Annotated in this window: 107 protein-coding genes, 1 tRNA gene, 1 pseudogene and 4 riboswitches (2 of these 113 running past the window's edge); of the genes and pseudogenes, 81 read left to right on the top strand and 28 right to left on the bottom strand. The window is 67.4% G+C overall.

What is annotated here, in order from left to right:
* The 10 genes in view from fliE to QCD75_RS00745 are tightly spaced (at most 31 nt apart) and all read left to right on the top strand, a layout consistent with a single transcriptional unit that may run on beyond the window.
* Window positions 1–169 carry the 3' portion of a flagellar hook-basal body complex protein FliE gene (gene fliE, locus QCD75_RS00790; protein WP_301224708.1) on the top strand. 137 nt of this gene lie to the left of the window's left edge, so 169 of the gene's 306 nt are visible here — the last part of the coding sequence; its start codon lies off the left edge, out of view; it ends in the stop codon at window positions 167–169.
* The gene (fliF, locus tag QCD75_RS00785) at window positions 169–1776 is read left to right on the top strand and encodes a flagellar basal-body MS-ring/collar protein FliF (protein ID WP_301224706.1); all 1608 of its coding nucleotides are present in this window, start codon (window positions 169–171) and stop codon (window positions 1774–1776) included. The genes fliE and fliF overlap by 1 nt, the downstream gene beginning before the upstream one ends.
* Window positions 1773–2789 carry a flagellar motor switch protein FliG gene (gene fliG / locus QCD75_RS00780; RefSeq protein ID WP_301224704.1) on the top strand — a complete coding sequence of 339 codons (1017 nt, stop codon included), beginning with the start codon at window positions 1773–1775 and terminating at the stop codon, window positions 2787–2789. Before fliF ends, fliG begins: the two co-directional genes overlap by 4 nt.
* Window positions 2779–3432: a FliH/SctL family protein gene (locus QCD75_RS00775; protein WP_301224702.1), complete on the top strand. Its 654-nt coding sequence runs from the start codon at window positions 2779–2781 to the stop codon at window positions 3430–3432. Before fliG ends, QCD75_RS00775 begins: the two co-directional genes overlap by 11 nt.
* Entirely contained in the window at window positions 3429–4757 is a 1329-nt protein-coding gene (locus tag QCD75_RS00770; RefSeq protein ID WP_301224700.1) for a FliI/YscN family ATPase, read from the top strand. The genes QCD75_RS00775 and QCD75_RS00770 overlap by 4 nt, the downstream gene beginning before the upstream one ends.
* The gene (locus tag QCD75_RS00765; protein WP_301224698.1) at window positions 4754–5188 is read left to right on the top strand and encodes a flagellar FliJ family protein; all 435 of its coding nucleotides are present in this window, start codon (window positions 4754–4756) and stop codon (window positions 5186–5188) included. Before QCD75_RS00770 ends, QCD75_RS00765 begins: the two co-directional genes overlap by 4 nt.
* Window positions 5185–5862: a C40 family peptidase gene (locus QCD75_RS00760; RefSeq protein ID WP_301224696.1), complete on the top strand. Its 678-nt coding sequence runs from the start codon at window positions 5185–5187 to the stop codon at window positions 5860–5862. Before QCD75_RS00765 ends, QCD75_RS00760 begins: the two co-directional genes overlap by 4 nt.
* A complete protein-coding gene (locus tag QCD75_RS00755; RefSeq protein ID WP_301224694.1) occupies window positions 5859–7199 on the top strand; it encodes a flagellar hook-length control protein FliK in 1341 nt (446 codons plus the stop codon). The genes QCD75_RS00760 and QCD75_RS00755 overlap by 4 nt, the downstream gene beginning before the upstream one ends.
* Window positions 7200–7217: 18 nt before the next feature.
* Window positions 7218–7652 (top strand): flagellar hook assembly protein FlgD, encoded by a 435-nt coding sequence (locus QCD75_RS00750; RefSeq protein WP_301224692.1) that lies wholly within the window; start codon window positions 7218–7220, stop codon window positions 7650–7652.
* Between the two features lie 31 nt (window positions 7653–7683).
* The gene (locus QCD75_RS00745) at window positions 7684–8847 is read left to right on the top strand and encodes a flagellar hook protein FlgE (RefSeq protein ID WP_301224690.1); all 1164 of its coding nucleotides are present in this window, start codon (window positions 7684–7686) and stop codon (window positions 8845–8847) included.
* Here the strand turns inward: QCD75_RS00745 and QCD75_RS00740 are convergent.
* On the bottom strand, window positions 8837–10339 hold the full coding sequence (locus tag QCD75_RS00740; protein ID WP_301224688.1) for a GGDEF domain-containing protein: 1503 nt from the start codon (window positions 10337–10339) through the stop codon (window positions 8837–8839). The genes QCD75_RS00745 and QCD75_RS00740 overlap by 11 nt on opposite strands.
* Before the next feature lie 220 nt (window positions 10340–10559).
* Between QCD75_RS00740 and QCD75_RS00735 the strand changes: the two genes are divergently transcribed.
* The 13 genes from QCD75_RS00735 to QCD75_RS00675 all read left to right on the top strand — a co-directional run bounded on the left by QCD75_RS00735 (window position 10560) and on the right by QCD75_RS00675 (window position 21205).
* Complete coding sequence (locus QCD75_RS00735; protein ID WP_301224686.1) at window positions 10560–10847, top strand: flagellar FlbD family protein; 288 nt, start codon at window positions 10560–10562, stop codon at window positions 10845–10847.
* Window positions 10848–10850: 3 nt separating this feature from the next.
* Window positions 10851–11666, top strand: coding sequence for a motility protein A (locus tag QCD75_RS00730; protein WP_301224684.1), 816 nt, complete (start codon window positions 10851–10853; stop codon window positions 11664–11666).
* On the top strand, window positions 11663–12490 hold the full coding sequence (locus tag QCD75_RS00725; RefSeq protein ID WP_301224682.1) for an OmpA/MotB family protein: 828 nt from the start codon (window positions 11663–11665) through the stop codon (window positions 12488–12490). The genes QCD75_RS00730 and QCD75_RS00725 overlap by 4 nt, the downstream gene beginning before the upstream one ends.
* Before the next feature lie 47 nt (window positions 12491–12537).
* Window positions 12538–13434, top strand: coding sequence for a flagellar motor switch protein FliM (locus tag QCD75_RS00720; protein ID WP_301224680.1), 897 nt, complete (start codon window positions 12538–12540; stop codon window positions 13432–13434).
* Window positions 13431–14159, top strand: a complete 729-nt coding sequence (fliN, locus tag QCD75_RS00715) for a flagellar motor switch protein FliN (RefSeq protein WP_301224678.1) — start codon at window positions 13431–13433, stop codon at window positions 14157–14159. The genes QCD75_RS00720 and fliN overlap by 4 nt, the downstream gene beginning before the upstream one ends.
* Window positions 14160–14735 (top strand): flagellar biosynthetic protein FliO, encoded by a 576-nt coding sequence (gene fliO / locus QCD75_RS00710; protein ID WP_301224676.1) that lies wholly within the window; start codon window positions 14160–14162, stop codon window positions 14733–14735.
* 92 nt (window positions 14736–14827) lie between these two features.
* The gene (gene fliP / locus QCD75_RS00705; RefSeq protein WP_301224773.1) at window positions 14828–15628 is read left to right on the top strand and encodes a flagellar type III secretion system pore protein FliP; all 801 of its coding nucleotides are present in this window, start codon (window positions 14828–14830) and stop codon (window positions 15626–15628) included.
* The gene (fliQ, locus tag QCD75_RS00700; protein ID WP_301224674.1) at window positions 15625–15900 is read left to right on the top strand and encodes a flagellar biosynthesis protein FliQ; all 276 of its coding nucleotides are present in this window, start codon (window positions 15625–15627) and stop codon (window positions 15898–15900) included. The genes fliP and fliQ overlap by 4 nt, the downstream gene beginning before the upstream one ends.
* Before the next feature lies 1 nt (window position 15901).
* Complete coding sequence (locus tag QCD75_RS00695; protein ID WP_301224771.1) at window positions 15902–16660, top strand: flagellar biosynthetic protein FliR; 759 nt, start codon at window positions 15902–15904, stop codon at window positions 16658–16660.
* Window positions 16660–17739, top strand: coding sequence for an EscU/YscU/HrcU family type III secretion system export apparatus switch protein (locus QCD75_RS00690; protein WP_301224672.1), 1080 nt, complete (start codon window positions 16660–16662; stop codon window positions 17737–17739). Before QCD75_RS00695 ends, QCD75_RS00690 begins: the two co-directional genes overlap by 1 nt.
* 37 nt (window positions 17740–17776) lie before the next feature.
* On the top strand, window positions 17777–19825 hold the full coding sequence (locus tag QCD75_RS00685) for a flagellar biosynthesis protein FlhA (protein WP_301224670.1): 2049 nt from the start codon (window positions 17777–17779) through the stop codon (window positions 19823–19825).
* Complete coding sequence (locus tag QCD75_RS00680) at window positions 19803–20858, top strand: hypothetical protein (protein ID WP_301224668.1); 1056 nt, start codon at window positions 19803–19805, stop codon at window positions 20856–20858. Before QCD75_RS00685 ends, QCD75_RS00680 begins: the two co-directional genes overlap by 23 nt.
* Window positions 20859–20932: 74 nt before the next feature.
* Window positions 20933–21205, top strand: a complete 273-nt coding sequence (locus QCD75_RS00675; RefSeq protein WP_301224666.1) for a carbon storage regulator — start codon at window positions 20933–20935, stop codon at window positions 21203–21205.
* 12 nt (window positions 21206–21217) lie between these two features.
* On the opposite strand, the gene QCD75_RS00670 is transcribed toward QCD75_RS00675, so the two are convergent.
* Window positions 21218–21715, bottom strand: a complete 498-nt coding sequence (locus tag QCD75_RS00670; RefSeq protein WP_301224664.1) for a flagellar protein FlgN — start codon at window positions 21713–21715, stop codon at window positions 21218–21220.
* 271 nt (window positions 21716–21986) lie between these two features.
* On the opposite strand from QCD75_RS00670, the gene QCD75_RS00665 reads away from it, so the two are divergent.
* Complete coding sequence (locus QCD75_RS00665; RefSeq protein ID WP_301224662.1) at window positions 21987–22805, top strand: sigma-70 family RNA polymerase sigma factor; 819 nt, start codon at window positions 21987–21989, stop codon at window positions 22803–22805.
* Window positions 22806–22967: 162 nt separating this feature from the next.
* The gene (locus tag QCD75_RS00660) at window positions 22968–23447 is read left to right on the top strand and encodes a Dps family protein (protein WP_301224660.1); all 480 of its coding nucleotides are present in this window, start codon (window positions 22968–22970) and stop codon (window positions 23445–23447) included.
* A 76-nt stretch (window positions 23448–23523) separates the two neighbouring features.
* Here QCD75_RS00660 and QCD75_RS00655 read toward each other — a convergent pair whose 3' ends face one another.
* Window positions 23524–25143: an MFS transporter gene (locus tag QCD75_RS00655; RefSeq protein WP_301224769.1), complete on the bottom strand. Its 1620-nt coding sequence runs from the start codon at window positions 25141–25143 to the stop codon at window positions 23524–23526.
* A gap of 157 nt (window positions 25144–25300) precedes the next feature.
* On the opposite strand from QCD75_RS00655, the gene QCD75_RS00650 reads away from it, so the two are divergent.
* The 6 genes from QCD75_RS00650 to QCD75_RS00625 all read left to right on the top strand — a co-directional run bounded on the left by QCD75_RS00650 (window position 25301) and on the right by QCD75_RS00625 (window position 33752).
* Window positions 25301–25840, top strand: coding sequence for a TetR/AcrR family transcriptional regulator (locus tag QCD75_RS00650; protein ID WP_301224658.1), 540 nt, complete (start codon window positions 25301–25303; stop codon window positions 25838–25840).
* 172 nt (window positions 25841–26012) lie between these two features.
* Window positions 26013–26111: riboswitch (glycine riboswitch) on the top strand.
* Window position 26112: 1 nt separating this feature from the next.
* Window positions 26113–26229, top strand: a riboswitch (glycine riboswitch).
* Window positions 26230–26268: 39 nt separating this feature from the next.
* Entirely contained in the window at window positions 26269–29175 is a 2907-nt protein-coding gene (gene gcvP / locus QCD75_RS00645; RefSeq protein ID WP_441005418.1) for an aminomethyl-transferring glycine dehydrogenase, read from the top strand.
* A 12-nt stretch (window positions 29176–29187) separates the two neighbouring features.
* Window positions 29188–30351, top strand: coding sequence for a glycine cleavage system aminomethyltransferase GcvT (gene gcvT, locus QCD75_RS00640; RefSeq protein WP_301224654.1), 1164 nt, complete (start codon window positions 29188–29190; stop codon window positions 30349–30351).
* Window positions 30352–30460: 109 nt separating this feature from the next.
* A complete protein-coding gene (gene gcvH / locus QCD75_RS00635; protein WP_301224652.1) occupies window positions 30461–30844 on the top strand; it encodes a glycine cleavage system protein GcvH in 384 nt (127 codons plus the stop codon).
* On the top strand, window positions 30841–32163 hold the full coding sequence (glyA, locus tag QCD75_RS00630; protein ID WP_301224650.1) for a serine hydroxymethyltransferase: 1323 nt from the start codon (window positions 30841–30843) through the stop codon (window positions 32161–32163). Before gcvH ends, glyA begins: the two co-directional genes overlap by 4 nt.
* Window positions 32164–32330: 167 nt before the next feature.
* Window positions 32331–33752: an L-serine ammonia-lyase gene (locus QCD75_RS00625; RefSeq protein WP_301224648.1), complete on the top strand. Its 1422-nt coding sequence runs from the start codon at window positions 32331–32333 to the stop codon at window positions 33750–33752.
* 1 nt (window position 33753) lies between these two features.
* Here the strand turns inward: QCD75_RS00625 and QCD75_RS00620 are convergent, their stop codons facing one another.
* Window positions 33754–34308 carry a TspO/MBR family protein gene (locus QCD75_RS00620; protein ID WP_301224646.1) on the bottom strand — a complete coding sequence of 185 codons (555 nt, stop codon included), beginning with the start codon at window positions 34306–34308 and terminating at the stop codon, window positions 33754–33756.
* Window positions 34309–34422: 114 nt separating this feature from the next.
* Between QCD75_RS00620 and QCD75_RS00615 the strand changes: the two genes are divergently transcribed.
* Window positions 34423–35496: a lipid II:glycine glycyltransferase FemX gene (locus QCD75_RS00615; RefSeq protein ID WP_301224644.1), complete on the top strand. Its 1074-nt coding sequence runs from the start codon at window positions 34423–34425 to the stop codon at window positions 35494–35496.
* A gap of 31 nt (window positions 35497–35527) precedes the next feature.
* The gene (locus QCD75_RS00610) at window positions 35528–37021 is read left to right on the top strand and encodes a threonine/serine ThrE exporter family protein (protein WP_301224642.1); all 1494 of its coding nucleotides are present in this window, start codon (window positions 35528–35530) and stop codon (window positions 37019–37021) included.
* Window positions 37022–37100: 79 nt separating this feature from the next.
* Here the strand turns inward: QCD75_RS00610 and QCD75_RS00605 are convergent, their stop codons facing one another.
* Window positions 37101–37940 (bottom strand): siderophore-interacting protein, encoded by an 840-nt coding sequence (locus tag QCD75_RS00605; protein ID WP_301224640.1) that lies wholly within the window; start codon window positions 37938–37940, stop codon window positions 37101–37103.
* 51 nt (window positions 37941–37991) lie between these two features.
* On the bottom strand, window positions 37992–38786 hold the full coding sequence (locus QCD75_RS00600) for a uracil-DNA glycosylase (protein WP_301224638.1): 795 nt from the start codon (window positions 38784–38786) through the stop codon (window positions 37992–37994).
* An 85-nt stretch (window positions 38787–38871) separates the two neighbouring features.
* Here QCD75_RS00600 and QCD75_RS00595 point away from each other — a divergent pair, with 85 nt between their 5' ends.
* The 6 genes from QCD75_RS00595 to QCD75_RS00570 all read left to right on the top strand — a co-directional run bounded on the left by QCD75_RS00595 (window position 38872) and on the right by QCD75_RS00570 (window position 44928).
* Window positions 38872–39189 carry a DUF3263 domain-containing protein gene (locus tag QCD75_RS00595; protein WP_301224636.1) on the top strand — a complete coding sequence of 106 codons (318 nt, stop codon included), beginning with the start codon at window positions 38872–38874 and terminating at the stop codon, window positions 39187–39189.
* A gap of 80 nt (window positions 39190–39269) precedes the next feature.
* Window positions 39270–39938: a LytR C-terminal domain-containing protein gene (locus tag QCD75_RS00590; protein WP_301224634.1), complete on the top strand. Its 669-nt coding sequence runs from the start codon at window positions 39270–39272 to the stop codon at window positions 39936–39938.
* 208 nt (window positions 39939–40146) lie between these two features.
* Window positions 40147–40353 (top strand): cold-shock protein, encoded by a 207-nt coding sequence (locus QCD75_RS00585; RefSeq protein ID WP_226760976.1) that lies wholly within the window; start codon window positions 40147–40149, stop codon window positions 40351–40353.
* Entirely contained in the window at window positions 40350–41750 is a 1401-nt protein-coding gene (locus QCD75_RS00580; protein ID WP_441005417.1) for an ABC transporter substrate-binding protein, read from the top strand. Before QCD75_RS00585 ends, QCD75_RS00580 begins: the two co-directional genes overlap by 4 nt.
* Window positions 41751–42067: 317 nt before the next feature.
* A complete protein-coding gene (gene groL / locus QCD75_RS00575) occupies window positions 42068–43705 on the top strand; it encodes a chaperonin GroEL (protein ID WP_160667642.1) in 1638 nt (545 codons plus the stop codon).
* A gap of 203 nt (window positions 43706–43908) precedes the next feature.
* Window positions 43909–44928, top strand: coding sequence for a ribonuclease HI family protein (locus tag QCD75_RS00570; protein WP_301224629.1), 1020 nt, complete (start codon window positions 43909–43911; stop codon window positions 44926–44928).
* A 27-nt stretch (window positions 44929–44955) separates the two neighbouring features.
* Here the strand turns inward: QCD75_RS00570 and QCD75_RS00565 are convergent, their stop codons facing one another.
* The 3 genes from QCD75_RS00565 to QCD75_RS00555 form a co-directional block, all read right to left on the bottom strand.
* The gene (locus tag QCD75_RS00565; protein ID WP_226758626.1) at window positions 44956–45243 is read right to left on the bottom strand and encodes a WXG100 family type VII secretion target; all 288 of its coding nucleotides are present in this window, start codon (window positions 45241–45243) and stop codon (window positions 44956–44958) included.
* Window positions 45244–45364: 121 nt separating this feature from the next.
* Complete coding sequence (locus tag QCD75_RS00560; RefSeq protein WP_301224764.1) at window positions 45365–46882, bottom strand: sensor histidine kinase; 1518 nt, start codon at window positions 46880–46882, stop codon at window positions 45365–45367.
* 5 nt (window positions 46883–46887) lie between these two features.
* On the bottom strand, window positions 46888–47598 hold the full coding sequence (locus QCD75_RS00555; RefSeq protein WP_226758625.1) for a response regulator transcription factor: 711 nt from the start codon (window positions 47596–47598) through the stop codon (window positions 46888–46890).
* Between the two features lie 309 nt (window positions 47599–47907).
* Between QCD75_RS00555 and QCD75_RS00550 the strand changes: the two genes are divergently transcribed.
* The gene (locus QCD75_RS00550) at window positions 47908–49107 is read left to right on the top strand and encodes a phosphotransferase (RefSeq protein ID WP_301224625.1); all 1200 of its coding nucleotides are present in this window, start codon (window positions 47908–47910) and stop codon (window positions 49105–49107) included.
* 44 nt (window positions 49108–49151) lie between these two features.
* Here the strand turns inward: QCD75_RS00550 and QCD75_RS00545 are convergent, their stop codons facing one another.
* Genes QCD75_RS00545 through QCD75_RS00535 form a run of 3 tightly spaced genes read right to left on the bottom strand, consistent with a single transcriptional unit; the run spans window position 49152 to window position 53543 of the window.
* A complete protein-coding gene (locus QCD75_RS00545; protein WP_301224623.1) occupies window positions 49152–50807 on the bottom strand; it encodes a DNA repair helicase XPB in 1656 nt (551 codons plus the stop codon).
* Window positions 50804–53299, bottom strand: coding sequence for a helicase-associated domain-containing protein (locus QCD75_RS00540; RefSeq protein ID WP_301224621.1), 2496 nt, complete (start codon window positions 53297–53299; stop codon window positions 50804–50806). The genes QCD75_RS00545 and QCD75_RS00540 overlap by 4 nt, the downstream gene beginning before the upstream one ends.
* 10 nt (window positions 53300–53309) lie before the next feature.
* Complete coding sequence (locus tag QCD75_RS00535) at window positions 53310–53543, bottom strand: hypothetical protein (protein ID WP_301224619.1); 234 nt, start codon at window positions 53541–53543, stop codon at window positions 53310–53312.
* Window positions 53544–53721: 178 nt separating this feature from the next.
* On the opposite strand from QCD75_RS00535, the gene QCD75_RS00530 reads away from it, so the two are divergent.
* The 3 genes and pseudogenes from QCD75_RS00530 (at window position 53722) to QCD75_RS00520 (ending at window position 56210) form a co-directional block, all read left to right on the top strand.
* Entirely contained in the window at window positions 53722–54105 is a 384-nt protein-coding gene (locus tag QCD75_RS00530; protein ID WP_301224617.1) for a cold-shock protein, read from the top strand.
* Between the two features lie 9 nt (window positions 54106–54114).
* A pseudogene (locus QCD75_RS00525) lies at window positions 54115–54523 on the top strand (DUF3027 domain-containing protein); the annotation flags it as partial.
* A gap of 379 nt (window positions 54524–54902) precedes the next feature.
* Entirely contained in the window at window positions 54903–56210 is a 1308-nt protein-coding gene (locus tag QCD75_RS00520; RefSeq protein WP_301224762.1) for an MFS transporter, read from the top strand.
* 75 nt (window positions 56211–56285) lie between these two features.
* On the opposite strand, the gene serC is transcribed toward QCD75_RS00520, so the two are convergent.
* Window positions 56286–57413, bottom strand: coding sequence for a phosphoserine transaminase (gene serC, locus QCD75_RS00515; RefSeq protein WP_301224615.1), 1128 nt, complete (start codon window positions 57411–57413; stop codon window positions 56286–56288).
* Between the two features lie 267 nt (window positions 57414–57680).
* Here serC and QCD75_RS00510 point away from each other — a divergent pair, with 267 nt between their 5' ends.
* The 9 genes from QCD75_RS00510 to QCD75_RS00470 all read left to right on the top strand — a co-directional run bounded on the left by QCD75_RS00510 (window position 57681) and on the right by QCD75_RS00470 (window position 68211).
* Entirely contained in the window at window positions 57681–58376 is a 696-nt protein-coding gene (locus QCD75_RS00510; RefSeq protein WP_301224613.1) for a metal-dependent transcriptional regulator, read from the top strand.
* A gap of 149 nt (window positions 58377–58525) precedes the next feature.
* A riboswitch (cyclic di-AMP (ydaO/yuaA leader) is annotated at window positions 58526–58735 on the top strand.
* 10 nt (window positions 58736–58745) lie between these two features.
* On the top strand, window positions 58746–59561 hold the full coding sequence (locus QCD75_RS00505; protein WP_441005420.1) for a M23 family metallopeptidase: 816 nt from the start codon (window positions 58746–58748) through the stop codon (window positions 59559–59561).
* Window positions 59562–59709: 148 nt separating this feature from the next.
* A riboswitch (cyclic di-AMP (ydaO/yuaA leader) is annotated at window positions 59710–59868 on the top strand.
* 309 nt (window positions 59869–60177) lie between these two features.
* Complete coding sequence (locus QCD75_RS00500) at window positions 60178–60936, top strand: NlpC/P60 family protein (protein WP_301224609.1); 759 nt, start codon at window positions 60178–60180, stop codon at window positions 60934–60936.
* Window positions 60937–61156: 220 nt separating this feature from the next.
* On the top strand, window positions 61157–61657 hold the full coding sequence (locus QCD75_RS00495; protein WP_226758613.1) for an HNH endonuclease: 501 nt from the start codon (window positions 61157–61159) through the stop codon (window positions 61655–61657).
* Window positions 61658–61711: 54 nt separating this feature from the next.
* Window positions 61712–62434, top strand: a complete 723-nt coding sequence (gene mobA, locus QCD75_RS00490) for a molybdenum cofactor guanylyltransferase (protein WP_301224605.1) — start codon at window positions 61712–61714, stop codon at window positions 62432–62434.
* Window positions 62418–62705, top strand: a complete 288-nt coding sequence (locus QCD75_RS00485) for a DUF6457 domain-containing protein (protein ID WP_301224603.1) — start codon at window positions 62418–62420, stop codon at window positions 62703–62705. Before mobA ends, QCD75_RS00485 begins: the two co-directional genes overlap by 17 nt.
* Complete coding sequence (locus QCD75_RS00480; RefSeq protein ID WP_301224602.1) at window positions 62702–64132, top strand: molybdopterin molybdotransferase MoeA; 1431 nt, start codon at window positions 62702–62704, stop codon at window positions 64130–64132. The genes QCD75_RS00485 and QCD75_RS00480 overlap by 4 nt, the downstream gene beginning before the upstream one ends.
* Before the next feature lie 76 nt (window positions 64133–64208).
* Entirely contained in the window at window positions 64209–65084 is an 876-nt protein-coding gene (gene fdhD / locus QCD75_RS00475) for a formate dehydrogenase accessory sulfurtransferase FdhD (RefSeq protein WP_301224601.1), read from the top strand.
* A gap of 103 nt (window positions 65085–65187) precedes the next feature.
* Window positions 65188–68211: an alpha-mannosidase gene (locus QCD75_RS00470; RefSeq protein ID WP_301224599.1), complete on the top strand. Its 3024-nt coding sequence runs from the start codon at window positions 65188–65190 to the stop codon at window positions 68209–68211.
* Between the two features lie 221 nt (window positions 68212–68432).
* On the opposite strand, the gene QCD75_RS00465 is transcribed toward QCD75_RS00470, so the two are convergent.
* The 4 genes from QCD75_RS00465 to QCD75_RS00450 are packed head-to-tail and all read right to left on the bottom strand — an operon-like array spanning window position 68433 to window position 71428.
* Window positions 68433–69173 carry a hypothetical protein gene (locus QCD75_RS00465; protein ID WP_301224597.1) on the bottom strand — a complete coding sequence of 247 codons (741 nt, stop codon included), beginning with the start codon at window positions 69171–69173 and terminating at the stop codon, window positions 68433–68435.
* Between the two features lie 40 nt (window positions 69174–69213).
* Complete coding sequence (locus tag QCD75_RS00460) at window positions 69214–69948, bottom strand: hypothetical protein (RefSeq protein WP_301224595.1); 735 nt, start codon at window positions 69946–69948, stop codon at window positions 69214–69216.
* On the bottom strand, window positions 69945–70700 hold the full coding sequence (locus QCD75_RS00455; RefSeq protein ID WP_301224593.1) for a hypothetical protein: 756 nt from the start codon (window positions 70698–70700) through the stop codon (window positions 69945–69947). The genes QCD75_RS00460 and QCD75_RS00455 overlap by 4 nt, the downstream gene beginning before the upstream one ends.
* Entirely contained in the window at window positions 70682–71428 is a 747-nt protein-coding gene (locus tag QCD75_RS00450) for a hypothetical protein (protein ID WP_301224591.1), read from the bottom strand. The genes QCD75_RS00455 and QCD75_RS00450 overlap by 19 nt, the downstream gene beginning before the upstream one ends.
* A gap of 228 nt (window positions 71429–71656) precedes the next feature.
* Here QCD75_RS00450 and QCD75_RS00445 point away from each other — a divergent pair, with 228 nt between their 5' ends.
* Both QCD75_RS00445 and QCD75_RS00440 read left to right on the top strand, forming a co-directional pair.
* The gene (locus tag QCD75_RS00445) at window positions 71657–73327 is read left to right on the top strand and encodes an ABC-F family ATP-binding cassette domain-containing protein (RefSeq protein WP_301224589.1); all 1671 of its coding nucleotides are present in this window, start codon (window positions 71657–71659) and stop codon (window positions 73325–73327) included.
* Complete coding sequence (locus tag QCD75_RS00440; RefSeq protein WP_301224587.1) at window positions 73324–75237, top strand: ABC transporter ATP-binding protein; 1914 nt, start codon at window positions 73324–73326, stop codon at window positions 75235–75237. Before QCD75_RS00445 ends, QCD75_RS00440 begins: the two co-directional genes overlap by 4 nt.
* Before the next feature lie 59 nt (window positions 75238–75296).
* Here QCD75_RS00440 and QCD75_RS00435 read toward each other — a convergent pair whose 3' ends face one another.
* The 3 genes from QCD75_RS00435 to QCD75_RS00425 all read right to left on the bottom strand — a co-directional run bounded on the left by QCD75_RS00435 (window position 75297) and on the right by QCD75_RS00425 (window position 76272).
* The gene (locus QCD75_RS00435; RefSeq protein ID WP_301224585.1) at window positions 75297–75701 is read right to left on the bottom strand and encodes an NUDIX hydrolase; all 405 of its coding nucleotides are present in this window, start codon (window positions 75699–75701) and stop codon (window positions 75297–75299) included.
* The gene (locus QCD75_RS00430; protein WP_301224583.1) at window positions 75698–76198 is read right to left on the bottom strand and encodes a DUF6314 family protein; all 501 of its coding nucleotides are present in this window, start codon (window positions 76196–76198) and stop codon (window positions 75698–75700) included. The genes QCD75_RS00435 and QCD75_RS00430 overlap by 4 nt, the downstream gene beginning before the upstream one ends.
* Before the next feature lies 1 nt (window position 76199).
* Window positions 76200–76272: transfer RNA gene (locus QCD75_RS00425), tRNA-Arg, on the bottom strand.
* Window positions 76273–76357: 85 nt separating this feature from the next.
* Here QCD75_RS00425 and QCD75_RS00420 point away from each other — a divergent pair.
* The 4 genes from QCD75_RS00420 to QCD75_RS00405 all read left to right on the top strand — a co-directional run bounded on the left by QCD75_RS00420 (window position 76358) and on the right by QCD75_RS00405 (window position 79430).
* Window positions 76358–77155, top strand: a complete 798-nt coding sequence (locus QCD75_RS00420; RefSeq protein WP_301224581.1) for a DUF998 domain-containing protein — start codon at window positions 76358–76360, stop codon at window positions 77153–77155.
* A gap of 154 nt (window positions 77156–77309) precedes the next feature.
* A complete protein-coding gene (locus QCD75_RS00415) occupies window positions 77310–77447 on the top strand; it encodes a hypothetical protein (RefSeq protein WP_301224579.1) in 138 nt (45 codons plus the stop codon).
* Complete coding sequence (locus QCD75_RS00410; RefSeq protein ID WP_301224577.1) at window positions 77444–77905, top strand: DUF7793 family protein; 462 nt, start codon at window positions 77444–77446, stop codon at window positions 77903–77905. Before QCD75_RS00415 ends, QCD75_RS00410 begins: the two co-directional genes overlap by 4 nt.
* A complete protein-coding gene (locus tag QCD75_RS00405; RefSeq protein ID WP_301224575.1) occupies window positions 77898–79430 on the top strand; it encodes a putative bifunctional diguanylate cyclase/phosphodiesterase in 1533 nt (510 codons plus the stop codon). The genes QCD75_RS00410 and QCD75_RS00405 overlap by 8 nt, the downstream gene beginning before the upstream one ends.
* A gap of 101 nt (window positions 79431–79531) precedes the next feature.
* Here QCD75_RS00405 and QCD75_RS00400 read toward each other — a convergent pair whose 3' ends face one another.
* Complete coding sequence (locus QCD75_RS00400) at window positions 79532–79684, bottom strand: hypothetical protein (RefSeq protein WP_301224573.1); 153 nt, start codon at window positions 79682–79684, stop codon at window positions 79532–79534.
* A gap of 209 nt (window positions 79685–79893) precedes the next feature.
* Here QCD75_RS00400 and QCD75_RS00395 point away from each other — a divergent pair, with 209 nt between their 5' ends.
* On the top strand, window positions 79894–80919 hold the full coding sequence (locus tag QCD75_RS00395) for a hypothetical protein (RefSeq protein WP_301224571.1): 1026 nt from the start codon (window positions 79894–79896) through the stop codon (window positions 80917–80919).
* A 200-nt stretch (window positions 80920–81119) separates the two neighbouring features.
* Here QCD75_RS00395 and QCD75_RS00390 read toward each other — a convergent pair whose 3' ends face one another.
* A complete protein-coding gene (locus tag QCD75_RS00390; protein ID WP_301224569.1) occupies window positions 81120–81773 on the bottom strand; it encodes a hypothetical protein in 654 nt (217 codons plus the stop codon).
* A gap of 115 nt (window positions 81774–81888) precedes the next feature.
* Here QCD75_RS00390 and QCD75_RS00385 point away from each other — a divergent pair, with 115 nt between their 5' ends.
* The 6 genes from QCD75_RS00385 (at window position 81889) to sucD (ending at window position 90020) form a co-directional block, all read left to right on the top strand.
* Entirely contained in the window at window positions 81889–82746 is an 858-nt protein-coding gene (locus QCD75_RS00385) for an inositol monophosphatase family protein (protein WP_301224567.1), read from the top strand.
* A gap of 185 nt (window positions 82747–82931) precedes the next feature.
* Complete coding sequence (gene pcrA, locus QCD75_RS00380; protein ID WP_441005419.1) at window positions 82932–85448, top strand: DNA helicase PcrA; 2517 nt, start codon at window positions 82932–82934, stop codon at window positions 85446–85448.
* A 129-nt stretch (window positions 85449–85577) separates the two neighbouring features.
* Window positions 85578–86933, top strand: coding sequence for a glycosyltransferase (locus tag QCD75_RS00375; RefSeq protein ID WP_301224562.1), 1356 nt, complete (start codon window positions 85578–85580; stop codon window positions 86931–86933).
* A gap of 71 nt (window positions 86934–87004) precedes the next feature.
* Window positions 87005–87712 carry a hypothetical protein gene (locus tag QCD75_RS00370; protein WP_301224560.1) on the top strand — a complete coding sequence of 236 codons (708 nt, stop codon included), beginning with the start codon at window positions 87005–87007 and terminating at the stop codon, window positions 87710–87712.
* A 223-nt stretch (window positions 87713–87935) separates the two neighbouring features.
* Entirely contained in the window at window positions 87936–89105 is a 1170-nt protein-coding gene (gene sucC / locus QCD75_RS00365) for an ADP-forming succinate--CoA ligase subunit beta (protein ID WP_301224558.1), read from the top strand.
* A 12-nt stretch (window positions 89106–89117) separates the two neighbouring features.
* A complete protein-coding gene (gene sucD, locus QCD75_RS00360; protein ID WP_301224556.1) occupies window positions 89118–90020 on the top strand; it encodes a succinate--CoA ligase subunit alpha in 903 nt (300 codons plus the stop codon).
* A gap of 212 nt (window positions 90021–90232) precedes the next feature.
* On the opposite strand, the gene QCD75_RS00355 is transcribed toward sucD, so the two are convergent.
* Both QCD75_RS00355 and QCD75_RS00350 read right to left on the bottom strand, forming a co-directional pair.
* Window positions 90233–90715 carry an SRPBCC family protein gene (locus QCD75_RS00355; protein ID WP_301224554.1) on the bottom strand — a complete coding sequence of 161 codons (483 nt, stop codon included), beginning with the start codon at window positions 90713–90715 and terminating at the stop codon, window positions 90233–90235.
* Complete coding sequence (locus QCD75_RS00350; RefSeq protein WP_226758599.1) at window positions 90712–91053, bottom strand: ArsR/SmtB family transcription factor; 342 nt, start codon at window positions 91051–91053, stop codon at window positions 90712–90714. Before QCD75_RS00350 ends, QCD75_RS00355 begins: the two co-directional genes overlap by 4 nt.
* Window positions 91054–91427: 374 nt before the next feature.
* On the opposite strand from QCD75_RS00350, the gene QCD75_RS00345 reads away from it, so the two are divergent.
* The 9 genes from QCD75_RS00345 (at window position 91428) to QCD75_RS00305 (ending at window position 102015) form a co-directional block, all read left to right on the top strand.
* Window positions 91428–91832: a tautomerase family protein gene (locus QCD75_RS00345; protein WP_301224552.1), complete on the top strand. Its 405-nt coding sequence runs from the start codon at window positions 91428–91430 to the stop codon at window positions 91830–91832.
* A gap of 294 nt (window positions 91833–92126) precedes the next feature.
* A complete protein-coding gene (iolC, locus tag QCD75_RS00340) occupies window positions 92127–93128 on the top strand; it encodes a 5-dehydro-2-deoxygluconokinase (protein WP_301224550.1) in 1002 nt (333 codons plus the stop codon).
* On the top strand, window positions 93125–94075 hold the full coding sequence (locus QCD75_RS00335; protein ID WP_301224548.1) for a Cgl0159 family (beta/alpha)8-fold protein: 951 nt from the start codon (window positions 93125–93127) through the stop codon (window positions 94073–94075). Before iolC ends, QCD75_RS00335 begins: the two co-directional genes overlap by 4 nt.
* A 6-nt stretch (window positions 94076–94081) precedes the next feature.
* The gene (gene iolD / locus QCD75_RS00330) at window positions 94082–96043 is read left to right on the top strand and encodes a 3D-(3,5/4)-trihydroxycyclohexane-1,2-dione acylhydrolase (decyclizing) (protein ID WP_301224546.1); all 1962 of its coding nucleotides are present in this window, start codon (window positions 94082–94084) and stop codon (window positions 96041–96043) included.
* A gap of 47 nt (window positions 96044–96090) precedes the next feature.
* Complete coding sequence (locus tag QCD75_RS00325) at window positions 96091–97608, top strand: CoA-acylating methylmalonate-semialdehyde dehydrogenase (RefSeq protein ID WP_301224544.1); 1518 nt, start codon at window positions 96091–96093, stop codon at window positions 97606–97608.
* Between the two features lie 31 nt (window positions 97609–97639).
* Complete coding sequence (locus QCD75_RS00320) at window positions 97640–98551, top strand: sugar phosphate isomerase/epimerase family protein (RefSeq protein WP_301224543.1); 912 nt, start codon at window positions 97640–97642, stop codon at window positions 98549–98551.
* Window positions 98552–98578: 27 nt separating this feature from the next.
* Window positions 98579–99592 (top strand): Gfo/Idh/MocA family protein, encoded by a 1014-nt coding sequence (locus QCD75_RS00315; RefSeq protein ID WP_301224541.1) that lies wholly within the window; start codon window positions 98579–98581, stop codon window positions 99590–99592.
* A gap of 88 nt (window positions 99593–99680) precedes the next feature.
* Window positions 99681–100553 (top strand): sugar phosphate isomerase/epimerase family protein, encoded by an 873-nt coding sequence (locus QCD75_RS00310; protein ID WP_301224540.1) that lies wholly within the window; start codon window positions 99681–99683, stop codon window positions 100551–100553.
* 10 nt (window positions 100554–100563) lie between these two features.
* Window positions 100564–102015, top strand: a complete 1452-nt coding sequence (locus QCD75_RS00305; RefSeq protein ID WP_301224538.1) for a sugar porter family MFS transporter — start codon at window positions 100564–100566, stop codon at window positions 102013–102015.
* An 80-nt stretch (window positions 102016–102095) separates the two neighbouring features.
* Here QCD75_RS00305 and QCD75_RS00300 read toward each other — a convergent pair whose 3' ends face one another.
* Window positions 102096–102545, bottom strand: coding sequence for a MarR family winged helix-turn-helix transcriptional regulator (locus QCD75_RS00300; protein ID WP_301224536.1), 450 nt, complete (start codon window positions 102543–102545; stop codon window positions 102096–102098).
* Window positions 102546–102716: 171 nt separating this feature from the next.
* Here QCD75_RS00300 and QCD75_RS00295 point away from each other — a divergent pair, with 171 nt between their 5' ends.
* From QCD75_RS00295 to QCD75_RS00265, 7 genes are all read left to right on the top strand, one after another.
* On the top strand, window positions 102717–104006 hold the full coding sequence (locus QCD75_RS00295; RefSeq protein WP_301224534.1) for an MFS transporter: 1290 nt from the start codon (window positions 102717–102719) through the stop codon (window positions 104004–104006).
* Between the two features lie 294 nt (window positions 104007–104300).
* Window positions 104301–105299, top strand: a complete 999-nt coding sequence (locus tag QCD75_RS00290; RefSeq protein WP_301224532.1) for a substrate-binding domain-containing protein — start codon at window positions 104301–104303, stop codon at window positions 105297–105299.
* A 52-nt stretch (window positions 105300–105351) separates the two neighbouring features.
* Complete coding sequence (locus QCD75_RS00285; protein WP_301224530.1) at window positions 105352–106401, top strand: ABC transporter permease; 1050 nt, start codon at window positions 105352–105354, stop codon at window positions 106399–106401.
* A 16-nt stretch (window positions 106402–106417) separates the two neighbouring features.
* The gene (locus QCD75_RS00280; RefSeq protein ID WP_301224528.1) at window positions 106418–107332 is read left to right on the top strand and encodes an ATP-binding cassette domain-containing protein; all 915 of its coding nucleotides are present in this window, start codon (window positions 106418–106420) and stop codon (window positions 107330–107332) included.
* 139 nt (window positions 107333–107471) lie between these two features.
* A complete protein-coding gene (locus QCD75_RS00275; RefSeq protein WP_301224526.1) occupies window positions 107472–108575 on the top strand; it encodes a Gfo/Idh/MocA family oxidoreductase in 1104 nt (367 codons plus the stop codon).
* On the top strand, window positions 108575–109369 hold the full coding sequence (locus QCD75_RS00270; protein WP_301224524.1) for a TIM barrel protein: 795 nt from the start codon (window positions 108575–108577) through the stop codon (window positions 109367–109369). Before QCD75_RS00275 ends, QCD75_RS00270 begins: the two co-directional genes overlap by 1 nt.
* A complete protein-coding gene (locus QCD75_RS00265; RefSeq protein WP_301224522.1) occupies window positions 109366–110400 on the top strand; it encodes a Gfo/Idh/MocA family protein in 1035 nt (344 codons plus the stop codon). The genes QCD75_RS00270 and QCD75_RS00265 overlap by 4 nt, the downstream gene beginning before the upstream one ends.
* A 99-nt stretch (window positions 110401–110499) precedes the next feature.
* Here the strand turns inward: QCD75_RS00265 and iolB are convergent, their stop codons facing one another.
* From iolB to QCD75_RS00250, 3 genes are all read right to left on the bottom strand, one after another.
* Complete coding sequence (gene iolB, locus QCD75_RS00260) at window positions 110500–111396, bottom strand: 5-deoxy-glucuronate isomerase (protein ID WP_301224520.1); 897 nt, start codon at window positions 111394–111396, stop codon at window positions 110500–110502.
* Window positions 111397–111535: 139 nt separating this feature from the next.
* Window positions 111536–112276: a GntR family transcriptional regulator gene (locus QCD75_RS00255; RefSeq protein ID WP_301224758.1), complete on the bottom strand. Its 741-nt coding sequence runs from the start codon at window positions 112274–112276 to the stop codon at window positions 111536–111538.
* 131 nt (window positions 112277–112407) lie between these two features.
* A protein-coding gene (locus QCD75_RS00250) for a gamma-glutamyl-gamma-aminobutyrate hydrolase family protein (protein ID WP_301224518.1) crosses the window boundary here: on the bottom strand, window positions 112408–113166 show its 3' portion. 72 nt of this gene lie beyond the right edge of the window; 759 of the gene's 831 nt are visible here — the last part of the coding sequence; its start codon lies off the right edge, out of view — the gene reads right to left on this strand; the stop codon is at window positions 112408–112410.

Raw genomic sequence — 113166 nt, 5'->3', positions numbered from 1 at the left:
GCAGTCGACGTCGAATGAGCTCGCTGTCTCTGCCGTCACCGGCAACCTGGATGACATCCACAACGCCACCATCGCGGCAAGCCGTGCCCAGATCACCCTTGAACTCGTGGCCACCGTCCGCAATAAGGGTGTCGATGCGTTCAACGAGATCATGAGGATGCAGGCCTGATGCCTCCGCAGATTACCGGCTTCCTCCAGCGCTTCGGCGCCGGACTCAAGAGTTTCACCACCGGTCAACGCACTCTCGCCGTGATCGGGGCCGCCCTCCTGGTGGTCGGGATCATCGCGCTCTCGGCCTGGCTGTCAAAGCCCGCCCTGACGCCGTTGTTCTCCGGCCTCAAGGACACCGATGCCAACGGCATCGTGGAGCAGCTCCGCAAGGACAACGTCCCGTATGAACTCAGCGATGGCGGATCCACCATCCTCGTGCCCGAGGGCAAGGTCTACGACGAACGCCTGAAAGCCGCCGCCGCCGGGCTTCCGACGGCGGCGGCCACCGGATACTCTCTGCTGGACAAAATGGGGGTGACCTCGTCCGAATTCCAGCAGTCCGTCACCTACAAGCGGGCACTCGAAGGGGAACTGGCGAGCACGATTTCCGCGATGGAGGGAGTGAAGACTGCGGCGGTCCGCCTGGCCATTCCGGAAAAGACGGTGTTCGTCTCCAAGACCCCGGACACCACCGCCTCCGTCTTCCTTGAAACGGCCCCGGGCTCCACGTTGTCGGGGGACAAGGTCCAGGCGATCGTCCACCTCACCGCGGCTGCCATTGAAAACCTCAAGCCCGCCAATGTCTCCGTCGTGGACTCGCAGGGCAACGTCCTGTCCGCCGTCGGCGCCGGCGCGGCGGGGTCCGCGTCCAAGCAGGCCACCGACTACCAGCAGCGCACCTCCGATGCCGTTAAGGCGGTCATGGACCGGGTGGTGGGTCCCGGCAATTCCACCGTGGCCGTGGCCGCGGACGTTACGGGTGAATCCGCCCAGCAGAAAAGCGAAACTTTCTCCAACGCCGCGGGAGCCCTTCCGCTCAGCGAGTCGTCCAAGACCGAGAAGTACACCGGCTCCGGGGGAGGCGCCGCGGGTGTCCTGGGACCCGACAACATTGCGGTTCCCGGCGGCACCAGCGGAAACGGCAGTTTCGACTCCTCGACCGCAACCAAGAACAACGCCGTCAACAAGGTCACCGAAGACCGGGTGATCCCGCCGGGCGCCGTCAAGCGCCAGACCATCTCCGTGGCTGTCAACCAGTCCTCGGCCGGAGGGCTGAACCTGGGCTCGCTGACCTCCCTCGTCAGGGCCGCCGCCGGCGTGGATACCGCAAGGGGCGACGTCGTGACCGTTGAAGTGGTGCCGTTCAGCACGGCCGCCGCGGACCAGGCCGCCGCGTCCCTCGATGCAGCCAAGGCCGACATGGAGGCCCAGAAGCAGGCCGCGTTCTTCAACACGCTGATCACGGCGGGCAGTGTCCTGCTGGGCCTCCTGATCCTGGCCCTTATCATCACGCTGGTGCTGCGCCGCCGGCAGAAACGCGAACCGGTGGATCTGGGCGAACGCCTCAACCTTGAGATGATGCCGGTGCTGCCGGCCGCCACGGCGCTGCCCCCGGCGCCAGCGACGTCGGCCATCCCGATTACTGCCCTGCCGCCGATGCCCCCGCCGCCGGCCCAGGTGGAGGCTGAGCGCCGCCGCTTCGAGATCGACAACATGGTCGCCGCAAACCCGGAGAAAGCGGCCGACTACCTGCGGGGCCTCATGGATGAGAGGCAGCCGGTATGAAGCTTGCCGATTCACCCCTCACCGGCACCCAGCGGGCCGCCGTCGTCCTGATGCAGATGAGCCAGGTCAACGCCGCCAAGGTGATGGCCCAGTTCAACGACGCCGAGGCCGAGGAAATCGCCGCGGAGATCGTCCGCCTCCGGAAAGTGGATCCGGAAGTTGCAGAGCAGATTATGAAAGACTTCCACGAAACGGCGATGTCCAGCCCCCGGCAGGCCCGGGGCGGCCGGGAACTGGCCGAAGGCCTGCTGGAAGCGTCCTTCGGCTCGGAGAAGGCGGCTGGCCTGCTCAACCGGCTCACGGTCAACATGGCCGGTAAGTCCTTTGACTTCCTGGAAGACATTGAACCGGTCCAGATCCTCGCCCTGATCGACGGCGAACTGCCCCAGACCATCGCCCTGGTCCTGGCGCACCTCAGCCCGCGCAAGGCTTCCGCCGTGATGTCGGGGCTGCCTGGCTCGTTGCGGGCCGACGTCGCCCTCAGCATCGCGACAATGGGTTCGGGCGCTCCTGAAGCCATCGGCATTGTGGCAGACACCCTCAAACTGCGCGGCGGCGCAGCCGTTTCCCAGCAGGCATCCAAGGTGGTGGGTGGCATCGCGCCGCTGCTGGAAATCATCAACCGCACCGACGCCGGCACCGAACGATCCGTGCTGGACGGCCTGGACCTGCTGGATCCGGACCTCGCCGTGGAGATCCGGGCCCAGATGGTGACCTTTGATGACATCGTGAAGCTGGAACGACGCGATGTGCAGCTGGTCCTGCGCGGCCTCGATGCCTCCGTGCTGGCCGTGGCCATGAAGGGCGCCGCGGAGCTCGTCCTGGAAACCATCACCACCAACGTCTCCGGCCGCAACCTGGAAATCCTGGAATCGGAAATCGCCGCCATGGGTCCGCTGCGCGCCTCGCAGATCGAAGAGGCCCGTGCCGCCGTGGTCCGTTCCATCCGCGAACTTGAAGCCGACGGCCAGATCACGCTCCAGCGCGCGGACGAAGAAGACTATGTCTACTGACCGGACGGCCACCGGCAGCGTCCCGGCCCGGATCATCTTCCCCTCGCTCCGCGCCAGCGGACCCGCCACCGAACAGGCAGGCTATACCGAAGGGCACGCCGCCGGTTACGCCGCCGGCGTCCGTGCCGCCGCCAAGGAACAGCGCCGCTGGCGGGACCGCATGGCTGCCGAGCAGGCCGCCGCGATGGCCTCAGGGCAGCAGGACCTCGACCGCGCGGTCCGCGCCCTCGCCGTGGCCCGGGCGGACTTCGCCCACCGTAACGTCCAGGCCCTGCACGACGCCGAGGAAGTCCTCGCCCGGACCGCCCTCGAACTCGCCGAGGCCATTCTGGGCTATGAGCTGGCGCACGGGACCCGAACGGCCCGCGCCGCCCTGGACCGCGCCCTGTCCGGAAACGACGATGCCACCGTGCTGGCCATCCGGCTGAACCCGGCAGACATCGAGGTCCTCGCCAAGGAAGGCCAGGAACTGCCAGCCGGCCTGCCGCTGCGCGCGGACCCCTCACTTAACCGCGGCGACGCCAAGGTCGAATACCGGCAGGGCTGGCTCGACGCGAGCCTCGGCGGCGCCCTGGCACGGGCCCGCGAGGCTCTTCTGGGCGAAAATGGCCGGGCCGGCAACCCGGCGGGGCACCAGCCGTGATCACCCACTGGCGTCCCCTGGGCGCGGACTACGCCGCGGCCCTCCGTGCCGCCGCCCCGCAGCGGGTCGGCGTCGTTACCTCGGTCATGGGCCTGGGCCTTGAGGTGTCCGGACTCGACTGCGCCCTGGGCGATCTGGTGACCGTGGGGTCAAACCCGGGGCTTGACGCCGAGGTGGTGGCCGCCCTGGACGGCTCCGTGCGCTGCATGCCGCTGGGCCGGCTGGCCGGCGTCGCGGCGGGCGATCCCGTGCGGGCCAAGGGCGGCGCTGTCCTGGTCCCCACCGGGGCCGGACTCTTCGGCCGTGTCCTGGATGGCCTCGGCCGGCCGATCGACGGCAAAGGTCCGCTCAACAGCGGCCCCCGGGTGCCGATCGACAACGAAGCCCCGAACGCGATGAAACGCGCCCGCATCGACACGGCCCTGCAGACCGGCGTCCGCGTTCTGGACACGATGACCACGCTCGGCAAAGGCCAGCGCATGGGTCTCTTCGCAGGTTCCGGCGTTGGGAAGTCGTCACTGCTCTCCATGATCGCCCGCGGCACCGACGCGGAGGTCTCGGTGATCGCCCTCGTGGGGGAGCGTGGGCGCGAGGTCCGTGAGTTCCTCGAAGATGACCTTGGCCCGGCCGGGCTGGCGCGTTCCGTTGTTGTTGTCGCCACCTCGGACGAACCGGCCCTGATGCGCATGCGCGCGGCGTTCACCGCGACCCGCATCGCCGAATCCTTCCGCGACAAGGGCCAGGACGTGGTCTTGATGATGGACTCCCTCACCCGCGTGGCGATGGCCCAGCGCGAGATCGGACTCTCCGCCGGCGAGCCGCCCGCCACCCGCGGCTACCCGCCGTCGACCTTCTCTGTCCTGGCCCGGCTGCTGGAGCGCGCCGGCACCGCCGAGACCGGCTCCGTCACCGGCATCTACACCGTGCTGGTCGATGGCGACGACCACAATGAACCGATCGCCGACGCCGCCCGCTCCATCCTCGACGGCCACGTCGTCCTGGACCGGAAACTGGCCGTCACCGGGCATTTCCCGTCGGTGGACGTCCTGGGCTCCATTTCCAGGGTCGCCACCAAGGTCAACTCCCGCCCGCACCTTGAAGCGGCGGCCACCCTGCGCCGGGTCCTAGCGGCCCGCAAGGCCGCGCAGGACCTGATCGACGTCGGCGCCTACCAGCCGGGCACCAACCCGTTGGTGGACGCGGCCCTGAACCACGAGCAGGACGTCAGCACTTTCCTGCAGCAGCCGATGGACGAATCGACGGCCCACTCCGAGTCCTGGCAGCGGCTCCACCACCTCACCTCGATCTTGGGAGCAGCAGCATGAACCGCCAATTCTCTCTGGCAGGGCTCCTGCGCCTCCGCCAGATCCAGCAGGACCAGGCAGCCGCGGGGCTGGCCAGTGCCCGCTCCAGGTCCAGCTCGGTGCGGGCCCGGGAAGCCGCCGCGCGCCGTGACTTGGCCGTGGGCGACGCGCCGATCTCCAGCTCCGCCTCGCTGCGGGCTGTTGCCGCCGCCCGGTCCTCGTCCCACAGCATGCTCGCGGACCTGCAGAGCCTCTCACGGAGCGCGGAGAACGAAGAGGCAACCGCGCGGGAGGAGTTCATCGCCGCACGCACGCGTTCGGTCGGCCTGGAGAAGCTCCAGACCCGTCATGACGAAGAGGTCCACACCGCAGACCTGCGTGCCGAACAGTCCGCCCTGGACGAGATCGCCTCCACCGTCTGGCACCGCGAAGAGCAGGAGGTGGGGTCATGAGCATGACCGAGGCAATCGGCCGGATGCAGGGCATCCAGTCGATGATCGCTGACCTCACACGCCCGGCGGCAGCTGAGACCAATGCCGCGGCGCTGAAGTCCGCGGCCGCAGCATCCCTCGCCGCCGGGACTGGGAGCGGGGACGCGGCATCCTTCACCGAGGCACTCACCGCTGCGCTGGGCGGGACCACGGGAACCGATATCCCCTCCCTTACCAGCAGCCTTGGGCTGGGCGGGACGACGTCCATCGGCGCCCTGAAGGGCGTCACCCAGCCCGCCACCGTTCCCGCGGCCGGTAAAGCGACGGGCACGGACGTGGTGGCCATGGCGAAGAAGTACATCGGCGTCCCTTACGTCTGGGGCGGAACGAACCCGGCCACGGGCATGGATTGTTCCGGCTTCACCCAGCGGGTGTTCAAGGACCTGGGCGTTGAGATTCCCCGGGTGGTGAGCGACCAGATGCGCCAGGGCACGCCGGTCGCGTCGCTGGCCGAGGCCAAGCCCGGTGACCTTCTGGTGAGCTTCGGCGGGGACCACATCTCCATCTACCTGGGCAACGGCAAGGCCATTGATGCGCCGGTTCCCGGCAAGACCATCCAGATCCGCGACGCCTGGGAGCAGTACTCCAATTTGACCTCCATCCGGCGCATTGTTCCGGCTGGGATGGCCTCATGAAAGGCCCGGATCTGGCTTCCGCGATGACCGCTCCCGTTCCGGGCCGCGGCGCGGGGCAGCCCGCACGTTCCGCGTCCCCTGGCGTGGACGCGGATGCAGACACGTTTGGCGCCGTGCTGCAGGACGTTCAGGGCGCACCGGACGCTGCACCAGGGCGGACGTCCGACGCCGGCAGCATCGCAGCCGACGGCACGCCCCGGGACGCTTCCACCGGCGCCGACACGCCACCGCCCGCCGGGGGAGCCGACGCCGGTGCCCCCGCGGCGCAGGATCCCTCTGTTTCCTTGGCCCCCAGCGCTGCGGCCCTCGTGACTGCCCCGTCCGTGACCTTCAGCGTGCAGCCGACTGGCGGAAGCAACCTCACAGCGGGGGAGCGGACAGCCGCGACGGCCAGCGGCCAGATACCCGGCCTGCAGCCGGGGCCAGCCCTGCCGGCATTGGCGCCGTCGGTTGGCGCGGTCGCCGCGGCACCGTCCGGGCAACTGGCCGGGCAACTGGCAACGGTTGGGGCAGTCGCCGGGGCACCGTCCGCACCGATCGCGACCACAGTGGCGCGAACCGCCAGCGCGCCGCTGCCAGCATCGCCGACTCCTGTTGCCCCGACAACCACGCCAGCCGCAGCCAGCACGGCAACTCGCCCCGCCGTCGTCGCCGTTGCGCCCGCCTCGGGGGCGCTCGCCGAAGCCGAGGCCTCGGGCCCTGTCGGCATCCAGAGCGTCACCGCCGTGGCACCTGCGGATGCGCTCGCCGTGGCCGGGAGCGCCGCGACCGCCACGGCGACCGCCGGCCAGCCGACGTCATTAGCTGCTACCGCGCCCCAGTCCTCTCCGCAAGCACCCCCTCAGGGCGGCCCAACACTCCCGTCCCAACTGGCGAAGCCGCTCTTCACCCTCGCCGGGGCGCCGCAAGGACAGCACATCATGACCTTGCAGCTGAGCCCCGATGATCTGGGCCCTCTGACGGTCCGGGCACACATCGATGCCGCGGGCGTCCGGATCGAGCTCTTCGCCCCGGGCGACGCCGGACGAGAGGCCATCAGGGGGATCCTGCCGGAACTCCGGAAGGAGCTTGCCGACGCAGGCTTTGGGGCCAGCCTCGACGTCTCCGAACACAGTGGGCCGGGTAACACGGCGCGGGACGGAACCGGCCCGGATCCGAACGGGAAAGGCGCCGGCCAGGGTGGCACCGGCCGGGACCCCGGCGCCGGTCCGGGAACCGGCACCAGCCCCGGCGGTCAACGTTCCGGACACCGCTGGGACGCCCTGGCCGATGCCGCGGCCCTGCGCAACGCCAGGATCCTGAACGGCCCCCAAACCACCCTCGACATTCTTGTCTGACACGAAGGAACGCGACTCATGACGATCCAGCCCATCGCCTCGCAGCCGGTCACGGCCGCGGGGGAGACCCCGCAGGCTGCTGCCGTGCGGGCACCCGTCCAGGCCATGGACTCGGAGGTCTTTATGTCCCTCCTGGTGGCCCAGCTCAAGAACCAGAACCCCAGCGCCCCCATGGACACCAACCAGATGATGAGCCAGACCATCCAGCTCTCCATGATGGAGAAGATGCAGGAACTGACCACGAACAGCAAGGAAGGTTTCTCCCTGCAGATGCGGCAGGCCGCAGCCCAGCTGATCGGCCATTCCGTCGGCTACACCCTCGGCGACGGCACCACCGGAACGGGCATTGCAAGCTCCGTTTCCTACTCCGGTAAGGTCCCCGCCGTCAAGGTCGGCGACCTCTCCATCCCACTCGACTCCATCACCGGGCTCACCGCTCCGGCCGCCTCCTGACCAGTGTTCCACCTGTAGAAAGGCAGTTCCCATGCTCCGCTCGCTGTACTCCGGAATCTCCGGCCTTCGCGCCCACCAGACCATGCTGGACGTCACCGGCAACAACATCGCCAACGTCAACACTGCCGGCTTCAAGGCATCCTCGACCCAGTTCCAGGACACCCTGTCGCAGATGACCCAGGGCGCCTCCAGCCCCCAGGCTGGGACCGGCGGCAGCAACCCGGCGCAGATCGGGCTCGGCGTCCGGGTCGCCGGCGTCAGCACCAACTTCGCCCAGGGCTCCTCGCAGAGTACCGGCCGCGCCACGGACATGATGATCTCCGGCGACGGCTTCTTCGTCACCAACAAGGGCGGCCAGCAGCTCTTCACCCGCGCCGGGGCCTTCAGCCCCGACGCCGCCGGCCAGCTCGTCAGCCCCGACGGCGGCATTCTCCAGGGGTGGACCAACGTCAACGGAGTAGTCAACACCGGCGGACCGGTCGGCGATCTCGCGCTCAACGCCAACAACCTGGTGCCTGCGACCGCAACGAACACCGTAACCGTGGACGGAAACCTGCCGAGCGAGGGCGGCACTCTGGAACGCGTCGTCAAGGTCTACGGCGCCACCGGCGCCGAGCGGAACCTCACCCTGACCTTCTCGGGCGCGGGTAACGACTGGACGGTGTCCGGAGCGGATGCCAACGGCAACACCGGAACGGCGGCACTGACCTTCACTGACGGAAAATTGACAGGCGGTGGCCCGCTGGTGGTCGGCGGCATCTCCGTCAACCTCCCCGAGATCTCCTCCTTCGCCAGGGTGGCGTCCGTCGCCGTCAGCGGCCAGAACGGCTCCGCCGCCGGCAAACTTGAGTCCTTCACCCTCGGCAACGACGGGTCCCTGATCGGCTCCTTCAGCAACGGCCTCAAGCAGGTCCTCGCTAAGATCGCCCTCGCCAAGTTCACCAACCCCGCCGGCCTGGAGAAGGCCGGCGGCTCCTCTTACGTTGCCACTGCCAATTCCGGCGGCGTGCAGCTCGGCGGAGCAGGCGACGCCGGCATCGGCAGCCTTTCCGGTGGCTCCCTGGAAATGTCCAATGTGGACCTGTCCCAGGAATTTACCAACCTGATCGTCGCCCAGCGCGGCTTCCAGGCCAACGCGCGCATCATCACCACCTCGGATGAGGTCCTGCAGGAGCTGGGCAACCTCAAGCGATAGTGCCGGTGACCGACCCGGCGCCCACAACCGGCGCCGGGTCGGTCACCGTCCGGCTAAGACCGTCCCAAAAGGCCGTGGCCTCCGCCGGGCGGGGCACATTGAGGATCCCCTGCCTCGTCAGCGCGTCGGTCCATTGCTGGACCAACTCATGATGGAAGACAAACTCCTGGAGCGCTGTCCGCTCTGGAAGAAGCATCCCCACCTGATCCGGCGTGGAAGGCAGCTGATCGATTGCTGCCAGCAGAGACTCCAGCGTCCGTCGTGCCGTCTCCGGCCCACGGGTTTGCTGGGGCAGGCGGCCCTGGCCCTTGGCCGCGGCGATCTCGAGGCGCAGCGTTCTCGTGTAAGCAGCCCAGGACCGGGCATGGACCGGCTGGACGGTCAAGGTGCAGTCGGTGGCGGAATTGCGAAGCCCGTCATAGACGACATACCGGCCCCGCCCAGCGTGTTTCGCTTCGTACATGGCCCGGTCGGCCCACTCCAGCAGGTCTTCGATTGTCTCGGACCCGGAACCAAGCGCAACGCCCACGCTTGCCGTCATATGCAGGACCGTCCCCGCCAGCTGGACCGGTACCGCCACCGCTTTCATGATGCGCCGGGCTATGCCCGCCGCCACGTTGCCGCCCGAGCCTGGAAGCACGAGGATGAATTCGTCGCCACCGGCCCGCGCGGCGGTGTCCCCTGCTCGGCTGCAGGCCTGGATCCGCCGCGCCAGTTCCTGCAGCAGGGCGTCTCCTGCGGCATGGCCGTAGGAATCATTCACTGGTTTGAATCCGTCGATGTCTACGGAGAGCACCAGCAGCGGCTCGCTCCGCTGCAGGCTCGCTGCGCGTGCTGCGCGGAGCCGCTCATGCAGCAAAGTCCGGTTGGCCAGCCCGGTCAGCGGATCGTGAAGTGCCTGGCTTGCGAGCCGGTCCAGCAGCACGTCTTCCTCGGCCCGGGCCCGTTCATGGATGGTCCAGTGCAGAATGCTCGTGGTGCAGATGGCGAGGAAGAAGGCGCTGTGGATGATGCCCCACAGCAGGGGGTCCTGATGCGCGGCGGGATGGTTGTAGAGGCGCTGGGGTGCCAGCGCCCCAAGAGCGGCATGGTGGGCGAACACCACCAAGGCTGCTGCCCCAAGCGGGGTCCAGTCCTCGTAAAGGGCCACAATCGGCACCATGATGAAAAACAGGAAGTGCGCTTCGATGGTGCCGGATGTGTGAACGGCCATGGCCGCGGCGACCATCAGCGACACCGAGGCCAGGGAAGCCCGAAGCCTGCGGCCGAAAGGGGCTTTCCAGGCAACCACAGACAACAAGGCCGGCGCGGCTCCCTCAAGGAGCGCGTGGCCTAGCTTACTGCCCTGTGACAGAGCGAAGACGGTGACGGCCAGGGACGTGACCAAAGCAAACACAACGATCATCCGGTGCCGGAAAGCCCACGCGGGCTCCGGAAGTCTTGAGCCATGGGGAACGAGGCTGCCGATCGCGCGAAGCCACTGCGGTGCCACGGAGACGCCCCCAAGTTTTCGGTAAGTTTGACGTGTGCTGGAGCGACTGCGCCAGGATGGCGCAGACAGCTTACTTTAGCCATCAGGCCGGGAAGTGATGCATATTACGGGTCCGGGTCGCACTCCCGGGAGTTGTAACGGGCCCGCGCCTAACGGATGTGGCCGGGTTGCCGACAGTAGGAACAGGAACACCGCCCCCGAAACAAAGCAGAATCGGCCCATGATCGTTGTCACTCGCCTTAACGGAACGCGCTTCGCGGTCAATCCGGATCTGATTGAGCGTATCCACGAGAGCCCGGACACCCATCTGGTGACGCTCGACGGCGCCGCGTACGTGGTGCTGGAAAGCCTCGCCGAAGTGGTTGAACTTATTGCCGACTACCGGGCCTACGTCCTGACTAAGGCAAGGGACTTCCCCTCGGTGAGCGGATACCCGTTGAGCTTGGTCCCGCCGCCGGACCCCGTTAACGACGGCCGCCGCCCCGCACCTGAGCCACCAAGAAAGTAATCCATGGATCCCGCAACAATCATCGGACTGCTTCTCGCCTTTGGCTCCCTTATCGTTATGGTCCTTCTTGAGGGCGGCAGCCTCAGCTCACTCGTTCTGCCTGCCCCCATGATCCTCGTCTTCGGTGCCACCCTGGCCGTCGGGCTGGCCGGAAACACGCTCAAGGACGTCCTCCAGGCCTTCAAATCCGTGCCGGGAATGTTCATCGGGAAGACGGCGAATCCGCAGGACAGCATCGACCAGATGGTGCGTTTCGCCGAAAAGGCGCGCAGCCAGGGCCTGCTCTCCCTTGAGGAAGAAGCCGCCGGTGTCAGCGATCCCTTCCTGGCCCGGGCGCTGCAGAACATTGCAGACGGCACCGACGCCGAGGACCTCCGGATGCAGATGGAGGACGAGATCGATACGAAGTCCCGCAGCGATCACGCCTCCTCGAAGTTCTTCGCATCCCTCGGCGGCTACGCCCCCACCGTCGGCATTGTCGGAACGGTTGTGTCCCTGACCCACGTGCTGGAAAACCTATCCCAACCGGACGAGCTGGGGCACATGATTGCCGCGGCGTTCGTTGCCACCCTCTGGGGCCTGCTGTCCGCCAACTTCATCTGGCTCCCGTTCAGCTCCCGGCTGGCCCGGCTGTCCGAACTGGACATTGAACACCGGACGCTGCTCATGGAAGGTATGCTCGCCGTGCAGTCCGGCGCCCAACCGCTGTTGCTCGCCGAGAGGCTCCGCTCCATGGTTCCCGAGCACCAGCTCAAGAGTCCCGGAAGCGGGCGCAAGGCGGCCGCCGGCGACGCTGGAACAATGGACACTGCCGCGTGAGTGGCCGCCGGCGCCCCCGCAAGAAACCCGAAGAGCATCACGTCGACGAACGCTGGATGGCGTCCTACATGGACATGGTTACGGTGCTCATGTGCCTGTTCATTGTCCTCTACGCCATGTCCACGGTCGACGCGAACAAGTTCGAGAAGCTCCGCAGTTCGCTCGCCACCGGCTTTGGAGCAACCCCGAGTGAAACAGTGGACACCGCAGAGGGCACAGTAGTCCCGCCGGAACTTGCGGACAAGAACCTGGAGGCGTTCGCCGCGGCCCAGTCGGCAGGCTCACCGGCAGCGCCCGACGCCCTCGCGGCGGCCATGAAGGAAGTGGACAGGCTGCGTTCCCTGGAGGCGCAGATGAAGGCCGGCCTGGCCTCCGCGGGGTTGAGCGAGAACGTTGAATTCCAGATCGACCAGCGCGGACTGACGGTCAAACTGATCGGTTCGCAGACCTTTTTCGCCGCGGACCGGCCAGAGCTGACCGATCGGGCAGCCCAGGTACTGACCATCATCTCCCCGATCCTCGGGCCGGCCTCCATGGAGATCATGGTCGAAGGCCACGCCGCGAACGGCATCACCGTCTACCCATCCACCTGGGAGTTGTCCTCGGCCCGTGCCGTGAACGTCTTGCGCTTTATGGTGGACCGTGGCGGGATTGCGCCGGCCACCATAGGCGCCGTCGCTTTCGGCTCCGCGCGGCAGGTCAACGACGACTCCACCCCCGAGCTCATGGAGCGAAACCGCCGGGTGGACATTGTGATCATCTCCGACCAGCCCGACGTGGTCCGGGCCCTGATTCCGGAAGTGCTGAAGAATAGCGAGAAATAGCGCGTGCACCGCTTACCTCCGGGGATCCCTTGCCGATAGTGGAAACCGTGAGTGTTTTGGAGGGGCGGGAAGTGGCACGGGAGCGGACGGTCAGCGTCTACGACTTCCGGCGTCCCGCGACGCTCGCCCGGGAACACAGCCGCGTCCTGGAACTCGCCTTTGAAACCTACGCCCGCCAGTGGGGAACCCAGTTGACCGCCAAGGTCCGCGTCAAATCCGTGGTGCGGCTTGAAGACGTCAGTATGCTCAGCTACGACGAATACGCAGCATCCCTGCCCGCAGTCACCACCATGGTGCTGTGCACCGTCGAGGGCAACGATTCCAGGATCGTGGTGCAGTTCCCCGCCCCCGCCGCGCTCGGCTGGGTAAACCGAATGCTCGGCGCCTCCAGCGATGCGGCCATGCCGGACCGGAAGTTCACACAGATTGAACAGGCCCTTATCAAAGGACTCATGGACGAGGCGCTGGAAGACCTGGGCTACTCCCTGGGACCGCTGCTGAGCGAAACAGTCCGGGTAGACACCATTCAGTACAACTCCCAGTTCGCCCAGGCCGCAGCCCCCAGCGAACTGATGATCGTCGCGGCGTTCACCATCAACGTCGGCGACATGAACGCCCCCGCCACCCTCGCCGTTCCTGCCGCACTCCTGCTGGGCCGGCTCAAGAAGGTCAACCCTACCGACAACCGCGGGGACGCCGCAGCGCGGGTCAGCGGCCAGCTGGAGCGGGTTCCGGTGGAACTGTCCGTCCGGCTCTCGACGTCGTATGTCACCCCCAGCCAGGTCCTGGGCCTCGCGGTGGGAGACGTCCTGCCCCTGCCGCACCTGGAGAACCGCCCGTTTGACCTCACCCTGGACGGCACCCGGCTCGCCACTGCCGCCCCTGCCCGCAACGGGTCCCGCGCGGCCGCCGTCATTGTCACAATCGAGGAGAACCACCGATGAGCATCACCCTGACCAGGCACGAATCGTCAGCGGAACGGCTCGTTGCAGAACTGCCGAGCCCGGTGGCGCTCAAGGTGATGGCCATGGTGCCGGCCCGCGCCGCAGTGCCTTTCGCCCGCCAGGCCGTCACTGCTACGTTCGTCGGCCCCGTCACCGCCGACCTCGCGCTGATGCTGAGCGACCGCGCCTTCCTCGACGAAGCTGCCGGCGGCATGACGGGAGCCCAGTCCGGCGTCGTCTCGGTGACGGACGTGCTGCGCCCCGCAATGGAAAGCGCCAGTTCGGTGTTCGGCGCCGGGGTCTTGAGCGACCTGCGTGAGTCTGACGCCTCCGGGCTGCTCTCTGATCCTGACACAGCGGTTTTCGAACTGTCCGACGGCGTCAGCGCCGCTGCCTGGTTCGCTGTCCGGCTCCGTGAACACAGCACCAGCCAGGAACGTGCCGGCGACGTGTTCGCTGGCGGTGAGGCCGTTGCCGGTCGCCTCGGCCGGATCAACAACATCGAAATGGCACTGACCGTGGAGATCGGACGCACCCGGATGTCGGTCCGCGACGTGCTTTCCCTCGAACCCGGCAGGATCATTGAACTCGACCGATCCGCCGGCGCCCCGGCGGACATCCTGCTGAATGGGCGGCTGATAGCCCACGGCGAAGTGGTGGTCCTGGACCAGGACTATGCCGTCCGGATCACCCGCATCCTCGATGTTGCCGAGGGACTCAGCTGAATGGACGCACTGATCCTCGGGCTGCGGGTATTCGTGGCCCTGGGCGCGGTGCTGGGCCTCATGTGGCTCCTGCAACGCCGGCTCGGCAAAGGCACCGGACGGCGCCGGGCCGACCGCGCTTTGACCATTGTCAGCCGGCAGAGCGTCGGCCAGAAAGCGTCCGTCGTGGTTGTGGACGCCTCGGGGCAGCGCTTCCTCCTCGGCGTCACCGAACACGCCGTCAACGTCCTGCATACCGGTGACATCCCCGCTGAAGCCGAGGAAGCCGCAGCTCCCGAGGCCCGGCGCGGTTCCGGCGAATTTGCCCGGATCCTTGCTGGCTTCAACCCGCTCCCGGGCCAGCAGGCCAGTCTCGAAGAAACTTCCGACGACAGCACGGACGCCGCCGGCTCCGGCCCCGCCCACGCCCCGCTGCCACGCCGCAGCACCCTGCACCGGGACTCCCATGCGCGGGGGCCTGCGCCGCGCGGAAACAACTCGGGCACGGCGGCCCACCCGCCCCTGCACGGTTCTATCCTTGCCGGCTCCACGTGGAAGCAGGCTGCTGCCGCTCTCAGGAGCGGACGCCGCAATTGATCCGCCCTCTGAGGTTCGCTTCCGCCCCCGCATTCCCGACAGCCCCCGGCCCTGACCTGATCCGGCCCGGTGCAATCCGGCCTGCCCGGGCCATGGCGCTGTGCTTCGCCGCGGTCCTGATCGCGGTGCTGCTGCTGTGGCTGACCGCCTCGGCCGGCCAGGCGGCACCCGTCGATCCCACCCCGCCGGTCGCCCCGACGGATCCGGCAAACCCCGGCGGCGGCAGCGTCAACATCGAGATCAACGGGCTCGACGGCAAACCGTCGACGGCGGTCCTGACCCTGATCGGCATCACTTTGCTGTCTGTGGCGCCGGCGCTGCTGCTGATGATGACATCCTTCACCAAGATCTTTGTGGTCCTGGCGATGACCCGCAACGCACTGTCGCTGCCGTCCATCCCGCCGAACCAGGTCCTCGCCGGCCTGGCCCTGTTCCTCTCGATCTTTGTGATGTGGCCGGTCATCAACGAGATGAACACGATCGGGATCCAGCCCTATCTCAACGGCACCCTGGACTTCAACGGGGCCGTCGGCGCTGCCAGCGGCCCGCTGCAACAGTTCATGCTGTCCCACACCCGGGAAGAGGACATCGCCCTGATGTCCCGGGCCGCCGCCGCGGAAAACCCGGCCACCCCCGAGGCGGTGCCCCTGCAGACCCTCATCCCCGCCTTCATGATTTCGGAGCTCCGGGCCGCGTTCATCATCGGCTTCGTCATCTTCATCCCGTTCCTCGTGATCGACTTGGTGGTCTCCGCCGCCCTCATGTCTATGGGCATGATGATGCTCCCGCCGGTGATGATCTCCCTGCCGTTCAAGATCCTGCTCTTCGTCCTGGTGGACGGCTGGGGCCTGATCATCACGGCACTCGTGCAAAGTTATGCGGGCACCGGATGAACGCCAACGCAGTCCTGGACATCTGCCTCCAGGCCATGATTGTCGCGGCCAAGCTCTCCGCCCCCGTCCTGGTGACAGCGCTCGTGGTCGGGCTGGCCATCGCACTGATCCAGTCGATTACCCAGCTCCAGGAAGCCACTCTGTCCTTCGTACCCAAAGCCGCGGCCGTGGCGGTTGCCCTGCTCGTCTGCGGCCACTGGATGATCTCGGAGATGGTCTCATTCACCAATGACCTCTTCGCGAGGATCCCGTCCCTGCTCGGGGGCCTGTGAGGTGGGCATCCCGATCGACCCGACGTGGCTGGAAGCACTACTGCTGGCCACCGTCCGCATGACTGCATTCCTGATCGTGGCACCGCCCTTCGCGCACCAGGCATTCCCGGCCCGCGTCAAAGCCATGCTAGGTCTGGGGCTTGGCCTCGCGGTGTCCCAGCGGGTCTCCGCCGGGTACACGGCACGTGACACTGCCGGCTTCCTCACCGGGGTGGTACTGGAGCTCGTGACCGGGCTGGCCCTCGGCTTCCTGGTTCTCGTGATCTTCTCCGCCATCCAGTCCGCCGGCAGCCTGATCGACCTCTTCAGCGGCTTTCAGATGGCCCAGGCCTTCGACCCCCAGATGAATGTCAACGGCGCTCAATTCACCAGGCTGCTGCAGATGGCCGCGCTGGCGCTCCTGTTCGCCTCCGACGGCTACCAGCTGGTCATCACCGGACTCACCGGCAGCTTCGGCGCACTGCCGCTGGCCGGCGGCTTGGATCTTGCCCAGCCGGTCCAGGCCCTGACAACGGCGGTCACCGGTATGTTCCTCGCCGCAGTCCAGATCGCCGGACCGCTGGTAGTGGTCCTGTTCCTCGCCGACGTCGGACTGGGTCTGCTGACCCGGGTGGCCCCGGCGCTCAACGCCTTCTCCCTGGGCTTTCCGCTCAAGATCCTGCTCACCCTCACGCTGGCTGGATTCATCTTCCTGGCACTGCCCAGGATTGTCTCCAGCCTCGCCGGCCAAGCCGCCAAGACGGTGCTGGGGGTGGGCTGATGTCGGACTCGCAGGAAAAAACCGAGCAAGCCACCGACAAGCGCATGAAGGAAGTCCGGTCGAAGGGCCAGCTTTCCCGCTCCCAGGACCTCACCGCGTGGGTCGGCGTAGGCGCTGCCGCCATCATGCTTCCGGCCACGGTGGAACGAGCCTCCAACGCCGCGACCGACCAGCTCTTCAGCATCCGCGGCATCGTTGCGGCTCCGGACCCCGGCAAGGCCGTCAATGCCTTGGAGGACGGGCTTGGCGCCATTGCCGGAATCGTAGGGCCCATGCTGATGGTGGTGTTCGTCGTGGTCCTCGCCGGGGCCGCACTTCAGGGCGGCGTGCACCTGAAGAAGTTCAAGCTGGACTTCGAGCACTTCAAAGTCCTCGACGGGCTAAAGCGGATGTTCGGTATGCAAGCGGTGTGGGGCGGCATCAAGGCGCTGCTGAAGGCCGGCGTCGTGGGGCTGGTCCTCTACAGCGTCGTGCAGGGGCTGGTGCCGGTGCTCCTGACGGCCGGAGGAATGCCCGTATCCGGGGTCGTTCAGGCCGCGGGCGGCGGTATAGCCTCGCTGGTCCAGTTCGCGGTGGCGGCCGGTCTCGTGCTGGCGGCGGCCGACTTCTTTGTTGTGATGCGCCGCAACCGCAAAAAGACCCGGATGTCCAAGAAGGAAGTCCAGGACGAAAACAAGAGCAGCGAAGGCGACCCGCTGATCCGCTCCCAGCGGCGGGCGCGGCAGATGGCGATGAGTCGGAACCGGATGATCGCGGCAATCGGGGACGCCGACGTCGTGCTGGTCAACCCCACGCACTTCGCGGTGGCGCTCAAGTACGAACCCGGAAAGTCGGCGCCCCGTGTCGTCGCCAAGGGCTCGGGCCACATCGCGGCCAGGATCAGGGAAGAGGCCGAGGCAAAAAACGTCCCGATGGTCCAGGACATTCCACTGACCAGGGCACTGCACAGCGCGTGTGAGCTGGGTCAGGAGATCCCGGTCGACTTCTACCGCGCGGTGGCCGGCGTTCTCGCGTTCGTGATGTCACTCAAGGCGCGCGGCGCCGCCCGCGGCATGCACCGGATGGCAGCCGCCTTGTGAAGACTCCTCGAACGTCCGTCTGTGAAAGGACCGCACTATGAAGAACAAGCTCGCCCCGTTGACCGTGCCGGTCGGCATCGTCGGTATTGTGCTGCTGCTGGTTGTTCCGGTGCCCGCGCCGCTGCTGGACGTTCTCATCGTCTGCAATATCCTGCTGGCCTTGCTGGTGCTGCTGACCAGCATGTTCGTGAAGAAGCCGCTGGACTTCTCCGTTTTCCCGTCGCTCCTGCTCGTGGCCACGCTGTTCCGGCTGGGCCTGAATGTCGCCTCCACCCGGCTGGTGCTGGGGGAGGGGTACGCGGGCCAGGTCATTGAAGCCTTCGGCAAAGTGACGGTGGGCGGATCCATGATCATCGGCGCCGTCGTGTTCCTCATCCTCGTGGTCATCCAGTTCGTTGTGGTCACCAAGGGTGCGGAGCGGGTGGCCGAAGTGGGCGCCCGCTTCACCCTGGACGCGATGCCGGGCAAGCAGATGGCCATCGACGCCGACCTTAACGCGGGCCTGATCACGGACACGCAGGCCCGCGAACGCCGCGCCGAAGTTTCGGCCGAGGCCGACTTCTACGGCGCCATGGACGGTGCTTCGAAGTTCGTCAAGGGCGACGCGATCGCCGGCCTCATCATCATCATCATCAACTTCATCGGCGGCATCGCGATCGGCATGCTGCAGCGCGGCATGGAGATCGGCGACGCCTTGGGCACCTACGGCCTCCTGACCATGGGTGATGGCCTCGTCACCCAGATCCCGGCCCTGCTGATGGCTGTCTCCACCGGCATGATCGTGACCCGTTCCAACTCCGAATCGGATATGGGCCGCACGGCGTCCACCCAGCTGATGCAGTCGCCGAACGCACTTATGATCGCCGGCGTTGCCGCGATTGCGATGGCACTGATCCCCGGCATGCCGCCCCTGCCGTTCATTCTGGTCGGGGCGGGGTTAATCATGGCCTCACGCCGTACCGCCGCGGGCCAGCGGCAGGAGGAAAACGCCCGCGAGGCCGAGGCCAGCGCCCTGAACTTCCCGGAAATGGACCCCAACGAGAAGCTCCTCGAGGACATGCGCGTCCACCCGGTGGAGATCCTGCTGGCCCCTGACCTCGTGGACATGGTCTCCGGTGCCTCGGATGACCTGCTGGCCCGGGTGAGGTCCCTGCGGCACAAGATCGCCATGGAGTTAGGCCTCGTCATCCCGCCGGTCCGCACCAGGGACAGCGTCGATTTGCCGCCGGCGAGGTACTCAATCCGGATCGCCGGCGTGGAGGCAGGCGGCGGCACCGCCCCCAGCGGCCAGATGCTCGCTCTGGGGGACAACCTCGACTCGCTCCCTGGCGCCGCAATGATAGAGCCCGTGTTCGGCCTGGCCGGGAAGTGGATCCCGGCGGAAATGCGCCACAACGCGGAGATGACCGGCGCCACCGTGATCGACCGGGTCTCGGTGCTCGTCACCCACCTATCCTCGATTGTCACGGCCAATGCCGCCAGGCTCCTGTCCCGCGAGGACGTCAGGATCCTGACCGAGGGTGTGCGGAAACAGAGCCCCTCCGCCGTCGACGAACTCACGCCGGCGCTGCTTTCCCTCGCCGAACTGCAACGCGTCCTCCAGGGCTTGTTGGATGAGCAGGTGCCGATCAACGACCTGGCCCGGATCTATGAGGCACTCACCCTCAGAGCCAAGGTCTCCACCGACCCGGAGTCACTGGTGGAATCCGCGCGGCAGGCCCTTGGCCCGGCGCTGACGGCCAGGTTCATGGAGGGGCCCGTGCTAAACGTGATCATGATCGACCCGCTCCTGGAACAGTCCATGCTCGAGGACATGCGCCCCGCCGAGGGCGGCAGCCAGATTGTGATGGGCCAGGACCGGCTCGACGCCGTGCTCCGCTCCGTCCGTTCCGCCGTCGACTCCGCGGCCGCCGCCAACCGCCCGGCCGTGCTGGTCTGCGCACCGGCGCTCCGCCCGGCCATCCACCGGCTCGTGGGGGCGCAGCCCGGCGCTGTGCCGGTTCTGTCCTACCGCGAAGTCACCTCAGCCAACGTCCGGATCGAAACAGTAGGAGTCGTTCGCCATGCAGAACCGCTATCGGCTTAAGGGCGCCTCGCTGGAGGAGATCCGGCGCAAGGCGGAAGTGCAGTACGGCCCCGCGGCACGCATCGTCTCGGCAGAGCGCGTCATCAGCCCCGGGATCGCCGGACTCTTCGCCGGCGACCGCTACGAGGCGATCGTCGAGGTGGCAAAGGAACGCGAGGTCGTTGCCGGCGAGGTGGTTCCCGACCCGGACATCCCGGCCGGGGCACCTGGTCCGGCAGCAGCACTCACGGGTGCGGCACCGGCCCACGATTTGCAGGGCGCCGCGATCGCGGCCCTGCTCGAAGAAGCCGATGCGGCCGAACTGAGCCTGCACAGCCCCGGCAGCGGCGGACTGTCAACGGAGTCCCCTGACTTTGCCGAACTGCTCGAACAGCTCGGTGCCGGGCTGCGCGGCCCGGGCGCCGACGCCCCCGGCAACCACAGCCGGCGAGCATCCGGTACCGCCCCGGCCGCCGCGGCGGAGCAGACGGCGGCAGCGCATCCGGCAGCAGCCCACGCGACGGCGGGCCAGGCGCAGGCGCCTGCGCCCCCCGCACCGCGGGGGTCCATACCGGTTCCGCCCAGCGGGGCCGGTGACCTGGTGGTCCTGGTGGGGCTCGGCGACGACGCCCTGGACACTGCCCTGGCCATGTCCACGGCCGCTGGCGGAGCCGATGTGCGCACGGCAGGGAAGCTCTCCGCTTACGGCCACTTGCACGTGGAAGGCCGCCAGGGCGCGACGGCGGCCCGCGCCCACGCCGTCCTGACGGACCGGACCGTTCTGGTGGCGTTCGGCCTTGGGAAAGCCCGAGACACCCTCACCCGGCTCCAGTCGGTCGCCGCGCTGTCCGCGGACCAGGTGTGGCTGGTGGTCGACGCCGGTCGTAAGCCGGCGGACTCTGCACGTTGGGTGGGCGTGCTCGCCGCAGAACTGGACATCACCGCGGTGGCAATTGTGGGGGCGTCTGAAACCGCCACACCGGAAACCGTCAACGCACTTGGGCTGCCGGTGGGCTGGATCGACTCCGGGCCGGCCCACCCGGTCAGGACTTGAGATGCCCGGCACCGGCCGCGCATCAGCAGCACGATTCGTCGGCAGCCCCGCAGGGCGAAGGGTAGATTAAGATAATGCTGGTACTTACACGCAAGCCGGGCGAACAGATCATGATCGGCGACGGTATCGTCATCACGGTGCTGGAGGGCCGCGGCGACGGTGTTCGGATAGGCATTGAGGCGCCGCGAGGCGTACCGATCCAGCGCCGGGAAGTCATCGAGGCCATCGCCGCGGCGAACCTGGCGGCAGCTGAAGCAGGCGCGGAATCCGGCCCGGCCACCGAAGACGCACTGCGGGGGCTATTGCCGCCGCCAGCCGCCACTAAGCGGGCCCCGGGCACGGACTGAGTCCGCGCTGGATCAGCCGCTGCTGCCGTCGAGGTACCGGGCCAGGAGCGGCTGGGGAGTGCGGCGGGTGACCGCCAGGGCGCGCTCAATATTCTCCGCCGTCGTCAGCTGATCCAGAAGCCGGGCAGTGTCCGAGGCAGGGGGCGCCGCACCGTCGGCGCCTTGTCCGCCGGACGGGACCGACGTGCCCTGCTGGCGCAGCGCTTCCTCGTTGGCGTGGGCGGCATCCCGGAGCTGCGCAAGCAGCGCGCGCAGCCCGTCAAGGTGTTCGTGCAGGATCTCTGGCCAGGGGCCGGCGGGAGCCCCTGCGGCGAGTTCGATCAGCGTCGCCTGCGCAGGAAGCCCCCATTCGGCGGCCACCGCAGCCGAATCGACGTTCCGTGCTAACGCTTCGAAGTGCAGGCGGTCGAGGACACTCTCCACTTCAGAGGACGTGAAGCCCAGCCACTGCAGGTTCCCCGCCGTGACATGAAGTCGCTGGGTCTCCAGCCTGAATAGCAGAATTTCCAACTGCCGCCGCTCCTGCCAGAGAGCCGCGGAAAGATCACCTACACCCATGGGCCCCCTTACCTTGCCGCCACGGCTGAGAAGCATTAACGCATTTTCAGCCAAGCTTTGTCCTGAGGTTACACGCAGAATGTGACTCAGGTGATAGGTTTCGTCTTGGGTGCTGCGCCCGGGTTTTGAACACCGACTTCCACAGGGGGGCACGGGGCCCACTTTGGACGCGGCTCTCGGTCTTTTAAGGCTTCCGGAACCTGTCTCACGGGGGGACACTCTATTGAATCGCGTGGAACGCAACGAGATGGTCACACAGCATCTGCCGCTGGTGGGCTACCTCGTCTCAGACTTGTGCTCGAAGGCGTCACATCTTTCTCGCGATGACCTGGCGTCTGCGGGCGCCATTGCCCTGATCACTTCGGCCGACTCCTTCGACCCGGATCTTGGTGTGCCGTTCGGTGCCTTCGCTCGCCGGCGCATCCTGGGTGCCTTCGCTGACGAGATGCGTGCCAGCGACTGGGCCACCCGCTCTGCACGCCGCCGGATCAAGGAAACGATGTCGGTCCAGGAAACCCTGGCCGCGGCCCTCGGACGCACCCCCAGCGTTGACGAGATTGCCTCGGCCCTGGGTGTCCAGCAGAGTGTCGTCGAGGCAGCCCTTGCCGACGCTTCCCGGACTTTGACGCCCCTGGATGACGCTGTTGTTGACACGCTGGCCGCTGAGACGCTGACCCCCGAACACTCCGTGCTCGCGGACGAGCGGCTCCAGTACCTCCGCGCCGCGGTGAAGTCCCTCCCCGAGCGGATGCGCTACGTCGTCGAGGAGATCTACTTTGGTGACAGGACCGTCAAGGATCTGGCCGCCGAACTCGGATCCACCCACGCGGCGGTTTCCCAGCAGCGCGCCGAGGCCATCCGGCTCATGCGTGACGGCCTGGCCGCGCACTACGCTGACGACCCCGGGCAGGGTTTCGAACCCCAGTCCCGGATCACGCCGAAACGCCGGAATGATTACCTGGCCCATCTGGCAGAAGCGACTTCGGGCGGGATCACCAGGGCCATGTTCCCGCTGGAACCGGTACTCGACGAGGCGGTTTGAGCGCCGCGCAGGTTTCCCTGCCAGCTTAGTAAGCCGACTTAGTAAGCTGACCGAGAAATTCTCCCCGGACCGTCGCGGTCCTGCTGCGCCCTGCGGTAGCGTCGAAGATATCGGACCTAGCGACACCTGATGCAACGGTGCCGCAACCACTCAGGAGGATGCATGAAAGCAACACCGACGCTCACAACGAACCTGCAGGCAGTGCTCGTGGACCTGATCGAACTTCACGTTCAGGGCAAGCAGGCGCACTGGAACATCGTCGGGACAAATTTCCGGGACCTCCACCTGCAGCTGGACGAGATCATCGATGCCGCCCGCGCCTTCGCCGATGATCTGGCCGAGCGCATGCGTGCCCTCCACGCCCTGCCGGACGGCCGCAGCTCCACGGTGTCCAAGTCCACCGCGCTCGCCGAGTTCCCGGCCGGCCTGATCAACACCAAGGACGCCATCGAGCGGATCGTCGCGGCGCTTGAGGCGGCCGTCGGCACCATGCGCAAGGTCCACGACGAAGTGGACGAAGAGGACCCCACGACGGCGGACCTGCTGCACGCCTTCATCGCCAAGTTCGAGCAGTACGCCTGGATGGTCAACGCGGAGACGATGCGCGCCAACACCAGCGTCACCACGCCGGACAGCAAGTAGCGTTCCCCCGGCAGTTTCAGCGCCCGGCTCCGGTTCCACCGGCGCCGGGCGCTCGGCTTTAACTACTCGCCCCCAATTACTTGGCGGTCGGCACTTTCCGGAGGACGGCGGCGGCGAGAACCGACGTCCCGGCCATCAGCACCAGGGCGATGGTTGCCGTGATGTGGACGCCCGAGTCGAAGGCAGTACGGGCAGCCGCCATCACGGCCTCTTCCAGCGGTCCCGGGAGCGACTGCGCCAGCTCGACGGCCCCTGCGAGCGTCTCGCCGGCCTGGGCTGATGCCCCAGCGGGGGCCGCTTCGGCGGCGCCCGCGGGAAGCCGGAGATTGCCCTGGTAGGACGCCGTCAGGATGGACCCCAGGATGGCGGTGCCCAGCAGTGAGCCGATCTCGTAGCCGGTCTCCGAAATGGCGGCAGCCGCCCCGGACTTCTCCGCCGGGGCCGCGCCCAGGATAAGGTCGTTGGAGATGGTTTCCGCGGCGCCGACGCCCAGGCACAGCACCAGCAGCGCTGCCAGCAGCAGCGCCGGGCCGTTGCTGTGGTCGCCGAAGGCCACCATGAAGTAGCCCGCCGCGCTAAGCAGCAACCCGCCGGCCACCACAAAGCCGGGACGGACTTTCTTCACCAGCGGCACTACCAGCAGGCCCGCCAGGACGGTCGCGATGAGGGCGGGCACCATGGCGACTCCGGATTCCGAAGGTGACTGGCCCTCGAGCAACTGCAGGTGCTGGGCCAGGAACAGGATGAAGCCGTTGAAGGAGAACAGGGCAAGCACGTTCGCGACGATGGCGGTGCTGAAGATCCGGTTGCCGAACAGGCTGATGTCCAGCAGGGGAGCGGCGCGGTTTCCGGTCACTCGGCCGGCCTGTGCCAGGTTTCCCGGCGCCGGGCCGTCCTGGACCGGGGTGCCGGCGTCCTTGGCGTGGCCACCGGCCAGGAGGGACCGCTGGCGCCGGACGAAGGCATATCCCATCAGCAGGCCGAAGGTGATGGCGGCCAGCGGCTCCAGCGCCGGCCCGTGCGTGGCCAGCACTTTGATGCCGTAGACCACGGGCACCATGACCAGCAGGGACATGATGATGCTGGGCACGTCCACCCTGCCCGGGTTCGGGTCGCGGGATTCCGGAATCAAGGCCGGCCCCAGGGCCAGCAGCGGCAGGATGATCGGCACAGCCACGAGCAGGACGGCGCCCCACCAGAAGTGCTCCACCAGCCAGCCGCCGGCAATGGGGCCCAGCGCGGCGCCGCCGGAGAAGCCGGCGGCCCAGATGGCCACGGCCAGCCGGCGCCGGTTGGGCTCCGGGAAAATGTTGCGGATCAGGGACAGTGTGGACGGCATCAGCATGGCGCCGAAGAATCCCAACCCGGCCCGTCCGGCGATCAGCCATTCGGCGCTGGGTGCGAATGCCGTGACCGCCGAGACGGCAGCGAAGCCCGTACTGCCGATAAACAGCAGCCGGCGGCGGCCGATCCTGTCACCGAGGCTTCCCATTGCCACGAGCAGGCCGGCGAGCACCAGGGGATAGGCGTCGACGATCCACAGCAGCTCCACCCCGGAGGCGTCAAGGCTGCGCGCGATGGCCGGCAGGGCGAAGGTCAGGGCCGTATTGTCGACGGCCACCAGAAGCACCGGAAACATCAGCAGCGCCAGCGCCAGCCAGTCGCGCCAAGGGGCGCGCGGGCTCCGCTGCGACATGGTTCCGGCGGCGTTGCCGCCGAGAGTGCCGGGGCTGCCGAGGGTGAAGGAAGTGTTGCTCATGGTCTTAACTGTACCGTCTGGACGGTACAGTTAAGAAGTTGCCCGTTGAGAACCCGTTAAGAACCGGCCCCCGCCTGGGGGCATGATAGGAACCATGGCCAGAAAACCCGTCGCCCGCGAGGCCGTTCTCGACGCGTTCGAGTCCCTGCTGATCGAAGAGGGGGAGCGTGCCGCGACGCTGGATGCGGTCGCGAGGCTGGCCGGCGTCTCCAAGGGCGGGTTGCTCTACCACTTCCCGAACAAGGAGGCGATGATTTCGGTCCTGCTGGAACGGCTGGACCGGCTGCTCGCCGACGACCTCGCTGCCATGGCCTCCGCTCCGGAGGGCGCGGCCGCGTACTTCATCAAGTCCTCTGTCTGGGCGGACACCCCGCTGGACAGGGCCTTCGTCGCCGCCACCCGGTTGGCCGAAGTGGCCCACCAGGAAACCCTGCGCAGAATCGCCGCCGTCCAGGGGAGCTGGCTGGACCTGCTGGCCGCCGACGTCGGGCCCGCCATGGCCAAGCCGGTCCTCTACATGGGGGACGGGCTGTACTTCAACGCCATGCTGGCGCGGCGCCCGGGCGGGCCGCTCCCGGAAGTCGGCCCCGACGTCGACAGCCTGCTCACCGCACTGGGCCGGCTCCGCGGCTGACCTGGCGGCACTCCGCCCGGCCGCCCGCCGCTCCCCGCCCCGCCCCGCCGAAGTCGCCGGCGAAGGGGCTTGCGCTTAACGCGCGCCACGGCGGGGTCACTAGTTTGCGGACGCAGGCCGGACATAGGACAATGGAGGCTGTGACTGTTGTCACGCCAACTTAATATGCCTTTGATCTGCGGCGGGAGAGTTCTGCAAGTAGGTACAAGCAGGCGCCGTAGGAGCAAATCCTCCCCAGGAATCTCTCAGGCCCACGTACCGCCGCGGCAAGGCAACTCTGGAAAGTAGCAGGCTGTCCCCGGACATGCTGTGCTCACCGACGGTGCAAGCGGAGCCATGCGAGAGCAAGGCAGTGCGGAAACTCTCAGGTCCAATACAGAGCGGGGAGGAACCCGAATCAATGCGGCGTACCCTGCGCCGCCTTAGTTATGGAGTTCCTTGTGACTGTTACCTCAGCCTCCACGTCCTTCGTTGACCGGCACATCGGCGCCCGTCGCCGGGCCGACGTCGACGCCATGTTGAAGGCTGTCGGCTACGACACCGTCGATGCGCTCGTGGACACGGCCGTCCCGAAGGACATCCGGCAGGATTCCCCGTTGCAGCTCACCGAAGCCCTCAGCGAAGTCGAGGTCCTCACCGAGCTGCGCAAGCTGGCCTCCAAGAACAAGACCGCGGTCCAGATGATCGGGCAGGGCTACTACGACACCCTCACCCCGGCCGTCATCCGCCGCAACATCCTCGAGGCCCCGGCCTGGTACACGGCCTACACGCCGTACCAGCCGGAAATCTCCCAGGGCCGGCTCGAGGCACTGCTGAACTTCCAGACCATGGTCCAGGACCTCGTTGGGCTGCCCATTGCGAACGCCTCCCTGCTGGACGAAGCCACCGCCGTCGCCGAGGCCGTGCTGATGATGCGCCGGGCCAACAAGAACAAGGCCGCCCATGACGGCAAGACCGTCCTCGACGCCGACCTGCTGCCGCAGACCATCGCGATCGTCAAGGGCCGCGCCGAGGCGCTCGGCTTCGAGGTCGAGGTCGCCGACCTGTCCAGGGGGCTTCCCGACGGCGTCATCAACGGCATCGTGCTGCAGCAGCCCGGCGTCTCCGGCCGGGTGTTCGACCACGCCGCGGTGATCGCCGACGCCAAGGAACGCGGCGCCCTGGTCACCGTCGCCGCGGACCTGCTCGCGCTGACCCTGATCACCCCTCCGGGCGAGCAGGGCGCCGACATCGCCGTCGGCTCCACCCAGCGCCTGGGCGTGCCGCTGTTCTTCGGCGGCCCGCACGCAGCCTACATGGCGGTCCAGAAGGGCCTTGAGCGGTCCATGCCCGGCCGCCTCGTTGGTGTGTCCAAGGACAACGCCGGCGTCCCCGCCTACCGGCTGGCGCTGCAGACCCGCGAGCAGCACATCCGCCGCGAGAAGGCCACGTCCAACATCTGCACCGCGCAGGCCCTGCTGGCGATCGTGTCCTCCTTCTACGCCGTCTACCACGGCCCGGACGGTCTGAAGGCGATCGCGGAGACCACCCACGGCCACGCCAGGACGCTCGCCGCCTCGCTGAAGGCCGCTGGCCTGGACGTGCTGCACACCAGCTTCTTCGACACCATCACCGTCTCGGTGCCAGGCAAGGCAGCAGAGATCATCGCCGCCACCGAGGCCAAGGGCATCAACCTGCGCTCCATCGACGCGGACACCGTGGGCGTCTCCACCGATGAAGCCACGACGGCGGCCATCGTCGCCGAGGTCGTCGCCGCCTTCGGCGCCAGCGTCACCGACGCAGAATCCGGTTCAACGGAAGGGTTCGCCCTGGAGCCCGCCGTCGAGCGCACGTCCGACTACCTCCAGCACCCGGTGTTCAACACCCACCGCTCCGAGACCCAGCTGCTGCGGTACATCCGCCGCCTGTCGGACCGCGACCTGGCGTTGGACCGGACCATGATCCCGCTGGGCTCCTGCACCATGAAGCTGAACGCCACGGCCGAGATGGAAGCCATCTCCTGGCCGGAGTTCGCCTCCATCCACCCCTTCGCCCCCGAATCCCAGACCGCCGGCTGGCGTGAACTGATCGAGGACCTCGAAGCCCAGCTGACCGAGATCACCGGGTACGACCAGGTGTCCATCCAGCCGAACGCCGGGTCCCAGGGCGAACTCGCCGGCCTGCTGGCAATCCGCGGCTACCACCTCTCCCGCGGCGACGCCCAGCGCAACGTCTGCCTGATCCCGGCCTCCGCGCACGGCACCAACGCCGCGTCCGCCGTGCTGGCCGGCATGAAAGTCGTCGTCGTGGCCACCGCCGCGGACGGCACGATCGACCACGCGGACCTGCAGGCCAAGATCCAGCTGCACAAGGACGCGCTGTCCGCGATCATGATCACCTACCCCTCCACCCACGGCGTGTACGACGCCGACGTCCGCGAGGTCTGCGACTCCGTGCACGCGGCCGGCGGCCAGGTCTACGTCGACGGCGCGAACCTCAACGCGCTCGTGGGGCTGGCCCAGCCGGGCCAGTTCGGCGGCGACGTCTCCCACCTGAACCTGCACAAGACCTTCTGCATCCCGCACGGCGGCGGCGGACCCGGCGTCGGCCCGGTCGCGGCCAAGGCCCACCTGGCACCCTTCATGCCCGGCAACGCCGCCGATCCGTCCAACGGCGACAGCGGCACCCCGATCTCTGCGTCGCGCTACGGCTCCGCCGGTGTCCTGCCGATCTCCTGGGCCTACGTGAAGCTGATGGGCGGCCGGGGACTGACCGAGGCCACCAAGTCCGCGCTGCTCGCGGCGAACTACATCGCCTCCCGCCTCAACGAGTTCTTCCCGGTGCTCTACACCGGCGAGGGCGGACTCGTGGCGCACGAGTGCATCCTGGACCTGCGCGAACTCACGGCCAAGACCGGCGTCACCGCGGAAGACGTGGCCAAGCGATTGATCGATTACGGCTTCCACGCACCCACCCTCGCGTTCCCGGTGGCCGGGACCCTGATGGTCGAGCCCACCGAGTCCGAGGACCTTGGCGAGATCGACCGCTTCATCGACGCGATGATCTCCATCCGCGCCGAAATCGACCAGGTGGCCCACGGCGACTTCACCGTCGAGCACAGCCCGCTGCGCAACGCACCGCACACCGCGGCCGCCGTCATCAGCACCGACTGGGCGCGGGAGTACCCGCGCGAGCAGGCTGTATTCCCGGTCCACCACCTCAAGCAGGACAAGTACTTCCCGCCGGTCGGCCGGATCGACGGCGCAGCCGGCGACCGCAACCTGATCTGCTCCTGCCCTCCCCTCGAATCCTTCGAAGAAGACACAGCAGTTCACCCCGACGACTCTGCCAACTAAGGACAGCCAACGATGACTGAGAACTACACGTCCCTCCACGAAGAGCACAAGAAGCTCGGCGCCTCCTTCACGGACTTCGGCGGCTGGCAGATGCCGCTCAAATACAGCTCCGAACTGGCCGAGCACCACGCCGTCCGCAAGTCCGCGGGCCTCTACGACCTTTCCCACATGGGTGAAGTCTGGGTCACCGGTCCCGACGCCGCAGCCTTCCTGGACTACGCCCTGGCCGGCAGGATCTCCGCGATGGCGGTCGGCAAGGCCAAGTACTCGCTGATCTGCAACGAGGACGGCGGCATCATCGATGACCTCATCACCTACCGCCGTCCGGCGGGGGCCGACGGCACGGACAGATTCCTCGTGGTCCCGAACGCCGGCAACGCAAAGGTTGTCGCCGCGGCCCTGGCCGAGCGTGCCGTGTCCGGCAAGGAGGGAGGCTTCGACGTCACCGTCCAGGACGCCTCCGCCGACACCTCGCTGATCGCCGTGCAGGGCCCCAAGGCGCAGGAGATCCTCCTGCGCCTGGTCCCGGCCGCGCAGCACGAACTCGTGACCGGCTTGAAGTACTACGCCGCCGTCGACGTCCCCTTCATGTTCGGCGGCACCAGCCGGGAGCTGCTGCTGGCCCGCACCGGATACACCGGTGAGGACGGCTTCGAGATCTTCGTCGCCAACGACGACGCAGCCGCCCTCTGGCAGGCGCTCGTCGCGATCGCCGAAGACGGTGAGCTGACGCCCGCCGGACTCGCGTCCCGCGACTCGCTCCGCCTCGAGGCAGGCATGCCGCTCTACGGCAACGAACTCTCCCTCGACGGCGACCCGTTCGCTGCCGGACTCGGCCCCGTCGTGGCGCTCTCCAAGGAAGGCGACTTTGTCGGCAAGGCGGCCCTCGCCGCCAGGAAGGAAGCCGGCGCCGGATCCACCGCGGGCCGCAAACTCGTTGGCCTCAAGGGCCTCGGGCGCCGGGCCGGCCGCGGCCACTACCCGGTCCTCAAGGACGGCAACACCGTCGGCGAAGTCACCTCCGGCCAGCCCAGCCCCACCCTGGGCTACCCGGTCGCGATGGCCTACGTCGACGTCGAGTTCACCGAACCCGGCACCACCCTGGACATCGACCTCCGCGGCAAGACCGAACCCTTCGAAGTTGTCGCACTTCCGTTTTACAAGCGCCAGAAGTAGCCCAGCGGGCCCGTCCCGGTGCCGTCGCCGGCTCCGCGGCCAAGGCCAGTAGGTAACCCGGCCCCAATAGATTCAGCACCAAGACCACTCCAAGACTTAGGAAAAAAACATGGCAAAAGTTGCCCCTGAACTGCAGTACTCCGACGAGCACGAGTGGGTTGCGCGGGAAGCCGGGGACCTTGTGTCCATTGGCATCTCGGCCGTCGCCACGGATGCGCTGGGCGACATCGTCTATGTGGACCTGCCCGAGGTCGGCGCCACCGTGACCGCGGGGGAGACCTGCGGCGAGGTCGAATCCACCAAGTCCGTCTCTGACCTGTACGCCCCCGTCACGGGCGAGGTCACCGAAATCAACCCGGCCGTCGTCGATGACCCCGCGCTGATCAACAGCGACCCCTACGGTGCCGGCTGGCTCTTCAAGGTCGCCGCCGAGTCCGACGGTCCGCTGCTCTCGGCCCAGGAGTACGCATCCAAGAACGGCGGCGAACTGTGAGCGCGGCCGAGGCAACTACCAGCTACCAGCAGGTCGTCTCCGCATCCCTGGACGCGGACCTGTCCGCCCTGGACCCGGAGATCGCCGCAAAGATCGACGACGAACTCACCCGCCAGCGCGACGGCCTGGAGATGATCGCCTCGGAGAACCACACCGCCAGGGCCGTGATGCAGGCACAGGGTTCGGTGCTGACGAACAAGTACGCCGAGGGCTACCCGGGCAAGCGCTACTACGGCGGCTGCGAACACGTCGACGTGATCGAACAGCTCGCCATCGACCGGGTCAAGGCCCTGTTCGGCGCCGAATACGCCAACGTCCAGCCGCACTCCGGCGCGCAGGCCAACGCTTCCGTGATGCACGCCCTGATCCGCCCGGGCGACACCATCATGGGCCTGAACCTGGCGCACGGCGGGCACCTCACCCACGGCATGAAGATCAACTTCTCCGGCCGGCTCTACAACGTCATCCCGTACCAGGTCCGCGAGGATGACCACCGGATTGACATGGCCGAGGTCGAACGCCTCGCCCAGGAGCACAAGCCGAAGCTGATCGTCGCCGGCTGGTCCGCGTACGCCCGGCAGCTGGACTTCGCCGAGTTCCGCCGGATCGCCGATTCCGTGGGCGCCTACCTGATGGTGGACATGGCCCACTTCGCCGGGCTCGTCGCAGCCGGGCTGCACCCCTCACCGGTGCCGCACGCCCACGTCACCACCTCCACCACGCACAAGACCCTCGCCGGTCCGCGCGGCGGCATCATCCTGAGCAATGACGCCGACATTGCCAAGAAGATCAACTCCGCCGTGTTCCCCGGCCAGCAGGGCGGCCCGCTGGAGCACGTGATCGCCGGCAAGGCCGTGGCCTTCAAGATCGCCGCGTCCCCGGAGTTCAAGGAACGCCAGGAGCGTGTCCTCGCCGGCGCCCGGATTCTCGCCGAGCGTCTGGTCCAGCCGGACGTCACCGCCAAGGGCATCAACGTGATTTCCGGCGGCACCGATGTGCACCTGGTCCTGGTGGACCTGCGCAATTGCGAGCTCAACGGCCAGGAAGCCGAGGACCGCCTCGCGGAAATCGACATCACCGTGAACCGCAACGCCGTGCCGTTCGACCCGCGCCCGCCGATGGTCACCTCCGGGCTCCGGATCGGCACCCCCGCCCTGGCCACCCGCGGCTTCGGCGAGGCGGCGTTCGCCGAGGTGGCGGACATCATCGCGGAGGCACTGACCGCCGACGCCGGCGCGGACCTCTCCGGTCTGCGCCACCGGGTGGAGGCCCTCGCCGCCGCCCACCCGCTCTACCCCTCGGTTGCCAACCTCGCCTAAGGGCCGTATTACAGGTAGTAGAAGCAGTACCGATCACGACGCCGGGCCGCCGCCACAAGCTGCCGCCCGGCGTCGTGCATCCGGCGGGACCGCCGCCGACCGGCGGCCGCACCGCCTTCCGGCAGGACCATCTGCCGGGCCACAGTTTGAGCTAGTTAGGAACAACAATGGCTGTTGGAGTCTTTGACCTTTTTTCCATCGGGATAGGGCCCTCCAGTTCGCACACCGTGGGCCCGATGCGGGCTGCGGCGGTGTTCGCCGGGGAGCTCCAGGCGTCCGGCGTGCTGGAGCGGGTGGCGTCGCTGCGCGTGGACCTGTACGGGTCCCTCGCCGCGACCGGTCACGGCCACGGCACCATGACCGCGATCCTGCTCGGCTTGGAAGGTTTCCATCCGGAGCTGATCCTCCCCGAGGAGGTGGAGGAACGCCTCGCCACGATCGCCGCAACCGGCACCCTGCAGCTCGGCGGGGAAGGGACAGGCGTGGCGCTGCCGTACGGGGTGCAGGACATGGTCCTGCGCCCGCTGACCATCCTTCCGCGGCACACCAACGGCATGACCTTCACCGTGTCCGGGGCCGACGGCGCCGTCCTGCACGAGGCGACGTTCTTCTCGGTCGGCGGCGGCTTCATCGTCCGCGAGGGCGAGGAGGACGCGGCGCTGAAGGAACTCGACGAATCCAAAAAGGAACTACCCCTGCCCTTCCGCACCGCCGCGGAACTGCTGGGCCGCTGCCAGTCCAAAGGTCTCTCGATCGGGGAGATCATGCTCGTCAACGAGCGTGCCTCCCGCACCGAGGCGCAGATCCGCGAGGGGCTCCTGCACATCTACTCCGTGATGGAATCCTGCGTCCAGGTCAGCCTCAAGCGCGTCGGGCTGCTGCCCGGCGGGCTCAAGGTCCGCCGCCGGGCGCCCGACTGGCACGAACGCCTCATGAAAGAAACCCTGGATCAGGACCCCGACTTCCGGGACCCGAAGTACTGGCAGGAATGGGTGAACCTGATCGCCCTGGCCGTAAACGAGGAAAACGCCTCGGGCGGCCGCGTGGTCACCGCCCCCACCAACGGCGCCGCCGGCATCATCCCGGCTGTGCTGTACTACGCCCTGCACTTCGCCCCCGGCATGGACAAGGCCACCCAGGCCGACCGCGACGAGACGATCGTCAAGTTCCTGCTGACCGCCGCGGCCATCGGGGTGCTCTACAAGGAACAGGCCTCGATCTCCGGCGCCGAGGTCGGCTGCCAAGGTGAGGTCGGCTCGGCATCCTCGATGGCCGCGGCCGGGCTGGCCGAAGTCATGGGCGGCACACCCCAACAGGTCGAGAACGCCGCGGAAATCGCGATGGAACACAACCTTGGACTGACCTGCGACCCGATCGGCGGGCTCGTGCAGATCCCCTGCATCGAACGCAACGCGATCGCCGCGGCCAAGGCCATCAACGCCGCCAAGATGGCCCTGTGGGGCGACGGCACCCACCGGGTGTCCCTCGACGAGGTCATCGTCACCATGCGCGAGACCGGCAAGGACATGAGCTCCAAATACAAGGAAACGGCCATGGGCGGCCTCGCCGTGAACGTGGTCGAATGCTGACTCAGTTGTTGAGTGCCATCCAGAGGTTCAGCGACGAGGCGAACACGATCCAGGTGAGGTAGGGCAGCAACAGCAGCCCGGCGGTGCGGCTGATCGGTCCGAAGTACAGCACGGTGACGGCCACAGCGACCGCCAGGGCCACGATGATCGCGAAAGCGATCCACAAAGCGGGTGTGCCGAGCGCCGGGTAGAGGCCGAAGAAGACCGGCGTCCACAGCAGGTTCAGCACGAGCTGGACTGCGTAGGCGGTGAGGGCGGGCCGGGTCCCCTCGGTCCGCTTGCGCCAGACCAGCCAGGCGGCCACGGCCATCGCGGTGTAGAGCACGGTCCAGACCGGCCCGAACAGCCAGTTCGGCGGCGACCAGGGAGCTTTGTCCGCAGTGGCATACCAGCCGTTGACGTTGTTGGCGGTGGCGAGTCCGCCCAGCCCCGCAACCAGCGCAGAGGCCGCGAGAAAGGCCAGCAGCCCCAGCAGCTGGGGTCCCACCGCGCGCTGTCCGGCCGCGTTCCGCGGGCGTCCGGATCCTGCGGTCAATGATTGCTGATCAGACGGCATGCTTCCAGCGTAGCGCTCCTCCCCGGCCGGGAGCAGGGGGCCGGGCAGATAGACTTGAACCTGCATGTCCGCATGCCGCCGACGCTCGTACCGCAATGATTGGATGCCGCACCCTTGCGTGAATTCACTGCCCGTTTTGCCTCTGCCGAAGAGATCGCCAACTGGGACACCCACGTCACCGCGAACCCCAATGGCGGCAATCTCCTGCAATCGGAGGCCTTCGCCGAGGTCAAGCAGCACTTTGGCTGGAAGCCCCTCCACCTTGTCTACGAGACGGCAGACTACACGAGCTACAACCTCATCCTGGAGAAGTCCTTCCCGCTCCTGGGGAAGCTCTGGTACCTGATCAAGGGTCCGGATGTGGCTGCTGTTGAGGACATCCCCGGCATCGCCGCGGCCAACGCCGAGTTCGTGAAGCGGGCACGGCTTGGGGTCTTCGCCATCAAAATTGAGCCGGACATCGTGCTGTCCGATGAGGCCCGGCGCGTGATCGAAGGTGCCGGCCTGGTTAAAACCCACAACCTCCAGCCCAACGATTCGACGGCACTGCTGGACATCTCCCCGGAAGAGAACCAGCTGTTGCGCAAGCTGCACTCCCGCGGCCGCAACGCCGTCCGCCGCGCCATCCGCGAGGGTGTGGAGGTCGACACCATGGAGCCCAGCGAAGAGAACTTCCGCGCCATGTACGCGTTGATGACCAACACTGTGGAAGCCAAATCCCAGGTCCGGGTCCGCGAGTACGAGTACTACCGCCAGTTCTGGACCAACTTCATCAACCGCGGCCAGGGGCGCCTCCTGTTCGTCTACGAAGACGATGTTCCGTCGGTTGGCGCCTTCGTTATCAACTACGGCCGCAAGGCGACCTATAAGGACGGCGGCTCGCTGCAGAAACGCAACCAGTACGGTGACTCACACCTGGTGCAGTGGACGGCCATCAACCAGCTCAAGGAACTCGGCTGCACCGAATACGACTTCTGCGGCACGCCGCCGAGCGACCAGCTCAAGGACACCTCCAACCCGTTCCACGGCCTGGGCCTGTTCAAGACCAGCTTCAGCAAGACCGTGACTGACTTTGTCGGCTGCTATGACCAGGTGCTGAGGCCGCTGAAGTACAAGGCCTGGATGGCCGCCGGGGAACGCGTTGCCCGCCAGATCTACACCCGCCGCACCGGCCAGCAGTTCTACTAGACCGGCAGCCACGGAAATCGAAAACGCACGAATGACAACGCCACCCGACGGCCGCAGGCCGCAAACCGATGGACTGCCCAAGACCGAGCCGATGTCGGCGACGCAGGTGCGCCAGAACGCCGCCGCCAAACGCATGCTGCGGCGGCTGGTGCAGGGCGAGAACCCGCCCACCGCGCCGATGAGCATCGTGGACCGTCTCGCCGGCAGCCCCTATGCCAACCCGATGATCCAAGTGGGCGGGGTGGACACCTCCGCGCGCAAGACCATCGACTTCGCGCTGCATTTGGCCGAGTCCATGTTCCGGTACGGTGCAGGTGCACTCGAGGTGGAAACCAGCATCATCGCCATCACGGCCGCGCTGGGCCTGAAGAACATCGAAGTGGACATCACCAACCAATCCGTGGCCATTAATTACGCCCCCAAGGACCAGACCCCGATCTCGCTGCTGCGCGTCGTGCGGTCCTGGACCAACAACTACGCCGGGCTCTCCCAGGTCCACCAGTTGGTGACGGAAATCGTCGCCGGCGGTGTGGGCCGCGAGGAGGCTGTCCGCCGGCTGGAGGAGATCACCCACCGCGCCAAGCCCTTCCCGCGCTGGATGGTCACCGTGGCGTTCGGGGTTTTCTCCGCCGTGTTTGTCGGAGTCCTGGGCGGCGGCCCCGGTGCATCCGCGGTGGCCTTTGGGTCCAACCTGCTGGTCAGCCTGCTGGCCCGGCAGTTGGGCCGCTGGCGCACCCCGGACTTCTTCATCACGGCATCCTGTTCGTTCCTGGTCACCTTCGTAGCCCTGCTGCTGTGGCGGTTCGGAAGCCCGGCGGGGATCGAGATCCCGCCGGCCATCGTGGTTGTCGGCGGGATCCTCCTGCTCTTGCCCACCGGACGCCTCGTGTCGTCGGTCCAGGATGCGATCAACGGATTCCCGGTCACTGCGGCGGGCCGGTTCCTCTCCACGATGCTGACCTTTGGCGCGCTCGTCGCCGGCATCGCCGTGGGTTTCGTGGTAGGCGATATGACGGGGATGGAATCCATAGATGTCACCGAAACATTCCCGCCGGCGTATCCCTTATGGGTGGTGGTCATCCTGATCGCCGTCGCGGTGCTGATGATCGGCATCACCGAACAGACCAGCTGGAACCTGCTGCTGCCGACCGCCGCCGTGGGCGTGGTGGGCTATCTGGTGCTGATCGGGGGAGGAGCGCTCGGCATTGGGCCGCGCTTTTCGCCCGCAGTCGCTGCCGTCGCCATTGGCCTGCTGGCCCGCGTGGTTGCGCTCCGGATGGGCGCCCCGCAGCTGGTGGTTGCCGTTCCAGCCGCGCTGATCCTGCTCCCCGGTCTCACCATATTCCGGTCCATGTATGTATTGACGATTGAGGAATCGGAGATCCTGCTGGGGGCCGGGGGCATGCTCAATGCCGGGGCCATCGTGATGGGGGTCGCGGCAGGCATCGTGCTCGGTGACACGCTCGCCCGTCCGCTGACGCGCGGCCTGGCCAGCAACGAACGACGGCGGGCACGGCGCCGCTAGCTCGAGGGCCGTTGCTTCGTGCGCCGTGGGCCAGTGGGCCTTTGGACTGCTAGCTCGTGCGCCGTTGGACCGTGCGCCGTTAGATCGTCCCGATCGGGAGCTTCTTCTCCGCCTGGAAATCGTCCTCCACGCGGCCCTTCGCCCAGTATCCGGACAGGGAGACCTGGGAGCGCTCCAGCCCCCGCTGCCCGTAAAGTACCTCCCGCAGGCCTTTCATGTAGCCACGCTCGCCGTGCGCAAAGACCTGCACCCGGCCGTCCGGCCAGGAGGCGTCGCGCACTGCCGTGACCAGCAGCCCGCTGTCCCCGGCCGGCACCCCGCCGCGGAAGAGCCAGCGCAACTCCACACCCTCCGGCGCGGCGATGCCCTGGATGTCGGCGGCGCCGTCCACCTCGAGGAATGCCAGGCCACGGGCCTCCGCGGGCAGGGATTCGATCGCGGCGCCGATGGCCGGCAGCGCGGACTCGTCGCCCGCAAACAGGTACCAGTCCGCCGCCGGATCCGGGTTGTAGCCGCCCCCAGGGCCGGTGAAGATCAGAGTGTCCCCGGGGCGGGCGGACGCGGCCCAGGGCCCTGCGAGGCCTTCGTCGCCGTGGATCACGAAGTCGATGGCAAGCTCTGCCGCAGCCTCGTCGACCCAGCGGACGGTGTAGGTCCGGGTGTGCGGCCACTGATCCCGCGGCATGGACTCGCGGATCTCCCAGAGATCCAGCGGCTCCCCGTAGCTGACTCCGGGCTGGGGGAACACGATCTTGACGTAGCGGTCCACGAAGGCGTTGTTGACGTAGCCGGCGAAGCCCGGGCCGCCGGCAATGATCCGGACCATATACGGCGAGAGCTGCTCGCGGCGCAGCACAGTGAGGTTGGTCTGCGGGCGTGATTTCCGGGTGGCCGAGGTGGAGGCGGGAACTGAGGTCATGGAGCTAAGCCTAGCCAAGAAGCCTGGGCGGGACCCCGACTGTCAAGCCGGTTAGGGAAGCGGCGGCAGTTCCCAATCCACCGTGCCGTCCCCCTGCTCGCGGAGCAGCCTATTGGCGTGGCTGAAAGGCCGGGAGCCGAAGAACCCGCGCGCGGCCGACAGCGGACTCGGATGGGCGCTGGCGATCACCGGCGTGGAACCCAGTAACGGCTGGACGGCCCCGGCATCCTTGCCCCACAGAATTGCCACCAGCGGCGCGGGTGTGCCGTCGGCTCTGACGCGGTTCGCGACGGCGCTGATCGCTGCCGCCGTAATGGCCTCCCATCCCTTGTTCCGGTGCGAGCCGGCCTCCCCTGCCCGGACGCTGAGGACCTTGTTGAGCAGCAGTACCCCCTGGTCAGCCCAACGGCTGAGGTCCCCGTGGACCCGCGGAGGAAGGCCAAGATCGGCGTCGAGTTCCTTATAGATGTTCGCGAGGCTGCGCGGAATGGGCCGCGTGGCGCCGTCCACGGCGAAGGACAACCCGACGGCATGGCCGGGAGTCGGATAGGGGTCCTGGCCCACTATCAATATCCTGACTGCGGACAGCGGCTGCCGGAACGCCCGGAGGACGTTCGACGGCTGCGGCAGGATCGCGTGGCCCTCCGCGACTTCCCGGCCCAGGAACGCCAGGACATCGCGAAGCTGTCCTTCCACCGGGACCAGCGCCTCGGCCCAGTCCGGGGCCACAAGGTCAGGCAACGGCCGCAGTGCCAGCTCAGCGAAGCCGACCGCTTCGGCAGGTGAGGGCTCCAGCTCGAACAGGGCATCGGAATCAGGCGGGTCTGAGGTATGCACAGGGCCCATTCTCGCAGGGTGGCAAATGACAACGCTGTTATTCGCCCGTAACATGGGGGAAGACTTTTTACCGGATCCAGCCAGGGAGTGTGTCGTGGCCGAACAAGCGCAAGAACACCTTTCCACGGCGGAACCAGTTTCCGCCGGGACGAGCCCCGAGTCGCCGCTGGGCAGCCGGGACCAGCAAATGCTGGCGCTGGAACGGCAGTGGTGGAAGTACGCCGGAGCCAAGGAACAGGCCATCCGGGAGCTCTTCGACCTCTCCGCGACGCACTACTACCAGATCCTCAACGCCCTCATTGACACCGAGGATGCGCTGGCCCACGATCCCATGTTGGTGAAGAGATTGCGTAGACTACGTACGTCACGCCAACGTGCGCGCACTGCCCGCCGCTTGGGCTCAGACGCGTAAAGCACAACCGGACGCGCGGATTCCCGCGCGGATGCCGGCGTAGACAATCGTCAGAAACATGCAAGGACGTCGTTTTTACCATGACCAAATACGCTCGGGATGAATTTGATCGGGTCCCGGAGACCTCCACACGTCAGGGTGTCCACCGCGCAGTCGCCGAATCCCGGCGCCGGCGCCGTCTGGGTCCCATCCTGGCCGTTGGCGCGGCAGCCCTGGCCGTCGGCCTCGTGGCCTTCTTGTTCCTGCCGAAGCTCGGGTTCTCCTCCGCCGGAAACACCCAGGCGGTATCGGCCGAACAGGGCGGCAGCAGCGCCGCTGCATCCTCCGCCCCCACAGCCTCGAGCCCGGCAGTCTCCAGCCCGGCGTCGGCCAGCCCGACAGCAAGCCCGGCTCCGGCCACCCCGGCAGCCAGCGGGACGCCGGCCACGGCCACCACCCCCGCCACGGCCACCACCCCCGCCGCGGCCGCCGCAATCGACAAGACACAGCCCGTGGCGGTCTTCAACGCCACCTCAACTGCGGGCCTGGCGAACCGGGTGGGCGGGACCGTCACCACCGCCGGCTGGACGGTAGGCTCGACCGGAAACTGGGGCGGCGTGCCTCAGCAGCGCTCCGTCGTTTTCTACAGCGGCGCTGCGCAAAAGGGTAATGCTGAAGCCCTCGGAAAACTCCTGGGCATTCCGACGGTGGTTGACTCGGCCGAATTCCAGCTGCCGCTGGTCGTAGTGTTGGCGCCGGGCTTCCAGTAGTCCCCCCCGGTTACGCCTGAATAACTATTGGCCTCCCAAGCCGCACGCGCCCTGCGCTCCGGTCGGAGGCTGTGGGTACAGTATTTTGCGGACTGCGTGCGCATTCTGCGTTTTGCATTCTGCGTTTTGCATTCTGCGTTTTGCATTCTGCGTCCGCGGCGCACGCTGTGGTGCGCCGCCCGCAAGCCGACTGAAAGTGTGGACACCAATGGCATTGGGAACCGTCAAATGGTTCAACGCCGAAAAGGGCTACGGCTTCATCACCGTGGACGATTCCGGGGCGGACGTTTTTGTGCACTGGTCGGCCATTGCAGGGGAGGGCTATCGCGCCCTGGACGAGGGCCAGCGCGTTGAACTCGAAGTCGGCGAGGGCGAAAAGGGCCCGCAGGCCGAAAGCGTCCGGCCCGCCCCGTGACCTATTCCGCCGCTGCGCCGCCGGCCCCTGTAGAAAACGACGCTACCGAGAAGGACCCTATCGATAAGGCCGCCGCCGAAACTGACTGCGTCCGGCGGGCCGCCGTCAGCACCGCCCCACGCCGGCGCGGTGCACTGCGGCTGGGCCGCGCCGCGGCCGTGGCTGCGGTGGCGGCGCTGACCATGACCGCGTGCCTGGGGCCCGCAGGCGGCGCCCGCGTGGAGACGGCCGACGCCAGCGGCGACGGCACCCTGCGGATCGGGCTGATCCTCGACAACACCGGCCCGCAGAACTTCCTCAATGCCCCCCAGCTGGCCGCAGCGAAGCTCGCCGTCAGGGAAATCAACGCCGCGGGCGGCCATAAGGGCAAACCGGTGGAGTTGCTCCCCGAGACCATCAGCGCAGACACCGCAGCGCAGGCCAAGGCACTCGTGGCGGCCAAAGCCGACGTCGTCATCGGCCCGACGGACTCCAGCCGGGCACCCGCCGCCATCGATGTCCTCGCCAACGCCAGGATCGCCATGATTTCCCCCGCAAACACCGCCAGCGGGCTCAGCAGCTACCAGAGCAAGGGCTACTACTTCCGTACCGCGGCGGCGGATATCGCGCAGGCCTCCGTCCTCGTCAAACTCGCCAAGGACAACGGTGCGGCAACCCTTGCCGTTGTGTTCGAGGAAGGCAGTTACGGCAAGGACGTGTCCAACGCGGTCGCCGCCGCGGCCAAGGCCTCCGGCCTCGGACCCGTCACCGTCGCCGGTTTCGCGCCGGGCCACGCACAGCAGGCGGCCGCTGCCGCCAAGGCAGCGGCCCCGGATGCCGTCGTGCTGGTCTCCCGCACTGGTGCCCAGGGCGCCATCGCCGAGCTGAACAACGCGGGCCTTGCCGGAAAGAAGCTCATCCTCAGCGACGGTGCGGTCAGCCAATACGGTTCCGGCCTGGGTTCCAGTGCCCTCGACGGTGCACGCGGGATCCTTCCCGGAACCTTTGCCTCCGCAGCTTTCCAGGCCGAGCTGGTCTCCGTCGACCCGGGACTGAAGGATATGAGCTTCGCAGCCGAGACGTACGACGCCGTCAACCTCGCGGCGATCGCGGCCGCCGCAGCCCAGGACGACGCCGGAACCTCCATTGCGGCCGGCCTGATCGCCGTCTCGGGCGGCAAGGCCCAGGCGTCCGGCGGCGCCGGGGCCGCCGGCGAAGCCGCGGTATGCAAGAGCTACCAGGAGTGCCTCGACGCCATCCGGGCGGGCAAGCGCCCTGACTATGACGGCGAGTCCGGGCGGATCGGCTTCGATTCCAACGGTGACGTCAGCGCCGCAAACTACATTGTCTACACCTACGGGGCGGACAACCGGGCAACCATGAGCGGCAGCGAAACGGCCACCAGCGGCGGCAGTTAATCGCCCGTAGCGTATTGCGTCCTCCCGCGGGCCGCCAGCAGGCCGGTGTGGCGCACCCCGGTACGCCCGCTGCTTGCACTCTCCCCGGGGGAGTGCTAATTATTGAGTTAGCACTCCCGCGTATTGACTGCTAAAACGACGCCCGGTTCGCCCGGCCGCGAAGTTGCAGCAGCCGATCCGGGAGCGAAAGAAACACCTGGCTGGGGTGAGATCCCTGGCCCAGCGGCATACAGAGGCCGCCGGGCAAGGATCGTCCGTCGCGGGCACCGCAGCAAAGGTTCATTCTTAACGACTGTCCCGAAAGGACTACTGCCGTTATGGCCAAGATCATTGCATTTGATGAAGAGGCACGCCGCGGTCTTGAGCGGGGCCTGAACATCCTCGCCGACGCCGTCAAGGTCACCCTCGGCCCGCGTGGACGCAACGTCGTCCTCGAAAAGAAGTGGGGCGCCCCCACGATCACCAACGATGGTGTTTCCATCGCCAAGGAGATCGAGCTGGACGATCCTTACGAGAAGATCGGCGCCGAGCTGGTCAAGGAAGTTGCCAAGAAGACGGATGACGTCGCTGGCGACGGAACCACCACCGCTACCGTGCTGGCTCAGGCCCTGGTCAAGGAAGGCCTGCGCAACGTCGCGGCCGGCGCTGATCCCCTGTCCCTCAAGCGCGGCATCGAGAAGGCTGTCGAAGCCGTCACCCGCGAGCTCCTGGCCTCCGCCAAGGAAATCGAAACCAAGGAAGAGATTGCCGCCACCGCGTCCATCTCTGCCGGTGACAACGAGATTGGCGCACTGATTGCCGAGGCCCTGGATAAGGTCGGCAAGGAAGGCGTCATCACCGTCGAGGAGTCGAACACCTTCGGCCTGGAACTGGAACTCACCGAAGGCATGCGCTTCGACAAGGGCTACATCTCCGCTTACTTCGTCACCGACGCCGAGCGCCAGGAAACGGTCCTTGAGGATCCGTACATCCTGATCGTCAACTCCAAGATCTCCAACGTCAAGGAACTGGTTGCAGTCCTCGAGAAGGTCATGCAGTCGTCCAAGCCGCTGCTGATCATTGCCGAAGACATCGAGGGCGAGGCCCTGGCCACCCTGATCGTCAACAAGATCCGTGGCACCTTCAAGTCCGTCGCCGTTAAGGCCCCGGGCTTCGGCGACCGCCGCAAGGCGCAGCTCGCTGACATCGCCATCCTCACCGGTGGCCAGGTCATCTCCGAGGAAGTCGGCCTCAAGCTTGAGACCGCCGGACTTGAACTCCTGGGCCGCGCCCGCAAGGTCGTTGTCACCAAGGATGAGACCACCATCGTCGAGGGTGCAGGCGACGCTGACCAGATTGCTGGCCGCGTTTCCCAGATCCGCGCCGAGATCGAAAACTCCGATTCGGACTACGACCGCGAGAAGCTGCAGGAGCGCCTGGCCAAGCTTGCCGGCGGCGTTGCAGTCATCAAGGCCGGTGCCGCAACCGAAGTTGAGCTCAAGGAACGCAAGCACCGCATTGAGGACGCTGTCCGCAACGCAAAGGCTGCTGTCGAAGAGGGCATCGTCGCCGGCGGTGGCGTTGCCCTGATCCAGGCCGGTGCCAAGGCATTCGCCAACCTGCAGCTCGAAGGCGACGAGGCAACCGGTGCGAACATCGTCCGCGTTGCCATCGACGCCCCGCTGAAGCAGATCGCCTTCAACGCCGGCCTCGAGCCGGGCGTCGTCGTCGACAAGGTCCGCGGCCTGCCTGCAGGCCACGGCCTGAACGCAGCAACCGGCGAATACGTCGACCTGCTGGCTGCCGGCATCAACGACCCGGTCAAGGTCACCCGCTCTGCCCTGCAGAACGCGGCGTCCATTGCCGGCCTGTTCCTCACCACCGAGGCCGTTGTGGCTGACAAGCCGGAGAAGAACTCCCCGGCCATGGGCGGCGGCGACGACATGGGCGGCATGGGAGGCATGGGCGGTTTCTAACCACCCGGCTTCCGGCGCTGAATAGTCCAGCGCTGAACGAACAGTTCAACGACGGCGGTCCCTCTTTCGGGTGGGGCCGCCGTCGGCGTTAACCCCCGTCCAGCCCCTGTCCAGCCTCCGTCCGGCGCACATCAGACCACAGGCACCCCACCGTCACCGTCCGCGCGGGCGTCAACGGCGGCAGGGTCTGGCAGGATGGTGCAGTGACGATTACAGCAGCAGCCGACGGTTCGGCTCTAGGAAATCCCGGCCCGGCCGGATGGGCCTGGTACGTGAACGATGACTGCTGGCGGGCCGGCGGATGGCCGCACGGCACCAACAACATGGGCGAGCTGATGGCCGTGCTGGACCTGTTCCGCTCCACCGCACACATGCCGGGCGAGGACCTGCACATCCTGTGCGACAGCCAGTACGTCATCAACTCCGTCACCAAGTGGATGCCGGGCTGGAAGCGCAAGGGCTGGCGCAAGTCCGACGGCAAACCCGTCATGAACGTCGAGCTACTGAAGGACATCGACCAGGCGCTGGTCGGGCGCAAATACAAATTCGAATGGGTGCGCGGCCACGCCGGGCATGACCTGAACGAGGCGGCTGATGACCGCGCCAGGGCTGCCGCCACGGCCTACCAGCAGGGCGTGGCCGTGCGCCAGGGTCCCGGGTTCGGTGCCCCTGCCGGCTACCTTGTTCCCGCAGCCCAGGCAGCTCCGGCAGCCGGGCAGGCAGCTCCTGCAGACCAGGCAGTACCCGCAGCCGTGCAGGCCGCGCCCCAGGCGCCCGTGCCGTCCGGCCGACACGAGCTGTTCGGGGTGCCGACACTCTTCGACGAACCCGATCTCTTCAGTGAGCTCGACGAGGACACCACGCCCGCCCCAGGGACCGACGCGAGCCCGGAAGCGATCGTTGAGTCACTTGAGCGCGAGCTCCTCCTTCCGGAAACGCGCGGCGACTTCGGACGTACCGGGGTGCTGCTGCATCCGGACTTCACCGAAATCGGGACCTCGGGCAGGATCTGGACCCGGGATGCCGTGATGATGTCCCTGGAAGAGACGCCGGGCGGCCCGACCGAGCTGGAAATGCTGGGGGCCGACCGGCTGGATGCGCAGACCGTCCTCCTGACGTACCGCAGCCACACCCGGTCCGGATCGGCCCTGCGCAGCTCCCTGTGGGTCCATGACGGCGCCCAATGGCGGCTCCGCTTCCACCAGGGCACCCCCGAAGCCTGAGACCTTCTGCGGAGCCGTGAGGGGCGGTCAGCTGAAACGCTGGGTGTTGTTCAGTTCGGCCTGGGCGTAGCTCGCCGCCGCGGAGTTGAGCGCCAGGTTGATCGAGGCAAGGGAAGCCTCGACCTTCCCCTGGGTCAGGGCCCACTCCGCGACGAGCGCCTGGAAGTTGGTGGCGGCCGAGCCGCGCCAGCTGGCCTGCAGCTCGTCCAGGCCGCGCTTCATGGACTGGACGTCAGCGCTGATGCGGTCGACCGTGGCCTTGACGTTCGCTGACTTGAGCTGGAGGAGTTCCGTATCGACGGAAATGATGCTCATGGGATGACCTCTCAACAGTGCCTGATCCGGAATCTCCGGACCCTCCGAGCGTAGGCAGGCCGGGGTACCCGGGGAACGGCCGCTCAACGGTATGTGGAAAAGCAGCGGGAGACCCGGCAGGCTACTCCCCGGCGGTGTCGCCGGAGCCGGCGCCGGCGCGTGTTCCTGACCCGGTACGGGAGCCGGCATGCGGCCCTGCGTCTTCGGCGGTCTCATCCAGGAACGGCAGGCTGACCACCAGGGTGGCGCCGCCGCCGTCGGTTTTCGCAACCCTGACGGTGCCCGAATGCGAACCGACGATGGCCGCGACGATCGCCAGCCCCAGCCCGCTGCCGCCGGTTTCCCGGGTCCGGGACGTGTCCGCGCGGTAGAACCGCTCGAAGATCCGCGCCGCTTCCTCCTCCGGGACACCGGGGCCGTGGTCACGGACCTCGATGATGGACTGCCGGGTGCCGTCCCCGGAGCTCCGGACGCCGACGGCCAGTTCGATGGGCGTGCCGTCGGGGGTGTAGCGCAGGGCGTTGCCCACGAGATTCCCCACCACCTGCCGCAGCTTGGCCTCGTCGCCGAGCACCGGGGCAGGCCCGGGGGGACGGCCGTCCAGCCCGGTCAGCGAGATGGTGCGGCCGCGGTCGCTGGCCTGGGTGTCCACCACGGCGTCGTTGGCAATCAGCAGCAGATCGGCAGGCTTCTGCTGGAGCGGCCGCTGCTCATCGATCCTGGCGAGCAGCAGCAGGTCCTCCACCATGGTCCCCATCCGCTTCGCCTCGCTTTCGATCCGGCCCATGGCGGTCGCCACATCCTCCGGGGTGGACAGCGCGCCGTGCCGGTACAGCTCCGAGAAGCCGCGGATCGTCACCAGCGGGGTGCGCAGTTCATGCGAGGCATCGGCCGCGAAGCGGCGCATCCGCGCCTCGGAGGCCATCCGGGCGGCGAAGGCCGTCTCGATGTGGGCCAGCATGGCGTTGAGGGAGCTGCCCAGCCGGCCAACCTCGGTATTGGGGTTTTCGATTTCGACGCGCCGGGAGAGGTCGCCCGCGGCAATCGCCGCGGCGGTCTTCTCGACCCGGGCAAGCGGCCGGAAGGACCGGGAAATGCTCCACGTGGCGATGAAGAAGGCCAGGACAAGCGTCAGCAGCCCGACGCCGACCACCACCAGAACGGCGTGTTCCATCACCGAATCCACCGGCCACAGCGGGAGTCCGATGACCACCACGGAGCTGCGGACGTTGCTGTCCACGACGTTGAGGGCGACCACCCGCCAGTTGCGCCCATCCGTTCCGCGGACCTGGAAGGGGATCTGCTGGCGGTCGGCGGCGTCCGCCGGGGTGATGCTGGTGATGTCCGGGTGGAGTTCCTTGTTGCCGCCGAACGGCAGCGGCGGCTGCCCCGGGGTGAAGAGCATCAGCGAGTAGTCCGTGGGAATGCTCTGGTTCTGGTCCTGCAGCTGGCTGAAGGACTGCTGCTGGCGGACCGAGGCGACCGCGGCCCGGAGCTTGTCGTCGACCTGCCCCTGCAGATAGCTGTGCAGCAGGGTCAGGGTACCGGCGCCGGTGGCAGTGAGGGCCACCAGCATCAGCGCGGTCATGATGGCGACGAGCTGCGACCGCAGCGACGCCGACTTCCACCGGTGCAGCAGCAAGGTCAGCGCTTCTCGGCCGTCCGCAGCACGTAGCCGACGCCCCGTTTGGTCTGGATCAGCGCCGGGGCATCGGGATCAATGTCCACCTTGCGGCGCAGATAGGAGATGTAGGACTCCACGATCGAGGCGTCCCCGTTGAAGTCGTACTCCCAGACATGGTCCAGGATCTGCGCCTTGGACAGCACACGGTTGGGGTTCAGCATGAGGTAGCGCAGGAGCTTGAATTCGGTGGGGGACAGCTCGATCACGGTGCCGCCGCGGCGCACCTCGTGGGCGTCGTCGTCGAGCTCGAGGTCATCGACGCGGATGACCGCATCGTCGTCCTGCAGGGGCTGCGTGCGGCGCAGTACGGCGCGGATGCGTGCCACTACCTCGTCGAGGCTGAACGGCTTCGTGACGTAGTCGTCGCCGCCCACGGTCAGCCCCATAACCTTGTCCTCGGTGTCATCCTTGGCGGTCAGGAAGAGCACGGGGAAGTGCTTGCCTGCGGCGCGCAGCCGGCGGGTGACAGTGAAACCGTCCATATCCGGCAGCATGACGTCCAGAACAGCCAGGTCGGGGGCGTGGAGATCGGCCGCCGCCAGGGCTTCGCGCCCGTTGGACGCGGAAACGACTTCAAAACCGGCAAAGCGCAGGGAAGTGGACAGCAGCTCGCGGATGTTCGGTTCATCATCGACGACCAGCAGCTTGGCTTCGGGACCGTTCTTTTTCATGGTTCCCATAATCCTCCCAGACTCTGGGAGTTTTCTGAATGGAGGATGTGTGTTGGATGGACGTCCCTCACGGCGCGAGCCGGCTGACCTCACGCAGTGCGCTCCGAAACTCCCGGTAGCGCTCCGGCCCCAGCGCTCCGGCCCCAGGGCGGCTGCCCACTTGCGTTCCGTTTCGGCGGTGATCCGCCGGGAATGCCCGATGGCGGTCCGTTCCGCCAGCACGGACAGGCGGAGGCCTTCCGTCGGGATCAGCGCCATGACACGGTAGTGGGAGGGCCGCAATCCGGGCAGACTGGGAGGTGACGTCTCATGGCCGTCGATCTGATGAATATGGACATCCTTGCCGGCGCCGACCCGGGTTCGGCCATCCTGGCCGGGATTGCGGCGGCGTGCCTGGCCGAGCCTGACGCGGAGTTGCTGTCCGCCTCTGCCGAGGAACTCGGGCCACCGGCGTTCAACATGACCACTGGCGGGCTCTGGCGCGTCTGCGGAACCGCCAGGACGGGCTGCGGGGGTCCCCGGGGGACGGTGGGCACGGCGACTTTCAGCACCGTCGTGAAGGTGATCCAGTCACCGTTGCTGTGGCCCGCCATCGGGCAGGTTCCGGAAAGCCAGAGGGCGGAACTGGCGGCGAAGTTTCCGTGGGAAACGGAAGCCCAGGTCTACGCTTCGGGGCTGTCCTCGGTGCTCCCTGCGGGCGGCCGAATGCCGGAGATCTACCGACTGGACGCGTTCGATGCCCAGCGGACGGCGATTTGGATGGAGGACGTCCCCGAGGCCCCACCAACTGCGTGGACGGAGCAGCGCTTTGTTGACGCGGCTCGGTTCCTGGGCCGGCTGGCAGGAAGTCCCGAAGTCCGGGACCGCGGCCCCGCAGGAGGTGCGGTGCGCGGCCATGAGGGTTTGCGGTTCTACCTGGACAGCGTTGCGGCGTCCGTCTTGATCCCGGGGATCCTGGGCGAGGACCTCTGGTCGCACCCGGCGGTGGCGGCTGCGGCGGACCCGGCCCTGATCGCGGGATTGCGCCGGCTCACAGCCCGCGCGGACGGACTGCTGGATGACATCTGCCGGCTCCCCTCACTTCCGGCGCACGGCGACGCCAGTCCCCAAAACCTGCTGATCCGCCCCGGAACGGGATCCGGCGTCGCGCCCGGGTCAGATTTCACCGTCATCGATTGGGGCTTCTACGGTTTCGCCTGCCCGGGGTTTGACCTCGGCCAACTGCTGGCCGGCTGGGTCAACCAGGGCCAGATGCGCGGCGCCGAACTGTACGCGCTGGAGCCGCTGTGCCTCGCCGCCTACTGCGAAGGTCTCGCCGACTTCGACGCCGGGATCAGCGAGACCGACGTCCGGCGCGGGCATGCCGCCTCGATGGCTGTGTTCACCGGGCTCGCCGCCGTCGCGACCCAGCGGCTGGCCGAACCGGATTCCGAGGAACTGCGCGCGCTGGTGTCCGGCCGGCTTGAGATGGCGCGCTTCATCCTGGACCTGCTGGCCTCCACTGACTAGCAGGCTAAAGCCCCGGGGCGCCCGGCCCGGGCGAGGGGTGCGGATCAGTCGGTGGGGGAGCTGGTGCCGACGTCCTTGGCGTCCATGATCCGGTAGGCGTAACCCTGTTCGGCCAGGAACCGCTGGCGCTTGGCCGCGAAGTCCTGGTCCAGGGTGTCCCGTGCCACGAGAGAGTAGAAACGCGCGGCGCGGCCGTCCTTCTTGGGCCGCAGCAGCCGGCCCAGCCGCTGGGCTTCCTCCTGGCGGGAGCCGAAAGACCCGGAAACCTGGATGGCAACCGATGCCTCGGGCAGGTCGATGGAAAAGTTGGCGACCTTGGACACCACGAGAGTCTGCACTTCGCCGGCGCGGAAGGCGTCAAAGAGCCGCTGGCGATCCTTGACGGAGGTGTCGCCCTTGATCACCGGCGCCTGCAGGCGCTCGCCAATCTCGTCCAGCTGGTCGATGTACTGCCCGATCACCAGCAGCTGCTCGCCGGCATGCTCGGCCACAAGCCGTTCCACCACCAGGGTCTTGGATTCGGACGTGGCGCACAGCCGGTACTTGTCCGCGTCCTCGGCCATGGCGTAGGCCACGCGTTCGTCGCGGGGCAGGTCGATCCTGACCTCGACGCAGTCGGCGGGCGCGATGTAGCCCTGCGCCTCGATGTCCTTCCACGGCGCGTCGTAACGCTTCGGGCCGATCAGGCTGAAAACTTCACCCTCGCGGCCGTCCTCGCGGACCAGAGTGGCGGTCAGGCCCAGCCGGCGGCGCGCCTGCAGGTCCGCCGTCATCCGGAAGATCGGGGCCGGCAGGAGGTGGACCTCGTCATAGATGATGAGTCCCCAGTCGTTGCCGTCCACCAGCTCCAGATGGGGGTAGAGCCCGCCCCGCTTGGTGGTCAGGACCTGGTAGGTGGCGATCGTGACGGGGCGGACTTCCTTGACGGAGCCGGAGTATTCGCCGATTTCCTCCTCCGTGAGGGAGGTCCGCTTGAGCAGTTCGTCCTTCCACTGCCGGGCGGAGACCGTGTTGGTCACCAGGATCAGCGTGGTCGTGGAGCTGGTGGCCATCGCGGCGGCACCGACCAGCGTCTTGCCGGCCCCGCAGGGGAGCACGACGACGCCGCTGCCGCCGGCCCAGAAGTTCTCCATCGCCAGCTGCTGGTAGGGGCGGAGCTTCCAGCCGGTCTCGTTGAGCATGATGGGGTGCGGCGTACCGTCGACGTAGCCGGCCAGGTCCTCGGCGGGCCAGCCGATCTTGAGCAGCAGCTGCTTGAGCTGCCCGCGCTGGGAGGAATGCACGACAACGGTTTCACCATCGATCCTCGGCCCCAGCAACGGGGCGATCTTCTTGGCGCGGCTGACCTCCTCCAGCACCGGATAGTCGGAGGTGCGCATGACCAGGCCGTGCTGGGGATCCTTTTCGAGCCGCAGCCGGCCGTACCGGGACATGGTCTCTTCGACGTCAATCAGCAGGGAATGCGGTACCGGGAAGCGGGAGTACTTCAGCAGCGTGTCCAGCACTTTTTCGGCGTCCAGGCCGGCGGCCCGGGCGTTCCAGAGGCCCAGCGGGGTGAGCCGGTAGCTGTGCATGTGCTCCGGGGCGCGTTCCAGCTCGGCGAAGGGGGCGATGGCGTGGCGTGCCTCGGTGGCCAGTTCGTGGTCGACTTCGAGCAGGATGGTTTTGTCACTCTGGACGATCAGCGGTCCATCGTTCACTGGAGCAATTCCTCTGCGGCCTCTACGTCAATAATCCGGTGGATGGACAGTACGCGTTCTGTTTCCTTGTCCGGATCGAACACCCGGACCCGGCCACCGTTCACAGCTACCGGAACAACCGTTTCCCGCACGGCATTCCCCATGCTGTCGACGACGTTCATCACCACGCGCTGTTTGAGGCGGATCGCCTTCTGCAGGGTTTCCAGCCCCAGCTGGGTTGCCTCTTCGCTGCCAGGGGCCACCGCGGGCTGCCTGTCGGTGCCGCCCGCGGAGGGGCGTTCGCTGCGCAGCACGGCCAGCTGGGCGTCGACGTCGGCATCCGGCGGGGCGGTGCGCGGGGCACTGTAGACCGGCCGCACGCTGCCGGCCGCCGCAGTGGTGCGCCGCAGCCGGATCCCTCCTGCCTCGGATTCCTCGACGGCCGGGGACAGACCCAGGTTGCGGAGGACCTGCGCTGTCTCCCGGACACCTGCGTGCGTGACCAGCACGGTGGGTGCGATCCGGACCAGACCAAGGCCGGCGGCGCCGGAGGTGTTCAGCAGCTCCAGGAGCGCAGTCTCGTCGTCGCTCTGGATGAAGCTCGCGGCGGACCCCACCCGCAGCCTGGCATGGCGCGCGGCGGTGTCCTCGATCAGGTACTTCAGCGGCTGCGGGATTGCCGTGGCCGAATGCAGGCCCAGGAAATCGAGCATCGTCTGTGCATCCTGGCCCGCGTCGAGCGCGCGACGGACGGAGGAGACCGAGAAACGGTAGATGGTGGCGGGGCCCTGGCCTTCGGCGTCGGCCATGGTGAGGAGCTTTTCGGTCAGTTCCGGTGCGAGGTAGCCTGGCGCCACCGCGGTGAGGTCGGCCTGGAGCAGGACATGGTTCAGGGCGGCCGGCAGGTGTTCGCCCAGGATGCCCATCGCTTCGTCGGGCTGTTCGGCGGCAATGGCCGCACCGATCTGGCTGAGCGCGCCCGAACCGATCAGGCCCAGCAGCTCCGCCTCGGCCAGGACCCCCCGGATCAGCGAGCTGAAACGCCGTGCCATCCGCGGCTGGGCCCAGTCGGCCCGCTCCAGCACTGCCGCCGCGTCCAGCACCGGGGCCTGCCCGTCCGCCGCCGCGGCCTCCTCGGTCAGCTCGGCCAGGATTTCCAGGATCCGTTTCCGGACCACCGGAGCGTCCGGGCGCTGGGCCTCGGCCGACAGCGCGTTGATGGTGCTGCCGGTTGCCCCGCGGTGGAGGGCCGGGACCGTGGCCTGGCCGTTGACGGGCTGTCCGACCAGAGAGGGGGCCCGTTCGCTGGCGAGCCACGCGTTGACGAGCCAGAGCCACTGCTCCTGCCTGGGAAGCGCCAGCCATTCCAGCTGCGGCGGCTGGACCCAGGCGGAACTGTCCACGTCCAGCCGGATGAGGCCGGACAGGGCGCACAGCTCCGCCAGCACCCCGGCGTCGTGCATCTCAAGCCGCAGGGCGTCCGCCAGGCGCTTCAGCTCCCTGACCCCCACGCCGCCGCTGCGCAGGGTGACGAGGGGCTGCTCGCGGACGGCATAGAGCAGCTCACCGACCAGCCGCAGGGTCTCGGCGATCGCGCCCAGGGCGGCATTGCGGCGCAGTGCCGCAGACGTAGTACCCAGCCGCGCCACCGGGGGCGTCAGTGCAAACTTTTCAATGACGAAGCCGCCGCGCAGGGACACCCCGACGCTGTGCGGAAGTTCCACGTGGGCTGCGTCCAGCGGCACGAGCAGCCCGCGGGCCAGGAGCCAGTCCACGGGCCCGACGTCGGCGGCCTCGTGCAGGACGGAGGCGCGCCGTTGAGCCTGCGGCACGGCGCCCATGGCCCAGTTGCCGAAGCGTGCGAGCAGCGCCGTGGTGCGTTCCGGGGCTCCGGCCAGGATCTGCCGGAGAGACTCCGGCGTGGCGGTCCAGTGCTGCAGCGACAGGGCGGCCTCCATCGGCGTGGCCGCGGGGGAGATCGCCGCCCCGTTCCGGTGCAGCTCCGCGACCAGCTGGACCACGCGCTGCGCGAAGGCGGGCTGGAGCCGCACGAGTTCGGTGTAGCTGCGCCCCAGGCCGGCCGGGTAGATCCCGATCACGTCCTTGAGGCTGCCCACCGGCAGGTAATACCGCAGCTTCGTGCCGGCGGCCGGCGCGGCGCCGTGCGGCGGTTCCGCCCGGTGGACAAGGGCCAGTTCCTGCAGCGAGTGCAGCATTTTCTCGATGGAGCCCAGCGTGGCGCCGTTGATGAGTTTCTTCAGCATGGGGGCAGAAGCGCTGTGCCCGGTGTCCGTGTTGGTGCACAGGTGCAGGGTTTCGAGGACCTGCATTTCCGGGCGGTTGAGCCGCTCCAGGGCCCGCTGGACGCTGACGCGGCCGCTGGCCCGGGCGGCGAGGGCGGCGAAGTCCGGCACACCGGGGGAGATGAGGTCCGGCCGCGCGGAGAACAAGGCCCGCAACGAGTCATCGCTGCGTGCCTGCAGTTCCTTGCTGAGCGCGCGGATAAGGGACATCAGTGCCACGCTACCTTTCGTCTGGCCGTTGGGTCCGCCGCCGTGCTGCAATTCCGTCAACAATGAGCAGGAGCATCAGCAGGAAAGCCAGGGGAAGCCCGTACAGGGCAGTGGAGGTGATCCAGACGGGCGACACGGCGTTATTGAAGGCCATCGCCATCACGACGCCGACGGCCGCGAGCGACAGGACGGCGGCGGCGGCCGCGACGATCAACAGTGGCCGCCGGAAACGCAGTGGAGTCATGGAGCTAACGCTAACAGCCCGGCTTGTCCCGCGCCCCAAACGGCCAAAGTAGGCCAGGCAGGATAACCTTGAAGGAACAGACCAATACGGTCCAGGCAGCCATACCCTGAACCCGCATATCCATGCGGATGCGGTGGCCGCCGGCCGTGTCACCAGCAGAACGAAGAGGGTTGATTACGTGCCTACCGGCAAGGTCAAGTGGTATGACAAGGAAAAGGGCTTCGGATTCCTCGCAGGCGAGGACGGTCAGGAAGTCTTCCTGCCCAAGTCCGCGCTGCCCGAGGGCATAACCGAGCTCAAGGCCGGCACCCGGGTCGAATTCGGCGTGGCCGACGGCCGCAAGGGCGCCCAGGCCCTGGGCCTGCGGGTGCTGGACAAGACGCCCTCCATCGCCAAAGCCAAGCGGCCCAGCGCGAAAGACCTTGCCCCGCTGGTGCAGGACCTCGTTTCCGTTCTGGACAACTTGTCCGGCACGCTGTCTGCGGGCAAATACCCGGAAGGCAACAAGGGCAAGGCGATCGCCGTCGCCCTGCGTAAGGTTGCCGACGAGCTGGACGCGTAGGTCCCGGCGATGACTCCGGAAACTGATCAGACCTCATCCCGGAGCTCCGGGGACAAGAAAGCCGGGGCGAAAGAGGGCTCCAAGCCCCGCGCCGGCGTCCCCGTCTGGCGCACCGGCAAGCCCGACGCGTTCCTGGCCGCCGCCGTCGACGTCGCCCGTGCCGCCCTGGAGGGCATCGCCCCGGCCGAGCAGATCGGCAGGCACCTGGCTGCCAAGAGCGAAGGCGACCGCCTGGTCACGCACCTGTTCGAATCGAAGCTGGCCGGCTACGGCGGGTGGACGTGGTACGCCGTGCTCACGCGCAACTCGCGCTCCAAGGTCGTTACGGTCGACGAGCTGGGCCTGCTGCCCTCCGAGGATTCGATCCTGGCGCCCGAATGGGTCCCGTGGGCCGAACGGGTCCGTCCCGGCGATGAACAGGGCGAGGATGAACTCGCGGAAGCCGCAAGCCCGGCACCCCTGCCGGATGCCGAGGTCACCGGGGACGCCGGGGACAATTTCGACGCCGGCTTCGCGGCCGGCGAGGCGCCGGAATTCGCTGCCGGCGAGGCGCCGGAAGACGATTCGGACGACGCCGACGGCAACGCGGACGGGGCCGGCGACGAATACGACGCCGACGATGTTGACGACGACTCTGAAGACGACGACGACCCGGAAGACGACGAAGACTCCGAGGACGACGAAGACCCAGAAGACGACGAAGCCTCTGACGACGGTCCGGCCGGCGGGCTGCCCGCAGCGCAGGCTGACTAGCGGTTGGAACCATCCGGGGCGCTGCACTGTGAGGGCTGGACATGATGTCCACCTTCAAGTCCCTGCACATCCTGAACTACCGGATCTGGTTCATCGGGGCGATCATTTCCAACATCGGGACCTGGATGCAGCGCACTGCCCAGGACTGGCTGGTCTTTGACCACCTGACCGAACACGACGCCAGCGCCATGGGCATCACCATGGCCCTGCAACTCGGGCCCCAACTCTTCCTCGCCCCCGTGGCCGGGCTGGTGGCGGACCGTTTCAACCGCAAGCAGCTGCTCGTCCTGACCCAGTCGGCGATGGCGGTGCTGAGCGCTGCCCTGGGCGTCCTCGTGATTTCCGGGGCCGCGCAACTGTGGCATGTCTACGGTTTCGCCCTGCTGCTCGGTGTTGTCTCCGCCCTCGATGCCCCGGTGCGCCAGACGTTCGTCTCCGAACTGGTCCGCGACGATTACCTTCCCAACGCGGTGGCGCTCAACAGCGCCTCCTTCAATGTGGCCCGGATGATCGGGCCCGCCGTCGCCGGCGTCCTCACGGTCGCTGTTGGGCCCGGCTGGGTCTTCCTGATCAACACCCTGACCTTCGTGGCCCTGCTGCTGAGCCTGTGGCGGATTCCCTCGGCATCGCTGCGCCAGCTGCCCCGGGCGTCGGCCGGCAAGGGACGGATCCGGGAGGGCCTGCGTTACGTGCGGTTCCGGCCCGACATCGTGGTGGTGCTGGTTGCGGTCTTTATCGTGGGCACCCTGGGACTGAACTTTGTGCTGTTCATCGCGGCCATGGTCGGCACGGAATTCGGCCTGGACGCCAGCGCCTTCGGCCTGATGAATTCCATTATGGCCATTGGCTCCGTCGCCGGCGCCCTGCTGTCCGCCGGACGCCAAAGGCCCAGGCTGCGGATCATCTTCGGGGCCGCCGGAGCCTTCGGCGTGACCGCGGGGATCGCCGCGCTGGCCCCCAACTACTTCTGGTTCGGTGTGGCCCTGGTTCCGGTGGGACTCTTCGCTATCACCATGCTGACGAGCGCCAACGGCTACGTCCAGACGACCACCGACCCCGTGATGCGTGGCCGGGTGATGGCGCTCTATATGGCGATCTTCATGGGCGGCACCCCCATCGGGGCGCCGTTCGTGGGCTGGGTCGCAAACGTCGCCGGTCCCCGCTGGTCCCTGAGCGTCGCGGCGGCCTCCGGCCTGATCGCGGCCCTGATCGGGCTGGTGTGGATCGTCCGGGCCAGGCAACTGCGGATCCGGTTCGACCGCCGCGCCCGCGGGCTGCGCCACTTCCGCGTTGTGTCCGCCGGGCCCCGGAGCGCCGACGGCCCCAACGCGGACGGCGCCGCCCGGGATTAAGACCGGACGACGCCGTCGAACGCTGACGCTCGCTGTCGAACGCTGACGTTTCAGCGCACCGTGTTGGGCGGGGAGCTACTTTTTCAGCTCGCCCACGACGAAGTCGATGCATTCCAGCAGCGCGGACACATCGTCGGGCTCGATGGCCACGAAGGTCGCGATCCGGAGCTGGTTGCGGCCCAGCTTGCGGTACGGCTCGGTGTCCACAATGCCGTTGGCGCGGAGCACCTTCGCGATCGCGGCGGCATCGATGGAGTCGTCGAAGTCGATCGTCGCGATGACGTTGGAACGTTCCTCAGCCTTCGCCACAAACGGGGTTGCGTACTCCGAAGCCTCGGCCCAGCGGTAAATGCGGCCGGCGGAATCCGCGGTCCGTGCCGAGGCGAAGTCCAGTCCGCCGTTCGCGTTGAGCCATTGCACCTGGGCGTCCAGGGTGACGAGCGTGGCCAGCGCGGGGGTGTTGTAGGTCTGGTTCAGCCGCGAGTTGTCGATCGCGGTCTGAAGGTCCAGGAAGTCCGGGATCCAGCGTCCGCCGGCCTTGATCCGTGCCGCCCGCTCCAGCGCTGCGGGGGAGAACAGGCCAAGCCACAGGCCGCCGTCGGACGCAAAGTTCTTCTGCGGGGCGAAGTAGTAGACGTCCGCTTCGGCGACGTCGACGTCCAGCCCGCCGGCAGCCGAGGTGGCGTCCACCAGGACGAGGGAGCCCGCGTCGGCGCCGGCCACACGCTGGACCGGAGCGGCAACGCCCGTGGACGTCTCGTTCTGGGGCCAGGCGTAGACATCGACGCCGGCTTCGGCCCGCGCTGCCGGCCGGGTGCCCGGCTCGGACTTGATGATGGAGGAGTCCGCGAGGAAGGGTGCCTTGTTGGTGGCGGAGGCGAATTTCGAGCCAAACTCGCCAAAGGACAGGTGCTGTGCCTTGTTCTCGACCAGGCCGAAGCTGGCGATGTCCCAGAACGCGGTCGATCCGCCGACTCCGAGGATGACCTCGTAGCCGTCGGGCGCCCGGAAGAACTGGCTGAGCCCGTTCCGGACCGAGCCCACGAGGTTCTTGACGGGCGCCTGGCGGTGGGATGTTCCCAGGAGCTTCGAAGCCGCGGCGAGGGCTTCCAGCTGTTCCGGGCGGACCTTGGAGGGTCCGGCGCCGAACCGGCCGTCCTTGGGAAGGAGGTTTGCGGGAATCGTGATGCTGGTGTCGCTCACAGTGGCTCCAATTTTCGGCAGGTACTTAGGGTGCGGCTCAGGAGATGGCCCGGCAGGGTGGCTGCAGCGGAGCCTTGCGTTTCATTCTGCCTGACTGCCCGGCAGGCGAGGCAAAAGCGCCCGTCACAGTCCGGTCATTGAGATTATCCGGACAAATTCAAAATAGGCTAAGCTGTCCTGCGAACGTACGGCGGACCCCGCCAGGGCGCCAGCAGCTCGCGGTACGGTGGGAATCACGCAAGGACGGCGCTCGAGGAGCTGAGCTGAATGACGGATCTGATCGATACAACCGAGATGTATCTTCGGACCATTCTGGAACTTGAAGAAGAGAACATTGTCGCTCTCCGCGCCCGCATCGCCGAGCGGCTCCGCCACTCGGGTCCGACTGTTTCGCAGACCATCGGCCGCATGGAGCGCGACGGGCTGGTGGTTGTTTCGGGCGACAGGCACCTTGAACTGACCGCAACCGGCCGGAAACGTGCCATCGAAGTCATGCGCAAGCACCGCCTTGCCGAACGTCTGCTGGCCGATGTGATCGGGCTCGACTGGGCGTACGTCCATGAGGAAGCCTGCCGCTGGGAACATGTCATGAGCGAGCGGGTGGAGCGGCGGATCTTCGAACTGCTCAACCACCCCACCGTCTCGCCCTACGGCAACCCGATTCCCGGCCTCGCCGAACTTGGGGGCCTGCCCTCCCAGCCGCCCCTGGACGGTGTTGTGAACCTGCTCGAGGCCATGTCCGGCTACGGGCCGGATTCCCGGGTGCGGGTCAGCCGGCTCGCCGAACCCATCCAGGTCGAACCGGAACTGCTGGTCCAGCTCGACGAAGGCGGCATCCGCCCCGGCGCTTCGGTGTCACTGGAGCGGGTGGGGGAGTACATCTCGGTGCGGGTGCCGGATATCGAAGGTGCACTGGAACTCCCGCCCGAGGTTGCTGCCCACGTCTTTGTTACCGTCAACTAACCGGCGCTAGTCATCCGCTCATGGGACGACCCATGAGTTGTGCACAGAGTCGATAACGGATTTATCTCTCGACGGCTTCATCGCCTATAGTTGAAAGCCAGTACCGATACCAAAGCGTTATCTGATCCGAGCCGAGCTCTGCCAGCGGATCAGTCCCAGAGTCACCTTTCTGGCAGGGGCGGGGGAACCACTTCCGGCTGTTCAACAGCCTTGGGGTGAAGTCCGTCAGCGGCAAGCACGCTCCACCGAGGGCTCCTTTGGATGCCTCTGTGCCTGGGTGCTTGCTACGGCGGGCCGGGTCTTTGATCTCTCTGACCCGAATCCGACAGCTAACCCCGCAGGCTCTCCAGAGAGGAACCGTTCTTGACCATCCAGACCGCCAAGGGCCGCCGCCGTGCTTCCGGTCCCGCTCCGGAGCCGCGTCCGGCCGTCGCCGTCCTGGCAGACCGCCCGCGTGACGCGCACCGTGATGAACGCAGGGGCCGCCGCAGTCCGTTCCGCCAGGTAACAGACTTTGCCGCCGCAAGCGGCGTTGGGCAAAAGGCCGGCATCGCCCTGGCCGCCACGGGACTGGTCCTCACTGTCACCGTTCCCGCCACGGGACCTGTCATGGCCACGGACGCCGCATCCGCCTCTGGATCCATTTCGGCTGCCGTCCAACCGGACGTCACCGCCGCCGAGGCCAAGATCGACTTCAACCGCACCGCGGTCACCACCCAGGGAGACCCGGACGGAAAGCTCAAGCAGTTGCTGAGCGCCCAATCCGTCGGCTCGATCACCCGGGCGGCCTCCGCCGGCACCCTCGGGGCACCCCTGGACGTGATGAACACCGCGTCGCCCTTCGGCTACCGCGTCAGCCCCATCACCGGCGGCGCCGGGGAGTTCCACCGTGGCCAGGACTACTCTGCCCAGTGCGGCACGGCCGTCCATGCGGCCGCCAGCGGCACCGTTACTTTCAACGGATGGCATCCCTACGGCGGCGGAAACCGGGTGGTGATCGACCACGGCAACGGCCTGGAGACCACCTACAACCACCTGTCCTCGGCCAGCGTCAAGGTTGGCCAGAAGGTCTCCCGCGGCGACGTCGTGGCAATGAGTGGAACCACCGGCGCCTCGACGGGCTGCCACCTTCACTTTGAGGTCATGGTCAACGGCGAAGTCGTTGACCCGACCGGCTGGCTTTAACAAAGCTGATGGGGCACTCTCGCATTCTTGTGACATGCCGTGATCTGAATGTGACATTGCGGCCCAACTGCTGTACCGTTTGACCTACGCCAACTTTTCCGAAGTTGGCGCTCTTGAGTGGATTGCCTAGCTCTGCCACCGCTCAAGGTCCGTTCGCATGACATCGTCTGGCAGGGGCGGGGGAACCAATTTTGGTCTTCGCAAGAAGACCTTGGGGTTAAGTCGCAAAGCTTCCCAGGAAGCAGCGCGGCCGGGTGACTCCCATCCGAATCCGACAGCTCACCTCGCAGGCATTGGGAGAGGCTACTTTCGTGTCTTCACGCCACAATGCTGCGCGTCACCGCGCTTGCGCGGCTCTAACGAGCCCGCTGGAATCCAATGTCCGTACCGCCCTTTTTGGTGCCCGGAACGGATTCCATGCCGCCGTCTCAAGCTCTGCTGAGACCGGCCCGCAGGCCAAGCACCTGCACGCAGTTCCCGCTTTTGGCGCGTCTTCGCAGTACACCCTTCGCTAAGTAACCCATTTCGGGGCGATCCGGCGTACCCCCAAGATGCCGGAGCGTCCTCAGCCCGCGCCTGAAAAGCGCGGACCCAGGATCACGAAAGAGAGAACTTAATGACTACTCGTGCAAACGCACGGCACCGCGCCGAGGTCACCAAGACCAACTCGCTGGCCGTCATTGCCAAAGCTGTCGGCGACAACGCCGGCGGCATGGGTCGCCAGGCTGCAGTTATCGCAGCTGCTTCCGGCCTCGTCCTGACCAGCGGTATCGCAGCCAACGCTGCTGAGACCAATATCCAGCGCGACTCCACCTCCGCTTCCACGCTCGAAGTCCAGTCAGCCTCCCCGGCGACCATCTCGGCTGCTTCGACCATCGCGATCTCCTACGAGAAGCCGGCTGTCACCACGTCACCGGCCCCCGTCGTCGAGGCCCCGAAGCCCGTCGTCAAGGTGCAGGAAACCCCCGCCGCCGTCCCGGCCGCAGGCACGAACGCCGGCGCTACCGCCTCCACTGCCGCCACCCCGGCTCTGGCCGTTGCCAGCGGCATGGGCGCCACGATCGCCGCGGCTGCGTACGCCCAGATCGGCATCAGCCAGGACTGCACCGCACTTGCCACGAACGCGCTGGCTGCTGCGGGCATCAACTACCACGGCTGGCCGGCAGGATACCTGTCCCTGGGCCGCACCGTAAGCGCCGCCGAGGCACTCCCCGGCGACCTTGCGTACTACGCAAACGGTGGCTCGGGCATGGCCCACATCGCTGTTTACGTCGGCAACGGCATGGCCGTCCACGGTGGCTGGAACGGCGGGACCACGTCCCTGCAGACCGTCAACGTCGGCTCCGGCCCGGTGTTCATCCGCGTCGGCCGCTAAGACCTAAGCGGCTAGCAACACAAAGGACCCCCGCCAAATGGCGGGGGTCCTTTGTGTTGCCGGAGCGTGAACCTCAGACGGCACAGCCCGCGGCGGGCAAAAAAATTCGGTGAAACGGCACCTCAGTGTTTACTCTTGTTTTGTCGATCCATAGCCCGACCATGCAGAGGGCAGCCGGCCCTCGTGCCCCTGGCGGGTGCGGCCGTGAAGAGGTATGCGGATGCGCACTCTCGTTCTGAATGCTGGATATGAACCGCTGGCGGTTGTGACCTTCCGCCGGGCGCTCGTCCTTGTGCTGACCGGGAAGGCCAGCGTCGTTGCGGAAGGCGACGATCCTGTCGTCGGACCGCAGGACGTCCTGGGCCGTCCCTCGGTGATTCTGTTGAATCGCTACATCAGGCCCCGGTACAACACCGTAACGGCGGTCAGCCGCCGGGGTGTGCTCCGCCGGGACGGACAACGCTGTGCCTACTGCGGCAAAGCTGCCCACACCATCGATCATGTCCAGCCCAAATCCAGGGGCGGCGCGGATTCCTGGGAGAATCTCGTCGCTGCCTGCCTGAGGTGCAACAACGCCAAGGGTGACCACACTCCGGGGGAAATGGGGTGGAAGCTCAGCTTCACCCCTGCGCCGCCACGGGGAACAACCTGGCAGATCAAGGAACTTGAGAAGCCGACGCCGGCCTGGGACCCTTTCCTGCTGCCGGAATCCGCGGCCTGAGGCAGGCCCCTTCCTGTGGTCCGGGATATCCCCCGGCCGCGTTAGGCTGGGCGGGTGGAATTTGATGCTGTCATTCTGTCCGGCGGGAGGTCCTCCCGTCTGGGCGGCGTCGCCAAGTCCGGGCTGATGCACGACGGCGCTACCCTCCTTGAGCGCGCCCTGCTGGCCGCCCGTGCCGCGGCGGCAACCGCCGTCGTGGGGCCCGACCCGGGGGTGCTGCCTGAGGGTGTTCGGAGCTGCCGGGAGGAGCCGCCGTACGCCGGACCCGCCGCGGCCATCGCCGCAGGGCTGTCCGCGCTGGCGCAGGACCGCGGCCGGGAACCCCACCGCCGAGTTCCCGCCCCGTACACCCTGGTCCTGGCCTGCGACATGCCACGGGCGGGCGCCGCCGTCCGGGTGTTGCTGGAGGCGGCTGCGGAAGGTCCCCCGGTGGACGGGCTGGTGGCAGTGTCCGCTGACGGGCGCCGGCAGCCCCTGGTGGGCCTATATGGCACAGCCGCGCTACAACGACGCATTGCCGAGGCCGCCCAGCGCGGCACGCTTGAAAACGCTTCGGTGTTCTCCCTTCTTGCTAGGCTGGAGGTGCGGGAGGTCAGCGTCCCCAAGGGGTCCACCGATGATGTGGATACTTGGGACGATGCGTCCGCATTAGGGGTGACCCGCCCGCCCGGCGGGAGTGGCAGCGACGGCCATGACCGCGGCCGCCAGTCCGGCAGCCGGCCCGGGACTCCCCAGCTGAATTCGACCTTGGAGGCAAACGGTGAAAACCCAGGATGAAACGCTGGAAGACTGGTGCCGTGCCCTGCTTCAGGCCCTGGAACTGGAAGACGTCGAGGTTGACGTGAACGAGGTCCTGGCCCTCGCCGGGGTGGCGGCGCACTCTGTGGTGCGCCCGGCCGCTCCACTGACGACCTTCATCGCCGGTTTCGCGGCCGGCCTGGCCTCGGGCTCCGGGCAGGCCACGGATGCCGTTTCCATGCACGCAGCGATGGGCGTGGCCCGCAAACTCGCCACGGACTACGCGGCCACCGAAGCCTCCGGGGCATGACACCTGCACCCCCTCACGGCGGCGCAGCTGCCGCCGGGGTTGAGCCTGCATCCGGCGCGGAACCCGATGCGCCGCACCGGCACCTCGCGCACACCTGGCAGGAGGCCTGGCAGCTTGCCTTCGACTGCGCGACTCCCGTTCCCGCTGCCCCCGTCGCCCTGCGCGAGGCCCTGGGGCGGACGCTTGCCGCCGATGTGGAAGCACTCGTGGACCTGCCGCACTATGCCTCCTCCGCCATGGACGGCTGGGCGGTCAACGGCAGCGGACCCTGGATCCTCGCGGAACCCGGCCAACGGCTGGCACCCCACCAGGCCAGCCCGATCGTCACGGGCGGACTGATTCCTCCCGGGGCGAAGGCCGTGCTGCGCAGCGAAAGCGGCACCATCGCCAGCGATGAGGAGGGGTTGCCGGTCCTGCAGCTTGCCGGCGGCGCCAAGCCCGGTGAGCCGCGGAACGGCGAACATATCCGGAAGGCCGGGCAGGAAGCCGGTGCCGGGGAAGTGCTGATCAAGAGCGGCACGCCGCTCAACCCCGCCCACCTGGCGCTGGCGGCCCTCGCCGGCCACGACAGCCTCCAGGTGGTCGGCAAAGCAATTGTCCGGCTGGTATTCACCGGCTCCGAGGTGATCACGGCGGGCATCCCGCAGCCCGGGCAAGTGCGCGACACCTTCGGTCCCCAGCTCGCCGGCGTCGTGGAAATGCTCGGGGGAATCTGCACCGGCCAAACAAAAATTGGCGACAGCTATGCCGAGTGGCTTGCCGCGCTCGAGGACCCCGAACCGGCGGAGGACATCGCGGAAGCCGCCGCGGGGCAGCTTCCCGGGCGTTCCGCCGCCGAGCCGTTGCCCGCCGACGTCGTGATCACCACAGGCGGCACCGGCCGGTCCGGCACCGACCACCTGCGGCGCTCCGTCGCCGAGCTTGGCGGCCGTCTGCTCATCGACGGCATCGCCATGCGGCCAGGCCATCCCGCCGTCCTGGCGGAACTGCCGGACGGCAGGTTCATCATCGGGCTGCCGGGCAATCCGCTGGCCGCCATGATGGCCCTGTCAACCATCGGCGCCCCGCTCCTGGCGGCACTGGGGCACCGGACGCTGCCTCAGGTCACCGAGGTACCCTGTGGATCCATAATCGAGCCCGACCCCGGCCGGACCCGGCTGATGCCCTTTCGGCTGCTCTACGGCATGGCCTCCCCGGCACAGCACACCGGCCCGGGAATGATGCGCGGGCTGGCCGCGGCCGACGGTGTCCTGGTGGTCCCGCCGCATGGCGTGCAGCTGGGGGAACTCGTTCCGGCCTTCGCCCTTCCCTGGGGCGCGCCCCTTCCGGATCCTGCGGCGGCAAAGGACAAACCGGCCCCCAAGCGGCCTGCCCGGAAGCCTGCCGGAAACGGCGGCCCCGTGGACTGGAGCGAACTGCTGGGGTAGCACCTGCTTTTGAACCCGCGCTGGCCACCCGGCCCAGTGCTTGCCATGATGGAGATATGTTGGTTAGGAGTACCTGATGGGCCGCGTCACACAGCGCCGCAAGGTGCATAAATACGTCCTGGACGGGTCGCCCCAGGCCCTCGAATTCCCGGTCCGCTACCGGGAGGACGTGCTCGCCGTCGAGGAGCCGCTGGAAATCCGGCTCGACAGCCTGTCCTTCTCCGTCACCATGCGGACCCCGGGGAACGATTTTGACCTCGTGGCGGGCTTCCTCGTCTCCGAAGGCATCATCTGGAGCCCCGAACAGCTCGTCTCGCTGCGGTTCTGCGCCGGGGAAGACGAGGACGGCGTCCAGACATTCAACGTGGTGGAAGCCCAGCTGAGGCCCGACGTCGTCCGGCCGGACATCGGGCGAAACGTGTTCACCTCCAGCTCCTGCGGCATCTGCGGCACGGATTCCATTGAGGCCGTGCACAAGTCCTCGCATTTCAGCCCTGCCGGCGACCCGTTGATGGTTCCCATCACCACTCTCGCGTCCCTTCCGGACCGGCTGCGGGAAGCCCAGGCCGTCTTCGACGTCACCGGCGGCGTGCACGCTGCCGGTCTGTTCCGGATCGCCGACGACGGCTCCGCCGAACTGCTGTGCGTGCGGGAGGACGTGGGGCGCCACAACGCCGTGGACAAGGTGGTCGGCTGGGCCCTCCGCGAAGGCATGCTGCCACTGCGCGGCACCGTGCTCCAGGTCTCCGGGCGGGCGTCGTTCGAACTGGTGCAGAAGGCGGCCCTGGCCGGCATTCCGGTTCTGGCCGCGGTAAGCGCGCCGTCGAGCCTGGCTGTCGAACTGGCCGAGGCCAGCGGCATCACGCTGGCCGGGTTCAGCCGCGGCACTTCGCTGAACGTTTATGCGGGCGCCGGACGCGTGGGCGCCGTGCCCGTACCCGTAGGTGGCTAATCGCCGCTGAGTGCCCCCTGGCTTGGGACCGCCGGCAAAGTAAGTTTTATCCATCGATTGGATGCATTTCGACGTCATCCATGCCAGCGCTAAGAGGAACACATTGCACGACGACCGCCGTCTCACGGAAGTCCGGCTCGACCGATTTATGCGCGAACGCATCGTCCCCGCGGTCTATCCGCGCAGCGAGCCGCTCACCCTCAGCAGCTGGGATGTCCCGGATGAACCGGTGCCGGCCCTGGAGGCGCTCCGGCAGCGGTTCACACCGCTGGAGCACGGGGCCGCCTGGGGGCGGCCGTGGAGCACCAAATGGCTGCGCCTGCAGGGGCAGGTTCCGGATGCCTGGGGCACGGCACCGGACACCTCGGTCGAAATTATCGTCGACCTGGGCTTCAGCAGCGACCTTCCCGGCTTCCAATGCGAAGGAATCGCCTGGCGCCCGGACGGCACCATCGTCAAAGCCATCTCGCCACGGAACCAATACATCCCGCTGAAGCTTCTGGGCAGCGGGATGTCGGTCGACTTCTACGTCGAGGCGGCCGCCAACCCCGATCTGTCGCAGGGCTGGACCTTCGCAGCCACCCCTTACGGGGACAAGGCGACCGCGGGAAACGACCCGAAATACCGGCTCGGCGGGATCGTCATCGCCGAACTCAACCAGACCGTCTGGGAGCTGCAGCAGGACATCCGGACCCTCAGCGGCCTGATGCACGAGCTGCCGATGGAACTGCCCCGCCGTCACGAAATCCTGCGCGCGCTGGAACGGATGCTGGACGTCATGGACCCCGACGACGTTCCGGGCACAGCAGGCGCCGGGCGGGAGGCCCTCGCCGGGGTCCTGGCCCGCCCGGCCTACGCCTCGGCGCACCACCTGCTCGCCACCGGACACGCCCACATCGACTCCGCCTGGCTCTGGCCCGTCCGGGAAACCATCCGCAAGTGCGCCCGCACCTTCTCCAACGTCGTGGCCCTGATGGACGAAGATCCGGGGTTCGTGTTCTCGTGCTCCTCGGCCCAGCAGCTCGCCTGGACCAAGGAACTGTACCCCGAGCTGTTCGAGCGGATCCGGGAGAAGGTCAAAACCGGACAGTTCGTCCCCGTGGGCGGCATGTGGGTCGAGTCGGACACCAACATGCCCGGCGGCGAGGCCATTGCCCGCCAATTCCTGGAGGGAAAGAGCTTCTTCCTGGCCGAGTTCGGCGTGGAGTGCGAGGAAGCGTGGCTTCCGGACACCTTCGGCTATTCCGCGGCCATGCCGCAGATCGTCAAGGCCGCAGGCAGCAAGTGGTTCCTCACCCAGAAAATCTCCTGGAACCAGGTCAACCGGATGCCGCACCACACCTTCGACTGGGAAGGAATCGACGGCACCCGGCTCTTCACGCATTTCCCGCCGGTGGACAGTTACAGCTCCGAACTCAGCGGCCGTGAGCTCGCCCACGCCGAGCGGAACTACCGGGACCACGGCCGGGGCACCACCTCGCTGGTCCCGTTTGGCTACGGCGACGGCGGCGGCGGCCCCACCCGTGAAATGCTGGCGGCGGCGCGCCGCACTGCGGACCTGGAAGGGTCGCCGAAAGTGGAAATCGGCCCGGCCGCCACCTTCTTCGCCCGCGCCCAGGCCGAGTACGAGGCGCTCCCGGTCTGGGTCGGCGAGATGTACCTCGAACTGCACCGCGGCACCTACACCAGCCAGGCCAAGACAAAACTGGGCAACCGGCGCAGCGAACACCTGCTGCGGGAAGCGGAACTCTGGTGCGCCACAGCCGCCGTGCGCGCCGGGTACCATTACCCCGCAGCAGAGCTGAAACGGCTCTGGCGCCTCGTCCTGCTGCAGCAGTTCCACGACATCCTCCCCGGCAGCTCCATCGCCTGGGTGCACCAGGACGCCGAGCGGAACTATGCCGCCGTCGGCGGGCAGCTCGAGGAGATCATCGCCGGCGCCGCGGGCGCGATGCTGGGCGCCGGGGAAACTGACTTCCTGCTCAACGCCGCCCCGCACGAGCGCACCGGCGTCGCCCCGCTTGCCATCGCCGCGCCGGCCGCCGCGGGGCAGCCGGTGCTCGTCACCGAGGCAGCCGGCAGCTTCGTCCTGGACAACGGGATCGTCCGGGCCGTCATCAACGCCGATGGCCTGCTGGAATCCCTGACCGACCATGCGAGCGGACGCGATGCGATCGCCCCCGGGCAGTTCGGGAACCTGCTGGAACTGCACCGGGACACCCCCAACGAATGGGATGCCTGGGACATCGACGCCTTCTACCGCCGCAACGTCGTCCGGCTGGCTGCCGCGCGCTCGGTGGCAGTGGAGCGCAGCGGCGGGGATGCCGCCGTCGTGGTGGAGCGGCTGGCGGGCGCTTCAGCGGTGACACAGCGGATCTCGCTGGCGCCGGGGGCGGCGTCCCTGGCGATTTCCACGGCAGTGGACTGGCAGGAAAGCGAAAAGCTGCTCAAGCTCGGGTTCGCCCTCGATGTCCGGGCCGACCGCTCCGCCTCGGAAACCCAGTTCGGTCACGTGTTCCGCCCGACGCATCTCAACACCTCCTGGGAGGCGGCGAAATTCGAGATCTGCGCCCACCGGTGGATTCACGTCGCCGAACCCGGCTACGGCGTGGCGCTGTCCAACTCGTCAACGTACGGACATGACGTCACCCGGACTATCCGGGAGGACGACGGCGGGACGACCACCACCGTGCGGCTCTCCCTGCTGCGCGCGCCCAAGTTCCCGGACCCCGGGGCGGACCGCGGCCTGCACGAATTGAACGTCACCATCCGTCCCGGTGCCAGCATCGCCGACGCCGTCGAAGAGGGCTACCGCACGAACCTGGCGCCCCGGGTCCTCAAGGGCGCGCACGGCGTGGAACCGCTCCTCACGGTTTCCAATCCGGCGCTGGTGGTTGAAGCCGTGAAGCTCGCCGAGGACGGCTCCGGCGATGTGGTCGTGCGGGTTTACGAATCCCTGGGGGAGCGGTCCGCCGGGCACGTGAGAGCCAACTTCGGCGTCAGCGGCGTCCATCCGGTGGACCTGCTGGAACGTCCGGCGGCTGCGCCCGGCGTGACTGCGGCGGCGGACTCGGCGGAACTGGCGCTCCGGCCATTCCAGCTGGTGACCCTCAGGTTTGTGCGCTGAGGCCGCGGTCCGGGCCGGTAAGGCGCCGCCGGGAGACTCTCCGGCAGGAATGCGCCGTTAAACAGGCTGAGTGGGAGCGGTCCAGTTGGACCGCTACCACTCATCCCCCCAATGGTGCTTGGGCGGCTGCCTCGGCTCCGCACGGATTGTCCCCGTTCACGAAGCGAATGCCGCTTTCACACATTCATGATTCTCTCACGGTCTAATGATTTTGTGAATGCCTAGTTGCGGTCCTTACGTAATGTTGCATTTCTGTTACCAGATTCGTTCGAGATCAGCCCGGAAAACCAGAAGAGGACGAGGCCCACGACGTAGCCCAGGGCCGCTGAGTAGTTGATGACATGCTGCGCCCCGGCCCAACTGTCCGGCGCGAAAGAGGCCGGAAAGGTCAGTACCGCGAAGAATGCGCCGAACAGCACCAGCAGGGCACCGGCCCTGACCAGACGCGGCAGCCGGCTCCTGACCGTCGCCAGCAAGGGAGGCACCAGGACGAGCGAGACGTATGCGGGATAGGCGCGCCCGGCCGCCGTAAAATACGACTCCAGGGCCGCGTTCGGTTCGCCGCCGGCCAGGACCTGAAGCCCGTCCTGTGATGAATAAGTGCCCATCAGGAAGAAGGTCACCGTCACGGCCAGGCAGCTGAGCCCCAGCGCCCAACGGCCGATTCCGCCGGCAATCAGTGCGTGGGCCCTGGCTGCGGCGAGACCCCGCATGAGACGGAGACCAACGAGCAGGACAGTTGCAAAGACGAGATAACGCAGAATGAGGCTGGTGAGCTTCCGTCCGCCCAGCACGCCGTCCACGGCCTCGTAGAGTTCGGACACGGCGAGCACACTGCACAATGTCCCGAGGAAGAGGATTCCGAAAACGGTTCTGTTGCGTCCGCGCACAGCGTCCGGTGCACGCAGGAGAAATGCCGCGCTGCAGACAGCCAGCGTCACCCATTCCAGGGTTGCCATCATCAGGGTTCCCCCCGTCGCTCCGCGGCGCAGCCCACAGCTGCTAGCCGGTCAAGCCAGTGTGCGCTTTCCGCGACTTCGCTGCCACTATTTTCGACGCCCAGATCACGGCAAGCCCCACCACGAGGCACAAGATGGCGGCGTAGCTGAAGACGAACCGCAGATATCCCAGCGATGGAGGAATGACGGGGGACAGGAGGCTCAGCGTCATGGCCACTGACCCGACCGCCAACAGGCCAGCGCCGAGCCGCACGAGGCCGGGCAGCCGGCTGCGGAGCGTCCGCACCATGGCAGGCAGGAGGGCAAGCGTGACGTACGCGGGATAGAGCCGGCCGGCGGCGCCGTAGTATTCCACGAGCGCGGCATTGCGGGCGTCTTTGGCGTACACCGCTACCAACCCGGCGGACGAACCGGCCGTGTCCATCATCAGGAAGACCACCACCAGGGCCACTGACGCCGCTCCCGCAAAGGCGAGCCCATAGGGCCCGGTAATCAGCCGGAGGCCGTCGTTTGCGCCGAACCCGCGCGCGATTCTGAGCCCCAGGGCAAAGATCGTGCCGAAGATGATGAAGCGCAGCAGCAGGTTGGCCAGGTTGAAGCCGCCCAGCACCCCGTCCACGGCCAGATACGGTGCGTCGATGCTCAACAGGATTGCTGCCGTAACGAACGCATAGATGGAGAACAGCGACCGGTTCTCGCCCCGGAGGGCGCTTGGGATGCGGGCGATGGCAGCCAGGGCGCACACCGCCAAGGTGGTCCACTGCAGGATCGCGATCATTGAGAAATCATCCCTGTTCTTTCGCGTTCTTTCACGCGTTTTGCCAGCAGGCTGGAGATCCAGACGAAAGCGAGTCCCAGCGCAAGGCACAACACCGAGGTGTAGTTGATGATGGCTTCCACATACCCGATTTCCGGCGGGATCAGGGGGTAGAAGGAGCCGAGGGCCATGCCTGCGAAGGCGATCGTCAGCAAGAGGGCTCCAATGCGGATGGCCCTGGGAAGTCGCTGGCCGATGGCCAGGTAAGTGGCGGGGAGGATGCACGCTGCGACGAACGACGGGTAGAGGCGGCCCGCCGCCGCATACCATTCGATAAGGGCCGCATTCTTCGGGCTCCTCGAGGGAAGAGTGGCCAGCCCGGTGACGGACCCCGCTGTGTCGGCCAACAGGAAGAGGACCACGGTGGCGATGCCGATAACTGAGAGAACTCCGAGGCCGACGGGGCCGACAATCAAGCGGACGCTCCTCCGGGCGGCGAAAGCCTTGGCAATTCGGTATCCGGCGAGCATCACCGTTCCGTAAACGACAAAACGCAGGAGGAGGTTCGTGTAGTTCTCCGAACCGAGCCACGAATCAATGGCCTGGTAGCTCACGTCGATGCTGAACAGAACGGCGAGGGTGGCGAGGACAAAGACGCCGAAAACAGACCTGTTCTGACCCCGGAGGGCGCTCGGGATCCGCGCGAGCGCCACGAGCGCACAGACCGCAAGAGTCGTCCACTGCAGGATCGCGATCAACCGAGGTTCTCCCATATCTTCTTAGTTTGTTCGTGTTCCTGTTCCTGGCGGCGCAGGGTCTTACCGAGGGACTGCAACCGCTCGCCGGCCAGGGCCGTGAGATCGCCATCGGAGAGTCCGTCCAAAGCGGCTTGCCTGGCCTGGGCAGGCCAGCCCGCCTCGGCTTCCGTTATCAAGCCCGTAGCGACGAGTCCGCCCGTGAATCCTACGCCCGCGGCGCGTGCGGTTGCGACTGCCAGTTCCGGGGAGAGCCTGTTGGCGGTCAACTGTGCCGAATAGTTCTGCGGCGCGATTCCGGTGGCTGCCGAGACCCGGTGCCGCAATTCGCCGTCGTCGATCGAGTCCACCCAGTTCCGGACCGAGGTGGCGTGCGGGGCAGGGCCGAGCGCCGGCGTCAGCGAACTGCCCTCGTCGCCAAAGCCGCCGTATGCCGGAGACGAACGGGAAATGACAGCCCGCAGTAAATCCATGGTGGCAATCTGGCTGACGAGTTCGGCCTTTGTAGGCGGCTGCGGCGGCCCCACAAGTTCGGCATAGCTGTCAAACGAGGCGAGGTCGTCCAGGGGGCTGCGCTTCAGGGCCCGGCTGATGCTGACAAGGGTGGTTTCCGCGACCTTGCCGCGGACCAGCTGCTGGGCGAGAGTGGTGCGCTTGATCCCGGAGATTCTGCAGATGTCGGCGGTGCTCTCGTTGGGAGCAACGCCATGGAGCCAGAGTTGAAACGCCTTGGCGGGTAAGGGCATTTATGGCTTCCTGCAGAGTCGAATGGAAGTGCGGCTTCTGACGTTCGGTGGAGCGGTGACTGTGTTGATTTTACGGGAGGTGCTGATTCAACTATGCTAAATGCTCGAACCCGCTGGTCCGTACACCCCCCAAGTCCGGACCGGCGGGTTCTTCTACGCCCGGCGGCCAGAGGCTGCCTGGAGCGCCCGTTGGCGCCCCGCCGCGGGCCGCGGTGAGAGAATGGACTAATGACTGCAACCCTTGTTGCCAAGGACCTCTCCGGTGGTCACGACCACCGCACACTCTTCTCCAAACTCTCCCTGACTGTCGCGCCCGGCGACGTCGTCGGCGTCGTCGGCGCCAACGGCGCGGGCAAATCCACCCTGCTGCGGCTGCTGGCCGGCGTCGACGAGCCGCAGGAAGGCACCGTCAGCCTATCCCCGGCAGATGCGTTTGTCGGCTGGCTGCCCCAGGAGCACGAGAGGATCGCCGGCGAGACGGTGGGCGGCTACATCGCGCGGCGCACCGGCTGCGCCCGGGCCACCCTGGACATGGAGTCCGCAGCGGACGCCCTTGGCAGTGGCGCCCCCGGCTCCGAGGACGGCTACTCGCTCGCGTTCGATCGCTGGATGGCCTCGGGTGCCGCGGACCTGGACGAACGCATCCCGGCTGTCCTGGCCGACCTTGGCCTTGAGGTGGGCCAGGACGCCGACATGACCGGGCTCTCCGGCGGACAGGCTGCCCGAGTGGCGCTCGCGGCCCTGCTGCTGAGCCGGTTCGACATCGTGCTCCTGGACGAGCCCACGAACGACCTGGACCTCAACGGACTGGCCAAACTCGAGGCGTTCGTGCAGGGACTCCGCGGTGGCGTGGTGCTGGTTTCCCACGACCGTGAGTTCCTCGCCCGCTGCGTGAGCACGATCGTGGAGCTGGACCTGGCGCAGAACTCCGTGGCCGTCTACGACGGTGGCTACGAGGCCTACCTGGAGGAACGGGCCGTGGCGCGCCGGCACGCCCGGGAACGGTACGACGAGTTTGCCACTACCAAGGCCGATCTCGTCTCCCGTGCCCGCACCCAGCGCGAGTGGAGCTCCCAGGGAGTCCGGAACGCCATGAAGAAGAACCCGGACAATGACAAGATCCGGCGTGCGGCCAGCACCGAGTCCTCTGAGAAGCAGGGCCAGAAGGTCCGCCAGATGGAATCCCGCATTGCCCGGCTCGAGGAGGTCGACGAGCCCCGCAAGGAATGGCAGCTGCAGTTCAGCATCGGGGCGGCGCCGCGTTCCAGCGCCGTCGTGGCAACACTGCGCGACGCCGTCGTGCACCAGGGCGACTTCACCCTCGGTCCCGTGAACCTGCAGCTCAATGCCGGGGAACGGATCGGCATCACCGGCCCCAACGGTGCCGGCAAGTCCACCCTGCTCCGGCTGCTCCTGGGCGTTCAGCGGCCCGATTCCGGCGACGCCGCCATGGGTGCATCCGTTGCCGTCGGGGAGATCGACCAGGCACGCGGGCTGCTGGCCGGCGACCTGAAACTGGGAGACGCCGTCGAAGCCGTGCTCACGGACCGGACCCCGGCCGAGGTCCGCACCCTGCTGGCCAAGTTCGGACTCAAGGCAGACCACACCTCCCGCCCGGTGGATTCACTCTCGCCGGGGGAGCGGACCCGGGCCGCACTGGCCCTGCTGCAGGCCCGCGGCGTGAACCTGCTGGTGCTCGACGAACCCACCAACCATCTGGACCTCCCGGCGATCGAACAGCTCGAGGAAGCCCTCGAAAGCTACGACGGCGCCCTGCTGCTGGTCACCCACGACCGCCGGCTGCTGGAAAACGTGCGCCTTGACGCGCGCTGGAACGTGGACAACGGCGTCGTCACCGAGCTGCTGGGCCACACCGCCCCGAAAGGCAACAACACATGAGCATGGACCGGGTAGCCTGGAGCTCCCTTTACAACATCACCCGCGCCTCGAGCGGCTCGAAGCCGTTCTCGAAGGAGACGCTCAAGCGGGTGTTCAGCTTCGCCCGTCCGCACAAGGGCCAGCTGATCGCCTTCGTGCTCCTGTCCATCGTGATGGCCGTCCTGGCCGTCGCCACGCCGGTCCTCGCCGGGCAGGTCGTCGACGCGATCATCGCCGGCGCGGGCACCGATGTCGTGGTCTGGCTGGCCGTGCTGATCGCCATTGTGGCGGTCGCCGAAGCCGGGCTGGGGCTGGTCACCCGCTGGCTGTCCTCCACGATCGGCGAGGGCGTGATCGTGGACCTGCGCACCAAGGTCTTCGACCACGTGCAGAAGATGCCGATCGCCTTCTTCACCCGCACCCGCACCGGGGCCCTGGTGAGCCGGCTGAACAACGATGTGATCGGCGCGCAGTCGGCCTTCGCCGGGACCCTCTCCGGCGTCGTCAGCAACGTTGTCGCGCTTGCGCTGACCCTCGTGGTGATGCTGGGCAAGTCCTGGCTCATCACCGTGCTCGCCATGATCCTGCTGCCGATCTTCCTGATCCCGGCCCGCCGGATGGGCTCCAAGCTGGCCGACCTGCGCCGCGAAGCCGCGGAGCACAACGCCTCCATGGGCACCCAGATGACGGAGCGCTTCTCCGCCCCCGGCGCCACCCTGGTGAAGCTCTTCGGCCGTCCCGACGAGGAATCGCGGGAATTCGCCGTCCGCGCCGGCCGTGTGCGGGACATCGGCATCCGGACGGCGATGCTGCAGTTCACCTTCGTGACGGCCCTGACGCTCGTCTCAGCGCTGGCCCTCGCGCTGGTCTACGGCCTCGGCGGCTTCCTGGCGCTGCAGGGGCAACTGGCCGCGGGCGACGTCGTGGTGCTGGCACTGCTGCTCACCCGCCTGTACGCGCCGCTCACGGCGCTCTCCAACGCCCGGGTCGAGATCATGAGCGCCCTGGTCAGCTTCGAGCGGGTCTTCGAGATCCTGGACCTCAAGCCGCTCATCGAGCAGAAGCCCGACGCGGTGTCATCGCCCCCCGGGCCGCTGTCCGTGGAGTTCGACGACGTCCGCTTCTCCTACCCTTCGGCGGACAAGGTCTCGCTCGCCTCGTTGGAGGACGTGTCCACCCTGGACACGCGGGGCGGCGAAGAGGTGCTGCACGGCATCAGCTTCCGGGTGGAACCCGGCCAGACCGTCGCCCTCGTGGGCTCCTCAGGGGCCGGCAAGTCCACCATCGCGCAGCTGCTGTCGCGCCTGTACGACGTCGATTCCGGTGCCGTCCGCTTCGGCGGGGCCACGCCCGGGACCGGGGTGGACGTCCGGGACCTCACCTTCGATTCGTTGCGGCACACCCTCGGCATGGTGACCCAGGACGGGCACCTGTTCCACGAGAGCATCGCCTCCAATCTGCGACTGGCCCGTCCGGATGCCAGCGACGAGCTCATGTGGGATGTCCTGCGGCAGGCCCGGCTGGAAGACATGATCCGCTCGCTCCCGGACGGCCTGAACACCGTGGTGGGCGAGCGCGGCTACCGGCTTTCCGGCGGCGAACGCCAGCGGCTCACCATCGCCCGTCTGCTCATTGCGCAGCCGCGCGTCGTGATCCTGGACGAGGCCACTGCTGCCCTGGACTCGACCAACGAAGCTGCTGTCCAGGAGGCGCTCGGCGCGGCGCTCGAAGGCCGCACCGCCGTCGTGATTGCCCACCGGCTCTCGACCATCCGGGCCGCCGACGCCATCCTCGTGGTGGAGGACGGCAGGATCGTGGAGCGCGGAACGCACACCGAGCTGCTGGCCGCTGAGGGCCGGTATGCCGAGCTGTACCGAACCCAGTTCAGCGAAGCCAGCGCCGTGGCGGAAGACGCCGTTCCCGGACTGTAACCGGGCCGGCCTCTGACCGGGCCGGCCTCTGACCGGGCCGGCCTCTGACCGGGCAGGCCCTAACCGGTCTGGCTCGCGAGGGCCGGCAGGACGTGGTCGGTGAGCAGCGGGGCCAGATCGTCCGGCAGCTCACCGGCCAGGTCAAGCCAGCGGATCTCGGCGATTTCCGCGGACGGATGGGCGCTCCACACCCCCGGCGCCGTGAAGACCGTCGCCTGGATCTGCGTCGCGGCCTCGTTGGCGGCGTCCGCGAACCAGATGCCCAGGAGCACCAGCTCTTCCGCGCCGAGCACGATCCCGACTTCTTCGGCCAGTTCCCGTGCGGCCGTCTGGGCGGCGGTTTCGCCCCCCTCAGGCTTGCCGCCGGGATGCATGAACTTGTCCGTGCCCCGCTTGCGCACGGTGAGGAGGCGTCCGGCGGCGTCGAAAACGCAGACCGCGGAGACAACGATGAGCGGGTTCATGCCGCGGCGTCCGTGGTGCGGCGCAGGACCGAGGTGAGCAGTTGGTTCTTGGCCGGCCCGGTGACATCCCACTCGTAACGGAATTCGTCCGGACCGGTTCTGGTGTAGTTCACGCGGTAGCTGTCCGGGTCACACCAGTGCTGGTCCCGGTTGCTCCGCGGCCCGAAGCCCATGCGGTGGAACGGCCGGCCGTCAGGGAAGAACATGTCCATCGTGTCCGGTGCGCCGGTTGGCCGGAGCAGGTATTCCCGGCTGGCCGGGCCGGTGAACGGTGTGCCGGCCGGCCCGCCCGGGACGGACGCCCAAAAAACGGTGCCCTCCTCGCGGAGGCGGAGGCCGCCGTCGTCGTCGGTTGTTTCGGTGAAGTGCACGGCGCCGGTGAAAGATCCCTGCGTGCCGGTGGCCCTGTCCAGGAGGGTTCGTTCCAGGGTCCAGCTGCCCAGCAGGAAGGCGCGGAGATCGAAGTCCGGAGCGTCGTCCGGGGACTGGGGGTTCAAGTGCCCTCGATTGGAATCGAACCAACGACACCGGCTTTAGGAGAGCCGTGCTCTATCCACTGAGCTACGAGGGCGGGCGTCCGTGCTGGTCGGCCGGGGCCGGCCCGTTCGGACACGGATATAAGCATACAAGGTGGGGGGCCGTACTACGCTCTTGGCATGACCGCCCGCGCTGACTCGCCGTCCAAGGACATCATCTACCTCCCGGATCTGCCGTCCACGAGGTTCTACGCCGGTGCGCTGGCACTGCTCAGTGTGCTGCAGTATTTTGTGGCGGAAGCTGCCGTGATTGGGGCGTGGGCGGGGCAGCAGCCGTACAGCCGCCGGACCGGCTATATCAGCGACCTGGGCGCGGGGGGCTGCGGGGCCTTCGAGGGCCGGGATGTCTGCTCACCCGCCAACCTGCTGATGAACACCTCGTTCGTGGTCCAGGGCGTGGGCATGATGGTCGGAGCGGTGCTGCTCAGCGCGGCGCTGTTGTGCACGGCAGCGCGACCCGTCGCGAGCCTCACGGCCGGGCTGGCCGGCCGGACACCGTGGGCGGCCGCGATCGCCGCGCGTGCCCTCACCGCCTTCGCCGGTGCCGGGACCGTCATCGTGGGGCTGGTCCCCGAGGATGCCGGCTCCGCGTGGCACGCGGTGGGCGCCATCATGTACTTCGCGGCAGGGGGCCTCGCGCTGGTGCTGCTGGGCTTGCTCTGGCTGCGGCAGACACCGCTGAGCTGGCTCATCCTGGCGTGCGGCGTGGTGTCCCTCGGCGCCCTCACCGCCGGCGGAGTGACGGGCATGGTCGTGCCGGAACCGGGTACCCTGGAGCGGCTGATGGGCTACCCCATCACCATCGGCACGGCGGCGGTCGGTCTGGTGGTGGCGCAACGGGTGGGCAGGGAGCGTACGGTCCGGCGGCTGGCCGGAGCGCGGGGTCACGCGGCGCGGGGGCTGGCGGACGGTTCCTGACCGGACGGGCGCGGCGGTTCCGGGGTGTCTTATGTCTCAAAACAACCCCGGCTTCGATTATCATGAGGGCATTCACCGGAACGTTCCGGTGCAGCATGCGCGACGTGACTCCAGCGCATGCTGAATGGCCGACTCCGGAGTCCAATGGGGACCAATGTCTGATGAGCTAGTCTTGCGGCGCCTTGATGCAGCGTCCGCCGTCGCGGGCTTGAACGACGGCATTGTCCACCCCGACTCCGATGCGGCCCCCGAACTTGCTGAGCCGGCCTACCACTGGGCTGAGCTCCAATGACGGTCGAGGCGGTGGCCTGGCCCGATGAACGCATACCCGAAGAGACCACGGGACTAGCCGGCCTGACGGCGGCGCCTGCGGCGGTGCCCGCGGCGGGTGCCCCGATCGGCGTCCGCATGCGCGACGGTGGCATCATCGAAGTCGAGCTCCCCGCCAACGCGGAAATTGAGGGCCCCGAGGCCCGCGAGGCCGGAACCGCGGTCCGGGCCCTGGCTAACGGCCGGCGAATGCCCGTGCTGCTGGTCATCACGGGTGTGGTGGGCCTCAGCCCCGAGGCGCGGCACGTCTACAGCACGTCAATCGCGGCGTCCGCATTCGCCCTCGTGGGTGAAAGCCCCGTCGACCGCGTGATCGCGCACTACCTGTTGCGGTCGAGGACCGAGAGCATCCCGGCGCAGTTCTTCATGTCCGAGGCTGAGGCTATAGATTGGTTAGGGCAGTACCAGAGTGATGACTGAGCCCCCGGACCCCAGGCTGCACGCCCTCGTCGAAGGCATCGTCCGAATCGCGGGCGGTGACCTGACGACCAGGATTCCCCACTCCGGCGCCAGGGACGACGTCGCCGCGGTCATCGCCGGGATCAACCTGATGGCGGACGACCTGCAGACCATCTACCAGGAACTTGAGCAGCGCGTCGAAAGCCGGACGGCGATGCTCCGCGAAGCCCAGGTTGAGCTTGAGCGGATGGCGCTGACCGACCCGCTGACCCAGCTTGCCAACCGGACAGCGCTGAACTCGGTCCTGAGCCACGCCCTGGCCGAGACTTCCCGGGGCGAATTGCCGCCGGCCCTGCTGGTCCTTGATCTCGATTCCTTCAAGGGCATCAACGACACCCTGGGCCACAGCGCCGGCGACGATGTCCTCCGGGTGATCTCGCGGCGGCTGCAAAGTGCCGTCCGCGACACGGACACGGTCGCACGCCTCGGCGGCGACGAATTCGCCGTGATGCTGCCGAAGTCCAATCTGGTCAGGGCCCGGCGGGTCGCCAACCGGATCCTCAAGGCGCTCGGCGAGAGCCTGGAAATCGGAGACCTGCGCATTACCTGCGGCACCAGCATCGGGCTGCGGGTCGCGGAACCCGGCCAGTCGGTCGACGATCTGGTGATGGAGGCCGACACGGCGATGTATGCGGCCAAGGCGCAGCCGCACAGCAGCATCAAGGTGTTCGAACCGGCGTTGCTCTATGCGCGGCGGCTCCAGAGCGTAATGATTACGGAACTGCGCGAGGCGATCCGCCAGGACCAGCTCACGCTGCACTATCAGCCGGTAGTGGACCTTGCCACCAGGCGGATCGAGGGTGTTGAAGCGCTGGTGCGCTGGAACCACCCGGAGCGCGGACTCCTGATGCCCGATTCGTTCATCCCGCTGGCCGAAGAGACGGGGATGATCGTGGACCTGGGCCACTGGGTCTTGCGGAACGCCGTGCGCCAACTGAGGCGCTGGCAGCAGCAGCTTAACGTGGACGGCAGCTTCAACGTCCGCGTCAACATCTCCACGACGGAGTTGCAGAACCTCGACCTGATCGAAAACGTCCGCGACGTCCTCCGCGAAACAGGGGTGGACGCCGCCAACCTCATCATCGAGCTCACGGAATCCATGGCCATCAGCGGCGGGGACGTGGACAAGTATTCACTGAGCGGGCTGCGGCGCCTGGGCGTGCAGCTCGAAATCGATGACTTTGGCACCGGCTATTCCTCCATCAGCTACCTGCGGAAACTGCCGGTCAACGTGGTCAAGATCGACAAGAGCCTGATCGACGGGCTCGGCTCAGACGAGGAGCAGAGCAACTTCGTCGCGGCAGTGCTGCACCTCATCCACGCCTGCGGGCTCAAGGCCGTTGCCGAAGGCATCGAGACGGCCGAGCAGGCGGCTGAACTGGTTCGCTTGGGCTGCGCGAGCGGCCAGGGCTATTACTTCGGCCGGCCCGTTCCTGCTGCGCAGATCGAGGCACTGATTGGGCCGGGGGCCCGGGGCTCGGTGTAACTGGGGCCTAATGTCTTGTTCAGGCTTTGTTTGAGGGTATTAAGCAAGAAAGGCGGGTACTGGAAGTCTCCTTCCGGTACCCGCCGATCCGTCCCTCTCCCTTAGTTCTTGGGAGTGGAATTCGGCCACCAGCCTACTGCAACGACTGAGCCCTGACCGGAGTCAGTGCCCGAGGCGGATACTGCGGCTGAGGCGGACAGGCCGGCCGCAGCCAGCGCACCGGCGACGAGGAGAGTTGCGAGGGTTTTCTTCATTGAGGGCTCCTGATACGTATGCGGCTGATGTGACTCATGTGATGCAAGTTCAGTATAGAGGCATAAGACACGCCGTGAGGTAACAATTTCCACCACAATTTCAAAACTGTGTTAGCCGTGCGGGTTGAGCCTTTCCTGCGGGAAAAATGCGTGGCTCCTGCTTTTGTGGCGTGTCCCAATCTGCTTCTGTGGCAACGGATAATGGAGCTATGCCATTGCACTCCGTTTCGCCCTTATACGCCGCCGCTGAATTGCGCGCATACGAGCACCGGACCAACCACGCTTTCGTTCAGGCAGCCTGCAGCGCACACGAAGCTGCCGAAATTGCCCGTGACGAAGGGGATCTCGAGTCATGGTGGAACATGACGTTCGTTCAGGCCGAGAATCTCCTGGACGCGGAGGAATTTGAGGCCTGCGCAGCACTCGCCTCGGACCTGCTGGGAGGTCCTTACTCCACGATGGAACCGCAGGCCAAAGCGCTGACGTACATCGTGGTAGCCAAAGCCAGGCAAGGTGCTGGCTTGCTGGAAGAAGCTGCGGAGGCTGCCCGGGCAGCGTCCGACCTGGTGACGGACGACGACGATGTCGAGATCCAAGTCAAGGCCCGCCAAGCCTTGATCGCCGCTCTGGCAGACAGCGGAAGGTTGGATGAGGCCTGGGTTGAATGTCTTCGCCTGGCGGATGCGGTTTCTGCCGAAGTCGACGACCAGTTGATCGGCAAGGTCTATTGGGTCATCGGGAACGTCGCATTCCTTTGCAACAAGGTGCAGGAGGGCCTCGACTATCACGAGCTCGCCGCCGCAACTTTTTCGCCGGCCAGAAACCTCGACATTTGGGCAAAGTTCAACAAAGCATCTGCGGCGATGCGTCTCGCTGCGGACGTCGCGGACGCCGACACCCTGCGCTGCATTGAACGGGCAGAATTAGCCACGGATGTAATTGGGGGTAGTTCGAACGATTACCTGTTGATGAAGCTCAACCGCGGTCACTGGAGCTTCCTGGCGGGAGATTCGCAGACTGCAATCGAACTTCTGGAAGCTGTGTGCGCCGATGCCGATACGACCCTGCCGCAAATTCTTGGCGAAGCCCGCCTGCTGCTCGGCCGGGCGTTTTCAGCCGCAGGGAACCGGGAAGCTGCCCGGGAAAACTTGTCGAAGGCCGCCCTCCATTTCGGTGCCGCGGGCGCGCCCCAGCGAGCGGACCAGGCGCGGGAGTATCTGGCGGCCGAGGCATAAGCCCGGCCGGCTGACGCTGGCCGCGCCTCCTCCGCCCCCGCGATGGACATGCCCTCCGGGACCCGGCGCGGATGGACATGGTGGCACTATGTCCAGCGGCCGTGACCAGGACTGGGCATGTCCCGCAGTAGGCGCCGTGGAGCACGCCCTCCGGGATCCGCCACGGATGGACATGGTGGCACTATGCCCAGTCGGTGTGCCTAGGACTGGGCATGTCCCGCGCTGGGAGAGATGGTCGAGGCAGGCTTGCGGCCCAGGAACACCGCGAGGCCTCCGGCCACCAGGCTCATCACCAACAGCACCCAGCCGGCGACGGTCAGGCCCGATGCCAGGGCGACCTGGCCGGCGTCGACCGTGTCGGCGGACATCATTGAGTCAATGACCGCGTTGCCCCACAACCGGACGGCCGCGAAAAGCAGGGGCACGGCCCACAGGGCCCAGCGCAGTCCCTTCCGTGCGACATTCGTGCCAATTAGCAGCAGCCAGGTGAAGCCGAAGATCAGGGGAAAGAGCGTGCCGGCAGTTTTGTGGATGTAGTTGAGCTGCCCGCGGGCATCCTGGTCCATCGCCGCACGCAACCGCTCCACGAAGCCTGAATCGAAGCCCCCGACCAGCGAGTCCGGCATGGCTGCGCCGCCGCTCAGCTGGGTGAGCTGGTTCAGGGTGAGCAGGTGGAGGTACCAGAACAGGAACAGGCTCGTCACGACCCCGGCAATCAGGATCAGGTTGCTGTTGTTCTGCGCCTTCTTCGGGGTCCGGCTGGTGCTTGGGTTGATCACCGACGGCAGATGGTGCTGGGGCACGGTCGCATTGGCGCCGTGCTTCTTGATCCGCTGTGCGGGTGTCTTGGCCATGGTCCATTATCGCCCGGCGCTTGGGCAGTCGGACGCCAGCCGTACGCCCGCCGTGGTGCGGGCAGCACCGCCCGCCGTCTGTTCACTGCCGGCGGGCGCCGATAGGCTGGAGCGCGTGACTGAACTAGGAAAGCACCGGCTCGGCCGGCACAGCACCGCTGAACTCAACCCCGCCCTGGACGACTACCAGCTCGCCGAGGCGCTCGTGCGGGAGGCCGGGACCCTGGCCCTCCTCATGCGGCAGGGCGGGCTGGAGGGCCGGCAAAAGACATCGGTATCCGACGTCGTCACGGCCGCGGACCACGCCGCCGAGGCCTATGTGCTGGAACAGCTCCAGCGCTGCCGGCCCGATGACGGCATCCTCGGCGAAGAGGGTGCCTCGGTGGCAGGCACCAGCGGCAGGACCTGGGTTATTGACCCGGTCGACGGGACCTACAACTTCCTGCACGGCTCCACCTACTGGTGCTCCGCGATTGCCCTCAAGGACTCTTCCGGGGTGGTGCTCGGCGCAATCTTCCAGCCCGAGGAGGACAAGCTCTGGCTCGGCGGAACGGCCCGGCCTGCAACCCTCAACGGCGAACGGCTGACCACCTTCCGTCCGGGCGCAGTCCCGGGCGCCAGCCGTTCCGACACCCAGTTGTCCGAACTTGGGGCCGCCACGTATATCCACCCCACCTGGCTCGCCGACCCGATGTGCGCGATGCCCTGGCACGCCGCCGCGACCTCCGCCGCCGCGCTGCGCATGTTCGGCTCGGGCTCCTGCGACCTCAGCAGGGTGGCCGACGGCGAACTGGGCTGCTGGTTCCAGCACAGTTGCCCGGAATGGGACTGGCTGCCGGGCCAAGCGATTGTCCTCGCGGCCGGCGGCGCGGCCGACGTCGTCCGGGTCAACGGACTGGACTGGTTCGTTGCCGGAGGCGCGACGGCGGTCCGCGAACTCCGCGCCGCCCTCGAATCCGGCTCCGCGGGATAGACACGGGATAGGGGCGGGATAGGTCCGCGCGCCCAACAGCCCCGAGCCGGGGGACATGCCCATTGTTGGCCGCGGGGCGTGAGCATGTGGGCATTATGTCCAGTGGCTGCGGGCAGGGGAGGGCATGTCCCGAGGGGCGGACCTGACTGTCAGCGGCACCGCCTAGACTTGTTAACACCATGGATATGTTGTTTGACCCCTACGCCGACGGACCTTTCCCAGCTGCCTCCAAGACGGGGGCGCGCACGAAAACGCCTGCCGGCAACGGGCTGACGGCGCTGGATTCCGCCCCGGGTGGCGGCTCCGGCCGCGTCCACACGGACAACCCGGCCGGGGAACGGGACCACGCCCCGCTCCCGGGCCCGGCCGAGCTCCTCGAGGGGCTGAACCCGCAGCAGGAAGAGGCCGTCAAGCACGCCGGAAGCGCCCTGCTCATCGTCGCCGGCGCCGGCTCGGGCAAGACCCGTGTGCTCAGCAACCGGATCGCCTACCTGATCGCCACCCGCCGCGCGCACCACGGCGAGATCCTGGCCATCACCTTCACCAACAAGGCTGCCGCCGAAATGCGGGAGCGGGTTGAGGCCCTCGTCGGCGGACGGGCCAAGACCATGTGGGTCTCCACCTTCCACTCCTCCTGCGTCCGGATCCTTCGCCGCGAAGCCAAGAATGTCGGCCTGAACTCCAACTTCTCCATCTACGATTCGGCCGACTCGCTGCGCCTCATCACGCTCGTGGCCAAGAACCTGGACCTCGACCCGAAGCGGTTCGCCCCCAAGGCAATCCAGCACAAGATTTCCGCGCTCAAGAACGAACTGATCGACGCGGACAGCTACTCCTCCAGCGCCAACCACAACGACCCCTTCGAGCAGGCCGTCGCCGAGGTCTTCAAGGGCTACACGCAGCGGCTGCGCCAGGCCAACGCCATGGACTTCGATGACCTGATCGCCGAGACGGTTTACATGTTCCGCGCCTTCCCTGCGCTCGCCGAGTCCTACCGGCGCCGCTTCCGGCACGTCCTCGTCGACGAGTACCAGGACACCAACCACGCCCAGTACGCCCTCGTCCGCGAGATCGTCGGCGAGGGCCCCGGCGCCGCCGAGCTGACCGTCGTCGGAGACTCGGACCAATCCATCTACGCCTTCCGCGGCGCCGACATCCGCAACATCGTGGAGTTCGAGAAGGACTATCCGGACGCCCGCACCATCAAGCTTGAGCAGAACTACCGCTCCACCCAGAACATCCTCAGCGCCGCCAACTCGGTGATCTCCCGCAACCCCAACCGGCCCGAGAAGCGCCTGTGGACCGCGGAGGGCGACGGCGAGAAGATTGTCGGCTACGTGGGCGAGAACGAACACGACGAAGCGCAGTTCATCGCCAAGGAAATCGACCGGCTGCAGGACGAGGGCGACCTCCGCCCCGGCGACGTCGCAATCTTCTACCGCACCAACGCGCAGTCCCGCTCGATCGAGGACGTCCTGGTCCGCGTCGGACTCCCGTACAAGGTGGTCGGCGGGACCCGCTTCTACGAGCGCAAGGAAATCAAGGACGCGCTCGCCTACCTGCGGGTCCTCGTCAACCCGGACGACGACGTCAACCTGCGCCGCATCCTGAACGAGCCCAAACGCGGCATCGGCGACCGGGCCGAGGGTGCCGTGGCCTCCCTCGCCCAGCGCGACCGGATCTCGTTTATGGCCGCGGCCCGCCGCGCCGATGAGGCCCCCGGCATGGCCACCCGGTCCGTCAATGCGGTCCAGGGCTTCGTGAAACTCCTCGACGACCTCGCCGAAGTGGCCTCCGGCTCCGGCGCCGCGGCCGCCCTTGAGGCGGTCCTGGAACAGACCGGCTACCTCGCGACCCTCCGCTCCAGCAGCGATCCGCAGGACGAGTCCCGGGTGGAGAACCTCGCGGAACTCGTCGCCGTCGTGCGGGAATACGAGCGCGACAACCCCGAGGGGTCGCTCGGCGCCTTCCTGGAAGGCGTCTCGCTCGTTGCCGACGCCGACCAGATCCCGGACGCCCCGGCAGGCTCAGCCGACCAGATGGCCGCCGCCGTCGCCGAAGCCAAGCGGCTCGGCGTCGTCACGCTGATGACCCTGCACACCGCCAAGGGGCTGGAATTCCCGGTGGTGTTCCTGACCGGCATGGAGCACGGGCTGTTCCCGCACCAGCGCTCCGCCACCGACCCCAAGGAACTGGCCGAGGAACGACGGCTCGCCTATGTCGGCCTGACCCGGGCCCGGAAGCGGCTGTACCTGACCCGCTCCGAAGTCCGCAGCATGTGGGGCCAGAGCCAGTACAACCCCGCCAGCCAGTTCATCGAGGAAATCCCGGCCGAGCTGGTGGAATGGAAGCGCGAAGGCTCCACCCGCCAGACCGGCGGCTGGGGGAACGGCGCCTCCATCGGTTCCAGCCGCTACGGCGGGTCCTTCTGGGGAGCCGGCACCGCGCGCGGCACCGAGGCCAGCCCCTCGGCCGGCTTCAACGCCGATGTTCCGGCGGCCATCGCCAAGAACCGCGTGCAGCCGCAGAAAGAGGTCGTCGCCGTCAGTGTGGGCGACAAGGTCAACCACACCAGCTTCGGCAACGGCACCGTGCTGGCCGTTGAGGGTGCGGGGGACAAGACGGTGGCGAAGGTGAAGTTCAGCGTCGGCGAGAAGCGGCTCCTGCTCCGCTACGCCCCGCTGACCAAAGTCGACGCCTGACCCACCTCAGCCCAAGCGGGCCGGAAAACGTTGTGACAAGGACTGAACGGGCCTAAAGTCTGGAATGGGGCCCCCCGCAGCGGATTACCGGTCCGGGGCGGAAGCTCAGTTCAGCGTTGGAGCCGCGGTATGAAGATTTTGTTGGCCAGCCAGGCTATTGCCGGACACTTCAATCCCATGACCGGCATTGGCGTCCGCCTGCAGGACGAGGGCCACGACGTCGGCTGGTATACCGGCCGCACCCTCGCCGGCAAAGTCAACGAGCTGGGCATCCCGCACTACCCCTTCGTCCGCGCGATTGAGCACACCGGGGACAACCTCAATGAGCTCTACCCGGAACGCGCCAAGCTCAAGGGGCCGATGGCCATCCGGTTCGACGGCGAACGGATCTTCGCCGGCAACGTCACCAATTTCTTCGAAGACATCCGGGACGTGCAGCGGCGGTTCCCGTTCGACGTCGTCGTCCTCGACAACACCATGTTTATCCAGCGGCTCGTGGCCGTTGTGCTGGGCAAGCCGGTGGTCAGCGTCGTCCCCATCGGCAACATGCAAAGCGATCCGCTGGTGCCCCCGATGTTCTTCGGGTTCGCCCCGGCGCGGACCCCTGTCCGCAGGATCGTCCATGCCGGTGCCCGGCTGGTCTCGGACCAGTTCGTCACCAGACCGGCCCGCACCAGCTACGTCCGGCAACTGCACAACTACGGACTGCCCGCCGAGCGGGGCAAACCCATCACCGATGAGCCCTACCGGTGGTCGGACGCGGTCATCCAGACGGGCACCGCGTCGCTGGACTTCCCGCGGCGCAACGTCAACCCGAAAGTCCACTATGTCGGCGCCCTGCTGCCACACCGCGCAGGAGCCGCCGGCACCGCCGCCACCGCCGCCAGCGCAGGAGTCGCCGCTGCCGAAGGACCGGACGTCCGGTGGCCGACGGCGGCCGGGACCTACCGCCGGACCGTCGTCGTCACCCAGGGAACGGTTGACAACAGGGATCCGGCCAAGCTGATGGTCCCCACCATTGAGGCGCTGAAGGATATGGATGCCCTCATCGTCGTGGCGACCGGCGGTGCGGGCACCGAAGAACTGAGGCGCAGGTATCCGCAGCCCAACGTTGTCGTCGAGGACTACATCGACTTCGCCCGGGTCTTCCCCTTCACAGACGTTTTCGTCACGAACGGCGGGTTCGGTGGGGTACTGCTGAGCCTTTCGCACGGGGTTCCGCTCGTGACGGCGGGACTCAACGAGGGCAAGAACGATGTCAATGCCCGGGTGGCGTACGCCGGCGTCGGCGTAAACCTCAAAACAGAGAGGCCCAGCGCCGCGGCCATCCGTTCCGCCGTCGACACCGTGCTGGGCGATCCGTCCTGGCGTGCACGGGCGCAGACGATGGGCGGACAGTTCGAGGCGGAGGACAGCGTCGGCGCCGCCGTCGAGGTCATCAAGGCCGCCGTCGCCTCGGGCGGGACACCGGCCACCGGGGTCTGAGGGTGCCGCTGCACGGCCCTCGCGGGCCCGTCGTCGGCCCGTCGCGGGCGCAGCGCGTCCCTGCAGGCATAATGGAGCCCATGCGACGGACACTTCTGGGGATCCTGGCCGCCTTCCTCCTGCTGGCGTCCACGGCGTGCACCATCACGCAGAAGGACCCGGACTACGTTCCACCAGCACCGTTGCCTGCCCTCGAGCAGCTCAGCCAGGCGCCCGTCGTCGACCCCGCGAAGTATGTGGTGGGCCAGGACCTGCTCAGCTTTGTCACCGCGGACCGGAACGTGGCCTGCTCCCTGACCTCGGCCAAAGGCGAGCACGTGAACCTGCCCTATGAGCAGAACGGCTATTCGGGCTCCGCCAACAACAAGCTGGCGACCGTCCCGGTGGCGCACTGCGAACTCGCCGCCTACCCCGCGCCGGCGGCGAAGGACATCGCGGACGACTGCGGCGGCACCGGCCTGGGCTACCTTGGCGGTGCCGCGCTGCTCACCCCGGACACCGCCCGCTATGGCGAATGCCGCTCCGGTGTCACACAGCAGGAAGCGGAAGCCGGGCCCAAGGGGAGCCGGACCGGCCCGATATCGCAACTGCCGGTCCTCGACGAGGGCCAGAACCTGGAGCGCAACGGCTTGCGCTGCTCGGCCTACAACGGCGGGGTAGCCTGCGGAAACGTCTCCGCCGGCGTCGCTTTCTTTGTCTCGCGGGACCATTACGAGCTGATCTCCGACGCCGGAAAGCGGGCCTCCCAGCCTGCTTCAGAGGCCCCAAAAACCCCGTAATCTAGCGGTTTTTCTACGCTCCATAGAATAGTGTCCTTACTCACATAACGGGTACTCTGGGACGGGCCGGTCCCCAAAAGGACTAGAGTTCCGAAAGGAGCATTGCGCCGTGTGGCTCGTTTCCAAGCTAGTCGCAGGGCGCGTTTATTCCGCAGCCCGGTAACCGCGATAACGTGGGGTCCGGCTGTACAGAAACTACTTCGACGTAGAAGGACACTAAACCGTGGACCTGTTTGAATACCAGGCGCGCGATATGTTCGAGGCGCACGGTGTACCCGTGCTTGCTGGCATCGTGGCGCACACCCCTGAAGAAGCAAAGGCAGCTGCCGAGAAAATTGGCGGCGTAACTGTCGTCAAGGCACAGGTCAAGGCCGGAGGCCGCGGCAAAGCCGGCGGCGTCAAGGTCGCCAAGACCGCCGACGAGGCTTTTGAACACTCCACCAACATCCTCGGCATGGACATCAAGGGCCACACCGTCCACCGCGTGATGATTGCCCAGGGCGCGGACATCGCCGAGGAATACTACTTCTCCGTCCTTCTGGACCGGGCCAACCGCAACTACCTGGCCATGTGCTCGGTTGAAGGCGGCATGGAAATCGAGCAGCTCGCCGTTGAGCGTCCCGATGCCCTCGCCAAGATCGCGATCGACCCGGCCGTCGGCATCGACCAGGCCAAGGCCGACGAAATCGTCGCCGCGGCGGGCTTCGCCGAGGAACTGCGCGGCAAAGTCGCCAGCGTAATCCTGAAGCTGTGGGACGTTTTCAAGAAGGAAGACGCCACCCTCGTGGAGGTCAACCCGCTGGTCCTGACCGGCGCCGGTGACATCGTTGCCCTCGACGGCAAGGTCTCCCTGGACGAGAACGCCAGCTTCCGCCACCCCAAGCACGCCACCCTTGAAGACAAGGACGCTGCTGACCCGCTCGAGGCCAAGGCCAAGGCGCAGGACCTCAACTACGTCAAGCTGGACGGCTCCGTGGGCATCATCGGTAACGGTGCAGGCCTGGTCATGTCCACCCTCGACGTCGTTGCCTACGCCGGCGAAAACCACGGCAACGTCAAGCCCGCCAACTTCCTGGACATCGGCGGTGGAGCGTCCGCCGAGGTCATGGCAGCAGGCCTCGACGTCATCCTGGGCGACCCGCAGGTCAAGTCCGTGTTCGTCAACGTCTTCGGCGGCATCACCGCCTGTGACGCCGTTGCCAAGGGCATCGTCGGTGCACTGGCCGAGCTGGGCCATTCCGCGAACAAGCCGCTGGTAGTCCGCCTCGACGGCAACAACGTTGAGGAAGGCCGCCGCATCCTGGCCGAGGCCAACCACCCGCTGGTTACCCTGGCCGCCACCATGGACGAGGGCGCCGACAAGGCCGCCGAGCTCGCCAACGCAGCGAAGTAAAGGGACCCGACTATGTCTATTTATCTGAACAAGGACTCCAAGGTCATCGTCCAGGGCATCACCGGCGGCGAAGGCACCAAGCACACCGCCCTGATGCTGAAGGCCGGCACCAACGTTGTTGGCGGCGTCAACGCCCGCAAGGCCGGCACCACGGTCCTGCACGGCGACAAGGAGATCACCGTCTTCGGCACCGTCAAGGAAGCCATGGCCGAAACCGGCGCTGACGTCTCCATCGTCTTCGTGCCGCCGGCCTTCACCAAGGACGCCGTCGTTGAGGCCATCGAGGCCGGCATCGGCCTGGTCGTCGTCATCACCGAGGGCGTGCCGGTCCAGGACTCCGCGGAGTTCTGGGCACTGGCGCAGTCCAAGGTCGACGCCAACGGCAAGCAGGTCACCCGCATCATCGGACCGAACTGCCCCGGCATCATCACCCCGGGTGAGGCCCTCGTCGGCATCACCCCGGCCAACATCACGGGCAAGGGCCCGATCGGCCTCGTCTCCAAGTCAGGCACCCTGACCTACCAGATGATGTACGAACTGCGCGACCTGGGCTTCTCCACCGCCATCGGCATCGGCGGCGACCCGGTCATCGGCACCACTCACATCGATGCTCTCGAAGCATTCGAAGCTGACCCGGAGACCAAGGCGATCGTCATGATCGGCGAAATCGGCGGCGACGCCGAAGAGCGTGCCGCCGACTACATCAAGGCACACGTCACGAAGCCGGTTGTTGGTTACGTGGCCGGCTTCACCGCTCCGGAAGGCAAGACCATGGGCCACGCAGGCGCCATCGTCTCGGGTTCCGCGGGCACCGCCCAGGCCAAGAAGGAAGCCCTCGAGGCTGCCGGCGTCAAGGTCGGCAAGACGCCGTCCGAGACCGCCAAGCTCCTGCGCGAAGTCCTCGCAACGCTCTAGTCTCCCAGCACCACCAGCAACGCGGGGTCACTTCCGGCCCGTCCCACACCCTGGGATGGGCCCGAAGTGACCCCGCGTTGCTGTTTAAGTACGACGGCGGCAGGTCACCTTCCCGGGGAGGTGGGCTGCCGCCGTCGTACTTTGCTGTTCACCTACGGTGTAGCTCGCACCCGCCGCTGTTCACACGCGCCGTTGCTGGCCCGCGCGGCGGGTCAGACTTTCGCGCCGGCGAGGAGTTCCTCGAGCCGCTCATAGCCTTCGGACAGGCCGGTCTCCATACCGGACTGGGCCATGCCGTCGCGCGCCTCCATGCTGGGATAGACCGCGTGGGCAGTGAGCCGGGTGCGGCCGCCGCCCAGATCCTCGAAGGTCAGGAATTCGATGCTGACCACGTCCGGGTAGCCGTCGAACTCGAAGGTCTGGATGGCGAAGTCGTTTTCCCGGACCGTGTGGAAGAGGCCGTTGAAGCCGTAGCGGGCGCCGTCCGGCGCGATGTGGGTGTAGCGGTAGCTGCCGCCGGTGCGGAAATCGTAGTGGTCGATGTCCATCGTCAGCCTGCGCGGCCCCAGCCACTGGGCGACGAGTTCGGGTTCCTTGTGGGCCCGGAAGACCTCGGAGACGGGGAAATCGAACTCCCGCTCAAAGTCGATGAAGGGCAGCGCCTCCGGGACGCTGAGTTTCAGGGCGTTGGTCATGATGAGTCCTTTGCCTGCGTGCCGCGTGCCGCGGCGTTTGAGTGGAGCACAGCATCAAGGCTGCGGAACTGCCCCTCGCGGACCAGCCGGTACTGGTCGATCCATGCGGTGAGTGCCTCCAGCCGTGCGGGGTTCAGATGGACGGGCCGGCGCTGGGCGTCACGGGTGCGCGTGACCAGCTGTGCCTGCTCGAGGACCTGGATGTGTTTCGAGACCGCCTGCTTGGTGATCGCGAAAGGTTCCGCGAGTTCGTTCACGGTGGCCGGACCCCGGCTGAGCCGGGAGATGATGCGGCGACGGACCGGGTCGGCCAGGGCGAGAAACGCCGCGTCGAGCATGCCGTCGTCGCGTTCTTCCACTGGGTGCCCCACCTCCTCGTCGCGGATCCGGTAATCCAGCGGCTGACCAGTGAGCTAATCAACCGATCCATTGATCAACCTCTAGGTTGTTAACGCTACTCCCGGCCGCCGTCCTGTGCAATAGCCCGAAGCGCAGCCCGGTGCACATCCAACGCGCAGTCCAGGATGCTCCCCACCACTGCCCAAGGCGGGGCTGCCCAACGCGGGGCTGCCCAACGCGGGGTCACATCGCGCCCATCCCACCCCTCGGGATGGGCGCGATGTGACCCCGCGTTGTGTGGGTGGGGTGGGTGCTTGCATCGGCTTCCTGCAATTTGTTAGTATGTCAGGACAAACTACGGAAGGAGCATCGAGTGCCTCTCGTGCGAATCGACGTCAACCAGGGCCGGAGTCCCGAGCAGCTCCGGGCGCTCAGTCAAAGCATCCACGACGCCATCCTGGCCGAATACGGCATTCCGGAGCGCGACTACTTCCACGTGCTGACCGAGCATGCTCAGGGCCAGATCATCGCCCAGGATGCCGGCCTTGGGTTTGAGCGCACTCCGGATGTGGTGATGATCCAGATCTTCACCCAGGCCGGCCGCAGCCAGGAGGCGAAGCAGTCCCTGTTTGCTGCGATCGCCGCCAGCCTGGAAGCCGCAGGGGTTGCCGGCGAGGACGTGTTCATTGGCTATGTGGAGAACAAAGCGGGGGACTGGTCCTTCGGTTTTGGCCGGGCCCAGTACGTCACCGGCGAGCTCGGCGTCCCCGGCAAGTAGCCACTGGGTGCCGCCGGAATCCCACGGGAAGCCGCCCCGGCCACCACCGGAAGCGGTCCCGGCGACACCCGGATGACCGTCGGCTGGCCACGCGCGCGGCCGCCCTGGCGGCCGCGTTGTGGGCCCAAGTCGGCGCTCTGTGTCAAGTTGTAAATATGTCAGTACAAACCTTTGACAGTACATGGATTCTAAGGCAAAGTAGTGGATGTGGCCCGGCTCACGCCAGCCCGCCAAGCACCGAAGCTCAGGCTGTGTAAAGGTACAGAGTTCACACCAGAAAGGTCCACGATCACCGTGACCCACGAACTGCTCACGATCGGGCGCATCAGCGTTGATATCTACCCGAACGACATCGGGGTGGATCTGGAGGACGTGACGTCCTTCGGAAAATACCTGGGCGGCTCCCCGTCCAACGTCGCCGTGGCCGCTGCCCGCCATGGCCGCCGCGCCGGCGTCATCACCCGCACGGGCGATGACGCCTTCGGCAGATACCTGCACCGCGAACTGCGCAAATTCAACGTCGACGACTCCTTCGTTACCGCAGTCAAGGAATGGCCCACCGCGGTCACGTTCTGCGCGATCAAGCCGCCGGAGGACTTCCCGCTCTACTTCTACGGACGCTTCCCCACGGCGCCTGACCTGCAGATCACGGCAGAGGAACTGGACCTGGACGCCATCCGCGACGCCGGCATCTTCTGGTCCACCGTCACCGGCCTCTGCCAGGAACCCAGCCGCACCGCGCACCTCGCAGCCCACGAGGCCCGGCCCCGCACCGCGCTGAAGCCGGGCCAGTACACCATCCTGGACCTCGACTACCGGCCGATGTTCTGGGCCTCCGAAGAAGAAGCCCGGGAACAGGTCGCCAAAATCCTCCCGCAGGTCACCGTGGCGATCGGCAACGACAAGGAATGCGCCGTCGCCGTCGGCGAAGGCACCCCGGATGAGCAGGCGGACCGGCTGCTCGCGGCCGGCGTCGAAATCGCCGTCGTGAAGCTCGGCCCCGAGGGCGTGATGGCGAAGACCCGCACCGAACGCGTCGTGTCCGCTCCGGTCCCGGTGGAAACCGTCAACGGCCTCGGCGCCGGAGACTCCTTCGGCGGGGCCTTCTGCCACGGACTGCTCTCCGGCTGGCCGCTCGCCCAGGTCCTCGACTTCGCCAACGCCGCCGGCGCGCTGGTCGCGTCCCGGCTCTCCTGCGCCGACGCCATGCCGACGCCGGAGGAGGTCACCGCGCTGCTCGCCGAACGCGGCCGGCCGGTACCCGGAACCTACTCCACCGAAGGAGCAACCCTGTGAGCCTCAATCCCGCCTCCGCCTCCGCCGCGGTGGACGATGATCCCCGGCGCTACGAGCACCTGAGCACCATCCGGCTCGAAGACCCGGACGCGATCGCCCGCGCCGCCAAGGCGCGCCGCCGCCACCCCGGCCCCAAATCCGGCAAACAGAACTTCATCGTCGCCGCCGACCACCCGGCCCGCGGCGCCCTCGCGGTCGGCAGCGACCCGGTGGCCATGGCCGACCGCCGCCAGCTCCTGGACCGGCTCCGGATCGCCCTCGCCAACCCGGACGTGGACGGCGTCCTCGCCTCCCCGGACATCATGGACGACCTGCTGCTGCTCGGGGCGCTGGACGGCAAGCTCCTCTTTGGTTCGATGAACCGCGGCGGCCTCTCCGGCCTGGTCAACGAGCTCGATGACCGCTTCACCGGCCACACGGCCGCGGCCCTGGAAGCGCTGGGCGCCGACGGCGGCAAGATGCTCACCCGCATCTGCCTCGGCGACCCGGACACCGTGGCCACCCTGGAAGCCACCGCCAAAGCGATCGATTCCCTCGCCGAACGCAAGCTCATCGCCATGGTGGAACCCTTCCTCTCCGTCCGGGAAAACGGCAGGATCCGCAACGACCTCTCGACCAACGCGGTCATCAAGTCCGTCGCGATCGCCGAGGGCCTGGGCTCCACCAGCGCCTACACCTGGATGAAGCTCCCGGTCGTGGCCGAAATGGAACGCGTCATGGCGGCCACCACGCTGCCCACCGTGCTCCTGGGCGGGGACCCGGACAGCAGCCAGGACGACGTCTTCGCGAGCTGGGAAGCAGCCCTCGCGCTCCCCGGCGTCCAGGGGCTCACCGTCGGCCGGACCCTGCTCTACCCGCACGACGGCGACGTCGCCGGCGCCGTGGCGACCGCAGCGTCACTGCTGCACCACACCGAATCCACCCGCACCGCAGAAGCATCGGAGTAACTTCCCATGGGAACGAGAACTGCCCCCGGAACACGCAGACTGACGGTCGCCCAGGCCGTCGTCGAATACCTGTCCAAGCAGTACACCGTCGATTCGATCGGCGGCCAGGACTACCGCGAGCGGCTCATCCCGGGCACCTTCGGGATTTTCGGCCACGGCAACGTCGCCGGCGTCGGCCAGGCCCTCAAGCAGTACCAGCAACTCGATCCGACGATCATGCCGTACTACCAGGGCCGCAACGAACAGGCCCAGGCGCACCAGGCCGTCGGCTACGCCCGCCACACCCGCCGCCGGCAGACCTTCGCGATCAGCACCTCGATCGGCCCGGGCTCCTCGAACCTGCTCACCGGCGCGGCCCTGGCCACCACCAACCGGCTGCCGGTGCTCCTGCTGCCCAGCGACACCTTCGCCACCCGCGCCGCGGACCCCGTGCTGCAGCAGCTCGAACAGCCCCACGGCTACGACATCACGGTCAACGACGCGTTCCGTCCGCTGTCCAAGTTCTTCGACCGGGTGACCCGGCCCGAGCAGCTGTTCTCCGCGTTCCACCACGGGCTCCGCGTGCTGACCGACCCGGCCGAGACCGGCGCCGTCACGATCTCGCTGCCCCAGGACGTGCAGGCCGAGGCCTTCGACGTGCCTGAGGAATTCCTCGCCGAACGCGAATGGCGGATCCGCCGCCCGGACGCCGACGACGAGGACATCCGCCGCGCCGCCGAGGCCATCCGCGCCGCCAAGCGCCCGCTCATCATTGCCGGCGGCGGCGTCCTCTACGCCTACGCCAACGAGGAGCTCGCGAAGTTCGCCGAACTGACCGGCATCCCGGTGGGCAACACCCAGGCGGGCGTCGGCGTCCTGCCCTGGGACCACAAGTTCTCCCTCGGCGCTATCGGCTCCACCGGCACGACGGCGGCCAACGCCATCGCCGCCGACGCGGACCTGATCATCGGCATCGGCACCCGCTACGAGGACTTCACCACCGCCTCCCGGACCGCGTTCCAGAACCCGGACGTGCAGTTCATCAACATCAACGTCGCCGCGATCGACGCTTACAAGCACGGCACCTCGCTGCCCATCGTCGCCGACGCCCGCAAGGCCCTGGTCAAGCTGAGCCAGGCCCTCGGCGGCTACCGGATCGGCGCGGACCTGGAGCAGCAGATCGCTGCCGAGAAGACCCGCTGGGACGCCACCGTCGACGAGGCCTTCAACACCCGCTTCACCCCGCTGCCGGCCCAGAACGAGATCATCGGCGCCACGCACCGGGCCATGGACGCGGCGGACGTGGTCATCTGCGCCGCGGGTTCCCTCCCGGGCGACCTGCACAAGATGTGGCGCGTCCGGGACCCGTTCGGCTACCACGTCGAATACGCCTACTCCTGCATGGGCTACGAAATCCCCGGCGGCCTCGGCGTCAAGCGCGCGGCGCTGGCCGAAGCCGCGAAGGGCGGGGCGCAGCGCGACGTCGTCGTGATGGTGGGTGACGGTTCGTACCTCATGATGCACACCGAACTCGTCACCGCCGTCGCCGAACGGATCAAACTGATCGTGGTCCTGATCCAGAACCACGGCTACGCCTCGATCGGCTCGCTCTCCGAGTCCCTCGGCTCCCAGCGCTTCGGCACCCAGTACCGGGCCCTGGATGAGGAACACCACAGCTTCGACGACGGCGACCGGCTCCCGGTGGACCTGGCCCTGAACGCCGAAAGCCTCGGCGTGAAGGTGATCCGGATCGAACCGGGGGAGAAGGTCATCGCCGAACTCGAACAGGCCGTCCGGGACGCCAAGGCGGCCCCCGAACGCGGCGGCCCGATCCTCATCCACGTCGAATCCGACCCGCTGCTGGACGCCCCCAGCTCCGAGTCCTGGTGGGACGTCCCGGTCTCCCAGGTCTCCGAGCTCGACTCCACCAAACAGGCCTTCCAGACCTACATCGACCACAAGAGCCACCAGCGCAAGCTGCTCGGCTGACCCCGGCCCCTGAGCCACCCGGCATCCAAACCCCCAAGGACATTCTCATGAGCACCCCCACTGTCACCAGCACCAAAACCATCCACCACTTCATCAACGGCGCCGAAAGCGCAGGCGCCGGGGACCGCACCCAGCCCGTCTACAACCCCGCCACCGGCGCCGTCACCGCAGAGTTGCGGCTGGCCAACCGGGCGGACCTGGACGCCACCGTCGCAGCCGCCCGCGCCGCGGCCGACATCTGGGGCGACTTCTCCCTCGCCAAGCGCACCGCCGTCTTGTTCAAGTTCCGCGAGCTCGTCGCGGCCCACATCGACGAACTCGCCGAACTGATCACCGCCGAGCACGGCAAGGTCCTCTCCGACGCCAAGGGCGAAATCGGCCGCGGCCTGGAGGTCATCGAATTCGCCTGCGGCATCCCGACCCTCCTCAAGGGCGACTACTCGGACCAGGTCTCCACCGGGATCGACGTCTTCTCCTTCCGCGAGCCGCTCGGCGTCGTCGCCGGCATCACCCCGTTCAACTTCCCGGTCATGGTGCCGCTGTGGATGGCACCGATGGCGATCGCCACCGGCAACGCCTTCATCCTCAAGCCCTCCGAACGTGATCCCTCCGCCTCGATGCTGCTGGCCAAGCTCTGGAAGGACGCGGGACTGCCCGACGGCGTCTTCCAGGTCCTGCACGGTGACAAGGAAACCGTCGAAGGCCTCCTGACCCACCCGGACGTGGACGGCATCTCCTTCGTCGGCTCCACCCCGATCGCCAAGTACGTCCACGAGACCGCCACTGCCCACGGCAAGCGCGTCCAGGCCCTGGGCGGCGCGAAGAACCACGCCATCGTCATGCCCGACGCCGACCTCGACAACGCCGCCGACCACCTCGCCGCGGCCGCCTTCGGCTCCGCCGGTGAGCGCTGCATGGCCATCTCGGTCGCCGTCGCCGTCGGTGACGCCGCGGACGTACTGGTCGACAAGGTCCGGGAACGCGCCCTCGCCGTCAAGGTGAACAACGGCACCGCGCCCGACGCCGAAATGGGGCCGGTCATCACCCCGGCCTCCAAGGAACGCATCGTCCGGATCGTCACCGAGGCCGAGACGGCGGGCGCCGCCATGGTCGTTGACGGCCGCGACCTCGTCGTCCCCGGCCACGAGGACGGCTTCTGGGTTGGCCCCACAGTCCTGGACCACGTGAAGACCGAAATGACCGCCTACAGCGAGGAAATCTTCGGACCCGTCCTCGTGGTGGTCCGGGTCGAGGACCTCGACGCCGGCATCGCCCTGATCAACTCCAACCCCTACGGCAACGGCACCGCCATCTTCACCTCCTCCGGCGCCAACGCCCGCAAGTTCCAGCGCTCCGTCACCGTGGGGATGATCGGCATCAACGTGCCGCTGCCCGTGCCGGTGGCACACCACTCCTTCGGAGGCTGGAAGGCCTCGCTCTTCGGCGACAAGCACATCTACGGCCCCGAAGGCGTTTCCTTCTACACCCGCGGCAAGGTCGTCACCTCCCGCTGGCCGGAACCGACCCACGCCTCGGGCGCCTCCTACAATTTCCCGTCCAACTAGTCCCGGCCCGAACAAGAAAGACAACGCTGTCATGACTGAGAACAAGTTGATCATCGGCACCGCGCCGGACTCCTGGGGCGTCTGGTTTGCCGATGACCCCAAGCAGACCCCCTGGGAACGCTTCCTCGATGAGGTGGCCGAATCCGGCTACAAGTGGATTGAGCTGGGCCCCTACGGCTACCTGCCCACCGACCCCGCCCGGCTGGCCGGGGAACTCAAGGCCCGCGATCTGAAGATCTCGGCCGGCACCGTGTTCACCGCCTTCCACCGCGGCCTGGACCAGTGGGAATCCGCCTGGGAACCGGCCCGCAGAGTCGCCGAACTCACCGCCGCGATGGGCGGCGAACACATCGTGGTGATCCCGGCGATGTGGCGCGATGACGTCACCGGCGAGGCGGTGGAGAGCGGCGAGCTCACCGAAAAGGCCTGGGCCGACCTCTTCGACGGGCACAACCGCCTCGGCAAGACCCTGCTGGAGGACTTCGGCCTGAAGCAGCAGTTCCACTCGCACGCCGATTCGCATGTTGGCGCGCAGGAGGACATCGAGACCCTGCTCGCCGCCACGGACAGCAAGTACCTCAACCTGTGCCTGGACACCGGCCACGCCGAGTACTGCGGCGCCTCCAGCCTGGAGCTGATCAAGAACTACCCGGACCGGATCGGCTACCTGCACCTCAAGCAGATCAACCCGGACATCCTCAGGAAGGTCAATGCGGAGAACATGACCTGGGCCGCCGCCAACCTGGCCGGCGTGATGACCGAGCCGCCGAACGGACTGCCGGACCTGCGCGCCGTCATCGAGGCCGTCGAGGCGCTGAACCGGCCGATCTTTGGCATTGTGGAACAGGACATGTACCCCGTCGCGTTCGACGTCCCGATGCCGATCGCCAAGCGCACCCGCAACTACCTGCTCTCCTGCGGCTCCCGCACCGCCGTCAGCTAGACGTCAACCAGAACTGAGGACAAGACCATGACCAAAACCCTCCGCGTAGCTGTCATTGGCGCCGGCCGTATGGGCGCAGACCACATCCAGCGGCTCAACACCCGCATCCACGGCGCCGAAGTTGCCGCCGTCGTCGACGTTGACCTTGCCCGCGCCCAGGCCGCCATCGAAGGCATCCCGGGCGCCGTCGCCCTCGCCGACGCCGACGACGCCCTCAACAACGGCGACGTCAACGCCGTCCTGATCGCCACCCCCGGCTTCCTGCACGAGGACATCCTGCTCAAGGCGATCGCCAAGGATATCCCGATCCTCTGCGAAAAGCCGCTCACCCCGGACGCCGCTTCCGCCTGGAAGATTGTCGAGGCAGAGCAGAAGCTTGGCCACCAGCGCATCCAGGTCGGCTTCATGCGCCGCTTCGACGCCGAATACGCCGCCCTCGGCAAGATCATCCGCGACTCCGAACTCGGCGAGCTGCTGATGCTGCACCACCAGCACCGCAACCCGACCACCCCGCCGGGCTTCACCAACGAGATGCTGATCAACGACTCCGTGGTGCACGAATTCGACGCGATCCGCTACTTCACCGGCGAGGAAATCACCTCGGTCCAGGTCCGCCTCGGCAAGGCCACCCGGAACGCCCCGGCCGGTCAGCACGACCCGCAGCACGTACTGATTGAAACCGAATCCGGAGTCCTGGCCGACGTCGAGATCTACGTCAACGCCAAGTTCGGCTACGAGGTGGCCACCCAGGCCTCCTTCGAGGACGGCATCGTGAGTATCGGCGGGGACAAGGGCCCGTACACCCGCAGCAACGGCCGCTGGGGCGGCAACGTCACGCCCGGCTTCGAGGAGCGTTTCGGCGCCGCCTACGACGTCGAAATCCAGTCCTGGGTCGATGCCGCCCGGCGCGGTGAAATCGGCGGCCCGACCGCCTGGGACGGGTACGCCACTGCCGCCTGCTGCGAGGCCGGCGTCGAGGCGCAGAAGAACGGCGAAAAGGTCGCCGTGAAACTGAACGACAAGCCCGACCTCTACCGCTAGGAGGAACGCAGAAGGGGGCCACGGCCTCCTTCTGCGTTCCCGCCGGTCCCACGCACAACCTGACTGATCCACAATGGAGAGTTCCGAAGTGAAAATCGCGCTTGATCCAACGCCCTTCCACCACTCGCACAGCCTGCTCGAGTTTCCCCGGGTGGTGGCGGACCTCGGCTACAAGTTCATGCAGATGACCCCGCACGCCGATCTCATCCCGTTCTACAACCACCCGAAGGCCGATGACGAACTGGTGGGCCAGCTCAAGGCGGCCTGCAAGGATGCCGGCATCGAAATCGCCTCGGTGCTGCCGGTGCTGCGCTGGTCCGGCCCGGATGAGGATGCCCGCGAGGCCGCCGTCCGGTACTGGAAGCGTGCCATCCAGATCGCAGTGGACCTCGGCGTCAGCACCATGAACACCGAATTCAGCGGACGCCCGGAAAAAGCCGAGGAATCCGAGCGCGCGTTCTACCGCTCCATGGAGGAACTGCTGCCGGTCATCGAACGCGAAGGCATCGACCTGCTGATCGACCCGCACCCGGACGACTTCGTCGAGGAGGGCCTGGCCGCGATCCGGGTGATCCGCGGCCTGAACTCCAAGAACGTCGGCCTGGTCTACGTCGCCTCCCACAGTTTCCACATGCAGAACGCGCCGCTGGACATCATGCGCGCCGCGGGGGACAAGCTCCGCCTGGTCCACGTCGCCGACACCATGGACCACCACGCCTCCCACGGGCTGCGCTATATCACCAATCCGCCCGGCAACCCGGTCCGGGTGCACCAGCACCTGAAGATCGGCGACGGCGACGTCAACTGGGACGAGTTCTTCGGCGGTCTCAAGGAAATCGGCTTCCTCGACCGCGAGAACACCGTCATGGTCTCCAGCGTCTTCGCCGAGGACAACGACGCCGCCGAGGTCTCCCGCTACCAGCTGGACACGATGAATACCTACATCGAAGAAGCCCGGTAGCGGCCGCCCCATGAACCAAGCGGAAACCACACTCACCAGTCCGTCGACCCGCACCGCGCGCGGCCCCGCCGGTGCCCCCGCGAATCCCCAAGGGTTCATGCGGCGGGTCGCCCTGTTCTCGACCTTCGGCGGCCTGCTCTTCGGCTACGACACCGGTGTCATCAACGGTGCACTGCCGTTCATGCAGCGTGACCTCGGGCTGACGCCGCTGACCGAGGGCCTGGTCACGTCGACCCTGCTGTTCGGCGCGGCTTTTGGTGCCATCACCGCCGGCCGGCTGTCCGACCGGTTCGGCCGCCGCAAGACGATCATGGCGCTGGCCCTCATCTTCGCCGTCGCCACCGTCGCCTGCTCCCTCGCCCCCACAACGGAGCTGCTGGTCGCCGCCCGGACCGTCCTGGGCCTGGCAGTGGGCGGGGCGTCGGTGATCGTGCCCGTGTACCTCGCGGAGATGTCGCCGGCAGCCCAACGCGGGCGGATCGTCACGCAGAACGAACTCATGATCGTCACCGGCCAGTTCCTGGCGTTTACGTTCAATGCCGTCCTGGGCAACGCCTTCCCCGAGGCCTCCCATGTGTGGCGCTGGATGCTGGTCATCGCAACACTGCCCGCCGTCCTGCTCTGGTTCGGAATGCTGGTCCTGCCCGAAAGCCCCCGCTGGCTGGCCTCGGCCGGACGCTTCGGCGAGGTCCTCGAAGTCCTGCGCAAGACCCGCGCACCGGCCGATGTCTCCACGGAATTCGATGAAGTGCGGCAGGCGGCCCGGGAAGACTACCAATCCAGGCTCGGAACCTTTCGCGACCTCACAGTGCCGTGGATCCGCAGGATCTTCGTCGTGGGCCTTGGCATGGCGGTCATCAACCAGATCAGCGGCGTCAACGCCATCATGTACTACGGCACCTCGATCCTCTCCAGCTCCGGGTTCGGGGACAAGGGCGCCCTGCTCGCCAACGTGGTCAACGGGGTCACCTCCGTGGCCGCCGTCATTGTCGGCATGTCCCTGATGACCCGGGTGCGCCGAAAATCCATGCTGGTGGCCGGCCTCGTCGGTACGTCATCCTCGCTGCTGGCCATTGGCCTGATCTCGATGCTGATCCCGGCAAGCACCCTCCGGGGCTATCTGGTGCTGCTGTTCATGGTGACGTTCCTGGCGTCCATGCAGTCCTGCATCGGCACCGTGACGTGGCTGACGATGTCCGAAATCTTCCCGCTGCATGTCCGCGGGATCGGCATGGGCATCTGCGTGTTCGTGCTGTGGATGATCAACTTCCTGATCGGATTCTTCTTCCCGCAGATGGTCGCCTGGATCGGCGTCTCCATGACGTTCTTCATCTTCGTGGCGATGCAGCTGGCAGCGATCATCTGGGTGAAACGGGTGGTCCCGGAAACCAAGGACAAGTCCCTGGAAGACCTGGAGCACTACTTCAAGAACATGGCCGCCAAGCAACCTGTCGCCGCGTAGCCTTTCCTACACAAAGCCCTGCCCCGCGATCCAACGCGGGGCAGGGCTTTTGTCCGTGCCCGGGAGCCGGGCCGCCGTTGCTAGGCGTGCGCGTGCAGCGTCGGGAGCGCGTCGACCAGGGGCGCCAGCTCCGGAACCTCCTGCGCCTCGGCCAGCGCCCGCTCCAGTGTGGCGTCATGGCTGGGCCGGGCCTCCTCCAGGAGCTTGATGCCGCTCGCCGTCAGCTCGGTGTAGATTCCCCGGCGGTCGTCGGCACACAGTATCCGGGTCAGCAGCCCGCGGTCCTCGAGGCGGTTGACCAGACGCGTGGTGGCGCTGGCGCTCAACGCGGTGGCGCGGGCCAGCTGCTGCATCCGCATATGCCAGCCGTCCTGGCGGCTTAGCGCGTCCAGCACGGTGTACTCCACGACGGACAGCTGCGCCACCGCCTGCAATGAGCGCTCCAGCTCGGCCTCGATCAGCCCGTGCAGGGCCGCCAGGGTCCGCCAGCCTTGCGCCCGGACCTCGACAGCGTCGTCCTTGATGCCCATCAGCTCTTCCCTTCAGATCAGCCTGCCCGCCCCGGATATCCAGGAACACAGACAGCCCACAATTTAGTTGCTTGCGCGGGATAGTTGCTTGTGCAACAATAAATAACGCGTCTGCAACTAATAGCTTACGCTTCGCATTTCTTTCCGTACAGTTCTTGAAGGAGCATCTCCATGCCTATTGGCCTGATAGCACTCGCCCTCGGCGGGTTCGGGATCGGACTCACCGAGTTCGTCATCATGGGCCTGCTGCCCGAAGTGGCCGCGGACTTCCAGGTCAGCGAGGCCTCGGCGGGCTGGCTCATCTCCGGCTACGCGCTCGCCGTCGTTGTGGGGGCCCTTCTCCTGACCGCCGCCGTGACACGCTTCGAGCGCAAGCCGGTGCTGGCCGTGCTGATGGTGCTGTTCATTGCCGGCAACCTGGTCTCCGCCATTGCGCCCGACTACGCGCTGATGATGACCGGACGCATCATCGCGGCGCTCGCGCACGGCGCCTTCTTCGGCATCGGCGCGGTGGTTGCCGCCAGCATGGTCGCCCCCACCAGGAAGGCCGGGGCAATCGCGATCATGTTCACCGGGCTTACGGCCGCCAATGTGCTGGGGGTGCCGTTCGGCACGATGCTGGGCCAGGCCGCCGGCTGGCGGTCCACCTTCTGGGCGATTACGGGCATCGGTGTGCTCGCGCTGCTCGGCATTCTCACCCTGGTGCCGAAAACCGGTACGGGCGAGGCGGCACCCGGTTCTGCCCGTGGCGCACTCCGCAGGGAGCTGCGTGCCTTCCGCTCCGGGCAGGTCTGGCTCTCGATCCTGGTCACCATCCTGGGCTACGGCGGCATGTTCGGCGCCTTCACCTACATCGCCTTCACGCTCACCGAGGTCACCGGGTTCTCGGCCTCCACGGTGCCGTGGCTGCTCATCCTGTTCGGTGTGGGACTCTTCATCGGCAACACTGCGGGCGGCAAGGCGGCGGACCGGAACGTGGACCGCACCCTCCTGGTGGCGCTCGCCGCCCTGGTGGTTGTCCTGGTGGTCTTTGCCCTCACCGCCGGCAGCCAGCCGGTGACCATCGCTTCCATGGTGCTGCTGGGCGGCTTCGGCTTCGCCACCGTCCCCGGGCTGCAGATGCGCGTCATGAAGTACGCCACGACGGCGCCCACCCTGGCGTCCGGCGCCAACATCGGCGCCTTCAACGTGGGCAACGCCCTGGGCGCGTGGATGGGCGGCGTGACCATCACCGCCGGCCTCGGCTACACCTCGCCCATCTGGGCCGGCGCCGGAATCACGCTGCTGGGCCTGGGCGTCATGGTGTTCGCGGCAGTCGCCGCGAAACGGCACGGCGCCGGACAGGCCCCGCGCCCGGAAGCCTCCGGGACCGCCGGGGCCGCCGGAACCGGAGCGGCTCCCGGAGCCGACGCCGGCCGCGCGGACGGCGAGCGGGAGAAGGTGGACGTCCAGCGGGCCTAGCGGCCCCCCATCGCAGGGGCCATCGCGGCCATCGCTGCCGTGGCGGCGACAACAGCGACGACGACGACGGCGGCCTGGGCCTGCCGCCGTCGTCGTTTCCGGCTGGGCCGCGGGTCGTGGAATCACAGTCAATCCGAAGGTTCTTTACGCGCACCACCGCATTAATTACGTGATTACATCCTAATGTCAGGACAAACTATTGACAGAAGTGATCTAAATCACCATGATCGAGGTAGGCATTATTCCGGCGGCTGCAATCTAGCAGCCCGGAGCTGAGATCAAAGGAGATTCACGGTGGCTAAATTTTCCTGGCGCAAGGCAACCCTGGTAGCAGCGGTTGTCCCGATGCTGGCACTGAGCGCATGTTCAAGCACCGGCGGCAAGCCCGCAGACAGCGGCAACGCTGCCGGCGCGGGCGGCCAAGCCGCCGGCACCGCCCGCATCAAGGTCGCCCTCATTACCCACGCCGCGGCGGGCGACACCTTCTGGGACATCGTCCGCAAGGGCGCCGAGGAGGCGTCTGCGAAGGACAACGTTGAGCTGCTGTACACGTCCGATCCCGAAGCCGGCCGGCAGGCCCAGCTGATCCAGCAGGCCATCGACCAGAAGGTCGACGGCATCGCGGTCACGCTCGCCAAGCCCGAAGCCCTCAAAGACGCACTGAAGAAGGCCACCGACGCCGGCATCCCCATCGTAAGCCTCAACGCCGGTGAGAGTGTTTCGACGCAGTTGGGAGCGTTCACCCACTTCGGTTCCAACGAGCAGCTCGCAGGCCAGGCCGTGGGCGCCAGGCTCGCGGCAGAGGGCTACAAGCACCCGGTCTGCGTGATCCAGGAGCAAGGCCACGTCGGCCTTGAAGCCCGCTGTGCAGGCGTCAAGGCCAAGGTGCCCGGAGCGGAAATCCTTTACGTCGACGGCAAGGACATGACCGCCGTGCAGTCCACCGCCACCGCCAAGCTCCAGGCTACCAAGGACGCCGACGTGATCATCGGCCTGGGGGCCCCCATCACCCTCACGCTCCTCAAGTCCGTCACGGACGCCGGCAGCTCAGCCAAGGTTGCAAGCTTCGACCTGAACGCGGACCTCGCGCAGAAGATCGTCGACGGCGCTGTTCTTTTCACCGTGGACCAGCAGCCGTGGCTGCAGGGCTACATGTCCATTGACGCGCTCTGGCAGAACAAGCGCGGCGGCTTCAAGCTGGGCGGCGGCCAGTCGGTCCTCACCGGCCCGAGCATCGTCGACAAGAGCAACGCGGCTGATGTCCTGAAGTTCGCCCAGCAGGGCATCCGCTAACAGTCCGCTGGCCGGGCCGGTCAAGGCCGGCCCGGCAGCAAGGAGAATCATCATGACCATCACCCAGACCAAGCCAAAGCCGGCGGCGCCCGATGAACGCGTCGCCAAGCGCAGTCCGTTCCAGAAACTCCTCGGACGTCCCGAGGTCGGTGCCCTGGTGGGCGCCATCGTCCTCTTCGTCTTCTTCGCGTTGGTGTCCCCGACATTCACCCAGCCCAACGCCTTGGCGACCATCCTCTACGGTTCCTCCACGATCGGGATCATGGCGGTGGGGGTGTCCCTGCTGATGATCGGCGGGGAGTTCGACCTCTCCACCGGTGTCGCCGTGATCTCCTCGGCACTGACCGCGTCGATGTTCAGCTGGTACTTCAGCACAAACGTCTGGGTCGGTGTGGCCCTGGCCCTGGTGGTCTCCTTGTCCATCGGCTTCATCAACGGCTGGATCCTGATGAAGACCAAGCTGCCCTCCTTCATCGTCACCCTGGCGACGTTCCTGATGCTGACCGGCCTGAACCTGGGCCTGACCCGGTTGATCGGCGGCTCGGTGTCCTCACCGTCCATCGCAGCCATGGACGGCTTTGCCTCGGCCCGGGCGGTGTTCGCCTCCTCGGTCAGCATCGGCGGCGTCGAAGTCAAAATCACCGTGTTCATCTGGTTCGCGCTCGTCGCGGTGGCCACCTGGGTGCTGATGCGGACCCGGGTGGGGAACTGGATCTTCGCCGTCGGCGGGGACGCCAACGCCGCCCGCGCCGTGGGCGTGCCGGTCAAGGCCACCAAGATCGGCCTGTTCATGGCCGTGGGGTTCTGCGGCTGGATCCTGGGCATGCACAACCTCTTCGCCTTCGACACCGTGCAGTCCGGTGAAGGCGTGGGCAACGAATTCCTCTACATCATCGCCGCGGTCATCGGCGGCTGCCTGCTCACCGGCGGCTACGGCTCGGCGATCGGCGGCGCGATCGGCGCGTTCATCTTCGGCATGGCCAACAAGGGCATCGTCTACGCCCAGTGGAACCCGGACTGGTTCAAGTTCTTCCTGGGCCTGATGCTGCTGCTGGCCACCATCGTCAACCTCATCGTCAAGCGCCGCGCGGAACTGAAGTAAAGGGGCCCCGAAGAACATGAACGCCAAAGAGATCGACCAGCAAACGCTGCTCCAGAACGAAAGAGACCCCCTCACCCACACCCCCGTGCACCTGCTCTCCCTCGACGGGGTCGCCAAGCACTACGGCAACATCATCGCCCTGAGCGATGTCACGATGGCCGTGGACAACGGCCGCGTCACCTGCGTCCTGGGCGACAACGGCGCCGGCAAGTCCACCCTGATCAAGATCATCGCCGGCCTGCACCAGCACGACGCCGGGATCCTGAAGGTCATGGGAGAGGAACGCAAATTCACCTCCCCCCGCGACGCGCTGGACGCCGGCATCGCCACCGTCTACCAGGACCTCGCGGTGGTGCCCCTGATGCCGATCTGGCGGAACTTCTTCCTCGGCTCGGAACTGACCTCCGGCTTCGGCCCGTTCAAGAGCATGGACGTCGAGAAGATGAAGGAGATCACGCTGAAGGAACTCGCCGCGATGGGCATCGACCTGCGCGACGTCGAACAGCCCATCGGCCAGCTCTCCGGCGGTGAACGCCAGTGTGTGGCGATCGCCCGGGCCGTGTACTTCGGCGCGAAGGTCCTGATCCTGGACGAGCCCACCGCTGCCCTGGGCGTGAAGCAGTCCGGCGTGGTCCTGCGATACATCCTGCAGGCCCGCGACCGCGGTCTCGGCGTCATCTTCATCACCCACAACCCGCACCACGCCTTCCCTGTCGGCGACCGGTTCCTGTTGCTCAAACGCGGCAAGTCAATCGGCTACTACGACAAGAAGGACATCACCCTCGACGAACTGACGGCCCAGATGGCCGGCGGCGCCGAACTCGCCGAACTCGCCCACGAACTCGAACAGCTCGGCGGCCACGGCGACGTCGTCAAGGAAGTCCAGAGCGAAGTGGCCGGGGTGGCCCAGACCACCGGCAACCCCTACTAGCACCAAGGGAGAGCAGGGCCCGCCCGTCCGGGCCTGGCCCTGCTTCTTCATGGGCCGGCCAAACCCCGGCCCGGAATTCGCGGCCACACCCGGACCGGCTCCCAGACAAATTTGTGATTACCTTTGAAAGGACGAGCCCATGGCTTACCTGAACCGAGACTCCACCAGTCTCCCCGCGCCCGTGCGCATCGGACTCATCGGCTCCGGCTGGATGGGCGCGTTCCACGCCGAGAGCATCGCCCGCCGGGTTCCGGACGCCGAGCTCGCGGCCATCGCTGACCCCAACGTGGAATCCGCCGGCGCGCTGGCAGCCGCACTGGGAGCCGGCAAGGTGACCGCCGACGCCGGCGACATCCTCGCCGACCCGGAAATCGACGCCGTCATCATTGCCAGCCCGGCGCGCTTCCACTCCGCGCTGATCGCCCAGGCCGCCGCCGCCGGGAAGCATGTGTTCTGCGAGAAGCCGGCCGGGCAGGGGCTCGACGAGCTCGACACCGCCCTGGCCGCCGTGGAGGCAGCAGGAGTGCATTTCCAGATCGGCTTCAACCGCCGGTACGCGGCGGACTTCCAGGCCGCCAAGAAGGACCTCGCCGCCGGAACCGTCGGAACGCCGCAACTGCTGCGGTCGCTGACCCGGGATCCCGGCACGGGAAGCATCCCGCACGCAGCCAGGGTCCCGGCGTGGACCGTCTTCCTGGAAACGCTGATCCACGACTTCGACACGCTGAACTGGTTCAACGAAGGCGCCGAACCGGTGGAGGTCTACGCCGTTGCCGACGCGCTGGTGGAACCCGGACTGCGCGACCAGGGCTTCCTGGACACGGCAGTCGTGACCATCCGCTACAGCAACGGTTCCATCGCGGTGGCCGAGGCAAACTTCAGCGCCCTCTACGGCTACGACATCCGCGGGGAAGTCTTCGGCTCCAAGGGCATGGTCCAGGCCGGCCGCGCCACGGAAACCGCCGCGCGCCGGTTCACCGCCGAAGGGATGTCGGCCGACACCCCGCGGCTGAACATTGAGCTCTTCCGCCAGGCCTACACCGATGAACTCATCGACTTTGCCAACGCCGTGCGCGCACGGCGCGACGGCACCACGCCGCCGTCGGCCGCCTACTCGCTCACGCCCGGGGCTGTTGACGCCCGGCGCGCCCTGGCCGTGGCGCTGGCCTGCATCGAGTCGGTTAAGCGCGGCACCCCCGTGGCCGTCAACACAGCCGCCGTCAACGAGACGGCAGTCCTCTGATGCGCCTGGCCGTCTGCGCGGAGATGGTCTTCACCGACCTCCCGTTCACGGAGCGGGTGCGCCGGATCCACGAGGCCGGGTTCGACGTCGAACTCTGGGACTCCAGGACCAAAGACATCCGAGCCCTCAAGGCCACCGGGGCCGTGTTCTCGTCCATGACCGGCTACACCGCGGGCAGCCTGGTGGACCCCGACTCGGCCGATGAGGTGGTGCGGACGGCCGAGTCGCTGATCCCCACCGCCCTGGAGCTCGGCGTGAGCCGGATGGTGGTGCACCCGGCCGAGCTCATCGACGGCCACGCGGCCCGTCCCGTCTACCGGTCCAGCGGGCCGATGTGGATCACCGGGGCCCGGACCCTCGAGCGGCTCGGCCGGCTCGGCGAGACATACGGGGTGACGTTCTGCCTCGAGAACCTCAACACCATCCTCGACCATCCCGGAATCCCGCTGGCACGGGCAAAGGATACCCTCGCGCTCGTGGCGGCCGCCGGCCACCCCGGGGTGAAACTTATGCTGGACCTTTACCACGCCCAGTTGGGGGAGGGGAACCTCATTGAACTGGTGCGGACCGCCCTGCCCCACATCGGTGAGATCCAGGTGGCGGATGTTCCGGGCCGCTGCGAACCGGGAACCGGTGAAATCAGCTACGCGGCCGTCGCCCGGGCACTCGCCGAGGCAGGCTACAACGGCACCGTGGGCATGGAAGCCTGGGCCAGCGGTAACAGCGACGCTGCGCTGGAGGCTTTCCGGGCGGCATTCACCATCCCCGCACTACGCACAGGAGCAGACGCATGAAAGACGTAATCCTCGGACTGATCGGGGTGGGGCGGATCGGCGTGATGCACGCCAACAACATCGCCGGGCTCAACGGCGTCCTGAACCCGCAGGGCATCAACGTCCGGCTCCGGCTCACCGACGTCGCCGAAGAGCACGCCCGTACCATTGCCGCCGGGCTCGGTGCCGAGTTCCTGCCCTCCGTGGAAGCGCTCCTCGCTTCCGGGCTGGACGGACTCGTCATCGCCACCGGAACCGGGACCCATCCGGAGCTGATCAAGGCCGGAGTGGACGCCGGAATCCCGGTCTTCTGCGAGAAGCCCGTAGCCCTGAACGTGGCCGACGCACTGCCCGTCCTCGACTACATCCGGGACCGGCACGGCATGGTCCAGATCGGCCACCAGCGCCGCTTCGACGCGGGCTACCTTGAGGCCCGGCGCGCCTACCAAGCCGGGGAACTGGGCTGGATCCACTCGCTGCGCGCCGTCACCTGCGACATGGCCCCGCCGCCGGTCGAGTTCCTGGCCAGCTCCGGAGGACTGTTCCGGGACTGCTCGGTCCACGATTTCGACATCCTTCGGTGGCTTACCGGCCGGGAAATCGTCGAGGTGTACGCCAGGGGCTCCAACAACGGGGACCCGGCCATCGGGGAAGCCGGCGATGTGGACACCGCCCTTGCGCTGGTGACCTTCGACGACGGCACCGTGGGAACGGTCTCGGCTACCCGTTACAACGGGGCGGGCCACGACGTGCGGCTGGAAATCCAGGGTTCCCGCCGTTCGCTCATGGTCGGCCTGGACGACAAATCGGCGCTGGCCTCGGCCGAAGCCGGGGTCTCGTTCCCGGCCGGAGAGCCGCACCGGACCTTCGCCGAGCGCTTCGAGGCGGCCTACCGCTCCGAGATGGCGGCTTTCGTCGAGTTGAGCCTGGGGCGCCGGGACAACCCCTGCACCCCGGAGGACGCGGTGGCCGCCTCCCGGGTCGCGGACGCCGCCCAGGAATCCCTCGCAACCGGCGTGCCGGTCCGCGTGCTCCAGACCGTGGCCGGCTGAACGGACCGCTCCACCCGGTTCCGTCGCCGGGTGGAGCGCAAGAATCCCGGAGCCCAAGGGCTCCGGGATTCTTTTGTGTCTGGGGTGGGTTGCGGCGTCTCAGGCGCCGAAGGGCAGCCGCGGATCGAGGTCCTGGCCTTCCCACGTCTGGCGGATCCAGCCGTGATGCGGGTCGTCGCTGATGAGCCACTCGCGGACCGGGCCGGGGCCGGCCATCACATTGAGGTAGTACAGGTCATAACCCGGAGCCGCCATCGCCGGGCCGTGCCAGCCGTACGGCACCAGGACGACGTCGCCGGTCCGCACCTCCGCCGCGACGTCGATGGGCCGCTCGTCCGAGGCGTACACGCGCTGGTAGCCGATCGCGTCGTCCGCTCCCGGCCGGGCCGGAGCGCCGGGCGTCACCCGGGTTTCAAAGTAGTAGATCTCCTCGAGGCTGGTTTCGCCGTCCTTCTCCTCGTCGTGCTTGTGCGGGGGATAGGAGGACCAGTTGCCGGCCGGTGTGAGGACCTCGCAGACGATGAAGCGATCCGCCTCCAGCGCGGCGGGGGTGCCGAAGTTGTGGACCTGGCGGGAGCAGTTGCCGGCCCCGCGCAGTTCCACCGGGGTCTCCGCGGCCGTGATGAGGCGGGTCGGGTAGGAGGCCTTGGCCGGGGCCGTGGCCACGGCGACGCGACCGCCGTCGACCGAACTGATGCTCAGGGCCCTGCCGGTTCCCGTGTAGAGGACGTCGCTGGGGCCGCTGAAGACGTCCGCCCGGCCGGCCAGCCGGTAGTCCTCGCCGTCGACGGACACCGTGAAGGACCCGTTGAGCGGGACCACGATGCGTTCCTCGTCCGCCGCGGGGAGTTCGACGGCGGCCCCGGCGCCCAGCGTGGCGACCTTCAGCCCGGTGTGGGCCCAGCCTCCCACCGGCACGGCGGAATCGACGGGTCCCAGCGAGATGTCCCAGCTGCCTTGGGCGGCGGTGCCGAGCGGATAGACCCAGTTGGCCATGAGTTCTGCCCTTTCGTTGTCGCGCCGGAGGAGGGCGCGGGTAGTTGACGGGGTGGGGTGTTCGCGGTGCGGTGTTCGCGGTGCAGTGTTCGCGACGGCGGGGCGCGCGTCGCCGAACGGCCAGCTGGCGCGGTGGCGCCTATCTTTGGACGAGCGTCATTTCGAAGCTGTAGGAATCCGCGCGGTAGACGTGGTGTCCGGTCTCCACCTGGCGCCCGGTGTCGTCCACGGCCGTGCGTTCCATGGTCACGAGGGCCGAGCCGGGGGTGGTTTCCAGCAGGGTGGCCTGGTATTCGTTGGCGATCATGGCGCCGATCCGCTGGGAGGCGAGCCGGAAATTCACGCCGCCGTTGCGGAGGATCCCGTACAGCCCTTGTGAGCCCAGGAGCGCCTCGTCGAGGGGGGTGATGTCATCGCGGACCCAGTTCTCCATCAGCGCCAGCGGTTTGCCGCCGACCTTCCGGAGCCGGGTGAAGTGGTAGACCTTGGCGCCGACGGGGAGCTCCAGTGCCTTCCGGGTGGCGGGGTCCGCCTCATCGTGGGAGAAGCTCAGCACCTCCGTGGTGGGCTTGCTTCCGTTGTTGCTGAGGTCGTCGAACAGGCTGGAGAGTTCCAGGGGGCGCCGGACCTGGCTGGAGACCACCTGGGTGCCGACGCCGCGCTTGCGCACCAGCAGGCCCGAGCGGACCAGCTCGTCCATGGCTTTGCGCATGGTGGGGCGGGAGAGGTTCAGCTGGGCGGCCAGGTCGATCTCGTTGTCGAGCCGGCTCCCCGGCGGAAGGATCCCGCCGTGGATCGCGGCTTCAATGCCCTGGACCACCTGGTGGTAGAGCGGGACCGGGGAGTTCCGGTCGACGTTGAGTTTGAGTTGATTCGCCACTTTTTGAATAGCCACTGTTGAAGCGCTCCCTTGTGCCCCGGACCTGGGCCCAGATTGGGCCGCCGGTCACGTTCTTCAGCATATGTTCGCTTGATAGGACATACTGCCTAACTTCATAATAGCAGGGCGTTTCAGGCCAGGGGAGAGCTGCGACACACCTCAATGAAGCTGCGAAAAGGGGCCAGCCGCTCCTCGGCCGGCAGTTCCAGGGCCTCGGGATGCCACTGCACGGACGCCACCCAGCGTTCCGGATCCTCGAGCGCCTCGACGGTCCCGTCCGCGGCCACGGCTGTCACGACGAGTCCGGCGGCGAGCCGGCCCACGGCCTGGTGGTGGCCGGAGGCAATCCTGACGGTGACGCCGGCGGTTCCGTTGCCTGCGCCGCCATGGCCCGTGCCGCTCGCTCCGCCGCCGTTGCCGGCGGCTGTATCCCCGCCTGTTTCCCCGCCGTACAGCCCGGCAACCTTGCTCCCGCCCTGCACCTCGACCTCGTGCCAGGCCCACGGCCCGGCCCCGTCTGCCGGCTCCGGTTCCCGGTGGGCCACGGTCCCCGGATCCATATCCTGGATCAGCGTCCCGCCATAGAGCACATTGAGCAGCTGGTGCCCCCGGCAGACGCCGAGCACCGGCAGTCCCGCGCCGATTGAGCGCCGGGCAATGGACATGTCCAGTTCGTCCTGGGCGTGGCTGACGTCGTAGCAGGCGCCACCGGGCACCTCGCCGTAGCGCCGGGGGTCCAGGTCGCCGCCGCCCGGAAGAAGGACGCCGTCGAGCGCCTCGAGCGGCTCCTCCGGCGCGGTCAGCAGCACCGGTTCGCCGCCGCCGTCGCGCACCAGTTCCACGATGTAGTCGAAGAGCGCGTTGGCCTCAGCCACCCGCGGATCCGGGTC

The sequence above is a fragment of the Arthrobacter sp. PsM3 genome (genome assembly GCF_030433895.1).
In the GTDB taxonomy this organism is placed as follows: domain Bacteria; phylum Actinomycetota; class Actinomycetes; order Actinomycetales; family Micrococcaceae; genus Arthrobacter.
Note: the sequence above shows the minus strand (reverse complement) of the source record. Positions and strands in the feature narration are given on the sequence as shown.

Bases quoted from the DNA above. Each gene is read 5' to 3' on its own strand.
- QCD75_RS00730 (WP_301224684.1), top strand. From the start codon at position 10,851: ATGGATCCCGCAACAATCATCGGACTGCTTCTCGCCTTTGGCTCCCTT.
- fliF (WP_301224706.1), top strand. From the start codon at position 169: ATGCCTCCGCAGATTACCGGCTTCCTCCAGCGCTTCGGCGCCGGACTC.
- QCD75_RS00675 (WP_301224666.1), top strand. From the start codon at position 20,933: ATGCTGGTACTTACACGCAAGCCGGGCGAACAGATCATGATCGGCGAC.
- QCD75_RS00325 (WP_301224544.1), top strand. From the start codon at position 96,091: ATGAGCACCCCCACTGTCACCAGCACCAAAACCATCCACCACTTCATC.
- QCD75_RS00565 (WP_226758626.1), bottom strand. From the start codon at position 45,243: ATGAGCATCATTTCCGTCGATACGGAACTCCTCCAGCTCAAGTCAGCG.
- fliG (WP_301224704.1), top strand. From the start codon at position 1,773: ATGAAGCTTGCCGATTCACCCCTCACCGGCACCCAGCGGGCCGCCGTC.
- QCD75_RS00610 (WP_301224642.1), top strand. From the start codon at position 35,528: ATGACAACGCCACCCGACGGCCGCAGGCCGCAAACCGATGGACTGCCC.
- QCD75_RS00400 (WP_301224573.1), bottom strand. From the start codon at position 79,684: ATGAAGAAAACCCTCGCAACTCTCCTCGTCGCCGGTGCGCTGGCTGCG.
- QCD75_RS00690 (WP_301224672.1), top strand. From the start codon at position 16,660: ATGTCGGACTCGCAGGAAAAAACCGAGCAAGCCACCGACAAGCGCATG.
- QCD75_RS00650 (WP_301224658.1), top strand. From the start codon at position 25,301: ATGGCCAGAAAACCCGTCGCCCGCGAGGCCGTTCTCGACGCGTTCGAG.
- gcvP (WP_441005418.1), top strand. From the start codon at position 26,269: ATGGAGTTCCTTGTGACTGTTACCTCAGCCTCCACGTCCTTCGTTGAC.
- QCD75_RS00285 (WP_301224530.1), top strand. From the start codon at position 105,352: ATGACCATCACCCAGACCAAGCCAAAGCCGGCGGCGCCCGATGAACGC.
- QCD75_RS00685 (WP_301224670.1), top strand. From the start codon at position 17,777: ATGAAGAACAAGCTCGCCCCGTTGACCGTGCCGGTCGGCATCGTCGGT.
- QCD75_RS00655 (WP_301224769.1), bottom strand. From the start codon at position 25,143: ATGTCGCAGCGGAGCCCGCGCGCCCCTTGGCGCGACTGGCTGGCGCTG.
- QCD75_RS00375 (WP_301224562.1), top strand. From the start codon at position 85,578: ATGAAGATTTTGTTGGCCAGCCAGGCTATTGCCGGACACTTCAATCCC.
- fliO (WP_301224676.1), top strand. From the start codon at position 14,160: ATGGACGCACTGATCCTCGGGCTGCGGGTATTCGTGGCCCTGGGCGCG.
- iolB (WP_301224520.1), bottom strand. From the start codon at position 111,396: ATGGCCAACTGGGTCTATCCGCTCGGCACCGCCGCCCAAGGCAGCTGG.
- QCD75_RS00415 (WP_301224579.1), top strand. From the start codon at position 77,310: ATGTCTGATGAGCTAGTCTTGCGGCGCCTTGATGCAGCGTCCGCCGTC.
- fdhD (WP_301224601.1), top strand. From the start codon at position 64,209: ATGGGCCGCGTCACACAGCGCCGCAAGGTGCATAAATACGTCCTGGAC.
- QCD75_RS00270 (WP_301224524.1), top strand. From the start codon at position 108,575: ATGCGCCTGGCCGTCTGCGCGGAGATGGTCTTCACCGACCTCCCGTTC.
- QCD75_RS00300 (WP_301224536.1), bottom strand. From the start codon at position 102,545: ATGGGCATCAAGGACGACGCTGTCGAGGTCCGGGCGCAAGGCTGGCGG.
- fliN (WP_301224678.1), top strand. From the start codon at position 13,431: ATGAGCATCACCCTGACCAGGCACGAATCGTCAGCGGAACGGCTCGTT.
- QCD75_RS00450 (WP_301224591.1), bottom strand. From the start codon at position 71,428: ATGCCCTTACCCGCCAAGGCGTTTCAACTCTGGCTCCATGGCGTTGCT.
- QCD75_RS00660 (WP_301224660.1), top strand. From the start codon at position 22,968: ATGAAAGCAACACCGACGCTCACAACGAACCTGCAGGCAGTGCTCGTG.
- QCD75_RS00775 (WP_301224702.1), top strand. From the start codon at position 2,779: ATGTCTACTGACCGGACGGCCACCGGCAGCGTCCCGGCCCGGATCATC.
- fliP (WP_301224773.1), top strand. From the start codon at position 14,828: ATGGCGCTGTGCTTCGCCGCGGTCCTGATCGCGGTGCTGCTGCTGTGG.
- QCD75_RS00760 (WP_301224696.1), top strand. From the start codon at position 5,185: ATGAGCATGACCGAGGCAATCGGCCGGATGCAGGGCATCCAGTCGATG.
- QCD75_RS00510 (WP_301224613.1), top strand. From the start codon at position 57,681: ATGACGGATCTGATCGATACAACCGAGATGTATCTTCGGACCATTCTG.
- QCD75_RS00460 (WP_301224595.1), bottom strand. From the start codon at position 69,948: ATGATCGCGATCCTGCAGTGGACCACCTTGGCGGTGTGCGCCCTGGCT.
- QCD75_RS00445 (WP_301224589.1), top strand. From the start codon at position 71,657: ATGACTGCAACCCTTGTTGCCAAGGACCTCTCCGGTGGTCACGACCAC.
- QCD75_RS00495 (WP_226758613.1), top strand. From the start codon at position 61,157: ATGCGCACTCTCGTTCTGAATGCTGGATATGAACCGCTGGCGGTTGTG.
- QCD75_RS00585 (WP_226760976.1), top strand. From the start codon at position 40,147: ATGGCATTGGGAACCGTCAAATGGTTCAACGCCGAAAAGGGCTACGGC.
- QCD75_RS00680 (WP_301224668.1), top strand. From the start codon at position 19,803: ATGCAGAACCGCTATCGGCTTAAGGGCGCCTCGCTGGAGGAGATCCGG.
- gcvH (WP_301224652.1), top strand. From the start codon at position 30,461: ATGGCAAAAGTTGCCCCTGAACTGCAGTACTCCGACGAGCACGAGTGG.
- iolD (WP_301224546.1), top strand. From the start codon at position 94,082: ATGGGAACGAGAACTGCCCCCGGAACACGCAGACTGACGGTCGCCCAG.
- QCD75_RS00765 (WP_301224698.1), top strand. From the start codon at position 4,754: ATGAACCGCCAATTCTCTCTGGCAGGGCTCCTGCGCCTCCGCCAGATC.
- QCD75_RS00320 (WP_301224543.1), top strand. From the start codon at position 97,640: ATGACTGAGAACAAGTTGATCATCGGCACCGCGCCGGACTCCTGGGGC.
- QCD75_RS00280 (WP_301224528.1), top strand. From the start codon at position 106,418: ATGAACGCCAAAGAGATCGACCAGCAAACGCTGCTCCAGAACGAAAGA.
- QCD75_RS00625 (WP_301224648.1), top strand. From the start codon at position 32,331: ATGGCTGTTGGAGTCTTTGACCTTTTTTCCATCGGGATAGGGCCCTCC.
- QCD75_RS00535 (WP_301224619.1), bottom strand. From the start codon at position 53,543: ATGACTCCACTGCGTTTCCGGCGGCCACTGTTGATCGTCGCGGCCGCC.
- QCD75_RS00405 (WP_301224575.1), top strand. From the start codon at position 77,898: ATGACTGAGCCCCCGGACCCCAGGCTGCACGCCCTCGTCGAAGGCATC.
- QCD75_RS00315 (WP_301224541.1), top strand. From the start codon at position 98,579: ATGACCAAAACCCTCCGCGTAGCTGTCATTGGCGCCGGCCGTATGGGC.
- sucD (WP_301224556.1), top strand. From the start codon at position 89,118: ATGTCTATTTATCTGAACAAGGACTCCAAGGTCATCGTCCAGGGCATC.
- QCD75_RS00295 (WP_301224534.1), top strand. From the start codon at position 102,717: ATGCCTATTGGCCTGATAGCACTCGCCCTCGGCGGGTTCGGGATCGGA.
- QCD75_RS00305 (WP_301224538.1), top strand. From the start codon at position 100,564: ATGAACCAAGCGGAAACCACACTCACCAGTCCGTCGACCCGCACCGCG.
- QCD75_RS00555 (WP_226758625.1), bottom strand. From the start codon at position 47,598: ATGAAAAAGAACGGTCCCGAAGCCAAGCTGCTGGTCGTCGATGATGAA.
- QCD75_RS00355 (WP_301224554.1), bottom strand. From the start codon at position 90,715: ATGACCAACGCCCTGAAACTCAGCGTCCCGGAGGCGCTGCCCTTCATC.
- QCD75_RS00550 (WP_301224625.1), top strand. From the start codon at position 47,908: ATGGCCGTCGATCTGATGAATATGGACATCCTTGCCGGCGCCGACCCG.
- QCD75_RS00435 (WP_301224585.1), bottom strand. From the start codon at position 75,701: ATGAACCCGCTCATCGTTGTCTCCGCGGTCTGCGTTTTCGACGCCGCC.
- QCD75_RS00390 (WP_301224569.1), bottom strand. From the start codon at position 81,773: ATGGCCAAGACACCCGCACAGCGGATCAAGAAGCACGGCGCCAATGCG.
- groL (WP_160667642.1), top strand. From the start codon at position 42,068: ATGGCCAAGATCATTGCATTTGATGAAGAGGCACGCCGCGGTCTTGAG.
- QCD75_RS00750 (WP_301224692.1), top strand. From the start codon at position 7,218: ATGACGATCCAGCCCATCGCCTCGCAGCCGGTCACGGCCGCGGGGGAG.
- QCD75_RS00590 (WP_301224634.1), top strand. From the start codon at position 39,270: ATGACCAAATACGCTCGGGATGAATTTGATCGGGTCCCGGAGACCTCC.
- QCD75_RS00275 (WP_301224526.1), top strand. From the start codon at position 107,472: ATGGCTTACCTGAACCGAGACTCCACCAGTCTCCCCGCGCCCGTGCGC.
- QCD75_RS00395 (WP_301224571.1), top strand. From the start codon at position 79,894: ATGCCATTGCACTCCGTTTCGCCCTTATACGCCGCCGCTGAATTGCGC.
- QCD75_RS00520 (WP_301224762.1), top strand. From the start codon at position 54,903: ATGTCCACCTTCAAGTCCCTGCACATCCTGAACTACCGGATCTGGTTC.
- QCD75_RS00410 (WP_301224577.1), top strand. From the start codon at position 77,444: ATGACGGTCGAGGCGGTGGCCTGGCCCGATGAACGCATACCCGAAGAG.
- fliQ (WP_301224674.1), top strand. From the start codon at position 15,625: ATGAACGCCAACGCAGTCCTGGACATCTGCCTCCAGGCCATGATTGTC.
- QCD75_RS00455 (WP_301224593.1), bottom strand. From the start codon at position 70,700: ATGGGAGAACCTCGGTTGATCGCGATCCTGCAGTGGACGACTCTTGCG.
- QCD75_RS00350 (WP_226758599.1), bottom strand. From the start codon at position 91,053: ATGCTCGACGCGGCGTTTCTCGCCCTGGCCGACCCGGTCCGTCGCCGC.
- QCD75_RS00755 (WP_301224694.1), top strand. From the start codon at position 5,859: ATGAAAGGCCCGGATCTGGCTTCCGCGATGACCGCTCCCGTTCCGGGC.
- QCD75_RS00440 (WP_301224587.1), top strand. From the start codon at position 73,324: ATGAGCATGGACCGGGTAGCCTGGAGCTCCCTTTACAACATCACCCGC.
- QCD75_RS00605 (WP_301224640.1), bottom strand. From the start codon at position 37,940: ATGACCTCAGTTCCCGCCTCCACCTCGGCCACCCGGAAATCACGCCCG.
- gcvT (WP_301224654.1), top strand. From the start codon at position 29,188: ATGACTGAGAACTACACGTCCCTCCACGAAGAGCACAAGAAGCTCGGC.
- QCD75_RS00735 (WP_301224686.1), top strand. From the start codon at position 10,560: ATGATCGTTGTCACTCGCCTTAACGGAACGCGCTTCGCGGTCAATCCG.
- QCD75_RS00745 (WP_301224690.1), top strand. From the start codon at position 7,684: ATGCTCCGCTCGCTGTACTCCGGAATCTCCGGCCTTCGCGCCCACCAG.
- QCD75_RS00540 (WP_301224621.1), bottom strand. From the start codon at position 53,299: ATGTCCCTTATCCGCGCGCTCAGCAAGGAACTGCAGGCACGCAGCGAT.
- QCD75_RS00420 (WP_301224581.1), top strand. From the start codon at position 76,358: ATGACCGCCCGCGCTGACTCGCCGTCCAAGGACATCATCTACCTCCCG.
- QCD75_RS00465 (WP_301224597.1), bottom strand. From the start codon at position 69,173: ATGATGGCAACCCTGGAATGGGTGACGCTGGCTGTCTGCAGCGCGGCA.
- QCD75_RS00600 (WP_301224638.1), bottom strand. From the start codon at position 38,786: ATGGGCCCTGTGCATACCTCAGACCCGCCTGATTCCGATGCCCTGTTC.
- QCD75_RS00500 (WP_301224609.1), top strand. From the start codon at position 60,178: ATGACTACTCGTGCAAACGCACGGCACCGCGCCGAGGTCACCAAGACC.
- pcrA (WP_441005419.1), top strand. From the start codon at position 82,932: ATGTTGTTTGACCCCTACGCCGACGGACCTTTCCCAGCTGCCTCCAAG.
- QCD75_RS00620 (WP_301224646.1), bottom strand. From the start codon at position 34,308: ATGCCGTCTGATCAGCAATCATTGACCGCAGGATCCGGACGCCCGCGG.
- QCD75_RS00370 (WP_301224560.1), top strand. From the start codon at position 87,005: ATGGAGCCCATGCGACGGACACTTCTGGGGATCCTGGCCGCCTTCCTC.
- QCD75_RS00480 (WP_301224602.1), top strand. From the start codon at position 62,702: ATGACACCTGCACCCCCTCACGGCGGCGCAGCTGCCGCCGGGGTTGAG.
- QCD75_RS00265 (WP_301224522.1), top strand. From the start codon at position 109,366: ATGAAAGACGTAATCCTCGGACTGATCGGGGTGGGGCGGATCGGCGTG.